This is a genomic window from Arthrobacter sp. U41, assembly GCF_001750145.1.
Taxonomy (GTDB): Bacteria; Actinomycetota; Actinomycetes; order Actinomycetales; family Micrococcaceae; genus Arthrobacter.
On the sequence record NZ_CP015732.1, the window covers coordinates 3,195,544 to 3,306,985 of the forward strand.

General features: G+C 65.9%; 106 protein-coding genes and 4 pseudogenes (2 of these 110 running past the window's edge). 62 read left to right on the forward strand and 48 right to left on the reverse strand.

All coding sequences use genetic code 11. The annotated features are described in order from the left end of the window. Positions 1–57, forward strand: the 3' portion of a protein-coding gene (locus ASPU41_RS14520; protein ID WP_069951510.1) for an acyl-CoA dehydrogenase family protein. It extends 1,080 nt beyond the left edge of the window; the window shows 57 of its 1,137 coding nt (coding positions 1,081–1,137); its start codon lies beyond the left edge, outside the window; it ends in the stop codon at positions 55–57. Between the two features lie 93 nt (positions 58–150). On the opposite strand, the gene ASPU41_RS14525 is transcribed toward ASPU41_RS14520, so the two are convergent. Further along, positions 151–810, reverse strand: coding sequence for a dihydrofolate reductase family protein (locus ASPU41_RS14525; protein WP_069951511.1), 660 nt, complete (start codon positions 808–810; stop codon positions 151–153). Positions 811–979: 169 nt separating this feature from the next. Here ASPU41_RS14525 and ASPU41_RS14530 point away from each other — a divergent pair, with 169 nt between their 5' ends. The 3 genes from ASPU41_RS14530 to ASPU41_RS22140 all read left to right on the forward strand — a co-directional run bounded on the left by ASPU41_RS14530 (position 980) and on the right by ASPU41_RS22140 (position 3,952). Next, positions 980–2,011, forward strand: a complete 1,032-nt coding sequence (locus ASPU41_RS14530) for an NADPH:quinone reductase (RefSeq protein WP_069951512.1) — start codon at positions 980–982, stop codon at positions 2,009–2,011. A 235-nt stretch (positions 2,012–2,246) separates the two neighbouring features. Beyond that, complete coding sequence (locus ASPU41_RS14535) at positions 2,247–3,818, forward strand: sodium-dependent transporter (protein ID WP_069951513.1); 1,572 nt, start codon at positions 2,247–2,249, stop codon at positions 3,816–3,818. Beyond that, positions 3,815–3,952, forward strand: a complete 138-nt coding sequence (locus ASPU41_RS22140) for a methionine/alanine import family NSS transporter small subunit (RefSeq protein ID WP_083266534.1) — start codon at positions 3,815–3,817, stop codon at positions 3,950–3,952. Before ASPU41_RS14535 ends, ASPU41_RS22140 begins: the two co-directional genes overlap by 4 nt. A 93-nt stretch (positions 3,953–4,045) precedes the next feature. Here ASPU41_RS22140 and ASPU41_RS14540 read toward each other — a convergent pair whose 3' ends face one another. Continuing rightward, positions 4,046–4,573 carry a DUF427 domain-containing protein gene (locus ASPU41_RS14540; RefSeq protein ID WP_197515668.1) on the reverse strand — a complete coding sequence of 176 codons (528 nt, stop codon included), beginning with the start codon at positions 4,571–4,573 and terminating at the stop codon, positions 4,046–4,048. A gap of 166 nt (positions 4,574–4,739) precedes the next feature. Here ASPU41_RS14540 and ASPU41_RS14545 point away from each other — a divergent pair, with 166 nt between their 5' ends. Next, a complete protein-coding gene (locus ASPU41_RS14545; protein WP_069951514.1) occupies positions 4,740–5,279 on the forward strand; it encodes a hypothetical protein in 540 nt (179 codons plus the stop codon). 67 nt (positions 5,280–5,346) lie between these two features. Here the strand turns inward: ASPU41_RS14545 and ASPU41_RS14550 are convergent, their stop codons facing one another. Then, on the reverse strand, positions 5,347–6,087 hold the full coding sequence (locus ASPU41_RS14550) for a FadR/GntR family transcriptional regulator (protein WP_069951515.1): 741 nt from the start codon (positions 6,085–6,087) through the stop codon (positions 5,347–5,349). A 127-nt stretch (positions 6,088–6,214) separates the two neighbouring features. Further along, the gene (locus ASPU41_RS14555; protein WP_069951516.1) at positions 6,215–8,017 is read right to left on the reverse strand and encodes an L-lactate permease; all 1,803 of its coding nucleotides are present in this window, start codon (positions 8,015–8,017) and stop codon (positions 6,215–6,217) included. Between the two features lie 190 nt (positions 8,018–8,207). On the opposite strand from ASPU41_RS14555, the gene ASPU41_RS14560 reads away from it, so the two are divergent. The 3 genes from ASPU41_RS14560 to ASPU41_RS14570 are packed head-to-tail and all read left to right on the forward strand — an operon-like array spanning position 8,208 to position 11,193. After that, complete coding sequence (locus tag ASPU41_RS14560) at positions 8,208–9,011, forward strand: (Fe-S)-binding protein (protein WP_069951517.1); 804 nt, start codon at positions 8,208–8,210, stop codon at positions 9,009–9,011. Beyond that, positions 9,008–10,561, forward strand: coding sequence for a LutB/LldF family L-lactate oxidation iron-sulfur protein (locus ASPU41_RS14565; RefSeq protein ID WP_069951518.1), 1,554 nt, complete (start codon positions 9,008–9,010; stop codon positions 10,559–10,561). The genes ASPU41_RS14560 and ASPU41_RS14565 overlap by 4 nt, the downstream gene beginning before the upstream one ends. Then, a complete protein-coding gene (locus tag ASPU41_RS14570) occupies positions 10,558–11,193 on the forward strand; it encodes a LutC/YkgG family protein (protein WP_069951519.1) in 636 nt (211 codons plus the stop codon). Before ASPU41_RS14565 ends, ASPU41_RS14570 begins: the two co-directional genes overlap by 4 nt. 126 nt (positions 11,194–11,319) lie before the next feature. On the opposite strand, the gene ASPU41_RS14575 is transcribed toward ASPU41_RS14570, so the two are convergent. Both ASPU41_RS14575 and ASPU41_RS14580 read right to left on the reverse strand, forming a co-directional pair. After that, positions 11,320–11,748, reverse strand: coding sequence for a GlcG/HbpS family heme-binding protein (locus ASPU41_RS14575; protein WP_069951520.1), 429 nt, complete (start codon positions 11,746–11,748; stop codon positions 11,320–11,322). Next, positions 11,745–13,931 carry a malate synthase G gene (locus tag ASPU41_RS14580; protein ID WP_069952717.1) on the reverse strand — a complete coding sequence of 729 codons (2,187 nt, stop codon included), beginning with the start codon at positions 13,929–13,931 and terminating at the stop codon, positions 11,745–11,747. The genes ASPU41_RS14575 and ASPU41_RS14580 overlap by 4 nt, the downstream gene beginning before the upstream one ends. A 290-nt stretch (positions 13,932–14,221) precedes the next feature. On the opposite strand from ASPU41_RS14580, the gene ASPU41_RS14585 reads away from it, so the two are divergent. Next, positions 14,222–15,601 (forward strand): FAD-binding oxidoreductase, encoded by a 1,380-nt coding sequence (locus ASPU41_RS14585; RefSeq protein WP_331712761.1) that lies wholly within the window; start codon positions 14,222–14,224, stop codon positions 15,599–15,601. Positions 15,602–15,905: 304 nt separating this feature from the next. Further along, the gene (locus ASPU41_RS14590; protein ID WP_069951521.1) at positions 15,906–16,661 is read left to right on the forward strand and encodes an IclR family transcriptional regulator; all 756 of its coding nucleotides are present in this window, start codon (positions 15,906–15,908) and stop codon (positions 16,659–16,661) included. A 27-nt stretch (positions 16,662–16,688) separates the two neighbouring features. Here the strand turns inward: ASPU41_RS14590 and ligD (ASPU41_RS14595) are convergent, their stop codons facing one another. From ligD (ASPU41_RS14595) to ASPU41_RS14605, 3 genes are all read right to left on the reverse strand, one after another. Then, the gene (gene ligD, locus ASPU41_RS14595; RefSeq protein ID WP_069951522.1) at positions 16,689–17,933 is read right to left on the reverse strand and encodes a non-homologous end-joining DNA ligase; all 1,245 of its coding nucleotides are present in this window, start codon (positions 17,931–17,933) and stop codon (positions 16,689–16,691) included. A 121-nt stretch (positions 17,934–18,054) separates the two neighbouring features. Further along, on the reverse strand, positions 18,055–18,477 hold the full coding sequence (arfB, locus tag ASPU41_RS14600; RefSeq protein WP_069951523.1) for an alternative ribosome rescue aminoacyl-tRNA hydrolase ArfB: 423 nt from the start codon (positions 18,475–18,477) through the stop codon (positions 18,055–18,057). 93 nt (positions 18,478–18,570) lie between these two features. After that, positions 18,571–19,737, reverse strand: a complete 1,167-nt coding sequence (locus ASPU41_RS14605; protein ID WP_069951524.1) for a cytochrome P450 — start codon at positions 19,735–19,737, stop codon at positions 18,571–18,573. Positions 19,738–19,858: 121 nt separating this feature from the next. Here ASPU41_RS14605 and ASPU41_RS14610 point away from each other — a divergent pair, with 121 nt between their 5' ends. Together ASPU41_RS14610 and ASPU41_RS14615 are read left to right on the forward strand one after the other, a co-directional pair. Next, the gene (locus tag ASPU41_RS14610; RefSeq protein ID WP_083266535.1) at positions 19,859–20,206 is read left to right on the forward strand and encodes a GNAT family N-acetyltransferase; all 348 of its coding nucleotides are present in this window, start codon (positions 19,859–19,861) and stop codon (positions 20,204–20,206) included. A 58-nt stretch (positions 20,207–20,264) separates the two neighbouring features. Then, entirely contained in the window at positions 20,265–21,203 is a 939-nt protein-coding gene (locus tag ASPU41_RS14615) for a 5'-3' exonuclease (RefSeq protein WP_197515669.1), read from the forward strand. Between the two features lie 70 nt (positions 21,204–21,273). Here ASPU41_RS14615 and ASPU41_RS14620 read toward each other — a convergent pair whose 3' ends face one another. The 6 genes from ASPU41_RS14620 to benA form a co-directional block, all read right to left on the reverse strand. Continuing rightward, a complete protein-coding gene (locus ASPU41_RS14620) occupies positions 21,274–24,117 on the reverse strand; it encodes a helix-turn-helix transcriptional regulator (RefSeq protein WP_083266536.1) in 2,844 nt (947 codons plus the stop codon). 72 nt (positions 24,118–24,189) lie between these two features. Continuing rightward, the gene (locus tag ASPU41_RS14625; RefSeq protein WP_069951526.1) at positions 24,190–25,584 is read right to left on the reverse strand and encodes an MFS transporter; all 1,395 of its coding nucleotides are present in this window, start codon (positions 25,582–25,584) and stop codon (positions 24,190–24,192) included. A 91-nt stretch (positions 25,585–25,675) separates the two neighbouring features. Beyond that, positions 25,676–26,482, reverse strand: coding sequence for a 1,6-dihydroxycyclohexa-2,4-diene-1-carboxylate dehydrogenase (locus ASPU41_RS14630; protein WP_197515670.1), 807 nt, complete (start codon positions 26,480–26,482; stop codon positions 25,676–25,678). Next, positions 26,479–27,534: a benzoate 1,2-dioxygenase electron transfer component BenC gene (benC, locus tag ASPU41_RS14635; protein WP_069951527.1), complete on the reverse strand. Its 1,056-nt coding sequence runs from the start codon at positions 27,532–27,534 to the stop codon at positions 26,479–26,481. The genes ASPU41_RS14630 and benC overlap by 4 nt, the downstream gene beginning before the upstream one ends. Positions 27,535–27,562: 28 nt before the next feature. Further along, entirely contained in the window at positions 27,563–28,108 is a 546-nt protein-coding gene (gene benB, locus ASPU41_RS14640) for a benzoate 1,2-dioxygenase small subunit (protein ID WP_083266537.1), read from the reverse strand. A gap of 28 nt (positions 28,109–28,136) precedes the next feature. Continuing rightward, positions 28,137–29,507: a benzoate 1,2-dioxygenase large subunit gene (gene benA, locus ASPU41_RS14645; protein WP_069951528.1), complete on the reverse strand. Its 1,371-nt coding sequence runs from the start codon at positions 29,505–29,507 to the stop codon at positions 28,137–28,139. A gap of 314 nt (positions 29,508–29,821) precedes the next feature. On the opposite strand from benA, the gene ASPU41_RS14650 reads away from it, so the two are divergent. From ASPU41_RS14650 to ASPU41_RS14695, 10 genes are all read left to right on the forward strand, one after another. Beyond that, positions 29,822–30,736, forward strand: a complete 915-nt coding sequence (locus ASPU41_RS14650; protein ID WP_069951529.1) for a LysR substrate-binding domain-containing protein — start codon at positions 29,822–29,824, stop codon at positions 30,734–30,736. Positions 30,737–30,840: 104 nt separating this feature from the next. After that, entirely contained in the window at positions 30,841–31,704 is an 864-nt protein-coding gene (gene catA, locus ASPU41_RS14655; RefSeq protein WP_197515855.1) for a catechol 1,2-dioxygenase, read from the forward strand. 153 nt (positions 31,705–31,857) lie between these two features. Continuing rightward, positions 31,858–33,039 carry a benzoate/H(+) symporter BenE family transporter gene (locus ASPU41_RS14660; protein WP_231941088.1) on the forward strand — a complete coding sequence of 394 codons (1,182 nt, stop codon included), beginning with the start codon at positions 31,858–31,860 and terminating at the stop codon, positions 33,037–33,039. A 499-nt stretch (positions 33,040–33,538) separates the two neighbouring features. Further along, the gene (locus tag ASPU41_RS14665) at positions 33,539–34,126 is read left to right on the forward strand and encodes a ferritin (protein WP_069951532.1); all 588 of its coding nucleotides are present in this window, start codon (positions 33,539–33,541) and stop codon (positions 34,124–34,126) included. Positions 34,127–34,147: 21 nt separating this feature from the next. Beyond that, entirely contained in the window at positions 34,148–34,585 is a 438-nt protein-coding gene (locus ASPU41_RS14670) for an SRPBCC family protein (RefSeq protein WP_069951533.1), read from the forward strand. Between the two features lie 28 nt (positions 34,586–34,613). Continuing rightward, positions 34,614–34,919 carry a DUF1905 domain-containing protein gene (locus ASPU41_RS14675; RefSeq protein WP_069951534.1) on the forward strand — a complete coding sequence of 102 codons (306 nt, stop codon included), beginning with the start codon at positions 34,614–34,616 and terminating at the stop codon, positions 34,917–34,919. Between the two features lie 106 nt (positions 34,920–35,025). Further along, positions 35,026–36,300, forward strand: coding sequence for an MFS transporter (locus ASPU41_RS14680; RefSeq protein ID WP_197515671.1), 1,275 nt, complete (start codon positions 35,026–35,028; stop codon positions 36,298–36,300). 273 nt (positions 36,301–36,573) lie between these two features. Continuing rightward, positions 36,574–36,954: a VOC family protein gene (locus ASPU41_RS14685; RefSeq protein ID WP_069951536.1), complete on the forward strand. Its 381-nt coding sequence runs from the start codon at positions 36,574–36,576 to the stop codon at positions 36,952–36,954. Between the two features lie 213 nt (positions 36,955–37,167). Then, positions 37,168–37,491 (forward strand): hypothetical protein, encoded by a 324-nt coding sequence (locus ASPU41_RS14690; protein ID WP_069951537.1) that lies wholly within the window; start codon positions 37,168–37,170, stop codon positions 37,489–37,491. Between the two features lie 9 nt (positions 37,492–37,500). Beyond that, a complete protein-coding gene (locus ASPU41_RS14695; protein WP_069951538.1) occupies positions 37,501–38,988 on the forward strand; it encodes a protein adenylyltransferase SelO in 1,488 nt (495 codons plus the stop codon). Between the two features lie 20 nt (positions 38,989–39,008). On the opposite strand, the gene ASPU41_RS14700 is transcribed toward ASPU41_RS14695, so the two are convergent. Beyond that, positions 39,009–39,269 carry a metal-sensitive transcriptional regulator gene (locus tag ASPU41_RS14700; protein ID WP_069951539.1) on the reverse strand — a complete coding sequence of 87 codons (261 nt, stop codon included), beginning with the start codon at positions 39,267–39,269 and terminating at the stop codon, positions 39,009–39,011. Between the two features lie 131 nt (positions 39,270–39,400). Here ASPU41_RS14700 and ASPU41_RS14705 point away from each other — a divergent pair, with 131 nt between their 5' ends. From ASPU41_RS14705 to ASPU41_RS14735, 7 genes are all read left to right on the forward strand, one after another. After that, on the forward strand, positions 39,401–40,048 hold the full coding sequence (locus tag ASPU41_RS14705) for a rhodanese-like domain-containing protein (RefSeq protein ID WP_069951540.1): 648 nt from the start codon (positions 39,401–39,403) through the stop codon (positions 40,046–40,048). Beyond that, complete coding sequence (locus ASPU41_RS14710; protein ID WP_069951541.1) at positions 40,045–40,956, forward strand: sulfite exporter TauE/SafE family protein; 912 nt, start codon at positions 40,045–40,047, stop codon at positions 40,954–40,956. The genes ASPU41_RS14705 and ASPU41_RS14710 overlap by 4 nt, the downstream gene beginning before the upstream one ends. A gap of 28 nt (positions 40,957–40,984) precedes the next feature. Next, on the forward strand, positions 40,985–41,281 hold the full coding sequence (locus ASPU41_RS14715; RefSeq protein ID WP_069951542.1) for a rhodanese-like domain-containing protein: 297 nt from the start codon (positions 40,985–40,987) through the stop codon (positions 41,279–41,281). A 64-nt stretch (positions 41,282–41,345) separates the two neighbouring features. Further along, complete coding sequence (trxA, locus tag ASPU41_RS14720) at positions 41,346–41,708, forward strand: thioredoxin (protein ID WP_069951543.1); 363 nt, start codon at positions 41,346–41,348, stop codon at positions 41,706–41,708. A 20-nt stretch (positions 41,709–41,728) separates the two neighbouring features. Then, positions 41,729–42,109, forward strand: coding sequence for a rhodanese-like domain-containing protein (locus ASPU41_RS14725; RefSeq protein ID WP_069951544.1), 381 nt, complete (start codon positions 41,729–41,731; stop codon positions 42,107–42,109). Between the two features lie 104 nt (positions 42,110–42,213). Then, positions 42,214–43,623, forward strand: coding sequence for an MBL fold metallo-hydrolase (locus ASPU41_RS14730; protein ID WP_069951545.1), 1,410 nt, complete (start codon positions 42,214–42,216; stop codon positions 43,621–43,623). 93 nt (positions 43,624–43,716) lie between these two features. Next, entirely contained in the window at positions 43,717–45,009 is a 1,293-nt protein-coding gene (locus tag ASPU41_RS14735; RefSeq protein WP_069951546.1) for an MFS transporter, read from the forward strand. A 40-nt stretch (positions 45,010–45,049) separates the two neighbouring features. On the opposite strand, the gene ASPU41_RS14740 is transcribed toward ASPU41_RS14735, so the two are convergent. Beyond that, positions 45,050–46,267, reverse strand: a complete 1,218-nt coding sequence (locus tag ASPU41_RS14740; RefSeq protein WP_197515672.1) for an integrase catalytic domain-containing protein — start codon at positions 46,265–46,267, stop codon at positions 45,050–45,052. 244 nt (positions 46,268–46,511) lie between these two features. On the opposite strand from ASPU41_RS14740, the gene ASPU41_RS14745 reads away from it, so the two are divergent. Continuing rightward, positions 46,512–49,223, forward strand: coding sequence for a hypothetical protein (locus ASPU41_RS14745; protein ID WP_069951548.1), 2,712 nt, complete (start codon positions 46,512–46,514; stop codon positions 49,221–49,223). 26 nt (positions 49,224–49,249) lie between these two features. Here ASPU41_RS14745 and ASPU41_RS14750 read toward each other — a convergent pair whose 3' ends face one another. The 3 genes from ASPU41_RS14750 to ASPU41_RS14760 form a co-directional block, all read right to left on the reverse strand. After that, complete coding sequence (locus ASPU41_RS14750; protein ID WP_069951549.1) at positions 49,250–49,492, reverse strand: substrate-binding domain-containing protein; 243 nt, start codon at positions 49,490–49,492, stop codon at positions 49,250–49,252. A 39-nt stretch (positions 49,493–49,531) separates the two neighbouring features. After that, positions 49,532–51,196 carry an alkaline phosphatase D family protein gene (locus ASPU41_RS14755; protein ID WP_069951550.1) on the reverse strand — a complete coding sequence of 555 codons (1,665 nt, stop codon included), beginning with the start codon at positions 51,194–51,196 and terminating at the stop codon, positions 49,532–49,534. Positions 51,197–51,341: 145 nt separating this feature from the next. After that, a complete protein-coding gene (locus ASPU41_RS14760; RefSeq protein ID WP_069951551.1) occupies positions 51,342–52,445 on the reverse strand; it encodes a M20/M25/M40 family metallo-hydrolase in 1,104 nt (367 codons plus the stop codon). A 360-nt stretch (positions 52,446–52,805) separates the two neighbouring features. Here ASPU41_RS14760 and ASPU41_RS14765 point away from each other — a divergent pair, with 360 nt between their 5' ends. The 3 genes from ASPU41_RS14765 (at position 52,806) to ASPU41_RS14775 (ending at position 56,460) form a co-directional block, all read left to right on the forward strand. Continuing rightward, the gene (locus ASPU41_RS14765; RefSeq protein ID WP_069951552.1) at positions 52,806–54,167 is read left to right on the forward strand and encodes a hemolysin family protein; all 1,362 of its coding nucleotides are present in this window, start codon (positions 52,806–52,808) and stop codon (positions 54,165–54,167) included. After that, on the forward strand, positions 54,160–55,200 hold the full coding sequence (locus ASPU41_RS14770; protein ID WP_069951553.1) for a hemolysin family protein: 1,041 nt from the start codon (positions 54,160–54,162) through the stop codon (positions 55,198–55,200). The genes ASPU41_RS14765 and ASPU41_RS14770 overlap by 8 nt, the downstream gene beginning before the upstream one ends. 72 nt (positions 55,201–55,272) lie before the next feature. Further along, positions 55,273–56,460 carry a TerC family protein gene (locus tag ASPU41_RS14775; RefSeq protein WP_069951554.1) on the forward strand — a complete coding sequence of 396 codons (1,188 nt, stop codon included), beginning with the start codon at positions 55,273–55,275 and terminating at the stop codon, positions 56,458–56,460. Positions 56,461–56,733: 273 nt separating this feature from the next. Here ASPU41_RS14775 and ASPU41_RS23890 read toward each other — a convergent pair. The 4 genes and pseudogenes from ASPU41_RS23890 to ASPU41_RS14795 all read right to left on the reverse strand — a co-directional run. Then, positions 56,734–57,087 (reverse strand): annotated as a pseudogene (locus ASPU41_RS23890) (thymidylate kinase); the annotation flags it as partial. A 185-nt stretch (positions 57,088–57,272) separates the two neighbouring features. Next, a complete protein-coding gene (locus ASPU41_RS14785) occupies positions 57,273–57,602 on the reverse strand; it encodes a GYD domain-containing protein (RefSeq protein ID WP_069951556.1) in 330 nt (109 codons plus the stop codon). A 106-nt stretch (positions 57,603–57,708) separates the two neighbouring features. Further along, positions 57,709–58,185, reverse strand: coding sequence for an NUDIX domain-containing protein (locus tag ASPU41_RS14790; RefSeq protein ID WP_069951557.1), 477 nt, complete (start codon positions 58,183–58,185; stop codon positions 57,709–57,711). Then, the gene (locus ASPU41_RS14795; protein WP_069951558.1) at positions 58,185–58,787 is read right to left on the reverse strand and encodes a hypothetical protein; all 603 of its coding nucleotides are present in this window, start codon (positions 58,785–58,787) and stop codon (positions 58,185–58,187) included. The genes ASPU41_RS14790 and ASPU41_RS14795 overlap by 1 nt, the downstream gene beginning before the upstream one ends. Positions 58,788–58,985: 198 nt before the next feature. On the opposite strand from ASPU41_RS14795, the gene ASPU41_RS14800 reads away from it, so the two are divergent. Continuing rightward, entirely contained in the window at positions 58,986–60,194 is a 1,209-nt protein-coding gene (locus tag ASPU41_RS14800) for an alanine racemase (RefSeq protein ID WP_069951559.1), read from the forward strand. Here ASPU41_RS14800 and ASPU41_RS14805 read toward each other — a convergent pair. Continuing rightward, complete coding sequence (locus ASPU41_RS14805; protein WP_231941090.1) at positions 60,168–61,361, reverse strand: AEC family transporter; 1,194 nt, start codon at positions 61,359–61,361, stop codon at positions 60,168–60,170. The two genes, ASPU41_RS14800 and ASPU41_RS14805, sit on opposite strands and share 27 nt — an antisense overlap. A gap of 225 nt (positions 61,362–61,586) precedes the next feature. On the opposite strand from ASPU41_RS14805, the pseudogene ASPU41_RS23485 reads away from it, so the two are divergent. Next, positions 61,587–61,706 (forward strand): annotated as a pseudogene (locus ASPU41_RS23485) (universal stress protein); the annotation flags it as partial. Positions 61,707–62,014: 308 nt separating this feature from the next. On the opposite strand, the gene ASPU41_RS14810 reads toward ASPU41_RS23485, so the two are convergent. Further along, positions 62,015–62,506: a MarR family winged helix-turn-helix transcriptional regulator gene (locus ASPU41_RS14810; protein ID WP_069951560.1), complete on the reverse strand. Its 492-nt coding sequence runs from the start codon at positions 62,504–62,506 to the stop codon at positions 62,015–62,017. Between the two features lie 144 nt (positions 62,507–62,650). On the opposite strand from ASPU41_RS14810, the gene ribA reads away from it, so the two are divergent. Further along, a complete protein-coding gene (ribA, locus tag ASPU41_RS23750) occupies positions 62,651–64,564 on the forward strand; it encodes a GTP cyclohydrolase II RibA (protein ID WP_069951561.1) in 1,914 nt (637 codons plus the stop codon). A gap of 15 nt (positions 64,565–64,579) precedes the next feature. On the opposite strand, the gene ASPU41_RS14820 is transcribed toward ribA, so the two are convergent. Next, positions 64,580–65,275 carry a DsbA family protein gene (locus ASPU41_RS14820; protein ID WP_069951562.1) on the reverse strand — a complete coding sequence of 232 codons (696 nt, stop codon included), beginning with the start codon at positions 65,273–65,275 and terminating at the stop codon, positions 64,580–64,582. 106 nt (positions 65,276–65,381) lie between these two features. Next, positions 65,382–65,720, reverse strand: a complete 339-nt coding sequence (locus ASPU41_RS14825; RefSeq protein ID WP_069951563.1) for a YnfA family protein — start codon at positions 65,718–65,720, stop codon at positions 65,382–65,384. A gap of 222 nt (positions 65,721–65,942) precedes the next feature. Here ASPU41_RS14825 and ASPU41_RS14830 point away from each other — a divergent pair, with 222 nt between their 5' ends. Together ASPU41_RS14830 and ASPU41_RS14835 are read left to right on the forward strand one after the other, a co-directional pair. After that, on the forward strand, positions 65,943–66,245 hold the full coding sequence (locus ASPU41_RS14830) for a DUF4193 domain-containing protein (protein WP_069951564.1): 303 nt from the start codon (positions 65,943–65,945) through the stop codon (positions 66,243–66,245). Between the two features lie 91 nt (positions 66,246–66,336). Continuing rightward, positions 66,337–67,353, forward strand: a complete 1,017-nt coding sequence (locus ASPU41_RS14835; protein WP_069951565.1) for a hypothetical protein — start codon at positions 66,337–66,339, stop codon at positions 67,351–67,353. Between the two features lie 18 nt (positions 67,354–67,371). Here the strand turns inward: ASPU41_RS14835 and ASPU41_RS14840 are convergent, their stop codons facing one another. The 3 genes from ASPU41_RS14840 to ASPU41_RS14850 all read right to left on the reverse strand — a co-directional run bounded on the left by ASPU41_RS14840 (position 67,372) and on the right by ASPU41_RS14850 (position 69,700). Continuing rightward, positions 67,372–67,707, reverse strand: a complete 336-nt coding sequence (locus ASPU41_RS14840) for a YegP family protein (RefSeq protein WP_069951566.1) — start codon at positions 67,705–67,707, stop codon at positions 67,372–67,374. A 204-nt stretch (positions 67,708–67,911) separates the two neighbouring features. Next, entirely contained in the window at positions 67,912–68,901 is a 990-nt protein-coding gene (locus ASPU41_RS14845; RefSeq protein WP_069951567.1) for a dienelactone hydrolase family protein, read from the reverse strand. 79 nt (positions 68,902–68,980) lie between these two features. After that, the gene (locus ASPU41_RS14850; protein ID WP_069951568.1) at positions 68,981–69,700 is read right to left on the reverse strand and encodes a TetR/AcrR family transcriptional regulator; all 720 of its coding nucleotides are present in this window, start codon (positions 69,698–69,700) and stop codon (positions 68,981–68,983) included. A gap of 107 nt (positions 69,701–69,807) precedes the next feature. On the opposite strand from ASPU41_RS14850, the gene ASPU41_RS14855 reads away from it, so the two are divergent. The 5 genes from ASPU41_RS14855 to ASPU41_RS14880 all read left to right on the forward strand — a co-directional run bounded on the left by ASPU41_RS14855 (position 69,808) and on the right by ASPU41_RS14880 (position 75,760). After that, positions 69,808–70,509, forward strand: a complete 702-nt coding sequence (locus tag ASPU41_RS14855) for a DUF2306 domain-containing protein (RefSeq protein ID WP_069951569.1) — start codon at positions 69,808–69,810, stop codon at positions 70,507–70,509. Between the two features lie 127 nt (positions 70,510–70,636). Further along, a complete protein-coding gene (locus ASPU41_RS14860) occupies positions 70,637–71,650 on the forward strand; it encodes an isopenicillin N synthase family dioxygenase (RefSeq protein ID WP_069951570.1) in 1,014 nt (337 codons plus the stop codon). 757 nt (positions 71,651–72,407) lie between these two features. Further along, complete coding sequence (gene hrpB / locus ASPU41_RS14870) at positions 72,408–75,089, forward strand: ATP-dependent helicase HrpB (RefSeq protein WP_069951571.1); 2,682 nt, start codon at positions 72,408–72,410, stop codon at positions 75,087–75,089. A 102-nt stretch (positions 75,090–75,191) separates the two neighbouring features. Continuing rightward, a complete protein-coding gene (locus tag ASPU41_RS14875) occupies positions 75,192–75,464 on the forward strand; it encodes a hypothetical protein (protein ID WP_069951572.1) in 273 nt (90 codons plus the stop codon). Next, positions 75,461–75,760 carry a hypothetical protein gene (locus tag ASPU41_RS14880; protein WP_069951573.1) on the forward strand — a complete coding sequence of 100 codons (300 nt, stop codon included), beginning with the start codon at positions 75,461–75,463 and terminating at the stop codon, positions 75,758–75,760. The genes ASPU41_RS14875 and ASPU41_RS14880 overlap by 4 nt, the downstream gene beginning before the upstream one ends. On the opposite strand, the gene ASPU41_RS14885 is transcribed toward ASPU41_RS14880, so the two are convergent. Further along, positions 75,751–77,073 (reverse strand): nicotinate phosphoribosyltransferase, encoded by a 1,323-nt coding sequence (locus ASPU41_RS14885; RefSeq protein WP_069951574.1) that lies wholly within the window; start codon positions 77,071–77,073, stop codon positions 75,751–75,753. The genes ASPU41_RS14880 and ASPU41_RS14885 overlap by 10 nt on opposite strands. A 44-nt stretch (positions 77,074–77,117) precedes the next feature. Here ASPU41_RS14885 and ligD (ASPU41_RS14890) point away from each other — a divergent pair, with 44 nt between their 5' ends. Then, positions 77,118–78,140, forward strand: a complete 1,023-nt coding sequence (gene ligD, locus ASPU41_RS14890; protein WP_069951575.1) for a non-homologous end-joining DNA ligase — start codon at positions 77,118–77,120, stop codon at positions 78,138–78,140. Positions 78,141–78,166: 26 nt separating this feature from the next. On the opposite strand, the gene ASPU41_RS14895 is transcribed toward ligD (ASPU41_RS14890), so the two are convergent. Next, entirely contained in the window at positions 78,167–79,087 is a 921-nt protein-coding gene (locus ASPU41_RS14895) for an amidohydrolase family protein (protein ID WP_231941091.1), read from the reverse strand. Between the two features lie 71 nt (positions 79,088–79,158). Further along, on the reverse strand, positions 79,159–79,431 hold the full coding sequence (locus ASPU41_RS14900) for a hypothetical protein (RefSeq protein WP_069951576.1): 273 nt from the start codon (positions 79,429–79,431) through the stop codon (positions 79,159–79,161). A 202-nt stretch (positions 79,432–79,633) separates the two neighbouring features. Here ASPU41_RS14900 and ASPU41_RS14905 point away from each other — a divergent pair, with 202 nt between their 5' ends. Together ASPU41_RS14905 and ASPU41_RS14910 are read left to right on the forward strand one after the other, a co-directional pair. Next, entirely contained in the window at positions 79,634–80,350 is a 717-nt protein-coding gene (locus ASPU41_RS14905; protein WP_069951577.1) for a TetR/AcrR family transcriptional regulator C-terminal domain-containing protein, read from the forward strand. 7 nt (positions 80,351–80,357) lie between these two features. Beyond that, the gene (locus ASPU41_RS14910) at positions 80,358–80,588 is read left to right on the forward strand and encodes a zinc-ribbon domain-containing protein (protein WP_069951578.1); all 231 of its coding nucleotides are present in this window, start codon (positions 80,358–80,360) and stop codon (positions 80,586–80,588) included. A 15-nt stretch (positions 80,589–80,603) separates the two neighbouring features. Here ASPU41_RS14910 and ASPU41_RS14915 read toward each other — a convergent pair whose 3' ends face one another. Then, a complete protein-coding gene (locus ASPU41_RS14915; protein ID WP_069951579.1) occupies positions 80,604–81,008 on the reverse strand; it encodes a hypothetical protein in 405 nt (134 codons plus the stop codon). A 148-nt stretch (positions 81,009–81,156) separates the two neighbouring features. On the opposite strand from ASPU41_RS14915, the gene ASPU41_RS14920 reads away from it, so the two are divergent. Beyond that, entirely contained in the window at positions 81,157–82,440 is a 1,284-nt protein-coding gene (locus tag ASPU41_RS14920; protein WP_069952723.1) for a class I SAM-dependent methyltransferase, read from the forward strand. 12 nt (positions 82,441–82,452) lie between these two features. On the opposite strand, the gene ASPU41_RS14925 is transcribed toward ASPU41_RS14920, so the two are convergent. Next, a complete protein-coding gene (locus tag ASPU41_RS14925) occupies positions 82,453–83,124 on the reverse strand; it encodes an alpha/beta hydrolase family protein (RefSeq protein WP_069951580.1) in 672 nt (223 codons plus the stop codon). A 71-nt stretch (positions 83,125–83,195) separates the two neighbouring features. Between ASPU41_RS14925 and ASPU41_RS14930 the strand changes: the two genes are divergently transcribed. From ASPU41_RS14930 to ASPU41_RS24075, 3 genes are all read left to right on the forward strand, one after another. Further along, positions 83,196–84,194, forward strand: a complete 999-nt coding sequence (locus tag ASPU41_RS14930) for a pirin family protein (protein WP_069951581.1) — start codon at positions 83,196–83,198, stop codon at positions 84,192–84,194. 66 nt (positions 84,195–84,260) lie between these two features. Continuing rightward, entirely contained in the window at positions 84,261–84,605 is a 345-nt protein-coding gene (locus ASPU41_RS14935; protein ID WP_069951582.1) for a GNAT family N-acetyltransferase, read from the forward strand. Positions 84,606–84,785: 180 nt separating this feature from the next. Then, on the forward strand, positions 84,786–84,995 hold the full coding sequence (locus tag ASPU41_RS24075) for a glycoside hydrolase family 15 protein (RefSeq protein WP_442856252.1): 210 nt from the start codon (positions 84,786–84,788) through the stop codon (positions 84,993–84,995). A gap of 115 nt (positions 84,996–85,110) precedes the next feature. Here ASPU41_RS24075 and ASPU41_RS14945 read toward each other — a convergent pair whose 3' ends face one another. Further along, complete coding sequence (locus ASPU41_RS14945; protein ID WP_056426952.1) at positions 85,111–85,413, reverse strand: DUF4193 domain-containing protein; 303 nt, start codon at positions 85,411–85,413, stop codon at positions 85,111–85,113. A 232-nt stretch (positions 85,414–85,645) separates the two neighbouring features. Here ASPU41_RS14945 and ASPU41_RS14950 point away from each other — a divergent pair, with 232 nt between their 5' ends. From ASPU41_RS14950 to ASPU41_RS14960, 3 genes are all read left to right on the forward strand, one after another. Continuing rightward, complete coding sequence (locus ASPU41_RS14950; RefSeq protein ID WP_069951584.1) at positions 85,646–85,912, forward strand: hypothetical protein; 267 nt, start codon at positions 85,646–85,648, stop codon at positions 85,910–85,912. A gap of 163 nt (positions 85,913–86,075) precedes the next feature. After that, positions 86,076–87,488, forward strand: coding sequence for an MBL fold metallo-hydrolase (locus tag ASPU41_RS14955; protein ID WP_069951585.1), 1,413 nt, complete (start codon positions 86,076–86,078; stop codon positions 87,486–87,488). A 99-nt stretch (positions 87,489–87,587) separates the two neighbouring features. Then, on the forward strand, positions 87,588–88,181 hold the full coding sequence (locus ASPU41_RS14960) for a rhodanese-like domain-containing protein (RefSeq protein WP_069951586.1): 594 nt from the start codon (positions 87,588–87,590) through the stop codon (positions 88,179–88,181). 65 nt (positions 88,182–88,246) lie between these two features. Here ASPU41_RS14960 and ASPU41_RS14965 read toward each other — a convergent pair whose 3' ends face one another. Continuing rightward, on the reverse strand, positions 88,247–88,750 hold the full coding sequence (locus ASPU41_RS14965) for an HtaA domain-containing protein (RefSeq protein WP_083266538.1): 504 nt from the start codon (positions 88,748–88,750) through the stop codon (positions 88,247–88,249). A gap of 181 nt (positions 88,751–88,931) precedes the next feature. On the opposite strand from ASPU41_RS14965, the gene ASPU41_RS14970 reads away from it, so the two are divergent. Beyond that, positions 88,932–89,912 carry a S1C family serine protease gene (locus ASPU41_RS14970; protein WP_069951587.1) on the forward strand — a complete coding sequence of 327 codons (981 nt, stop codon included), beginning with the start codon at positions 88,932–88,934 and terminating at the stop codon, positions 89,910–89,912. Positions 89,913–90,322: 410 nt separating this feature from the next. Then, positions 90,323–91,126, forward strand: a complete 804-nt coding sequence (locus ASPU41_RS14975) for an AfsR/SARP family transcriptional regulator (RefSeq protein WP_231941092.1) — start codon at positions 90,323–90,325, stop codon at positions 91,124–91,126. Positions 91,127–91,174: 48 nt separating this feature from the next. On the opposite strand, the pseudogene ASPU41_RS22165 reads toward ASPU41_RS14975, so the two are convergent. After that, positions 91,175–92,094, reverse strand: a pseudogene (locus ASPU41_RS22165) (DinB/UmuC family translesion DNA polymerase). Between the two features lie 38 nt (positions 92,095–92,132). On the opposite strand from ASPU41_RS22165, the gene ASPU41_RS14985 reads away from it, so the two are divergent. The 6 genes and pseudogenes from ASPU41_RS14985 to ASPU41_RS15010 all read left to right on the forward strand — a co-directional run bounded on the left by ASPU41_RS14985 (position 92,133) and on the right by ASPU41_RS15010 (position 99,257). Next, a complete protein-coding gene (locus ASPU41_RS14985; protein ID WP_083266539.1) occupies positions 92,133–93,644 on the forward strand; it encodes a tyrosine-type recombinase/integrase in 1,512 nt (503 codons plus the stop codon). Positions 93,645–93,725: 81 nt separating this feature from the next. Then, positions 93,726–94,016 (forward strand): transposase, encoded by a 291-nt coding sequence (locus ASPU41_RS14990; RefSeq protein ID WP_069951590.1) that lies wholly within the window; start codon positions 93,726–93,728, stop codon positions 94,014–94,016. A gap of 20 nt (positions 94,017–94,036) precedes the next feature. Beyond that, positions 94,037–94,906 (forward strand): annotated as a pseudogene (locus tag ASPU41_RS14995) (IS3 family transposase); the annotation flags it as partial. A 279-nt stretch (positions 94,907–95,185) separates the two neighbouring features. Continuing rightward, positions 95,186–96,766, forward strand: coding sequence for a hypothetical protein (locus tag ASPU41_RS15000; RefSeq protein ID WP_157357016.1), 1,581 nt, complete (start codon positions 95,186–95,188; stop codon positions 96,764–96,766). Further along, on the forward strand, positions 96,751–98,862 hold the full coding sequence (locus ASPU41_RS15005; RefSeq protein WP_197515674.1) for a hypothetical protein: 2,112 nt from the start codon (positions 96,751–96,753) through the stop codon (positions 98,860–98,862). The genes ASPU41_RS15000 and ASPU41_RS15005 overlap by 16 nt, the downstream gene beginning before the upstream one ends. After that, entirely contained in the window at positions 98,859–99,257 is a 399-nt protein-coding gene (locus ASPU41_RS15010) for a hypothetical protein (protein ID WP_069951594.1), read from the forward strand. Before ASPU41_RS15005 ends, ASPU41_RS15010 begins: the two co-directional genes overlap by 4 nt. Before the next feature lie 460 nt (positions 99,258–99,717). Here the strand turns inward: ASPU41_RS15010 and ASPU41_RS15020 are convergent, their stop codons facing one another. The 9 genes from ASPU41_RS15020 to ASPU41_RS15060 form a co-directional block, all read right to left on the reverse strand. Beyond that, the gene (locus ASPU41_RS15020) at positions 99,718–100,716 is read right to left on the reverse strand and encodes an aldo/keto reductase family protein (RefSeq protein WP_069952726.1); all 999 of its coding nucleotides are present in this window, start codon (positions 100,714–100,716) and stop codon (positions 99,718–99,720) included. Positions 100,717–100,782: 66 nt separating this feature from the next. After that, the gene (locus ASPU41_RS15025; protein WP_069951596.1) at positions 100,783–102,288 is read right to left on the reverse strand and encodes a glycoside hydrolase family 32 protein; all 1,506 of its coding nucleotides are present in this window, start codon (positions 102,286–102,288) and stop codon (positions 100,783–100,785) included. 100 nt (positions 102,289–102,388) lie between these two features. Continuing rightward, positions 102,389–103,309 (reverse strand): carbohydrate kinase family protein, encoded by a 921-nt coding sequence (locus ASPU41_RS15030; protein WP_069952727.1) that lies wholly within the window; start codon positions 103,307–103,309, stop codon positions 102,389–102,391. Positions 103,310–103,407: 98 nt separating this feature from the next. Continuing rightward, positions 103,408–104,358, reverse strand: a complete 951-nt coding sequence (locus ASPU41_RS15035) for an ABC transporter ATP-binding protein (RefSeq protein WP_083266540.1) — start codon at positions 104,356–104,358, stop codon at positions 103,408–103,410. Beyond that, positions 104,355–105,392: an ABC transporter ATP-binding protein gene (locus ASPU41_RS15040; protein ID WP_083266541.1), complete on the reverse strand. Its 1,038-nt coding sequence runs from the start codon at positions 105,390–105,392 to the stop codon at positions 104,355–104,357. The genes ASPU41_RS15035 and ASPU41_RS15040 overlap by 4 nt, the downstream gene beginning before the upstream one ends. A gap of 3 nt (positions 105,393–105,395) precedes the next feature. Beyond that, positions 105,396–106,334: an ABC transporter permease gene (locus ASPU41_RS15045; protein ID WP_083266542.1), complete on the reverse strand. Its 939-nt coding sequence runs from the start codon at positions 106,332–106,334 to the stop codon at positions 105,396–105,398. Between the two features lie 13 nt (positions 106,335–106,347). After that, on the reverse strand, positions 106,348–107,325 hold the full coding sequence (locus ASPU41_RS15050) for an ABC transporter permease (protein WP_069951597.1): 978 nt from the start codon (positions 107,323–107,325) through the stop codon (positions 106,348–106,350). Positions 107,326–107,464: 139 nt separating this feature from the next. Then, complete coding sequence (locus ASPU41_RS15055; RefSeq protein ID WP_231941093.1) at positions 107,465–108,931, reverse strand: ABC transporter substrate-binding protein; 1,467 nt, start codon at positions 108,929–108,931, stop codon at positions 107,465–107,467. Between the two features lie 261 nt (positions 108,932–109,192). Next, positions 109,193–110,233, reverse strand: coding sequence for a LacI family DNA-binding transcriptional regulator (locus tag ASPU41_RS15060; RefSeq protein ID WP_197515675.1), 1,041 nt, complete (start codon positions 110,231–110,233; stop codon positions 109,193–109,195). Positions 110,234–110,667: 434 nt separating this feature from the next. Here ASPU41_RS15060 and ASPU41_RS15065 point away from each other — a divergent pair, with 434 nt between their 5' ends. Beyond that, positions 110,668–111,442 carry the 5' portion of a LacI family DNA-binding transcriptional regulator gene (locus ASPU41_RS15065; RefSeq protein WP_069951599.1) on the forward strand. The gene runs 245 nt beyond the window's last position, so the window shows 775 of its 1,020 coding nt (coding positions 1–775); it begins with the start codon at positions 110,668–110,670; the stop codon falls past the right edge of the window.

Here is a 111,442-nt window from a genome sequence, read left to right on the forward strand (position 1 = left end):
GAAGGCAGTAACGAGATCATGCGCATGATCGTCGGGCGCATCGTGGCCGGCACCTAGACCGGGAAAACGATGCCAGTCTGCTGCGCCGGGCCGGCCGGCGGACGAGGGACCCTCTTCAGACAGTCCCTAGGCGAACGTTCCGACGTCGGGCTACCGGGGCGTGTGACGGGTGAAGACCAGATGGACAACCCCGGATAGAGAAGGTGTCGCCTCGATGTCGAAGCGTTGTTCGAGTCCTTCGAGTCCATCCCAGAGCCGTTCGCCCCGGCCCAGGACAATCGGGACGAGGACGATGTGCATGTGGTCGATGAGATCAACCTCGAGGAACTGCCGAACCGTGCCGACGCCGCCGCCGATCCGGACGTCGAGGTCGCCAGCCAGGGCCCGCGCCCGCTCGAGCGCGGAGGCGGGGTCGGCGTCCACGAAATGGAAGGTTGTTCCGCCTTCCATCTCCAGGACCGGCCGGGGATGGTGGGTCAGGACGACGACAGGGGTGTGGAAGACGGGGTTATCGCCCCACCATCCTTTCCATTCCTCGTCCTCCCAGGGACCGCGTTGAGGGCCGAACTTGTTGCGCCCCATGATCTCCACACCGATCCCGGGCCCCCACGCGCTGGCGAACGCCTCGTCGACGCCGAAGGATCCCTCCGACTCCCCGTGGAAGCCCATCTCGCGGAAGGTGCGCGTCTCGAAAGCCCACTCCATGAGCCGTGAGCCTGCGTGACCGAACGGAGCGTCGAGTTGCTGGCCCTCGCCGGTGCCGAAGCCGTCGAGGGAGACCGAGAAGTTATGCACGCGGACGAGGGACATGTCATCTCCTGAAGTGCTTGTCGTTCGCCATTACTGTATGGCGACCGCAGCCAACGACTCAAGACCCGGCGATGGATGTGGCGGGTTCTGCGGCCAGGAGGGTCCGTTGCCCGCGTCTGGTCCGGCGCCCGGCGGGAATTTCCGGTCCGGGGCGGTGTTAGGTCTGAGTATGAAAGCAATCGTGTACCGTGCCACCGGCGATCCGTCTGTTCTCGAACTCGTCGACCGCGAGATCCGTGACCCGGGGCGCGGGGAGGTCCGCCTTCGGATCATGGTCTCCGCGGTGAACCCCACCGACTGGAAGTCGCGCCGCGGCGCCAAACCGGGCGAGCCGTTGCCCTTCGCGGAGGTTGTGCCGAACCAAGACGGCGCCGGAGTGGTGGACGCCGTCGGACCCGGCGTCGAGCACCTCCACGTCGGCGACAGAGTCTGGCTGGCCTTAGCCGCCTACCAGCGCGCCGACGGCGGGACAGCGCAGGAGTTCGCCGTCCTGCCGGCCGAGCGGGTCTTTCCGCTGCCGCAGAACGCCGGGTTCGACCTCGGCGCAAGCCTGGGTGTTCCTGCGGTCACCGCCCACCGGGCCCTGACCATCGCCGAGGACGGCCCGCGGCGGCTGCACCCGGGAGCGTTGGACGGCAAGGTAGTTCTCGTCGCTGGAGGCGCCGGTGCTGTGGGTCATGCGGCGATCCAGCTCGCCAAGTGGGCCGGCGCCGTTGTGATCACGACCGTGAGCGGACCGGCGAAGGCTGCGCTGGTCACGGCCGCCGGCGCCGATCACGTCATCAATTACCGGGAAAGCCACGCGGCCGCGGAGATCCGCCGGATCGCTCCCGGGGGCGTCGACCAGATCGTGGAGCTGGCGCCCGCGCAGAACGCGGAACTCGACCTGGCTGTGATCCGCAACCGCGGCTCCGTCGCGGTCTACGCCAACAACGGCGGCGATCAGGTGAGCCTGGACGTGCGCAGGCATTTCAGCCTCAACGTCCGCTACCAGTTCGTGTTGCTCTACACCGTTGGCATGGCCGCGGTGCACGCCGCCGCCGAGGACATTAATGCGGCCATCGCCGACGGCGCCCTTCCGGTGGGAGAAGCGGCGGGTCTGCCGCTGCACCGCTTTGACCTGGCTGACACGGCCGCGGCCCACACGGCGGTGGAAGCGAGCATCGTCGGCAAGGTACTGATCGATGTGTCAGCGGGCTAGCCGATGATGCTTAGGGAGCCTCGCGGATCCCCCGGTAGGACGGAATTCCCTGGGGAAAGGCCGGGCGGAAAAACCGGGTCTTCCATGAAACGGAAGGTAAAAGTAAAGTCGCGGCATAGCCAGTGAATCGGACTTCCACCTTCATCCGAGAGCGAGCCCACATGGACCGGCCAGAAAAGCGCGGTGTCCAGCGCCGCAGCATAAATCTAACAACCGTTGTGTGGGGCGTGACGGGATGAGCAGCCCGTCCTCTTCCCGCGCCGCACCAGTGAAGCGCGAGACATTTTCCACGCGAAGGCTGTTCATCCTTTCGGCCATCGGTTCAGCTGTGGGGCTGGGCAACATCTGGCGCTTTCCGTACATCGCCTATGACAACGGCGGCGGCGCCTTCCTGATCCCGTACCTCGTGGCGCTGCTGACGGCGGGCATCCCCCTGCTGTTCCTGGACTATGCCGTGGGGCACAAATTCCGCGGCTCGGCCCCGCTTGCCTACCGCCGGCTCCACCGGGCGGCCGAGCCGCTGGGGTGGTGGCAGGTGCTGGTCTGTTTCGTCATCGCAGCCTATTATGCGGTGATTGTCGCGTGGTCCCTGATGTACACCATCTTTTCCTTCACCGAGGCGTGGGGGGACAACGCCGAAGGCTACTTCTTCGGGACTTTCCTCAAGGTCTCCGAGGCGCCCGGTGTCGGCTTCAATTACGTGCCGTCCGTTTTCTTCCCGCTGCTGCTGATCTGGACCGCTGTCATCATCATCATGGTGGCCGGAATCCGCAAGGGAATCTCGCGCGCCAACTCGATCCTGCTCCCGTTGCTGATGGTGATGTTCTTGCTGCTCGTGGTCCAATCGCTGTTCCTGCCAGGTGCGGCAGAGGGGCTCAACGCCTTCTTCACCCCCGACTGGGCCGCTTTGGCCGATGCGTCAGTGTGGGCTGCGGCGTATGGACACATCTTCTTTTCGCTTTCGGTGGGGTACGGCATCATGGTCACCTACTCCTCCTACCTGAAGCGCAGGACCGACCTGACCGGTTCAGGCATGGTGGTCGCCTTTTCCAATTCGGGATTCGAGATCCTGGCCGGCATCGGCGTGTTCGCCGCACTGGGGTTCATGGCCCAGGCCGCCGGAGCAGGCGTAAACGATGTTGTTACCCAAGGCATCGGGCTGGCGTTCGTAGCGTTCCCCACCATTGTTTCCCAGGCGCCGTTCGGGGCGTTCATGGGGGTGCTGTTCTTTGGATCCCTGGTTTTCGCGGGGGTTACATCGCTGATTTCGGTCCTGGAGGTCATTGTGGCGGCGGTGCAGGACAAGCTGGCGTGGGGGCGGGTCAAGGCGTCAGTGGTGGTCAGCGGGCTGGTCGCGGCCGTGTCGCTGGCCCTCTTCCCGACGGCAACGGGCCTATACCTCCTGGACACCGCCGATGCTTTCGTCAACAGCTTTGGCATCACGCTCGGGGCGCTGGTGACCGTGGTGGTGCTGGCATGGTTCCTGCGCAAGCTTCCCCTGCTGTCAGCCCACCTCAACCGCACTTCGACAATCAAGATGCACCGGACGTGGATGGTGCTGGTGGCCGGTGTGGTGCCGCTTGCGCTGATCTACATGGTGTCCAACGAATTCATCAGCAAGATCTCCACCACCTATGAGGGCTATCCCGCATGGTTTGTGGGCCTGTTCGGCTGGGGCATGGCCGGCGGCCTCGTGGTCCTGGCGCTGGCACTGACGTTCATCCCCTGGAGCCGCAAATCCAAGGCCCACCATGACCCGGAGTATCAATCCATGGTGGACGAGGAAGAAGAGGAGACAGCACGATGACACCCATCGCAGTCACCATGATGATCATTGCCATCCTCACAGTGTGGGGCGGCCTGGCCCTTGCGTTGCTCAACCTCAAGCGTCACCCCGAGGATGAGGGCGCGCTGCCGGAGGAGCACGCACCGGAGCTTTGACCGGCGGATCAAGTGCTACGGATTAGGCATTGCAGGGAGTTCGACAGGCAGGGTCACCCGTGCCCGAGTCTTGCCGGCGCAAGGGCGATGTGTTCACCATCCGGCCGTGCCCGGGCCACCCTTGAACGGACCCACGATCTGCGGGGTGATCCAACCGCCGTAGAAGTCACCTTCCTGGCAGGCCACCTGCTCGCCGTTGACTTCGCAGGAGTCCATGTGTCCCGGGTAGAGAGCCACCCGGGTGCTGAGCGCCTCGAACCCCCGGGTGGGTTCCGGGTAGGTCCACCCGGCACGGGGAACGACGACTCCGCCGGCAACGACGTCGAAGTAGTGCGCTGCTCCCTTGAACTCGCAGAAGCTGGTGCCCTCGACCGGGACGAGTACACCGGCAGGGAATGAGGCCAATGGCAGGTAGTAGACAGGCGGATGACTCGTCTCCAGGACGCGCACTGCATCGGTGGTGTCGGCAATCACCTGCCCGCCAAGCCGCACGATAACCCGTTCGGATCGCGGCTCGACCCTTGGCGGCCGCGGGTAGTCCCACACCGATTCTTGACCGGCCGAGGGTTTGATGGGCTGGGGACGCCGGAAAAAGCCGGGAAAACCTTGAGCAGGAGTCATGTCACCATGCTGTCATCTTCAGCTGGGATGCCACTGTGAATGTCGGGGAAGCTCGCGGCTGGCACATGCCCGCGGTCCCACCGACCGCGCAGGGGTCACACGTGTCGCACCGGGGACGGAGGTAAACACGGTAGCCTGCCAAGGGAGTCCAGGAAGGGGCGGTGCTGTGGACATTCTGAGCGGCGTAAGCGGCGAGTGGTTGAAGTCCCTGACCTGGCTCTTGGCCATTGCCTCAGGGCTGCTGCTGTGTTTTTGGCGGCCGCGCCGCGTTCACGCGGCTGCGCTCGGCTCCGTGCTGGTGTTTGCGGTGGCGAACATCGCAGCGGGCGTCTACGTCCTGTCCCATCTCGGAGATTCACGCTGGGGCGGAGGCGTGGAGGAACGGCTGGAGGCCCCCTCGCTGGCTGATACCCCTGTTGTTGGACAGTTCCTGGGATCCCTGGAGGCGCTCCTGAACGGAGTAGTGGACGGCATGAATGAATTCACCGATATCCGGGCCTCGCTCCCGGTCGCCGTGGAATTCCTGGCAGCAGCCGGCTGGGCCCTGGTTGTCGCCGTGCCCCTGGGCCTGGTGACGCTCGTGGTGAGCTACCGGGACGCCCAGCGCCGTAAGGCCGACTTTGCGAGATTCAGCCTGCAGGTCGAAGAGCTCAGCGCGGAACTCGATGACATCAAGCGCCACCTCGGGTACCCCCACCGGGGTTAGCGCCCAAAATTGCGCGATTACGGGCTGGCCCTGCCTCCCGGGCGCAGCGAAGCCCCTTGGGATCAGTTCAGTGTGCGGCTTGGCCGACGGTCGCTTCCCGTGCCTTCTGGTGGAACCATTCGATGTGCTCGCGTAGCAGGCGGGCCGCGAGTTCCCCATCGTGTGCCTGTACGGCGTCGAAGATCCCGTGATGCTGGGTCCGAAGCGCTGACAAGACGTCCGGCCAGGCTTCCATGGCGTCCATCGCGCCTTTGATGTAGCCGACGATGGATCCGCTGAGGGATTCCATCATGGTGGTGACCACCGCGTTTCCGGCGAGGGAACTCAGCGCGACGTGGAACCGCGCATCCAGTTCATAGAACGCATCCCGGTCGATCTGCGGATTGTCCATGGCGTGCAGCAGCCGGGATGCCTGCTCCAGTTCCTCCTGCGCGTCGGTGCGGGTTGCTGCCGTTTGGGCGGACCAGGTCTCAAGCAGAATGCGGGTCTGAACGATGTCCTTCACCGGTAATCGGCTGCTGGCGACGTGCAGCCGCAGTGCGGACGACAGGCCCGCGGAGGGATCGGAAATGACAATTGCCCCGGCGGTGGGACCGGATCCGACGGAGCTGCGCAGCACGCCCATTGCGTCCAGAATGCGGATGGCTTCCCGCACTGACGCCCGGGAAATCCCGTAGCTTTCGGCCAGCGTGCGTTCGCCCGGAAGCCGGTCCCCGAGCTTGATCTTGCCCGAGCGAAGGTCCGCTTCTATGTCATGCAGGAGCACGTCGTAGGTGCGACGGCGGGGGGTTGCTTCTGCGGCTGTCACGGCATCCTTCCGGGGGTGCGGGCCTGTGGCAGGCCCGCACCCGTTATTGCGGGAGCGGCTGGACGCCGGGGCAGCATCCACCGGACCACCTTACGCAAAGGTGCAGACAGGTTTCAGTTCCGGCCCGTCAGGACCGGGTTGCCTGGTCTGCGGGCTGGTTCGCTTCGCGATGCGGCTTCTGCTTGAGCATCCACCGGACCAGCAGTGCAAGTCCGGCGATCAGCAGGACCAGCATGATGGTGCCGGCATTGAAGCCCAACCCGTGGATGAAGAGGAACGTCATGATTCCAGCCGCAAGGGAGTAGTACATGGTGACAAGGATGGTCTTGCGCAGCAGATCGCCTTCCCTGCCCAACAGGCCCACGGTGGCGGATGCGGCGACGATGTTGTGGATGGCGATGGGGTTGCCGCCGGCGCCGCCCACAGCCTGTCCCGCCACGACCATCTCCGGGGGGACCCCGATTTGGGCGCCGGTGGAGAACTGGAACTGCGCGAAGGTGAGGTTCGACACCGTGTTGGAGCCGGCCACGAACGCGCCCAGGGCGCCAACCCACGGCGCGATGAGCGGCCAGGATCCGCCGGAAATCGCGGCTGCACCTTCGGCCAGCGTGACGGGCATGCTGGAGAGCCCGGAGGCGTTCAGTTCCGGACCGGACTGGATGAGGACGCGGACCAGGGGAACCGCGAAGAGCAGAGCCACCGCCGTGCCGACAATCTGGCTGCCCGAGACCTTGACCGCCTGGAGCATCTGCTTGCCGTTCATCCGGTGCAGGAAGAACGCGAACACCGAGGCGAGGATGAGTACGAAGCCCGGCAGGTAGAACGGCTGGATGCTGGTGCTGATGCCGGTGCCGAGAATGTCCTTGACCGGGATGGCCAGTCCGGTCAGGAAGCTCTTGAGCCCGGGGATCGCCCGGGTAGCTACGAGCAGCAGGCCCATCAGAACGTAGGGAGCCCAGGCCCGCAGCGGGCTCATGGGCGCAGACATGTCGGCGGCCTTGGCCGGCTCGAGAGTACCCATCCACCGCTTGGGCCAACTGGTTCGCGGTCCGAAGTCAAAGGTTTCCTTGGGCATCAGGAATCCGCGGCTGGACGTGTACATGACGAGCGTCAGGCCGATTAGGCCGCCAAACAGCGACGGGAACTCCGGGCCGAGGAACCGGGCGGTAAGGACGGAGGGAATGGTCATGGCAACGGAGGCGTAGATCGCAAACGGCCACACGGCCAGGCCGTCGCGGAAGCGCTTCTCCTGGCCGAAGAACCCCGTCAGCATGCAGACCATGATCAACGGTATGAGCAGGCCCACGATGGCGTGGATCGACGCGACCTGGAATCCGATGGAGGAAACAAACTCCGGCATCGTCAGGCCCAGAACGCTGATGCGTTCGGCAACGGAAGGGTCACCGCCGAGCCCCTGCCCCACACCGACGAGGATGGGAGTGCCCACGGCGCCGAAGCTCACCGGCGTGCTCTGGATGATCAGGCCGACCATCACGGCGGCCATGGCCGGGAAACCCAAGGCCAACAGCAACGGGGCTACAACGGCCGCGGGAGTGCCGAAGCCGGAGGCGCCTTCGATGAAGCTGCCGAAGAGCCAACCGATAATAATGGCCTGAACGCGGCGGTCCGGGGAGATGTTGCTGAACCCTGCCCGGATCGCGGACATTCCGCCGCTCACGGTGAGGGTGGAGAGCAGCAGCAGCGCGCCGAACACAATGTAGAGCAGGGTGCCGGCGGTGATGAGGCCCTCAATCGAGGCGGCGAGCACCCCGGTGAAATCCATCCGCCACACAAAGAGCGCCACCAGCACCGCAATGACGTAGCCAACGGGCATGGCGTATTTGGCCGGCCAGCGGAAGCCGGCCAGGAGGACGCCGACCACAAGGATCGGCGCTAATGCGAGAAGAGCCAGTACGGCTAAGTTGTCCACGGAGTTCCTCCACGTTGAGGGGACGACAGGGGAGTGCTGGTCCGACCACTATGGTCAGACCGGTGAAGTGTAGCGCGTTTATGGCCAGAGTGTGAGCCCTGCCACTTTTATCCCGCCCTTGAAAGTGGCACGCGCTACGTGGTGAACTATGGTCAGACCTCAGTCTCCTAGCCTCCTCGAAAGGGCTGTCATGAGAATTGCCTTGTTCGCCACATGCATCGTCGATGCGATGTATCCGGCCACAGCGCGGGCCACCGTGAAGATTCTGGAGCGGCTGGGGCACGAGGTCGTGTTCCCGTCCGACCAGGCCTGCTGCGGGCAGATGCATGTCAACAGCGGCTACCTCAAGGAAGCGGTCCCCGTCGTCGCCAACCACGTCGCGGCCTTCGACACGGAGGACTACGACGTCGCCGTCGCGCCCTCCGGCTCCTGCGTCGCCTCCGTCAAGCACCAGCATCCGATGGTGGCCCGCTCCTGCGGGGACAAAACCCTGGAAGCCCGGGCCGCCGCGGTCGGCGCCAAAACCTACGAACTCTCCGAACTGCTCGTTGACGTCCTCGGCGTGACCGACGCCGGGGCGCAGCTCGGCTCCTACTTCCCGCACCGCGTCACCTACCACCCCAGTTGCCACGGCATGCGCCTGCTCAAGCTGGGGGACCGGCAGGCCCGGCTGCTGCGCAGCGTCACGGGGATCGACCTGGCGGACCTGCCGGAGGCGGACCAGTGCTGCGGTTTCGGCGGCACGTTCTCGATGAAAAACGCCGATGTCTCCTCAGCCATGCTCGAGGACAAGACCGCCAACATCACCGCGACCGGTGCCCGGCTGTGCGCCGGCGGCGATGCCTCCTGCCTGATGCACATCGGCGGCGGTCTGTCCCGCCAGGGCAGCGACGTGACCACCCTGCACCTGGCCGAACTACTCGCCAGCACCAAAGAGGCCCCGGTGTCCGTCACCGGCGATGTTCTTCTCTCCACCGGAAAGGCAGCGCGATGAGCACCTTCCTGGGCATGCCCGCCCTCCCGGTCTACGGCACGGGCAACCTGCACGCCTCCGAATCCTTCCCGAAGGCGGCGCACCGCGAGCTCGGCAATGCCCAGCTGCGCGCCAACCTCGGCCACGCCACCCGCACCATCCGCGACAAGCGGCTCAAAATGGTTGCCGAACTGCCCGACTGGGAGCAACTTCGCGACGCGGGGTCCGCCATCAAGGAATCCGTGATGGCGCGCCTGCCCGAACTCCTGGAACAGTTCGAGGAGAACTTCACGGCCCGCGGCGGGGTGATCCACTGGGCCCGTGACGCTGGCGAGGCAAACGCAATCGTCGCCGGACTGATCCGGGATACCGGGGAAACCGAAGTGGTCAAGGTCAAGTCCATGGCGACGCAGGAAATCGGCCTCAACGAATACCTCGAAGAGCAGGGGATCACGGCCTTTGAAACGGATCTCGCCGAACTCATTGTCCAGCTCGACCACGACAAGCCCAGCCACATCCTCGTCCCGGCCATCCACAAGAACCGCACCGAAATCCGCGACATCTTCCTGCGTGAAATGCCCGGCGCCGATCCGCAGCTCACCGACGACCCGGCAGTGCTGGCGATGGCCGCGCGCAGCCACCTGAGGCGCAAGTTCCTCACCGCCAAGGTCGCCGTGTCCGGCGCCAACTTCGCACTCGCCGACTCCGGCACCCTCGCCGTCGTCGAATCCGAGGGAAACGGCCGGATGTGCCTGACACTGCCCGAGACGCTGATCACCGTCATGGGCGTGGAGAAGCTGCTGCCGACCTGGCAGGACCTTGAAGTGTTCATGCAGCTGCTGCCACGGTCCTCCACCGGGGAACGGATGAACCCCTACACCTCGCTCTGGACCGGGGTCACCGAAGGCGACGGACCGCAGAACATGCATCTGGTGCTGCTCGACAACGGCCGCAGCGCTGCCCTGGCAGATGAGATGGGACGCTCCGCCCTGCACTGCATCCGCTGCAGCGCCTGCATGAACGTCTGCCCCGTTTATGAGCGCACCGGCGGCCACGCCTACGGCTCCACCTATCCCGGACCGATCGGCGCGATCCTCTCACCGCTGATGACCGGCATCCAGGCGGAGGAGAACAATTCGCTGCCCTACGCGTCCTCCCTTTGCGGGGCCTGCTACGACGCCTGCCCGGTGAAGATCAACATCCCTGACATCCTGGTGCACCTGCGCAGCGTCGACGTCGACAGCAAGCGGGGGACGAAGAAAATTCCCAGCCAGATGGACGTGGGCATGAAGGCCGCCTCGTGGGCATTCTCTTCCGGGAAACGGCTTGCACTGCTCGAAAAAGGGCTGCCGCTGGGCCGCCTGGCGGCCGGCCCCGATAAAAAAATCACCAAACTGCCCGGTATCGCCGCAGGGTGGACGCAAAGCCGGGACATCCCGGCGCCCCCGTCACAATCGTTCCGCGACTGGTGGGCCAAGGAACACCGGGCACCGGACGCCGGCAGCGCCACGCCGTCACAAGGCGGCGTGTCAGAAAACAGCGTGTCACAAAACAAGGAAGACCAGCCATGAGCGCACGCGAGGAGATCCTCGGCCGGATCCGCACCGCCCTGAAGGATAACCCGGAGGCGCCGCAGATTCCGCGCCAGTACCGGGAAACATCCGGACTGGACGAGGCGGCGCTGATCGGGCTGCTGGCGGACCGCCTGATCGACTACAAAGCGCAGGTCTCCGTGGTGGACGCCGCCGAGGTGCCGGCACGGATCGCAGAGCTCCTCGCCGGCGCCCGCAGCTACGTGGTGCCCGCAGGGATCGACGCCGGCTGGCTCAGCGGACCCGGCCACGAGCCCGGCGGCAGCCGACGCCACCTGGATTCCACCGCCGCGCCGCTGACCGTTGCCGAGCTGGACGGCATCGACGCCGTGGTGACCGGCAGCGCCGTCGCCGTCGCGGAAACCGGGACCATCATCCTGGACGGCAGCGCCAACCAGGGCCGCCGCGCCATCAGCCTCGTCCCGGACCACCACATCTGCGTTGTAAAGGCCGCCGACATCGCCGGCATCCTGCCGGAGGCCCTGCGCCGGATCGACGGCACCCGGCCGCTCACCATGATCAGCGGCCCGAGCGCCACCAGCGACATCGAACTCGAACGCGTCGAGGGAGTCCACGGCCCGCGGAAGCTCGACGTCATCATCGCCCGCTAAGTGCCGGGCGCCGCAGCCCTGCCGTATCCGGGAGCCTTGGAAACAGCTGAGGCCCATGCTCCGTCAGGGCATGGGCCTCAGCTGTCACCTCGATCAGGAACTACCAGGAGCGTCAGTCCAGGAGCGTCAGTCCACCTGAGCCGTCAGGCCGGCGGCCTCGATCGCCGTCGATGCTGCGGTCTCGTCATTGTCGGAGCTGTCGCCGCTGATGCCGACGGCACCCAGGATCGTGCCGTCGTTGTCCCGTACCAGCACGCCACCGGGCACCGGGATGAGCCGGCCACCCAGAGCGGCGGTCGCTGCCGCGATGAAGTAGGCCTGCTGCTCGGCGCGCTCCATGATGGCACGCGAGCCCATCCCGAGAGCCAGCGCCCCGTACGCCTTGCCTTGTGCGATCTCAAAGCGATTATTCGAAGCGCCGTCCTGGCGCACGGCGGCGATGACGTGACCGCCCGCGTCGAGCACGACGACGGTCAGCGGTTTGAAGCCGTGCTGCTGGCCCGCTGCGAGGGCGTCGGCAATGATGGACTGGGCGGATGCCAATTTCAAGCTCATGATGCGTTCCTTGCCAGATCGTCGGTGTTTTTGCGCGCCGCACGGCGCCGGTGCAGGATGGGCTCCGTGTAGCCGGATGGTTGAGCCGCTCCCTCGAGAACGAGCTCGCGCGCTGCGAGGAACGCCTCGGAATCGAACGCCGGGGACAGAGGCCTGTAGTCAGGGTCGGAGGCGTTCTGTTCGTCGACGACTGCGGACATCCGCCGCAGTGACGCTTCCACCTCTTCCGTGGTGATGACGCCGTGCAGCAGCCAGTTGGAGACGTGCTGTGAGCTGATGCGGCAGGTGGCGCGGTCCTCCATCAGTGCCGTGCCGTTAATGTCGGGGACCTTGGAACACCCGACGCCGTCGTTCACCCAGCGAACCACATATCCCAGCGTGCTCTGGATGTTGTTGTCCAGCTCGTTGCGCCGGGCATCGGCGTCCCAGTCGGCGGGGTCACCGACGGGGATGGTGAGCAGTTGCCGCAGGGTCGAGCGGCGCTTCCCGGCGAGTTCGGCCTGCCGGGCGTCAACGTCGACCTGGTGATAGTGGGTGGCGTGCAGGGTCGCGGCGGTCGGCGAGGGGACCCAGGCGCAGTCGGCGCCGGCGAGCGGGTGAGCGCCCTTCTGGGCGAGCATCTCCGCCATGTTGTCCGGAGCCGCCCACATGCCCTTTCCGATCTGGGCCCGACCGCTGAAACCGCACTCCAGTCCGATGTCGACGTTGGCGTCCTCGTAGGCCTTGATCCAGCTGGAGTGACGCATGTCGGCTTTGCGGACCATGGGGCCGGCGAGCATTGAGGTGTGGATCTCGTCGCCGGTGCGGTCCAGGAATCCGGTATTGATGAACGCGACGCGTTCCCGTGCCTCCCAGATGCACGCCTTCAGGTTGGCTGAGGTGCGGCGCTCCTCGTCCATGATTCCGATCTTCAGGGTGAGCGGTTCGAGGTCCAGCACGGACTCGGTGCCGGCAAGCAGCGCACACGCCACGCCGACCTCAGCCGGTCCGTGCATCTTCGGCTTAACGATGTAGACCGACCCGGCCCGCGAGTTGTGACCGGCGTGCGGCCCGCGCAGGTCGTGCACGGAGCCAAGGCCTGTGAACAGGGCGTCGAGGATTTCCTCGGGAACCGGAGCGCCGGCGGCGTCGAGCACGGCGTCGCTGGTCATCAGGTGGCCCACCTGGCGGATCAGCAGCAGCGAGCGGCCGGGCAGGGTCAGCTCCGAGCCGTCGGGTGCAGTGTAGACGCGGTCGGGGTTGAGCCGGCGGGTGGAGGTGCGTCCGCCCTTGGCGACTTCGGCGGTCAGCGTGCCCTGCATCAGCTGCAGCCAGTTGCGGTAGCCCGCGACCTTGTCCTCGGCGTCGACCGCGGCCACGGAGTCCTCGAGGTCCATGATCGTCGTCGTCGCGGACTCCAGCACAATGTCCTTTACACCGGCCGGGTCGCCCGAGCCGATGAGGTGGCCGCGGTCGATCTGGATCTCCACGTGCAGTCCGTGGTGCACCAGGAGCACGGACTCGGGCTCGTCCGGGACTCCCCGGTAGCCGGCGAGCTGTCCCGGTTCGGCCAGCCCTTTCAAACCGTCCGGCGTCTCGGCGACGAGGGCGCCGTCCGCGATCCGGTAGGCGGTGACGTCGGTGTGGCTTCCGCCCGAAAGGGGCGTGTGCTCGTCCAGGAACTGCCGCCCGCGTGCGACAACGGCGGCACCGCGGACCGGGTTGTAACCGCCCGTGCGCTCGCGCCCCTCCGCCTCGTCGATGACGTCGGTGCCGTACAGGGCATCGTAGAGCGAGCCCCAGCGGGCGTTGGCCGCGTTGGCCGCGAATCGTGCATTCAGGAGCGGGACCACCAGCTGGGGACCTGAGACGGTCGCGATCTCGGCGTCAACCCGGTCGGTGGTGATGGCGAAGTCCCCGGGTTCCTCGACCAGGTAGCCGATCGAGCGCAGGAAGGCCTCGTAGTCTTCCGGATCCACTGGAGTAGCACCGTGCGTACGGTGGTACTCGTCGATCTGCTCCTGCATCCGGTCACGGGTGTCCAGCAGGTCCCGCACCCGCGGCGAGAACTCCCCGATGAGCGCGGCGGCACCAGCCCAGAATGCGTCCGCCTCGATTCCCGTTCCGGGCAGCGCTTCGTCCCGGACGAAGGCGTAGAGCTCTTCGGCGACGCTCAGCCCGTTGGTCTTCAAGTGATTCGGCATGCCGGCCATCCTTCTCAAATTCTCGTATTGTGGAAAAAAGATACCAATATCTAAACCTAGCCAGCGCATGGGTTCCCTGTCAACGTTGAATTCCCGGAGGCGCGGCACCGCGCCGCGCCGGAGATCGGCTGTTGACTGTGATTTGAATCGCACATAGTCTCTTATCCACTGCACAAAAGATTATTTTCACAATGTGGAATTTCTCAGGCTGAGTGGAGGCTTGCCGCCGACACGTGTTCGGGGCTTTGCCGGATTGAAGAAACAAAGAATACCGATAGAGAGCAGACCTTGTGAGGACCAACGTTAGCGAGATCAATTCAGAGGCCGGGGCGACGCTCGTCGCCGCGGCCCGGCACGGTTCGACAGCGGAAGCTGACCGCATGAACGTCAATACCGACCGGTCCGGGTACACGCCGGAAACCCTGCCGGACGGTGTCGTGTACGCGACCAGCATCAACGACGTCGTTGAGACGATGGTCCGCGCGACAGCAGGGAAAGTTCCCATCGTCGCCCGCGGCGCCGGCACCGGACTGGCTGCGGGTTCGGCCGCCAAGGCAGGCGAGGTCGTCCTGGACCTATCGGGCATGAACCGTATCCTGCGCCTGGATCCGATGGAACAAATCATCGTTGTCGAGCCCGGCATCCTCAATGCAGAGGTCAACGCCGCCGCCGGCGAGCACGGGCTCTTTTACGCCCCGGATCCCGCCAGCACCGCCATCTGCTCCATCGGCGGAAACATTGCCACGAACGCCGGCGGCATGCGGTGTGCCAAGTACGGCGTCACGCGTGAGTCCGTCCTGGCGCTGAAGGTTGTCCTACCGGACGGGCGGCTGCTCGTGACCGGCCGGGAAACGATCAAGGGCGTCACGGGGTATGACCTCAACGCCCTCATGATTGGATCCGAAGGGACACTCGGGGTCGTCGTTGAAGCGACTTTGCGTCTTCGGCCGCTCCCCGTCGCGACGGCAACCGTCGCAGCATTCTTTCCGGACATCGTTACCGCCGCTCAAGCCGCCTCTGCCATCATTGCTTCACGCATCACGCCCTCTGTGCTGGAGCTCATGGACGGTCCGACCCTGTCAGCCGTCGATGCCGCACTGGGGACCGACTATCGAAGCCGCGGGGGCGCCTTCCTCCTCGCCCAGACTGACGGGTACGGGGCCTTCCTGGAACAGGACGTGCTGATTCAAGCCATCGAACCCCTTGCTTCGTCCTATGAAAAGGCCACAGACCCGGAAAGGACCGCCGAACTGTTGAAGGTGCGTCGGGAGGCCATCCCGTCCCTGGAATTGCTGGGCAACGTCTGCATTGGCGACGTCGGTGTTCCACGCGGACGCCTTGCCGAGATGGTCACCGGAATCGAGGAAATTTCACGCCGCACCGGAGTCCGGATCTTCACCGTTGCCCACGCCGCCGACGGCAACCTGCACCCGATGATCGTTCTTGAGCCAGGCCAGCCCTCCACGGAAGGACCGGCGAAAGCCGCGCTGGGTCAGATGTTTGATTTGGCCCGGAGCCTCGGCGGCACACTCACCGGGGAACATGGAGTTGGAATCCTCAAACGCGACTGGCTGCACGACGAACTGGGCAGCGAGTCCCTCGAGCTGCAGCACGCCATCAAGAACGTATTTGACCCGCTGGGCATCCTCAACCCGGGCAAGGCAATCTAGGGGTTCCGGACCGCACCAAGTCGCGGCTCCGGGCGACCCGTTCACTGGGAAGCAGATCGACGCCACTCGCGTCGATCTGCTTCCCGCCCGGTTTCGCCATCCACACCGTTGCCGTGAGAGGGCGTTGAGCGCCCGGCAACCACAGCGCTCCCGAAGCCTGCGGCAACGGCTCGAGGACGTCCGGTTCTTCTCCAAGCAAGCCTGGTGATTATGCGCTGAGGCTTGTTGTATCTTGGGAATCATAAGCAACTTTTTTCATCATGCGGATAAAAGTTTTCAGCAGCGAGCATCAGGAGACATCAACATGGCTGAAAAGAACCCTGGAGGCGTTCAGTCAGTCGAGCGCGTTTTTGAACTTTTGGAACTGATCACGGATGCCGGCGGCGAGGTGATGCTGAGCGAACTGTCATCCTCCACCGAGCTGCCGCTTCCCACGATCCACCGTCTCCTGCGCACCCTGGTCACTCTGGGCTATGTCCGGCAGTTGCCCAATCGACGGTACTCTCTGGGCCCTCGACTGATCCGGCTGGGCGAAGGCGCCAATAAACAACTCGGGGTTCTGGCCCGGCCTCAACTCAAATCCCTCGTGGACCGTCTGGGGGAGACCTCCAACATGGCTGTCCTTGACGCGGACATGATCATTTACGTGGCTCAGGTACCGTCCCGACATTCCATGCGCATGTTCACCGAAGTGGGGCGGCGTGCCCACACGCATTCCACCGGTGTCGGCAAGGCGATCCTGGCCCAACTGGACGACGAGACAGTCCGGGGGATTATTTCCCGCAGCGGTATGCCCACCCCGACCAGCAAGAGCATCGGGGATATCGATACCCTGTTGAAGGATCTGGCGAAGATCCGGCAGCGGGGCTATTCCGTCGACGAAGAGGAGCAGGAGATCGGCGTCCGGTGTTTTGCCATGGCCGTCGCGAACGCGCCCACACCCATGGCCATTTCCGTTTCCGGTCCGGTATCCCGGGTGGACCAGGCCTTTGCGGACCGGGCAGTTCCCCTGCTTCGTGAGGCCGCCCAGGCAATCTCGGATGAGCTGAGCCTGACTTAGCCCGCCACCTGAAGGCTGACAGCGGTGTCAGGCCCCAGGGCGCCCCGGCCACTCTTTGCCCGCCCAGGGGTCGTAATTAGCGATGAGCTCATCCTGTGGCGGACGGTCATTTTCGGGGACGTGCTGCAGGTTCACCCGCACCCGGTACCAGAGCGAACTCGATCCGCGCATTCCGTCGACGAGTATGTCGGCGGGATGCAGGGCCGGGACGAGGTCCGCATGCCGGGTCTTCCATTCCTCGAGCGCCGCGAGCGCCTCGTGCTTGGTCTTCGTACGAGCCACCTCGATAAGCGGCATCACCGACTGCCGGCGGCCCGAGCCGTCGCCGCCGCGCGGCGGCTTATCGGCGGGGCCAAGCTCGGCAGCCAGGGCGAGGAGCCCGTCGAGTGTCCCGACCGCGCCGTCGATGCCGGCGTGGGCGTCGCCAACCGCTGCGAAGCGCTCCAGCACCGTGGGCACCGTGAATTGCTCCGGCCGGGTGGAGGTAACCTCGTCCCAGGTGAGCGGCGTCGAGACCCGGGCGTCAGGCAGGGGCCGGATCGAGTACGCCGATGCCACGGTGCGGTCCTTCGCGTTCTGGTTGAAGTCGACGAACACACTCTCGCCGCGCTCCTCCTTCCACCACCGGGCGGTGGCGAGGCCCGGAGCTCGGTTCTCCACCTCGCGGGCGAGGGTCTCGGCGGCGAGCCGCACGTCGCGGTACGACCACCGGGGTGCGATGCGCACCAGGATGTGCAGTCCCCGCGATCCGCTGGTCTTCGGCCACCCCACCAGTCCCACGTCCCCGAGTACCTCCCGCGCGACATAGGCGACGTCGATGATCTGCTTCCAGTCGACCCCCGGCATCGGGTCCAGATCGACCCGTAGCTCGTCGGGGTGCTCGAGGTCCTCGGCGCGCACGGGGTGCGGGTTGAGCTCCAGGCAGCCAAGATTCACGACCCACGCCAGGCCCGCAGCATCCCGGATGACGGCCTCTTCGGCTGATGTCCCCGACGCGTAGTGCAGCGTCGTTGTGTCGATGAAGCCGGGGTGGTTTTCCGGCACGCGCTTCTGGAAGAACGGCTCAGCGCCGATCCCCTTCGGGAAGCGCTTGAGCACCATGGGCCGTCCGCCGGCGCCCCGCAGTGCACCCTCCGCGACGGCGAGGTAGTAGCGAACCAGGTCGAGCTTCGTCAGACCGGGCTCAGGGAACACCACCTTGTCCGGACTCGAGATGCGAACCTCGGTGCCGGCAATGTTGAGGATCTCGGCCGGGGTCTTCGACGGGCTCATTCCGCCACGCTAGCAATGATCGGATGTCCCAGCCAGACCCGCTGTGCGGTCCGCGGAATTGACCAGGAAAGTGCCCGGTCCCGGCGCTGACCAGCCGGACATCAACCGGTCCGCTGCGGTGCTACTCGGCGGACGGCCGCTGCCGTTGCCGTTTGGTCGCTGACCGCTGTTGCTTCGTGGCGAGGCGCCGCCGGTCGGAGCCCCTGGTGGGCTTCGTCGGACGGCGGTGAGCCGCAGCGGGAGCAAGTCCCTCGGTGACGAGCTCGGCGAGCCTGGCCAGGGCGATCTCACGATTTCGGAGCTGTGAGCGACGCTCGGAGGCCGTCACGGTGATCACGCCCTTGATGAGGCGACGCCCAAGACGCGTGAGCAGCATCAGCCGTTGGTCATCCGAGAGCACCGCGGAGCCGGCGATGTTCCAGGACAGCTCCGCGCGGCTGTCAGAGGTATTCACGTGCTGGCCGCCCGGCCCGGACGAGCGCGAGAACCTCCAGCGGAGTTCCGACGCAGGAATCGTGAGCGCCGGCGACACCTCCAGATCCATGCCACAAGTCTCGCACGGATGCGCCGAACAGAGGCTGGGGGTTCTGCGGTGCAGCTGGTTCCTGCTGGGTGCGGGGAAGGGGCGCCGCAGAGGTCAGGATGCCTGCCAGCTGGCCGGGAGTGTCTTCAGTCCGTAGACGATGGTGCTTTCCATCCGTTCAAGCCGCGATCCCGCCGCGACTCCCAGGCCGGGCAGCCGGGTGAGAATGGCCTGCAGCGCGATCCGTGCTTCAAGTCTTGCAAGCGGTGCACCGAGGCAGAAGTGAATGCCGTGGCCGAAGGCCAGGTGCCGGTTCTGAGCCCGGTCGATGTCGAACTGGGCCGGGCGCCGGAATTGCCGCTCGTCGCGGTTCGCGGAGCCGATCCACGCCACCAGCGGGGCGCCGGCGGGAATCGGCACGTCGCCCAGGCTGGTGTCAGCAACCGTGACCCGGTACATGGACTGGACGGGCGACCGGAAGCGGAGCACTTCCTCGATGGCCGGGGGAAGCAGTGCCGGCTCGTTCACGATCCGTTCGATGGTGCCGGGCACTTCGGTAAAACAAAGAACCGCGTTGCCGATCAGATTCGTGGTTGTTTCGTTGCCGGCGACGAGCAGCAGGGCGCAGAAGCCCAGCAGTTCGGCCACGCTCAGTTTCTGCCCGTCGATCTCGGCGGAGAGCAGATTGCTGATCAAATCATTGCCGGGCCGGCTCCGGCGCTGTTCGATCAGCTCCAGGAAGTACCCGGTCATCTCCAGGTTCGTGGCATGGTGGTCCTCGTCCGCCGCGCCGGTCCGCGTTTGGCTCACGATGACATCGGACCACTGCTTGAACCGGTCACGGTCACCGGCGGGTATCCCCATGAGTTCGGAGATCACGATGACCGGCAGCGGGTACGCCAACGCCTGGATCAGGTCCGCTGTTCCAAGGGAAGCAACCCCGTCCAGGAGCTCTTCCGTGAGCGCTGAGATGCGGGGAGCCAGCGCGTCCACAGCCCTCGGCGTGAAGGCCTGGGTCACCAGGGAGCGCAATTGCCGGTGGCGCGGGGGATCGGTGGTGATCAGACTGGACGCGAACAGGTGGCCTGTCTCGGAGGGATCGTCGCCGCCCATGCGCGAGGAAAACCTGGCATATTCGGACAGCACCCGCTGCACGTCCTCATACCGGAAAACATGCCAGCTCCCGGATTGCTCGTCGTGAAAGACGGGTGCGTCTTTCCGCATTCGCTCGTAATGCGGGAAAGGATCCAGCGGATGCTCGGTGGCCGGGGCGAAGTCCATGGCTGGCCTCTCTGCTCAGCCCGTCGATCTGTCGGCCTGGCCGAAACGTCGGGGCGTCGGGTAATGGCTCCTGGGAACCTGAGTTTATCCAACGCCCGCCCCGCGCGTCACTAGGCAAGTTGTGCTGCCGTCCCCAGGCTGCGACGGCGTCCGGCTGCGTCCCGCGCCCGGGGGCGGAACCACGAAAGAGGACGACGGCGGGAAAGTTCCCGCCGTCGTCCGCCGGTACCAGGGGCCGGTCGCGATCCTGGACGAGCTTTACGTTCGTCCGGGACTGCGCAGCCGGCGTCTGGGCAGCGCACTGCTCGCCGCCGGCTGCGGGCTGGTACGAGAGCGCGGCGGCGAGCTGCTTGAAATCAACGTCAACAGTGAGGACCTCGAGGCACGCCGGTTCTACGAAGCACGCGGTTTCAGCAACACCGAACCAAACGGCACCGAGCCGATGCTGTATGACAACCATGAGCTTTGAACGTCAGCCCTGGCACGAGCCGGGTTCTCTGGCAGTGTCTTCCGTGTCAGGATCAGTTATGCCACACCGCCTGATGCTGCTCGACACCGCGTCGCTGTACTTCCGCGCCTTCTACGGCGTCCCCGATACGATCCGCCGCCCGGACGGCACGCCGGTGAACGCCGTCCGCGGGCTGCTGGACATGATCGCGCGGCTGACGACCGACTACAACGCGACGCATCTCGTTGCGTGCTGGGACGACGCCTGGCGTCCGCGGTGGCGCGTGGACCTGATCCCGACTTATAAGTCCCACCGGGTCGCGGAGGTCGTTGCGGGCGGCACCGATGTGGAGGTCGTGCCGGACGCGCTCGAGGCGCAGCTTCCGATGATCCGCCGGGTGCTTGGCCTCGCGGGCATCGCCGTCGTGGGGGCTGCCGAACATGAGGCCGACGACGTCGTCGGCAGTTACGCCAGCCACGCCGGGTTTCCCGTCGACGTGGTGACGGGCGACCGCGACCTCTTCCAGGTCGTTGACGACACCCGCCAGGTGCGGGTGGTCTACACCGCGCGCGGCATGAAAAACCTCGAAGTCCTCACCGACGCGGTCGTCGTCGGCAAGTACCGGGTGCTGCCCGGGCAGTATGCCGACTACGCGACCCTCCGGGGTGATGCCTCCGACGGGCTGCCGGGCGTCGCCGGCATCGGTGAGAAAACCGCGGCGTCGCTGCTGGGGGAGTACGGCACGCTCGACGGGCTGCTCGCGGCGGCGGCGGATGCAGGAAGCGGGCTGTCCGCGTCGGTGCGGTCGAAGCTCGACGCGGCCGGGGACTACCTCGAGGTCGCGCCCGCCGTCGTGCGGGTCGTGCGCAACCTGGAGCTGCCATCGCTTGAGGAGGCGGGCGCGCTACTGCGCCCCGTCGCCGGCGATGCCCGTTCCGAACTCGAGCGTCTCGCGACCGAATGGAACCTCGGCGGCTCGGTCAGACGGCTCCTCGAAGCCCTCGACCGGCGTCACTGAGGGGAGGGCCACGCCGTGACGAGACACGCCCCGGACGTCGGTTCTATCCCGGCGTGCGGAAGGGGTTCCGCTATTTCCCCGGCCCGGGGCCCGGGGCCCGCTCCAGATAGGCAGCGGCCAGCTCCGACCGCGAGCTGACGTGGAGCTTCCGGTAGATCCGGGTGAGGTGGTACTGCACGGTCTTGACGGACACGTAGAGTTCGGCTGCGGCGTCCTTATTGGTCAGGCCCGAAGCGACCAGCGAGGCAACTGCTTGTTCCTGTTCCGTCAGGTCGTCGAAAAGAGGTGCGGCCTCGGTCGTCACCGGAGCGGTTGCGGTCAGCCGCCGGTTCTCGTCGGTGCTGACTCCGCTGGCACGCAGTTCCCGCTCACACCGGTCGGTATAGGCCGCGGCACCCAGGACAGAGAACAGATCGCGGGCCTGAATCAGCATCCCGGCAGCTTCCCTGCGTTTTCCGGCACGGCGGAAGGACTGGCCGTACACAAACATCACTCGGGCCCGTGCGTAGGGCATCGGCAGTTTCTCCAGGTGGGCGAGACCGCCAAGGAACGTGCTGCGGGCGGCGTCAAAATCGCCGGCCGCCGCCTGGATTCTGCCCCGAACCGAGGCCAGGCGCGCCATTGTTGACCGGTGCTGGCGTTGCTCTGCCAGCCGCTCGTGAGGGCGCAGGAACGCGTCCGCTTCTGCAATCCGTCCGACCATGACCAAAGCGTTGGCGTAGTGGTCCTGCCACGGCCAGAATCCCGGTTCGTCAATGCCGTTGCTGCGTTCGAGCCTGACGACAGGCAGCAGCGCGCGGAGCACGCCGTCGTAGTCCGCCTTGATTTCCGCCACTTGCGCCTGGGCGAGGCAGTAGGGCAGGAGCATTATCGGGTAGCTGTCGGCGGCGACGGCAGCGCGCTCCAGATGGTGGGCCGCGGCGTCCCGGTTGCCGCGGAGCGCGTGAATTTGCGCGCCGGTCCAGTGCAGGAGCGGGCTGAGAAGCTCTATGCCGGACTCTTCCTGCAGTGCCACGGCGTTTTCTACCGTTCTCAGCGCGCCGTCCCAGGCGCCCAGGGCAACGTCAGCCCTGGCCTGCCAGGCCTGGGCCCAGAGGGTGATGCGGTGGGAACCGCGGGCAAATTCAGTGGGAACAGCGCTGGCGAGTTCGGTCCGGGCCTCATCCACCTCGTCCATGGCAAGGCGCAGCCACCCTCTGCCCATGTGGATACGCTGGTATGGGGCGCTGTCTTCAGGGGGCTGGTCTGCAGCCTCGTAACTCGCCTCCGCTTCGGCGTACCGGCCCATCGCGCCGAGCCCGAGGCCCTCGATGGCTTGTGCCTCGAAAGCTGGCGGGCTGTTCGGTGGCGCCGTAAGCCTGGCCCGGACAGCCCACGTCACGAGGTCCCTGCCGTTGAAGCGGGCCAGTGCGTGCAGCACCTGACGCTGGCAAATCTGCCCGGCCGTTCCGGGATCGGTGGCCGGGTCGACGGAATTCCAGGCCTTGCGGAGCAGGGCGTCGGCCTGCATGGGGCGGCCGCGGAGGACAGCGAGGTACCCGCGCACCGCGTCGCCGCGCGGGCTGGGCGCGATGGTCTCGACGGCCGATACGGCCCGGGGGAGTTGTCCGGCCCCGACCATCGCATCGACGGCCATGATCAGGAGTGATTCGCGTTCCAGACCCTGCGGATTGAGCCGGGCGGCATCCGCGTAGGCGTCGGCGGCGGCACCCCAGGCACCTGATGCGGCGTGGGCCGTCGCCGCTGCTTCGAGTTCGCGGGCAAGCGAAGCGTCGGGCAGGAGTGCAGAGGCAGCCCGGTGCCTCAGCTTCTCGGCCCCGATACCCGGCAGGCGTGCGGCTGCGGCATGCAACGTCGACTGCCGGCCGGGTCCGAGGTTTTGATAGACGGCTGACCGCACTGCCGGGAGCGGAAACTCGAGGAGGGTCTCCGTCCCGACAGGTGAAAGTGTCAGCAGACCCAGAGCTGCAGCCGCATCCACGGCGGCTGCAGCGTCCGAAACACCGGACAGTTCCGCGGCAAGCGCCAGCGGGGATCGCGCGCCCAGCACTGCTGCCGCCTCGGTGAGCGCGGCCGCGGCTGGCGGCAGCTGCGCCAGCCTGGCCTGGACAAATGCCCGAAGCTCCGTGGGCACTGGAAGAACCCTCTGACCGGTGGACCAGACGGTGGCCGGATACTGCTCCAGCAGCGGCTGGACCAGCCCGGGGCGGCCGCCCGTGTGCTCCACCAGGATCCTTGCGGCGGACAGCGGAAGTTCCGAGCCCGCGGATCCGGGCACGTGTCGTGCCATCAACTGCACGTCCCCTGGCGTGAGCGGGCCGAGCCTTATGGTCCGGGCGGCGGGAAAACTGAGAAGTCCTGCGGCACCTTCATCCAGTTCACTGACGGTCAAATCCGTAGCCAACAGGGTCAGGAGTGACTGTTGCCCCACGCGGCGCAACGCGTAAAGCAGGGCCTGAAGCGAGGGCAGGTCGGCCCATTGGAGGTCGTCGATCCAGAGAACCAGCACTGCACTATCCCCGGCGGTGCAGCGGTCAATCGTGGAAAGCAGCATCTTCCCGTAGACCGACGGAGCTGCGGTGACGGCAGGGTATTCCGCGGGCGCCGGTTCAGCTGGAGGTTCGGCCCCGCCGGGAGCGGCACCCCGGGGCGCTCCGGACAGCAACTGCTGGATTACCCCGAAGTCGGTGCGTCGTTCCCAGACGGCACCGGCCGCCCTGAGAATCGACGGCCGGATCCCGGCGGTTGTTTCACGGCGCAGGAAGGATTCCACCAGGGCGGTTTTGCCCATCCCCTGGCTGGCGCGTACGACGCCTACGGCGGGCGTCCCCGAGCGGGCGGTCCGGAGCAGGTCCGCCAGCGCTCGGGTCGCCGCAGTGCGCCCGGCCAAGTGTCCGGCTTCGTTGTCAAACATTGTGTCCAACCTTACGGGGGAGAGTGCCGGCGGTGTGAAGTGCGTCCCAGTACCCGCCGGCCCCGCTGGTGATCACCCCGCCTGGGACGCTGGTGCGAGCACTTCTCCGCTCAGCGGCTGGACAGGTTCGGCCGCGATGCGGTGCCTGCGGACGAAGAAGGTGACGAGTCCACCGGCCAGCGCGACGGCGGCGAAGACCACGAACGCGACGTTGCTCGGTGCCCTGGCGCTGATCAGGAACCCGCCGACGAGCGGCCCGAGGATGCCGCCCAGGCGGCCGAACCCTGCGCACCATGCGACGCCGGCCGCCCGTGCCGGCGTCGGATAGTAGTTGGAAACGAACCCGTAGACCAGAACCTGGGTACCCAGACTGCCCACCCCGGCAAAAGCAACGGCGATCAGCAGCGCGGGGAGCGGAAAGCCGAGCGTCAGCAGGATGAGGGAAACCGCTGCGATCACGAACGTTGTTGCAACGACCGCGCGGGGACCAACCCTGTCCGCCGACCGTGAGGCGACGAGCCCGCCGACCACGGCTCCGGCGTTGAGCGCAAGGAGGAACGTCAGGGAGTAGGTCTTGCCGTAGCCGTGCTGGCCCATGATTTCCGGAAGCCAGGTGTTCAGCCCGTAGGTCAGCAGCAGGCCGCAGAAACTCATGAGCCCGAGCAGAATGGTTGGTGTCCGGTAGTTGCCGGTGGTCAGGGCGGCGAAGCCGGCCAGCGGCCGGCCGGCCTTGTTGACCGCCGCCGGGGGGACCGTTGATATCCCGGAAGCTGTGCTGCCGGCGTGCCCGTCTTCGAGCGGAATACCCGTCTTCAGCGACAGCGCGGTGGCCTCGTCCGTGCGCCCTCGGGCGAGGAGCCACTTCGGTGACTCCGGCAGTTTGAAGTACGCCAGCGGGAACAGGATGACCAGGGGCAGGGCGCCGATCATGAACAGGCCGCGCCAGTCCGTCACCCCGCCCAGCACGATGGCCAGCAGCGAGGCGAGCAGGCCTCCGGCGGGCACACCCGAATACACCAGCGCATTGTAGAAATTGCGCTTGCCGGCGGGGGCGAATTCGGCGACAACGGCTCCGGCCGTTGCGACGAGGGCTCCGACGCCGATCCCGGTCAGGAACCGGAGGAACCCAAAGGCCGGGATGCTGGTGGCCATGGCGGTGAATGCCATGCCCAGCGAAAACCAGACGATGTTGATGAGCATCAGCTTCCGCCGGCCCAGGAAATCCCCGACGGCGCCGGCGGTGAGGGCGCCCACCATCACGCCCAGCAGGGCGTAGCTTCCCAGGACGCCGGCCTGGGCAGCATCGAGTGCCCCAATCTGGCTGGGGTCGCGCAGCAGCGACGAAACGACAGTTCCGTAGACCACCAGGTCATAACCGTCAAAGATCAGGGCTGCGGCGGCAACAGCCATCACCCAGCGGACGGTCTTCTTGCGTGTGGCATCCGTGGATGCGGCAAGTGCATTCATTTATTGGCTCCAAGGGCCTGGGCCGCGTCATTGCGGCAGGTTGAGGTCAATCGGGATTGGAAATCGAAGCCGGCACGGCCGGGGCGAAAACTCACCCCAGATCGCCACCGGCAACAGCGAGGACGCTGCCCGTGATGTAGGAGGCCTCGTCCGAGGCAAGGAATGCGATGGGACCGGCCTGCTCGTCGAGGGTCCCGTACCGCTTCATCAGCGACGACTCGATGGTCTGGTCAACAATCTGCTGGTACCAGGCCAATTCGTTCGTCCCCTCGGGCTGCGGACCCCGAACGACACGGCGGGGCGGAGCTTCCGTTCCTCCCGGGGCCGTGGCCACCACGCGGATGCCGTGCGGAGCGGCCTCGAGGGCCAGGGCCGCCGTTATGGCTTTCACGCCGCCCTTGGCTGCGGCGTAGGGAACGCGGTTGACCCCGCGCGTGGCGACGGAGGCGACATTGACGATGACGCCGCCCTGCTGGCTGATCATGTGGGGGAGAACCGCGCGGCAGGTCCACAGCGTCGGAAACAGCGAACGCTGTATTTCCTTGCTGATCTCCTCGGGCTCGTAATGCTCGAAGGGCTTCGCCCAGATGGTGCCTCCCACGTTATTGATGAGGACGTCGATCCGGCCGTGGCGGGACCAGGCCTCCTCGATGGCGGCACTGGCGCCGGCGTAGTGTTCCAGGTCTGCCGTGATGGCGAACGCGGACGCGCCGCCGGCCGCGAGCTCCCCGGCAGCCTCATGGACGAGCTCGGCCCGGTCCACCAGGATGATGTCGGCGCCTTCTGCCGCGACGCGCGAAGCAACCGCGTGACCGATTCCCTGCGCCGCTCCGGTCACCACCACGACCTTGCCGGCGAACCGGCCCGGGCTGATCGCCCGGGCACCGTTCGGGCTCAAACGACGGCCCCGGCGAGAGCCGTCGCTGCGGCTGCAGTACTGCCGACGGCGAAGCGCTCGTAGTAGAAGTTTGTGGGGGTGATGCCCCGGGTGTCCCAGTACTTGCGGACGGCGTCCACCATGGCGGGCGGTCCGCACAGGTAAACGTCCACGTCGCCGTCGTTCAGCTGGGCGGCCGTGATGTATTGGGTGACGTACCCCTTATTCTCCGCAGCGCTCTCCGGGTCCGCCACGCACGTGGTGAAGCTGAAGTTCTCGATGGCGTCGGCGTACCGCTCCAGCTTGTCCAGCTCCACCAGGTCCTTGTCGAACGTGACGCCGTAGACCAGGTGAACGGGATGGGCGGGCGCCTCTTCAAGGCTGGTGGCGATTTTTTCGAGCATTGAAAGCAGCGGCGCGATTCCGGTGCCGCCCGCCAGCATCAGTGCCGGACGTTTGATGTCCCGAAGAAAGAAGCTGCCCATGGGTCCGGTCAGCGGGATGATGTCGCCGACGGCGGCACGTTCCTTCAGGTAAGTGGTCATGGCCCCGTCAGGCGCCGTGCGGATGAGGAAGCGCAGCTCCTGTGCGGTGGGGCCGCTGCTGAAGGAATAGGAGCGTGTGGCGTCGGTGCCGGGGACCGCGAAATTCAGGTACTGGCCCGGGAGGAACTTCAGGTCCGCGCGGTTTGCCACGGCAAGGGTGAGGGCGGCGGTGTTGTCAGCGAACCAGGTCAGTTCGCTGACGCTGCCCTCGAACGTCGTGGCGCCGGCCTTGGCCATTTCCGAGGTACCGGCGATCTGCAGGACCAGGTCTGTTTCCGGAACCATCTGGCAGGGGAGGCAGAAGCCCTTCTCGGTTTCATCCTCGGTGAGGGCCTCATCGATGTAGTCGCCGCCGTCGTACTTTCCCGACTCGCAGAACGCCTTGCAGGTGCCGCAGGCACCGTCGCGGCAGTCGAAGGGGATATTGATGCGGGATTTGTAAGCGGCGTCGGCGACGGTTTCGTTGGGGTTCGCAGTGACGAAGCGGGTGACGCCGTCCTCAAAGCTGAGGGCAATCTGATAGGTCATGGGGGCTCGACTCCAGTTTTTTCGGAAGCTAGATGTGGTAGATATCCACGATGTGGTGGATGTAGTCGTTTTTGAGGACGACCTTTTTCTTGGTGATGACGGGCTGTGTGCCGGCGTAATCGATGGTGTAGAACGACGTTCCGAAGTAGGGGTCGATGTTCTGGTAGCGGTAGTACAGCGTGAACCAGTTGAAGCGGACATCAACCTCGCTGCTGCGGGACTCAACGATTTCCACGTTCGTGATGTTGTGGCCCGTTCGCGGTTCCGGCAGGCTTGTCGCGCTGGAGCGGTCGGTCTTGATGCGGAAGACGCGGTCCTCCAGGCCTCCCCGGTTGGCGTAGTAGATCAGCGAAATTTCGCGCTGGGGATCGCTGGTGAGCTGATCGTCGTCGGCCCACGCCGGCATCCAGAACTCGGCTTCGGGGTGATAGCAGTCCAGCCAGCGGTCAAAGTCGCGGTCGTCCAGGAAACGCGCCTCGCGGTAGAGGAAAGCGCGGATTTCTTCCAGGGTTGCCGGGCCCGCCGGCGCGAAGACCGTTGCGTCCTGGGGGGCGGATTCAATGGTTTGTGTCATGGGGATTCTCCTCTGGCTCCTTGCGGACCTAGTTCTGGGCGGCGGCTTCGGCTGCTTCTTCGGCGGCTGCGGCCTTGCGCATCGTCTCCACCCAGTAGCCGTGCTGAATGGGATAGAGACCCTCGTCTTCGGTCTTGGCGCCGCTGGAAATGGGCTTGAGGCCGATCTTGTCGGCGTTGGCATCAGGGCCGGCGATCTGGTGCATGACCCCGCGGCTGAGGTCGTTCCACTGAGCGGCGGTGGCCAGATAGGTCTTCTGGCAGGAGCGGAACTCTTCCAGGTCATCGGGGGTGGCCATGCCGGAGGCATTGAAGAAGTCCTCGTACTGGCGGATCCGGTTGGCGCGGTTCTCCTCGCTCTCACCCTTGGGCGCGATGCAGTAGATCGTCACCTCGGTCTTGTCGACGGAGACGGGACGGAAGTGCCGGATCTGCGAACCGAACTGGTCCATCAAATAGACGTTCGGGTACAGGCACAGGTTGCGCGAGATGTTGATCATCCAGTCGGCCTTCTCCACGCCATACTTCTCGACAAGTTCGTCCCTGCGGTCGAACAGCGGACGATTGGACGGGTCCAGCCATTCCGTCCAGAGCAGCAGGTGGCCGTGGTCGAAGGAGTAGTAGCCGCCCTTCTGCTTGGCCCAGCCGCCAGCGTCCATGTTCTTGGTTTCGTTGGCCGACTCCCCGGTGGTCCGGCGGGCCGTAGTGGCTGCGTAGTTCCAGTGTGTCGCGGAGACATGGTAACCGTCGGCGCCGTTCTCGGCCTGCAGCTTCCAGTTGCCGTCGTAGGTGTAGGTGGACGCGCCGCGCAGGACTTCCAGGCCGTCCGGGGACTGGTCGACGATCATGTCGATGATCTTCGTGGACTCGCCCAGGTGCTCTTCCAGGGGCAGCACGTCCGGGTTGATGCTGCCGAAAAGGAAGCCCCGGTAGCTCTCGAACCTGGCCACTTTTGTCAGGTCATGGGAGCCCTCTTTGTTGAACTGCTCCGGATAGCCGGCGTCACGGGGATCCTTGACCTTGAGTAGCTTGCCGGTGTTGTTGAAGGTCCAGCCGTGGAACGGGCAGGTGAACGTCGTGCGGTTGTCCGTCTTGCGGCGGCAGAGCATCGCGCCGCGGTGGCTGCAGGCATTGATCAGGGCGTTGAGTCCGCCCTGCTTGTCGCGGGAGATGATGATCGGCTGACGGCCGATGTAGGTGGTGAAGTAGTCGCCCACGTTCGGGATCTGGCTGTCATGCGCCAGATACACCCAGTTGCCTTCGAAGATGTGCTTCATCTCGAGTTCGAAAAGGTCTGCGTCGGTGAAGATGCTGCGCTTGGCGCGGAAGACGCCGTTTTCGTGATCCTCCACGAGGGCCTCGTCGAGGTGGGCTCGGATGCCCGCCAGGGTCTCTGTCATGTTGGCTCCTATCGATACCGGGCCGCGTTGCCCGTGGTGCCGGGCTGCGGTGCCCGGGCGGACCGCCGAACGATCGGCCGGTCAATGGTGAATGCTTCAACCCTGCCAGCGCGTGGCGCGCATCACACTAGGTATTTGCCTAGCGTCGCCTAGGCATCCATTGATACTTCGAAAGTCTGAAAGGCGCGGGATTGTATATTTGTTTAATACCAAATTCGGCCCTACGATGTTGAACCAACAACCAACCACGACGGAGCCGGGGCCTGCGACCGGCCGCGGCAGTGCGGAAACGACCACGAAGGAGTCGGTGCGGCATGGAACTGCGTCATCTGCGCTACTTCGTGGCGGTTGCCGAGACCTGCCACTTCGGCCAAGCGGCAGAACGCCTGCAAATGGCCCAGCCCCCGCTCTCGCAGCAGATACGGCGGCTCGAAGCCGAACTCGCGGTCGAACTGCTTGCCCGGACCACACGCAGCGTCAAGCTGACACCCGCGGGCGAAGTGTTTCTCGAGGACGCACGGCGGATCCTGCGGAGCGTGGACGACGCGGCCCGCAGGGCACGCAGCTTCGCCGAAGGAAAAGCCGGCACCCTCCGCATCGGGCTGACCGGGACGGCGTCCTACACCCAGGTCCCGCGCCTGGCCCGGCTCGTCAAGGATCAGCTACCCGGCGTTGTGCTGGATATCAGCACCGAAATGCTCACACCGGCCATCGAACAGGCGCTGACCGCAGGCGAGCTGGACATCGGCGTCCTGCGCCCGCCCGTGCGTGATGCGTCTCTGGCCCTGCGTCGCATTGCCCGTGAGCATTTTGTCGTAGCGCTCCCGGCCGGTCACCGGCTTGCCGCAGGCGATTCCGTGAGCATGGGCGAGCTGCGGGCCGAGGATTTCGTCATGTACCCGGCAGCGTCACGTTCAGTGGTCAACGACGCGGTGATCCGCTCGTGCAGGGCCGCTGACTTCCACCCCCATGTTGCCCACGAATCGGCAAAAACTTCCACCCAGTTGTCGCTCGTGGCGGCAGGCCTCGGCGTGGCAGTTTTACCCGAGTCCGCGCGGGGGATCGCCCTGGACGGGGTCAACTACCGGACGCTGCTCGGAGCGGATGTGGTGGACCTCGCGCTGTCGTGGCGCCACCACGACAGCTCGGCCCTGGTTGGCGCGTTCCTCACCATGCTCGATGACAACAGAGTCTTTATCGACCCGGCCCAGCCCGGAGGGCTCCGGTGAGAATCTTCGCCGTTGAGGCGATCACGCCCGCCGTCCCGTAGAGCAACAATCCCAACCGGGTGCCCGCACCGCAGCAGGCACCTGACCAAGAAAGTGAGTCAATGATGACAACCCAGCTGAACGAATTTGATGCCAAGGCCGCTGAGTCCGGCAACGCCGCCACGGAACGGTTCCGTGAGAGCGGCAAAACCGAGGCGCTCAGCGTTCCGAAGGAACGCGTGTCCCTGCTGGCCAACGAAGTGCTGGGCGCGGTCTATGAGACCGTCCGCAAGCACAAGGTCAGCTATGACGAGTTCAATGCCCTGAAGTCCTGGCTGATCAGGGTGGGCGAGGACGGCGAATGGCCGCTGTTCCTGGATGTGTGGGTGGAGCACGTCATCGAAGAGGTCTCCACGGAGGACCGCGAGGGCAACAAGGGCACGATCGAGGGCCCTTACTACGTACCGGGTTCGCCCCAGTTCGAATCGCCGGCCACGCTGCCGATGCGGGATGACGAAGGCGGCACGCCCCTGCTGTTCCAGGGCCAGGTCCGCGGTGTCGACGGCAGGCCGCTGCCCGGCGCGCACGTGGAAATCTGGCATGCTGACGACAACGGCTTCTACTCGCAGTTCGCGCCCGGCCTGCCCGAGTGGAACCTTCGCGGCACCGTCGTCGCAGACGCCCAGGGCAACTTCGCGCTGAACACCGTCCAGCCGGCCCCGTACCAGATCCCGACCGACGGCGCCTGCGGCAAGCTGATTGGGGCGGCAGGATGGCACGCCTGGCGCCCCGCGCACCTGCACCTGAAGGTCTCCGCGCCCGGCTGCCAGCTGCTCACGGCACAGCTCTACTTCGAAGGTGACCAGCACCTCTCGGACGACATCGCCTCGGCCGTCAAGCCCGAGCTGGTCCTGGCCCCGACGGCCCGGGCAGCTTCTCCCGGCGTCGAAGTTACCTACGATTTTGTCCTGGACGCCGTCCGCCCCTGAGCCGGAGGCTGTCAAAGAGGGCTCAAGAAGATATCCAGAGAAGGAAGTACACATGCACTGTGCAGTCCGACCGGATGTCAGCGCCCTGTTCGGCCGCGGCCCATGGCTTTGACATCAAGGACCCCGCAAGCGCGTTCGCGCCAGGCGGGGCCCTTGAGTCTTCGCTCCGCGATGTCCCTGTCCGCAGTCATGGCCGGGCTGGTCGCCGTTGTGGTCTCATACTCAGGACCGCTGGTGGTGGTCCTGCAATCAGCCAAGAATGCGGGACTCAGCCCCGAGCAGACGACCTCCTGGGTCTGGGCAATTTCCATCGCCAGCGGCGTGGTGTGCTCGGTGCTCAGCCTGGTCACCAGGCAGCCTGTGATGGTTGCCTGGTCAGTGCCGGGAGCTGCGCTGCTCCTGACCGCGCTGGGGAACTATTCCTATTCGGACGCCATTGGCGCCTACCTGGTCGCGGGCATCCTCGGCACCGTGCTGGGCGTTACCGGTCTGTTCGGCCGGCTGTTGGCGGTTGTGCCCAAGCCGATACTCGCCGGTGTGCTGGCCGGCGTGCTGCTGCCCTTCGTCCTCAACGCAGCCGGCGCAGTCGTATCCTCGCCGCTTGTGGCGGGCGGACTGGTGCTGGCGTATTTCGCCGGGAAGCGGTTTGTTCCCCGCTACGCAGTGATTGTGGCCCTCTTCTCCGGGGCGCTGTTGGGAATCTTCACGGGGGGTATTTCCGCCCCGCAATTGTCCCTGGCGCTGGCCGGCCCCTTATGGACAACACCAACCTTCAGCGTTCCGGCGGTGATGGGGATAGCCGTGCCGCTGCTCATAGTCACGACGGCGGGCCAGAACGGGCCGGGGCTGGCGATGATGCACAGCAGCGGGTACCTGCCTAATGACAGGCTGCTCCTGGGCGGAGCCGGCGTCGCGTCCGTGATCTTTGCACCCTTCGGGAGCCACGCCATCAACCTTGCCGCCATCACGGCGGGCATCTGCGCCGGGCCGGAAGCCCACGAGGATTCCCGGCGGCGGTTCATCGCGGGTATCGCCTGTGGGGTCTTCTATCTGGTCTTCGGAACCTTCAGCACGGCTGTCGTTGCCCTGTTCGCGGTCATCCCCGCACCGATGCTGACCGCGTTGGCGGGGGTGGCGCTGCTCGGCGCGCTCCAGGGAGCCGTAAGGGACGTGGTCCTGGGGGCTGAGGGGCGCCCGGCAGAGCTGGAAGCCGCCCTGATCACGCTGGCAGTGACCGCGTCCGGCATTGCCCCGTGGGGAATCGTGTCCCCGTTTTGGGGATGCCTGGCCGGGATCGGTATTTATTTGCTGGCGCGACGCAGGAACACCGTCTGAGCACAGTGGGACCGGGACCGCGGTGCTGGCTACGACCATGACGCAGCGGCCAGGAGCGCGAAGAGCGGTTCGAAGTTGTACTTGCTGGTGCTTGTCCGCCTGGTCGATGGTTCGCATGCGGCGGGCGGACTGGGAGGACCGGATCCGGTTTCCGTCGATCTCACCGTCGCGGAGGTGCATCCGGAGCAGGGCCTCGGGGTCCGGGGGATCCGCGTCGGCCGCATGGACCCAGCGAATCGGCATCAGGTTGGCGAAGCCGGCGGTGTGGTTGAGCAATTGGCCCACGCCCGGCGTCGTTGTCCCGGGTGACCGCAGGTAGTTGATGTACTCCCCGAGCTGGGCATCCAGATCGAGGTTGCCGGGGTTCCGGCAGCGCCGTGGGCCTTGACGGGGAGATCCGAGCCGAGGACCCTCGTTACAGGCCCTCCGGCAGCCCCGGTTCAGCAGATTCTCGGCGCCCCAGGTCCACACCCCTGAACCCCGACTTGAGGAGAGAACGATGAGCCCCCAATTCAACGAGCTGCTGACCCGCCAGGTCGGCAATGAGTTCGCAGCCTCCCAGCAGTACATCGCCATTGCGGCCTGGTTCGACGGGCAGGACCTTCCCCAGCTTGCCAAGCACTTTTACCGCCAGTCGCTGGAGGAGCGGAACCACGCCATGATGATGGTCCGGTACATCCTTGACCGAGGCATCAGGGTCACCATCCCCGGGATCGAACCGGTGCGGAACGACTTCAGCTCGGCGGAGGAGCCCCTGGTCCTTGCCCTGGCCCAGGAGGTGGAGGTCACGGACCGCATCAAGGAGCTGTTCGCCGCGGCCCGGGCGGAAAACGACCCCCTGGGTGAACAGTTCATGCTCTGGTTCCTGAAGGAACAGGTTGAAGAGGTGGCATCGATGTCCACGCTCCTCAACGTCGCCCGGCGGGCGGACAACCTCTTCGACGTTGAAACCTTCCTCGCCCGGGAACGTGTGGGCGACGCCGGCCAGCACGGCGGAGGCCACGGCGGACACCGCGGTTACGGAGTCGGCCACGGCGGACCCACCGATGACTCTGGCACGCCGGAAGTAGCCGGCGGTTCACTCTAGCGGGGCAGGAAGAAACAGTTCATGGTCGATGTAACGACTGAGATTGTCATCCACCGGCCGCGCGAAGTCGTGGCCGGCTATGCCGCCGACCCGGACCATGCCCCCGAGTGGTACACGAACATCAAGACAGTCAGCTGGGAATCGAGACCACCCCTGGCTGTCGGCTCCCGGCTGGCCTTCCGGGCCCGTTTCCTGGGCCGGGATCTGGACTACGTGTACGAATTCACCGAGCTGGAACCGGGCACGAAGCTGGTCATGCGGACGGCCCAGGGCCCGTTCCCGATGCAGACGACGTACACCTGGGCGGACGCGGACGGATCGTCCACCCGCATGGCTCTGCGCAACACCGGCGACCCGACAGGATTCTCCAAAGTGTTGAGCCCCGTCATGGCCCCGATGATGCGCCGGGCCATGCGGAAGGACCTCGCCAGGCTGAAACAACTGCTGGAATCGGACTGACCGCTTGGAGCCGCGCGACAATCAAACAATGGTGCTGAGGTATACCTTCACGGCCAGGCTGTGGCTCTATCCGGGAGAAGCCGGGTGGCACTTCCTCACGGTCCCGGACGAGGTTTCAGCGGAGATCAGGGAGGACACCGTCACCTTCCGCCGGGGCTTCGGCTCCGTCAAAGTCACTGCCGGCATTGCCGGACACCGCTGGTCCACGTCACTTTTTCCGGACAGCAAGAGCGGTTCCTATCTGCTTCCGGTCAAGAAGGCCATCAGAACCTCGGCGGGTATTGGGGCAGGGGATCAAATCACGGTTCAACTGGAGGTGCCCGGGTCCGGCTGAGCCGTCACTCGCGGGCCTGTCTCCGGCGTAGGCTCTGGTGCCTGCCCTTGAAGGCGACGAGAATGGGCTCGTGGACCCCCCTCGCCGTGGCGGGGACGGCGATGCGATGAACGCCGCCGCCCGAAAGATCCAGCGTATCTATCTCACGCTGACGCTGGGCAATACCCTTGCGGCCTCGTTCATCTGGGGAATCAACACCATCTTCCTGCTGGATGCCGGACTCAGCAACCTGGAGGCCTTTGCCGCGAACGCCTTTTTCACGGCCGGGATGGTGCTGTTCGAGGTGCCCACCGGAGTGATTGCCGACGGTTGGGGGCGCCGCGTTTCCTTCCTCCTCGGCACCGCGACACTGGCCGTATCGACCTACCTCTATTACCTGCTGTGGCAGCTTTCCGCTCCATTCTGGTTGTGGGCGGCCGTGTCCGTTTTACTCGGGCTGGGCTTCACTTTCTTCTCGGGAGCAGTCGAGGCCTGGCTCGTGGACGCGTTGCGCTTCTCGGGCTATGAAGGCGGCCTGGAAACGGTCCTCGGCCGGGGACAAATGGTCTCGGGCACAGGCATGCTGGTGGGCTCGGTAGCCGGCGGGGTGATAGCGCAGGCCACCAATCTCGGGGTGCCGTTTCTGCTGCGCGTGGGCGTGCTGCTGGCGATGTTCGTCGTGGCCTTTTTGCTCATGCGCGATGTCGGTTTCACCCCTGAACGTTCGACCCATCCACTGCAGGCGACCCGCGCCGTGCTCTCCGCCTCGATCGAGAACGGCCTGAAAAATCCCCCCGTACGCTACGTGATGCTGGCAGCGCCGTTCACTGCCGGCGTCGGGTTCTACGTGTTCTACGCCCTCCAGCCGTACCTTCTGGAGCTCTTCGGCGACCCGCGCGCGTACTCCGTCGCAGGCCTTGCGGCTGCCCTCGTAGCGGGAGCAGAGGTGCTCGGCGGCTGGATTGCCCCCCGGATCCGGCGTTTTGTCCGCAGACGCACGACGGTGTTGATTCTGAGCAGTGCCGTGAGCGCCGCGATTCTGGTCGTGCTCGGGTTCACCCGGGTGTTCTGGCTGGCTCTGGTGCTGCTGGGGCTTTGGGCTCTGGTCGCCTCGGCGGGCACTCCGGTGCGGCAGGCCTACCTGAACGACATGATCGCCTCGAAGCAGCGGGCAACGGTGCTGAGCTTCGACTCACTCATGGGGTCGAGCGGCGGCGTGGTGGTGCAGCCGCTGCTTGGCCGGGCAGCCGATGTTTCCGGCTACGCCGTCTCGCTGGCGATCGGCGGCGTTATCGAATTGATCGCGGTGCCGTTCCTGCTGGCGAGCCGCCGGCAGCGCCACCGGTCCGATCAGGCCAACGCCGCACCCGGTGCTGCGGATGCGGATTCCCGGCCGTCCTAGACGGGCATTTCGAGCGTCCCGCAGCGGATTCCCGGCGGTATTGACTCTCGGGACCCCGGGCCTACGATAGTGCGCATCAGCACCTTTCGAGGAGGAGAGATGCGCTGTCCGCCGCTGGTGCTGGGTAGGTTGATGACCCGGGAATTGGGGACGGGGTTCACATGACGTGGCCGGTTTCGCCGAGTTGCCGGCGGACGTCTTTTGCAGTGTGGATGGCAGCTGGGGTGGCTTCCAGGAATCTGATCAACGCAGAGCAAGAGGGAGAAAGTAGTCATGCTGAAGGATCTTGAAATCATCGCAGTGCTGCCCGCGAAGGACATCGCCCGGGCGGGCAGTTTCTACCGCGACATGCTGGGACTCGAGCCCGCGGAGAGTCTGGACGAGGAGAATCTGATGTACCGCTGCGGCAAGGGAACGGCTTTCCTGCTGTACAAGACGGACAATGCAGGCACCGCGAAAAATACCCAGATGGGCTGGGCAACAGGTGACATCGAGGCCGAGATGAAGGATCTGCGCGGCCGCGGCGTCGTGTTCGAGGAGTACGACTTTCCGGGCCTGAAGACGGAAAACGGGATAGCGCAGACCCCGGTTGGCAAGGCCGCCTGGTTCACGGACAGCGAAGGCAACATCCTCAACCTATTTCAGCACCAGTAGCCCTGGCTCGTGAAAAAAACGCCGCCCCTGCATCATTGGGGGACTCTGCAGGGACGGCGCACTATCCACGCTACCGCGGGGCGGCGGCATGGGACCCGACCGAGGGAAGTTTTTAACAAATGAACATCCCGGCAACTTCCCGCCGGCCGTCTTACGTCGAGCGGCCTTTCAGGCCTACAGTTGGGCTTCAAGAACCGTCGACAGGAGTGCCCCATGATTACCCTGCAGATCGAACACCAGGTCCGGGACTTCGGCATGTGGAGGAGTGCTTTCGACAGCGACCCACTGGGCCGCGCAGCGTCGGGGGTGCGGTCGTACCGGATCTCGCGTCCGCTCGACCAGGAGGACTACGTGATGCTGGAGATGGATTTCGATACGCAGGAGGCTGCCGTGGACTTCCTCGGCCGGCTGCAGAACGATACGTGGAAAACCGGGGTGACGGCGCCGGCGCTGGTCGGCGAGCCCTCGACCAGGATCATTGAGACGGTCGCCGTCGAGACGGTCGCCGCCAACCGCGGCGCTGACGCCGCAGGATAGCCTTGGTGTATGACTGCCGCAGCCCGACCCACCGTCACCTTCGACGGCACCCTTGAAGGCCGCCTTGACGGCCGCTTTGCCAGTGAGCTGGGGGAGCTGGCCATCCCCTGGCAGGCGGAAGAGGCTCCGGACCCGCGTCTTGTTGTGCTCAACGAACCGCTGGCCGCCGAACTGGGCCTGGACCCCGGCTACCTGCGGGGTCCTGACGGGACACGCCTGCTGATCGGCAACCTGGTCCCCGGCGGTGCCACGCCCGTGGCGCAGGCCTACGCCGGCCACCAGTTCGGCGGGTTCGCCCCCCGCCTCGGCGACGGACGGGCGCTGCTGCTCGGCGAGATCACCGACGCGGCCGGCCGCCTTCGCGATGTCCACCTCAAGGGCTCCGGGCGCACCCCGTTCGCCCGCGGCGGCGACGGCCAGGCGGTTGTGGGCCCGATGCTGCGGGAGTACATCGTCAGTGAAGCGATGCACGCCATGGGGATTCCTACCACACGGTCCCTTGCCGTGACGGTGACAGGCCGCCGGGTGCTTCGCGACTCCCTGCTGCCGGGTGCAGTCCTGACCCGCGTCGCCAGCAGCCACCTGCGCGTGGGCAGCTTCCAGTACGCCCGGGCCACGGGCGACATCAACCTCCTGCGCCGCCTCGCCGATCATGCGATCACCCGCCACCACCCCGACGCCGCTGAGGCCGGGCACCCCTATCTCGCGCTGTTTCAGGCGGTGGTAGCGGCACAGGCGTCGCTGGTATCCCGGTGGATGCTGGTGGGTTTCGTGCACGGGGTCATGAACACCGACAACATGACGATCTCCGGGGAGACCATCGACTACGGACCCTGTGCCTTCCTGGACACTTTCGACCCGGGCACCGTCTACAGCTCCATCGACGAGGCCGGACGCTACTCGTACCGCAACCAGCCGGTCATGGCGGAGTGGAACCTCACGAGGCTTGCGGAGTCCCTGCTGCCGCTCCTTCACGAGGATGAGGAACAGGCGGTCGCGATCGCGCAGGAGTCCCTCGCCGGGTTCCGCCGGCAGTACAGCGCCGCCTGGTCCGCCGGCATGCGGGCCAAGCTCGGTCTGCAGGAGAAGCTCGACGACGAGGTGACCTCGCCTCTGGTGGACGAACTGCTCAGCATTCTCCAAGCGGGGCAGGCTGACCACACCTCATTCTTCCGCAGCCTCGGCGCGGCCGCCCGCGGCCACACGGAATCCGCCAGGAGCCTGCTCCAGGACCCGGCTGCATTCGATGCGTGGGCCGGCCGCTGGAGCGCCCTGGCTCCCGACGCGGACGCGATGGACCGGGTTAATCCCGTCTATATCCCGCGCAACCATCTGGTGGAGGAGGCCCTCGCCTCCGCCACGGAAGGCGATCTGGATCCGCTCACCCGTCTCCTGGACGCGGTGGGCAGCCCGTACGCCGAGCGCCCCGGTCTGGAGCGGTACGCTTCGGCCGCGCCGGAAGACTTCGGCGCCTACCGGACGTTCTGCGGAACCTGAGTCCCCGCCGCGTCCGAGCCTCAGGCGAGGGAAAGGAAGAGCTTTTCCAGATCCTTCGTACTCATCCCGGCTGAGTCTTTCCGGAGAGCGCACTGCTCCAGCCCGCTGGCAATGATGGCGAATCCTGCCCGGTCCAGCGCCTTCGAGACGGCGGCCAGCTGCGTGACGGTGTCCTTGCAGTCGCGTCCCTCCTCGAGCATCCGGATCACGGCCCCCAGCTGCCCCTGAGCGCGCTTGAGCCGGTTGATGGCGGGGGCTAGTTCTGCTGAATCAAGGTCCATGGGAGTCTCCAAAGCTAGGGGTGGCTATGCTCAAGAATATACCCCCTTGGGTATTTTTGACTACCCCTAGGGGTATCTGCAATACTCGGTGGGGTATAGAGCTTTTGTTTGTCTGTCTCGAAAGGACACCCATGACGCCCCCTTCCACTTCCTCCGCCCCGGCGGCTCCCGCCGCACCGGCAGTCACCGCACTGGCCCCGGAAACGCTGCGCAGCTGGTTCCAGGAACACCAGGACCTGATCGTGATTGACGTTCGCTCGGCCGCCGAGTTTGAAAACATGCACATCCGGGGCTCCTACAACGTGCCGCTTCCGCTGCTTTCCGAGCACACTGACGAACTGGCCGCCCGCCTGGGCAGCCGCGTCGTACTCGTCTGCCAGTCGGGAGCACGGGCCGAGCAGGCACGGCAGCGCCTGGGCGGCGCGGGTATCGGCAGCGCCTATGTCCTGACCGGCGGGGCCCCCGGCTTCGCTGAGGCCGGCGGCGACGTGATCCGCGGCAAGGCCCGCTGGGACCTCGAGCGCCAGGTCCGGCTCGCCGCCGGCTCCCTCGTGGTTCTGGGCCTCGCCGGAGGCAAGTTCGTCTCACCCAAAATCCGGCTCCTCGCCGGCGCCATCGGCGCGGGCCTGACCTTCTCGGCCGCCACCAACACCTGCGCCATGGGCCAGGCAATCTCCGCCATGCCCTGGAACAAGGCCGCCCACGAGCCGACCCGCGAGTCCGCCATCCTGCAGTTCCCCGTCTCCGAATCCCTGAACCCGGAGGCTAAGGCCTCATGACCACGGCACTGATCCTCGTTCTCGCCCTGTCCGTGCTCATCGGGCTGTCGCTCGGTGTGCTCGGCGGCGGCGGATCCATCCTGACCGTGCCGATTCTGGTCTACGTGGCCGGATTCGAAGCCAAGGAAGCCATTGCCGCTTCCCTGTTCGTGGTCGGCGTCACCTCGGCGGTCAGTGTCTTCAGCCACGCCCGCGCCGGCCGCGTCATGTGGCGCACCGGACTGTTGTTCGGGGCCGCCGGCATGGTCGGCGCCTTCGTGGGCGGCCTGCTGGGCGGGCACATCCCCGGGCAGATCCTCCTCATCGCGTTTGCCCTGATGATGGTCGCCACCTCCATCGCCATGATCCGCGGACGCAAGAAGAAGGCCGACGCGGGCACCGGAACCCCCAAGCACACCGAACTGCCGCTGTTCCGCGTTCTGCTCGACGGCCTCGTCGTCGGTCTGGTGACCGGCCTGGTCGGCGCCGGCGGCGGATTCCTTGTGGTCCCGGCACTGGCGCTGCTCGGCGGCCTGCCGATGGCAATCGCCGTCGGAACCTCCCTCGTGGTGATCGCGATGAAGTCCTTCGCCGGCCTGGCCGGATACCTCACCACCGTGGAGCTGGACTGGGGGATCACGCTGTCCGTGACCGCGGCCGCCATCGTGGGAACCCTGATCGGTTCCAGGCTCGCCGGCCGCATTCCTGAAGCGGCACTGCGCAAGGGCTTCGGCTGGTTTGTGCTGGTCATGGGCGCCTTCGTCCTCATCCAGCAGGCCCCGGTGGATCTGCGCGGACCGATCGCCCTGGGCGTCGCCGGAGCCGCGCTCGTCGCGGCCGCAGTCTGCTGGTTCTTCGTCAGCGCCTGCCCGCTCCGCAAGTCCAACCGCACCACCCTCGAACGAGACACCCAGACCACGCCGGTCTGACACACTCCCTGAACCGAAAGGCATCATCATGGCAGAAATCACCATCACCGAAGCAGACCAGCGCCGGAACCAGGCGCAGGTCCTGGACGTCCGCGAGGACTTCGAGGTTGCCGAAGGCATGATCCCCGGTGCGATCCACATCCCGATGGGCGAGCTGCAGGCCCGCCTGTCCGAGCTCGACCCCAAGGTCCCCGTCATCGCCATCTGCCGCAGCGGCAACCGCAGCGCCCGGGTCGCGGATGCCCTCAACGCCGCCGGCTTCACCGCCGACACCATGGACGGCGGCATGATCGCCTGGACCCGCGCGGGCCTTCCGACCACCTGATCCGCCCCTGACCAGCAGTTCCCCCTACCACCCCACGACCGACCCGGAGGAAGAGAAGATAGTTATGGCAACCATCGACATCACCGAAAAGACCCTCGCCGAAACGCTGGAGACCAACGACATCGTCTTCGTCGACTTCTGGGCGGGCTGGTGCGGACCCTGCCGCATGTTCGCCCCCACCTATGAAGCGGCCTCAACGAAGCACCAGGACGTCGTCTTCGCCAAGGTGGACACCGAGGCCGAACAGGCCCTGGCGGCGGCCGCGGGAATCACGTCGATCCCCACGCTGATGGCATTCCGCGACAAGACCCTGGTCTTCTCGCAGCCCGGCGCGCTCAACGCCGCCGGCCTGGAGCAGGTCATCGAGAGTGTCCAGAACCTGGACATGGCAAGCCTGCGGGCCCAGGCAGCACAGCGGCAGGGCTGAGCGGAAGCGAGGCCGGGTTGATGCGAACCATCAGTGCCGATGACCTTGCCGCACGCTGGCCCGGCGCCACGCTCGTCGATGTCCGGGGCAGGGAGGAATATGCCACCGCCCACATCCCGGGCAGCATCAATATTCCGCTGGACGAGCTCCCGACCCGGCTGAAGGACGTGCCGAACACCACGGTCCACGTCCTCTGCGGGTCGGGAAAGCGCAGCGCCCAGGCGGCCGTATTGCTGTCCGCGCGGGGCTACGACGTCGTGAACGTCGCCGGCGGCATCACCGAGTGGTACCGCAACGGACACCCGGTGACTTATGCCCCCGCTCCGGCGGACACCCCCGGACCCGGCCGTTGGCGTTCGCTCGCGGACAGGCTCCGGGGACGCCGCCCAGGAACCCACTAGAGGCCGGAACGACCGGCACCAAGCACCTTGCAATATACCCCCTGGGGTATTATTGTTGTTAGTAGTCGACGGGGGAGACCCCGCACCCTTACGAAGGAGAGCACATGCTTCTGGAACGCATTTATGATGAGGATCTTGCCCAGGCCAGCTACTTGATTGGCTGCCAGGCCAAGGGTGAGGCGGTTGTTGTGGACGGGCGCCGTGATATTGCGGTGTACCAGGCGTTGGCGGCGAAGAACGGCATGAAGATCGTTGCCGTCACCGAGACGCACATCCACGCCGACTACCTCTCCGGCACCCGCGAGCTCGCCGCGGCCACCGGTGCGAAGATTTACGTTTCCGGCGAAGGCGGACCGGACTGGCAGTACGGGTTCGAGGGGGAGCGGCTGTTCGACGGCGACACCATCACCCTGGGCAACATCAGCATCCAGGCCCTGCACACCCCCGGCCACACCCCGGAGCACCTGTCGTTCCTGGTGACCGACGGCGCGTTCAGCGACCATGCCGGCTACCTGCTTTCCGGTGACTTTGTGTTCTCCGGCGACCTGGGCCGGCCTGATCTGCTGGATGAGGCTGCCGGCGGCGTTGACACCCGCTTCGTGGGGGCCAAGCAGCTGTTCGCGAGCCTGCGGGATAAGTTCCTCACCCTGCCGGATTATGTCCAGGTCCACCCGGCCCACGGTGCCGGCAGCGCCTGCGGCAAGGCCCTGGGTGCCATCCCGTCCTCCACGGTCGGTTATGAGCGGCTCTACGCCTGGTGGGGTCCCTACCTGGCGGCCAATGATGAGCAGGGCTTCGTTGATGAACTCCTTGACGGCCAGCCGGATGCGCACGCCTACTTCGGGCGGATGAAGCGGGAAAACCGCGAGGGTCCGGCCGTGATGGGCGAACGCGCCCCGCTGCAGGAACTGGACCTCGCCTCCGTTGCCAAGGACCTGGCAGAGGACACGGTGACATTCATTGACACCCGGTCCAATGAGGAGGTCCACCAGGGCACCGTGACCGGTTCCCTGAACGTCCCGGCCGGCAAATCCGTGGCGAGCTTCGGGGCCTGGGTTGTGAACCCGGAAACCGACAAGAACCCCCTGGTGCTGCTGGCTCCGGACCAGGACGCCGCGCAGGACATGTGGGACCACCTGGTCCGCGTCGGGATCGATAAGGTCGCCGGGTACGTCACCGGCTTCGAGGGCCTGCCTGTGAGCACCCCGAAGCTCATCCAGCCCGAAGAGCTCGGGGGCTTCGACGCCGCCATGATCTTGGATGTGCGGAACCGCACCGAGCACACCGCCGGGAACATCCCCGGTTCGCACCAGCTCAGCGGCGGCCGGGTGATGTGGAACCTTGACCAGCTCCCGGCAGAGGGCACGATCGTGAGCTACTGCCAGAGCGGGGTCCGGAACTCCGTCGCGGCCAGCGCGCTGCGCCGCGCCGGCTACGACGTCGTCGAACTCGACGGCAGCTACGCCGCCTGGGCCGCGCAGCAGCACACCCAGGAATCCGTCCCCGCCAGCTAGTCCGCGCCAGCGGCAATGCCTGACTGACACAATTGGCGGCGGTCCTGGAAACAGGGCCGCCGCCAACCTTTGTCCCCAACCAAGTGGAGCAAAATGACTTCCGGCAACACCAGCCCCGTGCAGGGACGGCCCCGCCGCACCGGCCTCACGCTTGGCCTGCGGCAGAACCTGGCCCAGTTCATGCTCCTCGTCGCCGTCAACGCCCTGGTCGGCGGCACCCTGGGCCAGGAACGCACCGTCCTCCCGCTGCTGGCCGGACAGGTCTTCCACCTCGACCTCTACACGTCCGCGCTGACCTACATCCTGGCTTTCGGTCTCGCCAAGGCCGCCACCAACTACTTCGCCGGCACCCTCTCGGACCGCCACGGCCGCAAACCTGTGCTGATCGCCGGCTGGATCATCGCCCTGCCCGTCCCGCTGATGCTGATTTTCGGGCCGGACTGGGGCTGGATTGTCGCCGCCAACGTCGTCCTGGGCATCAGCCAGGGCCTCACCTGGTCCACCACCGTCATGATGAAAATGGACCTCGTCGGCCCGGAGCGCCGCGGCTTCGCCATGGGCCTGAACGAAGCGGCCGGTTACCTCGGTGTGGCCGGCACCGCCCTGGCCACCGGCTACATCGCCGCCACCTACGGGCTGCGGCCCGGACCGTTCCTGCTCGGCGCCGCCTACATCGCGCTGGGCCTTGGGCTGTCGGTTTTCGCCGTGAAGGAAACCCGGGGCCACGCGAAGCTTGAATCCGCCAACCACACGTCCGCCCATGCCGGCGCCCACGGTGAACTGAGCAACCGGGAAATCTTCACCCTCACCAGCTTCCGGGACAAGTCCCTGTCCTCGGTCAGCCAGGCCGGCATGGTGAACAATCTCAACGACGGCCTCGCCTGGGGACTGTTCCCCGTCCTGTTCGCCGCCGCCGGACTGACGATCGAAAAGATCGGCATCCTGGCCGCCGTCTACCCCGCGGTCTGGGGCGCAGCTCAGCTCGTCACCGGAGCAATGTCGGACAAATACGGCCGGAAATGGCTGATCGTCGGCGGCATGCTTCTCCAGGCCGCCGCCCTGGCGATGATCGCCGTGGGCCAGGATTTCGGGATCTGGCTGACCGCCGCCGTCCTCCTGGGTCTCGGTACGGCCATGGTCTACCCCACCCTGCTCGCGGCCATCGGCGACGTCGCGCACCCGGAGTGGCGTGCCCGCTCGGTTGGCATCTACCGCCTGTGGCGCGACGGCGGCTTCGCTGTCGGCGCGCTGCTTTCCGGGGTCATCGCCGACGCATACGGCATTCCGGCCGCCGTCGGAGTCGTCGCCGGACTGACGGCCCTGTCGGGGCTGCTCGTGGCCATCCGCATGCGCGGCACCGACCACCACAGCCCCCGGCCGGTCTAGCCAGGACGCCCCTGCGGAGCAGGCCACCCGGGGAATCATGTCAAGATGCCCGCCTGGGTTGATTCGTGGAATCATTTGGTTTTGCCCGGATAGCCGGCTGGGGTTTCGGGCTTTGTTTTGCGACGGTGAGGGTCAGCAGTTCGGCGCAGAGGGCTTGGATCTGCCGTTGGATCGCGGCCGGATTCAAGAGTTTGTTCTCCCGTCTTAGCCGGGTCTTCACTTCCCGGGCGACGGTGCCGGTGTCGGCCAGGACGCGCTGGAACGGGGTGGCGGGCGTGTCATATTTCTTGCTGATCTTCGCGCCGGTGCGCACCTTCGCGACCAGCTTCTGCTGCGGCCCGAAGTGGTTGGTCAGTAGCCGCTGAAGCGCCCAGATCCGGTTCAGCAGCTCCAGTTCCCCGGCGGTGTCATAGCGGTGGTAGCCGACTGTCTGGCGGACGATATGCCAGTTCTTCTGCTCCACATGGGCGCCGTCGTTTTTGTTCCCGGAGCGGGACCTGGTGAACGTCAGTTTCTCCTGCTCGCACCACCAGATGAGCTCCCAGTTGATGAACTCCGAGCCATTGTCCGAATCGATGCCGAGGACCGGAAACGGGAACGCAGCGGTGGCATCCTTGATAGCGGCGAACACCCATTTCTGGGCCTTGTTTTTCACTGACCGGGTTTCCGTCCAGCCAGTCGCGATGTCAGTGATATCAAGGGTGAAACAGAATTCTCCCCTGCTGTTCCCGCCCTCGTGGCCGACGAGATCGATCTCGACGAACCCGGGCACCGCGTCGTCCCACTCGGCCCAGGTCCGCATCGGAATGGAGTCCTTCAGCAGTGTGCCGGGCTTGGTATGGGACCGGCCACGCGGATCCAGTTTCGCCCGGTCAGCCTTGAGCCTGCGGTCAACCGTTGCCGGTGCGATGCGCAGGAGCAGCGCGGCGGTTCCGGCGTCGATCTGAAGCTCCTTGAACCGGCGAAGGCGCGGCACCAGGTCCGGCAGGGCCGCCGCGAGCAGCCGCCCGCACGGGGTCCCCTGAACCGCCCAGCAGAACCGCAGAGCCTCGATCACCGGCTCTCCATACAGCGGCGGCCGGGCCACCCTGGGCCGGGCCACCTTCAACACCAGCGCCCTCCGCAGCGCCTTGCGGGCATGGTCCCGGTGCCAGCCCGTCGTCGCGCACAGCTCATCCAGAACCTGCTTCTTCGCAGCCCGGTCCGACCGCGCGTAGCGGGTTGCGATGGTCTTCGTGACAGCCCTGCGTTCACTCATCGAAAGCTCCATAGCCCACAATGCCGAAGCGGCGGACACCGGCCCGGCAGACACACCGCTACGCGGGCATTCTCAAATGATTCTTCGAATACAGCTACGCGGGCATCTTTGATGAGTCAACGCGGGCCATTGCAATCTGCAGTGGCAAGGTCCAATATCGAGTTCAGCCCCGCGCCGTCCCCCTGAGGCAGGAGATCGTGATGTCGGATTTTGCGAGCCAGGCAATGGTCTTCGCGGGGGCGTGATGAACGAGATCAGGAACTCGGCCGGACTCGTTCCCGACGCGGTGGACCTCGACGGTCTGACGGAGATACGGGTGCACGGCGTGGGCGGCACGCCGCCGGAGGCTCTCCTCGGCGATATGAAGCCGACGAGGGTCGCGGGGGACCGCATCGCAGGGTTCTACCGGACGACGGATGCCCGCGGCCGGCACCGTGAGGCGTACTCATGGGGAGGCCTGACCTCCCACTCGCCGCTTCGGGTGCTGTGGACGCCGCTGCTGCCGTCGATGCTTGCCAATATGGCCGGCTGGATGGCCCGGCGCGGTGTGAAGTCCGAAGCTGAGGAGGCGACGGCGGAGCCAACGACGCAGAGGTTCCGGTGGTTTGCGCGGCTCGCTGCCCTCGCGCTGACATTGAGCACCGCCACCATGGTCACGATGCCGAGCCTGGATACGTTCGCCTACCAATGCCTTGGCCAGCTTCAGTGCCGCAGCCAGTTATGGGGCATGCCGTTGCTGGATTTTCTGGCGCCGTACGACCGACCGGGATTCCGGCTGGCGGCGGGCACCATCGCGCCCGTTGCTGTCGCGGTGCTCTTTTACGTCCTGGCTTCCCGGTCGCGGACCAGCTATGAAGGCGTTGAACCACCGACCCTGGGAGCGACCGTGCCCGTGCCCACAGGTCGCTGTGCCGCGGCGCAGGCGGGCGGCTTGCGCAGCGCCGATTTCTGGTCCGGGCGCCGCTGGCACCAGCACCTGTCGGACCTGCACCTGGCGGCCGGTCTCGCGGTGGCAGCGGGAACCCTGGGCTGGTGCGTCTCCCGGCTCGGAGGTGTCATGGACCTCACGGATGCAGGGGCCCAGGTCAGTACCCGGACTGCCAGCGCCGTCTCCGTTACTGTCTCCCTTGCTGTCCTCGGGTCGGTCATTGTGATGCTCGCGTCGGACGAGGCACTCGAGTTCCTCGCCCGCGGAACGCTGTACGCCGCAATCGCCGCCCTGTCCGCCGCGGTCTTCGGGGCCCTGGCGCTGCCCCTCGGACTCGGCGATGCCGGCGTCGGGCCAGCGACAGCGGCCCAACCCGCCGGCGTCTTGCCGGGCATCGATCTCTCGGTCGCCGCGGCCTGGACGCTCACCCTCGCGCTGCTGATCCCGCTGATGGTCCTGCAGGCGGGAGCGTGGGGCATCCGGTGGCGGCACGCGCTGAAGGTCGTGCCGCGCGGGCCGGAGCGCATAAAGCGCCTGAAGGTGACGGCGCGCGGATCTGCCAAGGTCTTCCCGTGGGCGGCGCCCGTGGTGCTTAATGTTGTTGCCCTCATCCTGGCCAACGCGGTGCTGTTGTCACTGATGATGCTGGTCGCCGAGGGGCTCGGCACGGTCGGGTACGGGCTCGGGCCGGAAGGCAGCACGGGCGCAGCGGATAGCGGTGGAGGGCCGGCCGGCTATGCGGGGCCGGTGCTGTGGGTGCCCAAGGCGGTGGCGTCCATCGCGTCCCTTCTTGCCCTGGGCCTCATCGGCGTGCTGGTGCTTTTCGCAGTGGTCGCCGGGGTGCTGCTGTCCATCAAGTCGAGGCAGCGGGCCGTGACCCTCGTGGGCGAACTCGAGCGCGATTACGCCGCAGCGGACGCGTTGCAGGCCCGTTCCCCCGGGCAGGCGCCCGCGGAAGCCAACGGGATCTCCAGGGAATTCAGGGACGCCTGGACGGTATCGGCCTTTGCTCCGGCACCGTTTAGTCGGGACCGGTCCGCCGCCTCAAAGGCAGCCTGCAGGATGTGTCCCAGTCCATGGGTCCGCAACGTGGCGAGGATGCTTCTGATCGGCGAGTACGCCCCGGTTATGGCGGCGTACTTGATGGTTGCAGTGGCCGGCGCGGCGCTGCTCGGGGCCGCGCTCTTCGTGACCCGGGTCGTGGTGTTCGGCCAGGATCCTCCCTTCCTGAACATCGGACTGACCACCTGGATCAGTGCGTCCCTGCCCATTGTTTACGGGGTGGTGCTCAGGCTCGCTTTCCGGCAGGAAAAATGGCGGAAGGTCCTGCTGTCACCGTTCGACGTCGGGACGTTCTTTCCGCGGTCGTTCCACCCGTTCGCCCCGCCGTCGTACACCGAGCGGGCGGTGCCTGAGCTGACTCGTCGGATCTGGCGGCTGCATGACAACCAGGGCAGGGTGGTGCTCACCGCGCACTCGCAGGGCAGCGTGGTGGCAGCGGCCGTGCTGGCGCGCCGGTCGGCACGCACCGAGGAAAAACGCGTCGGCCTTGTGACCCTCGGCTCTCCCTTGGCGAAGCTGTACCGGTGGGCCTTTCCCGCCCTGGTCAGCGACGCACTCCTGCAGGGTTTCGCCGGCGGCAATGGAGGTCTCGGGGATGTCCGCTGGCGCAATGTCTACTACGAGACTGATTACATCGGTGGTCCGGTCGCCACGGCTGACTGGCCTGCATCCGGCACCACGGACGTTCGCCTTGTCGACCCGCCAACGCACAAATACGTGTTCGCCCAGCCGCTGCCGCATGTCCTGAGCCATACGGGTTACTGGGTCGACGTCCGGTTCTGGCAGGAGGTCGACAGCATCTGCGACGCAATCGCGGCGGACACCTTGCCGTTGGAACGGCCGAAACCGTCCGCCGCCGACGGGTCTGCACCCGGCAGCGTCCCGGATGCCGCCCAAAAGACTGCGGTGGACACCATCGCTCCGGACCCCGCGGCTCCGGTCCAGTACCGGTCGGCCTCCACCTAGCCGTGAAAAGCTAAGAGCGCATCAATTCACGCCAGCCCGGCGCCGTCAGCCCCAGCCCTGCGTGGACGCCCGGACCACGAGTTCTGGAGGAAAGACGACCTGGCGTGGTAAAAACCCTTTCTCCGGCTTGCCTCGCGGAGCAGCAGCTCCAGGGCCGTTGAACCAATCAGGGCGCTGGGTTGCCGGATGGACGACGGCGGGACCACGGCCGCCGCAGCGCACTCAGTATCGTCGTAGCCAGTCAGCGCAATCTCCTGCGGCACCCGCACACCGCCATCTGCCTCACCGGAAGCGCAGGCCCGGCTGGGTTAGGCCTCCCGCCGCGGAGCCACCGTGACGGAGGCGACAGTTTCCAGCCGCGGATGCAGATGGTCGCCGCCATCCACCACACCGGTCTGCCACCACAGGTTCAGCCCCTCGGGCGAGACCTCCAGGCAGGCCAGATTGTTGTCGAACCATGGCCCCTTGACGCCGGACCAGCGGAACGGCGGGTCCGGTACCTTGGCCGAGCGTGCCACCAGGGCGCCTATCGGCGTGGCGAGACCGTAGGACATAACGGCGGCGAAGGACCTCATCAGCCGGGGCAGCGGGTTGCGGATGGGGGAGCAGACGGCCTGTACGATCCGGCTTCCCGTGGCACGCTCCACCTCCGAAACGTAGGAGTAGTGGACGTCCCCGGAGAGAAAAGTGATTGTGTCCGGCGCCTGGCCCCGTTTGCCGTCAGCGACCTCGGTCACCATTGCCGCCACCTTCCGGAAGCTGTCCTGGAAGGCGCCCCAGTGTTCAAGGTCCACCGCCTGGCGCAGCTTCTCGCCGGCCCGGGCGGCAAGCTTCCCCCACGCGCCCTGGGAAATGGCCTCGTTCCAGGATTCGACGTAGTGCAGGCCCATTGGCAGCAGGAAAGGCAGCGACGTTGCCACGAGCAGGTGCCGGAAACCGCCGCGCATCCGTCCGTCGAGCCAGGCCATCTCCGCCTTGTCAACCAGGGCGCGGTCGTCCGGCGTCAGGTCCCGGGCAGCGCGGGAGTCCACCACAATCAGCCGGGTGTCGCCGAAATCCCGGCAATAGCTCCACCGGTACGATCCCGGGTCCTGATCGGCCCGGTCCGCGAAACTGTCCAGCGCCGCGCTCACGTCGATCTCGTCCTCGCCCACGTGCCGGGCGATCTGCTGCCAGATGGCATCCTCCGCCCGCTCCTTGGGTGACAGGTTCCCCAGATGCTGGTACACCCAGTACGAGGCCAGCCCCGCGACAATGCGCCCATGCCACCAGGACGTGGCCTCCATTTCCTTCTTCCAGCTAAGCGAGGTGTTCCAGTCGTCGCGGATGTCGTGGTCATCAAAGATCATGGCGCTGGGCAGGGTGGACAGCAGCCACCGGTTCGCGGGGTCCGACCAGGCCAGAAAGTAGAGGTGGGCGTATTCCTCGAAGTCTTTGAGCTCCTCGCCCGGCGCTTCATCAATGTTCCGCCGGTTGCGGATGAACTCCTGCATCTGCTCGCTGGTCAGGTCGGCGTACACCTGGTCCCCGAGGAAGGCGACCAGATCCGGCCACGGCAGGTCCCCGCCGGAGGCCATGCCCAGGGCGTAGGCGCGCAGTGAGTCGACGCCGTGGGTCCGGTTGCCGGACTCATCATGGGGGACACTGGTCCGGCAGGAGCCATAGGCCATCCGTAGCGGCTTGCCGGGCTTGAGCGTCGCAACCATCGACGGCGGGAATCCGGTCGCCGGATCGGGCCAGACGTGGGTTCCGTTGACCTCCAGGGCGTAGGACGTGACGGTGCCGGGGTCAAGTCCGTCCAACTCCACCAGCGCATAGTGGTGACCGTGAACCGCGAAGGTACCGGCTGTCCAGTCCCGGCCGCCAGCGCGAATGGAGACCCGGGCCGCAACCCGGGTCTCCACCCAGACACTCGCCGAGGTCTCATCCACGTACCGGATCATGGGGCCGAGCACCAAGGGAGACGTCGTCATGACTCAGTTGTACCTGCTCGGCCCCGGTGCGGGCCATGCCCTGGCGGGAATGATCCGGCGGGAATGATCCGGCGGGACGGGATATCTTTGGTCGTCGGGCAGGGCGACAGCGGCCCCCGTGAGGGCCGCAGCACCCGCCGGCAGGTCACCCCCGCGGGGCCAGCGCGTACGTGGCGGTGGCGTAGGCCAGCGCGGCGGACATTTCCTTGAGCAGGTCCGGGTTGGTGTTCTTGATGGTGTCGCAGGCCTCGTGGTAGCAGGAATCGAGGTCCTTGCCGGCCGTGCCGCCGTAGGACTGCACCTGGGCCCTGGTCTTGGTTTCCACGTCGCCGCTGAACAGCCCGCCGCCGGGGATGCCGGCCTGCAGGAACGGCTCGTAATCGGACCCGCCGTCAAACGGCGTGGTTTCGGCCGGCAGCGAGTTCTCCTCGAAGAAACGGAAAAACACGTCTTCGATCTGCTTCGAACCCGCCGGGCCGGCCTGCTCGAAATCGGACCCGTCGCCGTCGTGGATGGACCGCACCCCGTTCGGGGAGGCCAGCATGTCCACGTTCAGGTTCGCCGCGGTCCGGGCCTTCTCGGCCCGGCTCAACTCATCGACATAGTGCTGGGATCCGTACAGGCCGTCCTCTTCAGCGCCCCAGAACGCAAACCGCACCCGGTTCGCCGGGGTGATCCCGCTCTCCTTCATCCAGCGGGCAATCTCAATCATGGCCGCGACCCCGCTGGCGTTGTCATTGATCCCCGGCCCCTCGCGCACCGAATCCAGGTGCCCGCCCACCACCACGGTGTTCTCGGCACTGCCCGAGGTATCGGCGAGGATGTTGAAGCTCTCCACCTGCTTCCGGTTCTTGCCCTCCCCCCGGAAGGAAAAGGCCTGCCGGACCGGGTTGTACCCGGCCGCGCGCAACTGCTCCTCAACGTACCGGGCGGATTCCTCATAACCGGAGGTCCCCGACGCCCGGTTCCCACCATTGTCATCAGCGACGCGCTGCAGCGCCTCCAGGTGATCCACCATGCCCCGGCCCTTGAACTCCGCCAGGACCGCCCGCGCGTCCACCCCGCCCACCGGCTCCAGCCGCGGAGCCGCAACAGCGGGGCCGGTGGACCTACTGCCGGGGCCGCTGGTCACGCCGTCGGACGGAAAGCCTATCGGGGATCCGGCTGCGGACTCGGACGTGCAGGCCGTTGCCGAGAGCAGCATGACGGCCAGGACTGAAGGAAGTACGTGCTTGCGCAGAGTCAACATGCTCGGAAACCCGTCAGTAGTCGGTTTCAGCTTGAAAGGTCAAGACGCTCGTCGCTGACGTTCGGTAAGCCACGGCCATCATTGAATCCGCGGATACGTCTATCAGTTCCGACCATTCTTGTGGATCCGGCTGTATCTTCAATAGCGCTTGCCTGTGAAAGTGCTGTGCGAATCGTGGCCGCCCTCGAAGAACGGCCGAATCATGGCTTCGCCGGAATTCGCTGGCAGCGGATGGCGCCGCGTGGTTACGGGCAGGGCGGATAGACTGGCAGGCACTATGGATGACCCTCCTTCACATATGCCCTTGCCCTTCGACTTCCTTGACCGGATTCCCGGCCAACGCAGGAGAGGGGCGCCCGAATGTATGAATGGATCATGATCGGCGTCGGCCTCGTCCTGACGGTTGGTACGGGAATGTTCGTTGCCTCCGAATTTGCCCTGGTCAACCTGGACCGCAACGACCTTGAAGCCCGCCAGGCGCGGGGTGAGAAGCGGCTGGCGCCCACGATCAAGGCCCTCAAGATCACGTCGACGCACCTCTCCGGCGCGCAACTCGGCATCACCTTGACCACGCTGCTCACCGGGTACACGTTTGAGCCCGCCATCAGCAAACTGCTCAGCGGCCCGTTGACGAGCGCCGGACTCCCCGAATCGGTCGTTCCCGGGGTAGGGGCCGTCGTGGGTATCTTCCTGGCCACGATTTTCTCCATGGTGATTGGTGAACTCGTGCCCAAGAATTTCGCCCTGGCGCTCCCGCTGGCCACGGCAAAAGTGGTGGTCCCGTTCCAGACGCTGTTCACCACGGTCTTCAAGCCCGTGATTCTGCTGTTCAACAACACGGCCAATTCGATTATCAGGTCGTTCGGCATTGAACCCAAGGAAGAACTGTCGGGCGCACGCAGTGCCGAGGAACTAAGCTTCCTGGTCCGCCGCTCCGCGCTGGAAGGCGTCCTCGACCAGGACCACGCGGCCCTGCTGCACCGGACCCTGCGGTTCTCCGACCACAGCGCCGCCGATGTGATGACCCCCCGCGTGCGGATGGCGACAATCGGATCCGACGACACGGCCGAGCAGATCGTCAGCCTGGCGACCGCCACCGGATATTCGCGCTTCCCGGTGATCGGCCGGGACCGGGACGACGTTATCGGTGTGCTGCACGTCAAACAGGCCTTCGCGGTGGGCCTCGACAACCGATCGGCAGTGTCGGCCTCCGGGCTCATGATCGAACCGCTGCGGGTGCCGGAGTCCATGGGGGTCGACACCCTTCTGGGTCTGCTGCGCCGGCAGGGCCTGCAGGTGGCGATCGTCTCGGACGAGCATGGCGGCACAGCCGGCATCGTCACGCTCGAGGACCTGGTGGAGGAAATCGTCGGGGAGCTGGAAGACGAGCACGACCGTGCCCGCACCGGCGTCGTGCGGACGGGCCGTTCGCTGACATTTGATGCATCCCTGCGCCCGGACGAACTCCTGGACCGGACCGGCATCACCGTCCCGGACGGCGAGGAGTACGACACCATGGCCGGCTTTGTCACGGACCGGCTGGACCGGATCCCTGAACTCGGCGACGAAGTGGCCATCGACGGCGGGCGTCTGAGGGTGGAACGTGTGGTGGGCACCCACGTCGAGCGGCTCCGGTTCACCCCGGATGAATCCACCGAACCCCCGCAGAGCGCTCATGACCGGATCATCGACAATCTCACGCAGGAGCTGACCCATGAGTGAATATCTGCCAGGCATCATCTGGCTCGTCGTCCTGCTGGCAGTCAATGCTTTCTTTGTCGGTGCTGAATTCGCCGTGATCTCCGCCCGGCGTTCGCAGATCGAGCCGAAGGCCGAGGCCGGAAGCAAGGCCGCCAAGACCACCCTCTGGGCGATGGAGCACGCCACCCTGATGCTGGCCACCAGCCAGCTTGGCATCACGGTATGCTCCCTGGTTATCCTGAACGTCTCCGAACCCGCCATTCACCACCTGCTGGAGATCCCCCTTGGCCTGACCTCACTGTCGGCCGAGACAATCGGCATCATCGCCTTCGTCGTCGCCCTGTTGCTGGTGACGTTCCTCCACGTGGTGTTTGGCGAAATGGTGCCGAAGAACATCTCCTTCTCCGTGCCAACCCGGGCGGCGCTGCTCCTGGCCCCTCCGCTGGTACTGGTGGCCCGTGTCTTCAAGCCGGTCATCTGGACCCTGAACGGCATTGCCAACTCGATTCTGCGGCTCTTCAAAGTTGAGCCCAAGGACGAGGCGACCAGTGCCTATACGCTGGACGAGGTCGCGAACATTGTGGAACAGTCCACCCGGGACGGGGTGCTGTCGGACACCAGCGGGACCCTGACGGCGGCCTTCGAGTTCACGGCCAAGACCGTCGCCGATGTGGAAGTTCCGATCCAGTCGATGGTCCTGCTGCCCTCATCCGCCACCCCGGCTGATATCCAGCGGGCCGTCGCTCAGCATGGCTATTCGCGTTACATCCTCACGGACGACGACGGCGCCCCCACCGGCTACCTGCACCTCAAGGACGTCATGGACCTCACGACGCCGGCCGCGTTCAGCGAGGCGGTACCGGCCAAACGGATCCGGAAGCTGGCGTCGGCGTTCAGCGGCAGTGAACTCGAAGACGCCCTGGCCGTCATGCGCCGCACCGGAGCCCACGTTGCCCGGGTATTTGATGCCCACGGCACGACAACGGGTGTGCTGTTCCTCGAGGACATCATTGAGGAACTCGTCGGCGAGGTGCAGGATGCCACCAGCGCTTAGATTCCCCAGACCACCTGAATTACCGGACAGCAGCGGCCGCAGAGGCCGGATCCTTCACGGAAGTTGAGCACCATGACCGTTTCTCCCCTAATCTGGGCAATCACCATTGCCGTCATTCTGGCCTTGCTGGCCTTCGACTACTTCTTCCACATCCGCAAGGCCCATGTGCCCACGCTCAAGGAGGCGGCCGCGTGGTCGGGCCTCTACGTGGGCCTGGCTGTCATCTTCGGTGTCCTGGTGTGGATATTCGGCGGCACCGCGATGGGGTCGGAATACTTTGCCGGCTACATCACCGAGAAGGCCCTCTCCGTCGACAACCTCTTTGTCTTCCTGATCATCATCGCCAGTTTCCGGGTGCCCCGCGAAGACCAGCAGAAGGTGCTGCTCTTCGGCATCGTCTTCTCGCTGATCGCCCGCACCGGCTTCATCTTCCTCGGGGCAGCACTGATCAATTCCTTCGCGTGGGTGTTCTACATCTTCGGGTTGATTTTGCTGATCACCGCTGGCAACCTGCTCCGCCCGGACTCCCACGGCGACGAGCAGGTGGATAACTTCGTCATCCGCATTGCCAGAAAACTCTTCCACACCACCGAACACTATGACGGGGACAAGCTCTTCACCATCCACGAGGGCAAGAAAGCGCTCACTCCGATGCTGCTGGTCATGGTGGCGATCGGCGGAACCGATATCCTCTTTGCCCTTGACTCGATCCCTGCCATCTTCGGGCTGACCCAGAACGTGTACATCGTCTTCACGGCCACGGCGTTTTCGCTGATGGGACTGCGCCAGCTCTACTTCCTGATCGACGGCCTCCTGGACCGCCTCATCTACCTCGCCTACGGTCTGGCCGCCGTTCTGGCCTTCATCGGGGTAAAGCTGGTGCTCCACGCCCTGCACGAGAACAACCTGCCGTTCATCAACGACGGCCAGGCGGTTCCGGTCATCGAGATCAGCACCGGCCTGTCCCTGAGTGTCATCATCGGGGTGCTGACCGTTACCGTCGTCGCCTCGCTGCTGAGCAAGGCCGGCAAAGCCCAGACCTCCATCAACAACGCGCGGCGTCACGCCGTCAGTTACCTCGACCTTGAGTACACGGCGGACGCTTCCGAACGCGAGCGGATTTACCGGATGCTGACCGAGGAAGAGTCCCAGATCCTGGCCATGGACCTGAAGTACCGCAACAAGGCCAAGGACATCGACAAGATCCGGGCGCTCGTCGCGGAGGCGCACCGGCAGCACGAGGAGTACCTCGCCCGCTAGTTCCCCCCGCGGTTTAGCTATCCGACGCCGACGCTCGGCCGGCGGGGGAAAACTCCACTGCCGGCCGTCCGCCGGCTTCCGCGATGGCGGCCTGCACCCGGGAGAGCACCTCGGACGGAGTTCCGTCGGCAGCGATGTTGATGAAGCGTGGGAATTCGGGGAGGGACTTGTAGGCCTCGCGCAGGGACTCCAGGTCCTCGAGGCGCTCTGAGTCAGTCCCCGCGCGAGTATCCGCGCGTGGGCCTCGCTGGGGTCGACGTCCAGATGGATGATGAGGTCCGGCTGGGGGAGCGTTCGGAGGAGGAAGGGAAGGAATCGTCCCCGGGGACCTCCGAGCACGGAGCGAAGCGCGAGCTGGCAATGAAGGTGCCGGTCCATGACCACCAGGCCGAGGAATCGTGCGGCGCGCCGGTGTGAGTTCAGGACGTTGAACGTGCGGACCGCCGTTTCAATGACATCCGCCAGCCGCGGGGGCAGGTGAACACCGAGCTTGGCACCGAGCAAGGACATCGTTCGGCGGCCGGCATAGTTTCGCAGGAACAGGGCGCTTGTCCCTACCTGGCGGGCGGCGTCAACGGTGGCCTGGGCCGCCGTCGTCTTCCCTGAGCCGTCAATTCCGGTGAGCACGATCAGCAAGCGGTCTCCTTCTGGGGATGGGTGTCAGGCCGCTACCTACCCAACGATTGGGGGTGTCGGTTGATCCCTGGCGGAGCCGGCGTGGCCGCTGTCGGAGACTGTGGGCCAGCAGCTTGAGCCCGAACAGAAGGCTCAACACTACCCGGCGAACATGATGATGGCCTGTGTAACAGGGATCAGCGGGTGCCGGGAGCCCGGTACTTGACTTCCCCGGCCATCCGCAGGGCCTCCATCGTTTCCTCGACGGTCAACAGCACGGTCGTTTCCAACGAACTCAGGGCACCGCCGCCGGTGATTGCCAGCGACACCGCAGCCATGGATACGTTGTCCGGGGCCTCCCAGAGGTTGTAGCCGTCGTGGGTGCCGAATGCGTACCAGAAGCCGTGGAGCTTTCCTCCGACCGATTCGATGTACGCCTGGGCAGCTTTTCGGCGGTCTTCCGGGTTGCTGATCATCCTGGCCCAGGTCTCGGGGGTGTAGCTGAACTTCGACAGATAGAGCGGCATGGTCTGTCCCTTCCATTCGCTGCGGGGAGTGCGGATTCCCCTAGAATGGCAGTCTCCTGCCCGGCCAGCAATGGCCTGGCGAGAGCAATGAGACAGCGTCGCCCCGTCACGGGGCGACGCTCCCCAGCTTCTGGAGGAGCGCGTCGAGGATCGGCAGTTGGCCGCCGACCAGCTTGCGGCGGGCTTCAGGCTCCCGCGTCCACCCGGCGTCGTCCACCTCAGGGTAGTTGCGGATTATGCCGGATCCCTTCGGCCATTCCAGCGAAAAGGTGTTGCTCACAATGCGTTCGGGCGCAAAGTCCGACTCGGCGGCGAAGACCGTGATGACCTTTCCCGAGGGCTGCCGGAAGTCGCCCAGCGGGATGTAATCGGCGGACGGCGCCGTGGTCCCCATTTCTTCGGCGAACTCGCGGTGCGCGGCCGCCAGCGGGTCCTCGCCCGGGAGGTACTCGCCTTTGGGGATCGACCAGGCCCGGGCATCCTTATGCGCCCAGAACGGTCCGCCCATGTGGGCCAGCCAGACCTCCACTTCCGATCCGGCGCCCCGGCGGTACAGCAGGATGCCTGCGCTCCGAACGCTCATCAGCCCTCCGCGTGTCCGGGTGTCCCGAAGTCAGGCAGGAACTGGCGGTTCCTGATCCGTGATTCGCCGAATTCGACTGCCAACGGCCTAATCTCCCAGGGTCCGCGGTCCTTCGTCCAGGGGCGGCCAACGGCAATGTGGGGAGTCCACCGGGGATATCTGAAGCCGAGGGCACGGGAACTGAGGATGAAGTCATCGACATTGTCCACCAGCAGCTCATCCAACAGCTCATGCAGCCCCCTCACGAGGCAGACCTGATAGTCCCGCACCTGGACAGGCACCTCCACTTCCAGGCCGCTCACGCGGCCGCCGCCGAGCAGGACCAGCCTCTCGGCCCTGGCGGAGAAGCCTGCCAGGACGGGCAGCCCCTCCAGCCAGGCAACCGTCGCGCGTGCCGCCGCCTCGGCAGCGGTTATCCCCTTCGTCCAGTCCGCGATGTCCTGGGCGAAGTCCGCCAGGATGCCGATGTGCAGCAGGGTCAGGTGCAGGCCCTGCTGCCGGCGGAGCGCGTCGACATAGCTGCCCAGTTCCGCGTAGTCCGAGGGGCCGGAGCCAACGTTGAGTACCGGCACCTCCACCGTGATGCGCGGGGACGGATGCATTCGGACCCCCTCCCGTCCGTGCTGACTGTGGCTCTCGGTGTCATTATCCCCCGCGTGGGCCGTGGCGGGGCGCCCGGGCGGAGTGCCCTGCAGCCCGGACCCGGTTGACGACATGACACAATCAACGCATCTCCCACTCCCGGAGCCCCTGAAGCGCCCGGACGGTGGTGATCAGTCCACTGACGACGAAGGAGCCCCGTGAGCAGCCCGATCCAGCGCCCGAGCGGACTCGACGAAGATTTGGCGGCAAAGGTGGCCACCGCCCCGGCGTATCCCCAGCTGCGGCTCAATATCGATGCCCTCGAAAACAACATCCGGGTGATGGCAGCCTGGTGCCGGGAACGGGGAGTGGATCTTGCACCCCACGTCAAGACAACAATGTCCGCACCGATCATCGCGCGCCAGGTGGCAGCCGGCGCCGTCGGCGTCACCGTCGCCACCGTGGACCAGGCCGCCTCGGCACTCAACTGGGGTCATCAGCACGTTCTCGTCGCCAACGAGGTCGTCGACCAGTACGGTCTCATCCGCCTCCGTGCATGGATGGAGGAAGAGCCCGGCAGGGAAATCCGTTGTTTCGCGGATTCGGCTGCCGGCGTCGAGGCGGCGGCCCGGGTCTTCGCCGGAGCGCCCGTCGCCCTTGAACTGCTGATCGACGTCGGCACCCCTGGCGGGCGCACGGGAACCCGGAGCGTCCACGATGCCCTGCGCCTTGCTGAGCTGATCCACGGCACGCCCGGCCTGCGGCTCGCCGGTGTTGCCGGTTACGAGGGCGTCGTCCCCAACACCAGGGCGGAGCCAACGGTCGAGGCAGTCGACCGGCACTGCAGCCTGGTGCGGGAGGTCTACCTCGCCGCCGCAAAGTATTTCGAGACCGCCGCCCCCATTTACTCCATGGGAGGATCCGCGTTCCCGGACCGCGTCGTGGAGCACCTTCCCGATGACAGCCAGGTGCCCGGAACCCGAAGGATCCTCCGGTCAGGCTGCTACGTCACCCACGATCACGGCACCTACGCCGGGGTCAATCCGGTTCCGGGCCTGGTTCCGGCGCTTTCGGTCCGGGCCGTCGTCCTGTCCGCCCCCGAGGAGGGATTCGCCGTCGTCGGTGCCGGTAAGCGGGACCTTCCCTACGACGCCGGCCTCCCGGTCTTCCTGTCGGCCCACACGGCGGACGGCGCCCCAAAGAGGAACGAGGCCGCCGTCGTGCGCAACCTTTTCGACCACCACACGGTCCTCACCGGCGTGAGCGGACTGGACGTCACGGATGTGGCCGACTTTGGCATATCCCACCCCTGCTCCGCCTTTGACCGCTGGCCTGAATACATCATCACCGACGGCAACGGACAGGGCGCCGGGGTGTGGCGCACGGACTTCCACCGCTCGTCACTGGTCACGGCCCGGCTGCCGTGAGCCGCGGCCGCTGCTCACAACCTTCGGCAGCGGCACCGGCCGAGTGCCCGGGGAGAAGCCGGATGGGGCGGGCCAACGACTCCAGCCGGCAGTGCCCGATCCAGATGATGGGTGCGGGGCGAATCCTGGAAGGCGGGAAAATCCTGCACGTAGAGCCAGCCAGGATAAACCGTGTCTCCGGCGACCAGCGTGCCGATCGCCACGGCGCCTTGCGATCAACGTGTAGATCACGTACTTCCGTGGCATTTTGCCGAGCAGCCACGCGACGGCCACGAGCGCGCCGGCGCTCAGGACGGTGGTGCAAAGGATGACGTCGCGGGCCACTGTCACACCGCGGCCGTACGGCGAAGCGAAGAGGAACACGTTTTGGGCGGTGGGCAGTGCCGCCATGATGACGCTGGCGAGCAGGTGCTGGCCCTCCAGACCGAAGACGAAGCGGCCCAGCGCCCACACGATGAGCGGCATCACAGCGATTTTCAGGGCCGTGGCGACCAGTGTCTCGGTGCGGCCGTCACCTTTTTGCAGCGGGGCCTTGCCGGCCAGGGAGAGTCCGAAGGCGATCAGGACCATGGGAACGGCACCGCCGGCGAGCATGTCGATGGGTCTCTGCAGGAGCTCGGGAGCGTGCCACCCGGTCAGGGCGACGGCGGCGCCCAGCCCGGAGGCGATGATCATCGGATTCGCGAAGGGCTGGAGCAGCAGCTTCTGCCAGGAGATTCTGGCGCCTCCGGCCAGTCCCAGGACCGTGAGGTGGAACGGGGCCATGACCAGTATCTGGACCAACAGCACCGGAGCAACATGCTGCGCTGTTCCCACGGCGTAGAGGGAGACCGGGATGCCGATGTTATTGGCGTTGGCATAGCTGCTGGCCATGGCGCCGACGGCGGTTTCGGCAACAGGCCGCCGGAAGAACAGGAAGCTCAGCAGGCAATAGAGAAGACCCACCGCCGCCGCGGAAGGCAGCGCCAGCGGGGCATCCGTGCCGAGTGCGGCGCGGATGTCGCTGCCCGCCACCACCGTGAACAGCAACGCGGGGTTGGTCACGTAGAAGGCCGTGCGGGTGAGGGCGCCCTGGACCTCCGGTCCCAGGATCCGCAGCCGGGCGGCGAAATAGCCGACGGCGATGACGGCGGCGACAATCAGGATTCCGGAGACAGCGCCGCCCAAGATTTAGCCCTTCGAAAGACAACTGCCGGCCGTGGAACGGCTGCGGATGGGATTCCGCCCGGCTGCCTCCGGCGGTGCGGGGGCAGAACCGGCCGCGCGGAATGCGGGAAGTCCCGGGTGACCGCAGCTTACCTGACGCCGTTCAGCGGACGAGGCAGGGCCGCGTGGAGTCAAAGGTCCAGCCATCGATGTAATACCGCATGCCGGTGCTGTCGTCGCGGGCGTCAGCACGACCTGGCGGATGAATTTCTCGACCTCGCGAGGGAAGTCAAGGCGTCGTTGATTGTCATCGGCCTGCGCCACCGCTCGGAGGTGGGCACATTCGTCAGGGGCAGCCATGCCTAACGCATCCTGATCCAGGCAGACCGCCCGGTCCTGGCCGTCAAGGCCGACGGTGCCGGGCGCTAGAGACCGCCGCCCAGCCGGAAGGGCCAAAGGGGCCGACGACGGCTGGGGGGAGAGAGGCCCCGGTCTCAGAGGGCTCTCAAGCGTCGCCGACCCCGTCTCACACCGGAACCCCGCGGCTCCGGTAAGTAAATGCAGCCAGTCAGATAGTTGCAGCGCCCTGCCGGCGCTGCCATTACTACCATTCAACACCCTGCGGGCCGTTAGCGGGAGGGCCCGGGACCGTATCCGGCGGGGAGTTCGGCAGGCTAATCCGCGCCGGGAAGGGACCGGCCGTCGGGATCGACCGAACGCAGGATGCGTTGGCCAATACCGCCCAGCTGGCGTGACTGGGCCCTGGTGAGGGGATCGAAGACGAGGGTGCGGACGGCCGCGACATGACCCGGGGCCGTTTGCACGACCTTCTCCCACCCGTCCTCGGTGAGGGTGGCGAGCGTGATGCGGCCGTCGGTGGGGTCGGGGGAGCGGCGCACCCAGCCGCGCTTCTCGAGGCGGCTGACGACCTGGGACAGCCGGGGGAGGCCTGATTCGGTGAACCCGGCCAGCTCGCTCATCCGGCGTGTGCGGCCGGAGGCCTCGGAGAGGCGGGCCAGCACCATGTACTCAAAGTGGCTGAGTCCGGCGTCGCGCTGCAGCTGCGCGTCGAGGGCTGAGGGCAGCCGGATCATCACACCCACGAGTGTCAACCATGCCTGGCGCTCCTCAGCGCTGAGCCATTGGGGTTCCACCGAAGGTTCCATGGTGCCAGCGTAACACTTTCAAGCGTGAACTCATTCCGGCGACATGTTACTTGCATCGTGAACTAACCGCGGATAGCGTTAACTTCAATCTTCAAGTAAGTTTCCGATTGGACCCCACATGACCGTTTCCCGTTTGGACCCCAGATGACCGTCTTGTCCGACTCGGCAGCGACGCTGGCGGCCGCCGCGCCGGCGACAGTGCGCAGCCAGGTCACCATTCCGCTGCGCTTTCCGGACGGCTTCGCCGCCACGGCCGAGATGCTGACGTTCCGGGGGCTGGCCGACGGCAAGGAACACCTGCTGCTCGCACTGGGCGAGTGGGAGCAGGCGCTGCTGCATCAGGATCCGGCGGGCCCGGCGCCCCTGGTCCGGCTGCACAGCGAATGCCTGACCGGGGATGTGTTCGGCAGCCTGCGCTGTGACTGCGGACCGCAGCTGCGGGAGTCAGTCGAGCAGATCGCAGACGCCGGCGGCTTCCTGCTCTACCTCCGGCAGGAGGGCCGCGGCATCGGGCTCTACTCCAAACTCGACGCCTATGCGCTGCAGGACGCCGGCCTGGACACCTACGAGGCGAACCTGGCCCTCGGTCACGGCGAGGACGAACGGGAATACACCGCCGCCGCGCAGATGCTCGGCGCCCTCGGCGCCACCACCGTCCGCCTGCTCAGCAACAACCCGGACAAGGCCGCCCAGCTGACCGCCCTCGGCATTGACGTCACCGAACAGCTCCCCACCGGCGTGCACCTCTCCGCGGCCAACCACCGCTACCTGACAGCGAAACGCGACCACACCGGCCACACCCTCGACCTGCCGGCCGCCGTCGGACCCCGGCCCGACGCCCGCGCCGGGGAGCTCCGCGGCAGGGCCGCAGGCGCCATGGACGCCGGGACGAACCCCAATCTGCCCACTCACGACGAGATGCTGAGCCGGCTTGACGGGCTCATTCCCCGGCTGAGGGAGCGGGCCGAGGAAACGGAGCGGATTCGCCGCCTCCCGGAGTCCACGATGGCGGAACTGGAGGAAGCCGGAGTCTTCCGGCTGCTTTCTCCAAAGGCTGTCGGCGGCTTTGGCCTGGGCGTCGAGACCTACGCCCAGGCCGTCCGCCGGCTTGGCCGGGGCTGCGCCTCCACGGCCTGGACGGTCGGTCATCTGATCGAGCACGTCTGGATGTTGGCCCGGTGGCCGCAGGACATCCAGGATGAAGTCTTCGCGAACGGTCCCGCCCCGTTGGCGGCCGCCACCGGGGCACCGGTGGGGGTGGCCGAGAAAGTCCCGGGCGGCTTCGCTATTTCGGGCCGGTGGAGCTTCGCCTCGGGCGTGATGCATTCCGGCTGGGTCCTGCTGGCAGCGCAGCACGACGACATCCGCCTGCAGTGCCTCGTGCCGATATCCGACGTCGAGTTGCTGGATGTGTGGCACACGGCAGGACTGCGGGGTACGGGCAGCAATGACATCCGGGCAGAGCGGCTGTTCGTTCCAGAGCGCCGGACACTGGACTGGGCGCTCCTGGCAGCGGCGGACAATCCGGGAAGCCGGATCCATCAGGATCCGATCATCCACGCCCCCATGGCCACGCTGCTGAACCTGGTGGCGCCGGCGGCCACCCTGGGTGCCGCCGAGCAAGCCGTCGAATTGTTCGGCGGGCGGATGCTGGTGCGCAAGGTCAAGAACACCCAGGAGAACCGCCAGGCGGATTCGCCGCTCGCACAGGCCCGCTTTGCGCAGGCTTACGGGCTTGTGGTCACTGCACGGCTGCACTGGGAGGAAGCGCTCAGGGTTGTTTCCGCCGCCTATGAACGCCAGCCGGCAAGGCTGACGGACGAGGAACGCGCCCGTCACCGGCTCTCGCTCGCGCTCTCCGGGGAGGCGTCCGCTGAAGCCGTCCGGCTCATCATGGCGGGATCAGGCGGAAGTGCCCACCGGCTGCCCCATCCGCTGCAGCGGATCCAACGCGACGTCAACGTGCTGATCAACCACCCCACCCTGACGATGGATCCGATCCTCGAGCAGTCCGGCCGCGGCCTGCTGGGCCTCGGGTTCACGGTTCCCGCGTTCTGACCATGCCTATTTGGCCTACTTGGCGGCGTCAGTGACCAACTGCCGGAACTCCGCCTCCGTGTCGAGAACCAGTTTCTTGCCATTGAGGAAGAATGTGGGTGTCCCGGTGACCCCCAGGGCCGCGCCGTCCGCGGCATCCTTCCGGATGCGTTCCCTGGTCTTCTCGTCAGCCACTGCCGCGTCGTACCTGGCCAGGTCCAGTCCCAGCTCCTGCGCATAGCCCCGGAACACGGGTGCCTGGGATTCCTGCTGTCCGCCCCACTGAGTCTGGGTTTCGAACAGCCTCGCTGCCATCTGCTCGTACTTGCCCTGTTGCGCAGAAGCTTCCACAGCCAGGGCAGCGGTCCCCGAGTTCCGGTGTCCCGGGAGCGGGAAGTAGCGGTTCACAAAGGTGATCCGGTCTCCATACCCCTGCTTCAGTTCCTCGACGAGTGGATGGGCGGCGCGGCAGGACTCGCATTCGAAGTCCAGGAACTCCACCAGTTGCGCCTTCTCGACGGCCGGAGACGTGAGCCGGTGGCTGTCCTCGCGGACCAGCTGCGCGCTGGCTGCAGGCTGCGGAGCTGCCGGGGCGGGCTTGTTTGCGGTGGACACCGCGAACCAGACGAGGCCGGCCGCGACGGCGGCCCCGATCAGTACCCACAGGACCAGGCGGACCTTCTTCGCCGGGTCACCGGGGGCAGGGAACGGTTTGGTGGTGGTCTGTGGCATCAGTGCGTGCTGCTTTCTGGAAGGGCCTGGCGGCGGGGTTGTTTGGAGAGGGCGGGAGGTCGAGAGGTGGTCATAGGGCTGTCCGCGCCGGGACCTAAGAGGCTTCCTAACCGGCGCCCCGCGGCGCAAACATGATCACGCACACGCCGAACAGGCAGATCACCGAGCCCGCGATGTCCCAGCGGTCAGGCCGGAATCCGTCGAAGATCATGCCCCAGGCAAGCGACCCGGCGACGAAGACGCCGCCATAGGCAGCGAGGATCCGCCCGAAGTGCGCATCCGGCTGGAGGGTCGCCACGAAACCGTAGGCCCCCAGCGCGAGGACGCCCGCTCCGGCCCACCACCAGTCCTTGCCTTCGCGGACCGACTGCCAGACCAGCCAGGCGCCGCCGATCTCGGCTGCGGCTGCGAGTGCGAACAGCAGGACCGACTTTGCGATATTCACGGACTCATCATGGCAGGGCGGCAGCGAGCCGCGCGATTCGCGCCGGTTCCGGGCGTCGTGGAAGCCACGTCGCTGGCGGCTGCATTTCGGCGCGGGGCTGTCCGGCCGGGGGCCGTGGCCAGGGCCTCGCCCGAAGATTCTCTGGCGGGCGGGAATACCGGAGCGGTTCTGTATGTTGAACACCTATCCGAGCAGAAATACGAAGAAGAGAGATTCACTCCAGTGGCAACCGATTACGATGAAGTACGTTCCGACGTCAAGGAATCGCAGGACAGGTCCCTGGAGGCGTTGCAATCTGCCAATGCTCCGGACGCCCGCAGTGTGGTCAGTGAGCTGGATGAGGCGGATTCGCTGGACGGTTCCATTACCCCCGGCGGGGAATTCGTCGCAGAGGAGCTGGTTGTCCAGGTCATCCCGCAGGCGGAGGACGAATTCACCTGCTACTCCTGTTTCCTGGTCCGGCACCGGTCCCAGATCGCGCGTGAAAAGAACGGCCACGCCTACTGCATTGAGTGCGAGGGCTAAGGCGCTTCTGCGGCGCGGGCGGGCAAATCCGCCGCCGCGGCTACGGCACGAAATCAGGTGACGGAAACGCCGAGGGCATTACAATCGGCGCATGACCGTGCTCGAGTGGCTGCTGGATTCCGACCCGTCCATTCGCTGGCAGGCGTTGCGTGACCTGGCCGGCGCCCCGGCCGACGTCGTAGCTGCTGAACGCGCACGGGTGGCCACCGAGGGATGGGGCGCCCGGTTGCTGGGCCTGCGCGGGGAGGATGGCCAATGGGCCGGGGGAGCGTATTTCCCGGCGCACAGCGGGGATCCCGACGTCGGAAGCCCCGAAGCAGCTGCCGCTACGGACCGCCGGGACGACGCCGTCGGGCACGACGTGCCCGACGACGGGAGCCAGCCCTGGACCGCCACCACCTACAGCCTCCTGCTGCTGCGTGACTTTGGCGTCGACCCGGAAAGTGCCCGGATGCGCCAGACCGTGGCGCTGGTGCGGGACAACTGCCATTGGGAAGAGGGCGGGCAGCCCTATTTCACCGGCGAAGTGGAGCCATGCATCAACGGCATGACCGTCGCGCTCGGAGCCTATTTCGATCAGGACGTCGACGGCGTGGTCGCCCGGCTCGTCAGTGGCCAGCTCGAGGACGGCGGATGGAACTGCTGGGCGGAGTACGGGGCGGTTGTCTCGTCACTCGCCACAACGATCAACGTCCTGGAGGGACTCCTGGCGCACGAGCGTGACACCGGCGGTTCGGCGGAATCCGTCGGGGCCCGGCGGCGCGGCGAGGAGTATCTCCTCGAGCGCAAGCTGTTCCGACGCAAAAGCAACGGCGAAGTCATTGACCCGGCCTGGCTGGACTTCACCTTTCCCACCCGCTGGCACTACGACGTCCTCCGTGCCCTGGAGTACTTCCGGTCCGCCGGTGATCCGCCCGACCCGCGGGTGGCCGAGGCGGTGGAGCTGCTCCGGTCCAAGGGCCAGCCCGACGGCACCTGGCTGCTGGAGAACACCCACCCCGGGCAGATCCACTTTGAACTCGAGGATGGCGACGGCCAGCCCAGCCGATGGAACACCCTGCGGGCGCTGCGGGTCCTTCAGTGGTATGAGTACGCAGCGCGTCCCTAGCCGGGCCTGCGCCTTTTCCTACGCCGCGCCCGTCCACCGGGGCGCCATTGCGGCCCGGCGGATCGTCTTCGCGCGGGTATGGAAGCCGTCGGCGCGTTTATGCCAGTCGTGACGGGCCTGCAGGGCATCGCCGGACGGTGCTGATGCCGCAACCTTGTCCCGGGCGCTCGTCTCGGAGCAGAGGTCGGTGATCAGCCCCATGCCGGCGCACTCGCGCACGGCGGCGATGCCGGCGACGGCGGCGGACTTGTCGCGGAACGCGGCCGATACGGCCATCACTGTCCCGTCCGGTGCCTTGAGCCGGAACCGGAAATTCGACTCCGCATCAACAAAAACTTCAAACTTGCCGGCCATAATAATCCTCCCGGTCTACGGAGCCTGCCCGCGGCGGCAATACCGCGGATCAGGCCGGAACGCATCAATGCGTTCGTGTCCCGCTGCTCTGGTCGAACGATCACGAAGGATCAGTTCTTTTGGTGATATTAAGTCTGTTGCAGGCTCCTGGGGCCCACAAGGCGCGGCAGGTAAACCCTGGGTAAAAGCTGTGCAACACCGGGCTCAGACGTGCCGGGAAAACCAGGCCAGCGTGTCGTTCCAGGCGGCGGTGGCTTGGGCCTCGACGTAACGCTGCCCGGTGTCGTTGTGGAAGGCGTGGTCGACGCCGGGATAGACGGTGAGCTGGTGGCGGACGTCCGTGGCGGCCAGCGCTTCCCGCAACGCCGGCAAGGCTCCAGTGATCCGCTGATCGAGTTCGGCATACACGCCGAAGACGGCCGGCTTGATCGTCGGAACCTTGTCCAGATCGGGGGACGGCCCGTAGAACGCCGCGGTGGCCTTCAGCCCCGGAAGCTCCGTCGCAGCCTGCCAGGTGATGCCCCCGCCGAAGCAGTACCCGGTCATGGCGGTCCGCCCCTCCTCGACGAAGTCCTGCGACTGCAGGTAATCGAAAGCGGCGGCGAAATCGGAGACATGGCGCGGGATGCCGGCCGCCGTCAGCGCCCCGGGGACGGCATCGCGGTCCATCGCCGCCGTGCCCCCTTCCCTGCTGAGCAGGTCCAGTGCCAAGGCCGCGTAGCCGGACTTAGCGAAGCGGCGCGCCACGTCCTCGATGTGCGGGGTCAACCCGCGGTTCTCGTGGCAGATCAGTACGGCTGGTCCGGGAGCACCCGACTCCGGCCGGGCAAGGTAGCCGCTGATATCTGTTCCGTTCGCCGGGAACCGCACCATCCCCGTCACCAGACCCGGCGCGCCCTCTGGAACAGAGAGCGGGCTCTTGGCCCCCGGGACCGGGCCGGGGGAGGCGGTGCCGGTCGCCGTGCCCGTCGCCGTGCCGGTCAAGGAGGGGCTGGGGGTCGGCATCGGGTCCGTGCTGCGCGGTACTTCTTCCGGTGTGCAGCCCACCAGCAGCATCGCGGCTGACGCGGCGGCCATACTGCCGGTGATGAACGCCACCCGGCGCGTGAACGTGCGCTGGCTCAGGGCGCCGGCACGGTAATCATCGAAGAATTCCTCAATCAGGTACTTCTCAAACTTGCCAAGCTTGGTCATGAAGGCCTCCTGGAGTGTGCGGACATCCTCCTCCGAAGTCCATGATCAGGCAAGGGTTTCCCTCACCTAAGGACCGCCCTCAGCGGCGTTCCAGCCGGGCCTGCCCCGATGACCAGCCTTGATCGTGCAGGCGCTCAAATCCGTCGAGGAGCAGGTCGAGGGCGAATTCAAACTCGAACTGGTCGTCGCAGCCGTGCCCGATGACAGAGCCTTCGTCGTGGATCTTCGAGGTGGCGATCGCGACGATGTTCGGATACCGCGCGGCCAGCTGCTCGAACATGGCGGCCTGGGCCTGCGGCGACTGCTCTGCCGGCGGAGCCTCCGGGTCGTCGAACAGTTCCTGGGTGAAGCCCCACATGCGGCCCCCGATGGCATGCATTACGTGATGCGTGAGATCCGCGGTGAAGCCGCCGGCCAGGAACATGCCGGTGAACGAGTCCATGTACCCGAGGACCGCGGGTGTCTTATTGGTGCGGGACTCAACCGCCCGGCGGGCCCACGGGTGCCGTTGCAGCGCCCGCCGCGCAGAGAGCACCCGCAACCGGACGGCGTTCTTCCAGTCCGCCCCGGGCACCGGGGGATCGATCTCGCCGATGAGAATCGCGACCATCCCGTCGAGAAGCTCCTCTTTGTTCGCGACGTGTTTGTACAGCGCCATCGGCACGACGCCCAGTTCCTCGGCGAGCCTGCGCATGCTGAGCGACTCGAAGCCCCCGGCGTCAGCGAGTGCGACGGCTGCCTGCAGCACCCGGTCCCGGTTCAGGGGCGTACGGCGTGGGGCCTGCAGCTGCTGAGTCATCCGGACCACCTTTCCCTAGCAGCCTCCCCTTGACAAGTGTACTGCGTACACCTAGCGTTTGTGCCATGAAGTGTACAACGTACACTCCCGGATTTGAGGACCAGGCCATGACAACAGAACCCGCCAGCCCCGCCCGGCGCCCCGGACCCCAGTGGCCCGTGCCTGCCGCCCTAATCCTCCTCAGCCTGATCCCGGTCATCGCCGGTGCGGCGCGGCTGACCGAGCTAACCGGGGGCGCCGCCATCACGCCGCAGAACGCACGGTTCTTTGCCTCGCCGGCGCCGGTGGTAATCCACATTGTCAGCGTCACCATCTACAGCCTGCTCGGTGCATTCCAATTTGTTCCAGCGCTGCGCGGCAGGCGAGCCTGGCACCGCACCGCCGGAAGTGTCCTCATTCCGGCCGGCCTGTTCGCCGCGCTCTCCGGCCTGTGGATGTCCGCCTTCTATCCGCTCCCGGATGGCGACACCGATGTTCCGATTCGGCTGTTCTTCGGCTCGGCGATGCTGGTCAGCATCATCCTGGGGCTCCTCGCGATCCGGCGCCGGGATTTTGTCCGGCACGGCGCGTGGATGACGCGCGGCTATGCAATCGGTGTCGCCGCGGGAACCCAGGCCCTGGTGATTCTTCCCTGGATGCTGCTGGTGGGAACGCCTGACGAGCTGACCAGGGCCCTGCTCATGGCTGCGGCCTGGGTGATCAACCTGGCGGTGGCCGAGTACGTCATCTACCGGCGCGCCCGGCTCTCCGCCCGCACGTCCCGCCCTGCCGTTCGGCCTGTCCGGACTGCGGCCGGGGTGCCACGTTGACGGCCGCCGTGCGGGCAGCCCGAACGTCTTAATTCGACATGAGAATGCCCCGCGGCGGCGCCCGGTCCGTAACATTGAGGGAAGTACGGTTCCCAGCTTGCCAAGTTCACTGAAAAGGACTATTTAGGTGCCACTCGACTCATTGCCCGTCCTGGACTTCTCCCGTTTGAGCGCGGGGCCCGCGGAGGCCTCGCGGTTTCGTGACGATCTGCGCAACGCCATGCACGAGGTCGGTTTCCTCTACCTGGCCGGGCACGGGATCCCGCAGCAGTTGACGGATGCGATGCTCGATGTCTCCCGGCGCTTCTTCGAGCTGCCCGACGAGCAGAAGCTCGCCGTCGAAAACGTCCACAGCCCGCAGTTCCGTGGATACACCCGGGTCGGCGGGGAGCTCACGGACGGAGCGGTCGACTGGCGCGAGCAGATCGATATCGGCGTTGAGCGCGCTGCCGTGGAGCCGGGGCCCGGCGTCGCTGACTACTGGCGTCTTGAGGGGCCCAACTTGTGGCCGGACGCCCTCCCCGAAATGCGCGACATTGTCCTCGAATGGAACGAGCGGCTCAGCGCAATCTCGCTGAGCCTGCTGCGGGCCCTGGCGGTGTCCCTCGGGGCGCCCGAAGACACCTTCGACGCGGCATTTGCGGAACGGGCATTTCCCCTGCTCAAGGTTGTGCGGTATCCGGGGGAGTCCGACCCGGAGCCCAAGCAGGGCGTGGGCTCCCACCGGGACGGCGGGGTCCTGACGCTGCTGCTCGTGGAGCCGGGAAAGGGTGGACTCCAGGTCGAGTACCAGGGGCAATGGATCGACGCCCCCCAGGTGCCGGGAACTTTTGTGGTCAATATCGGCGAGATGCTTGAACTGGCCACGAACGGCTACCTCAAGGCGACCCTCCACCGCGTGATTTCACCTCTGCGCGGCACTGACCGTGTATCCCTGCCGTTCTTCTACAATCCGGCGCTGGACGCAACGATGCCCCAACTCGCGGTGAGCCCGGAATTTCAGGCCAAAGCCCGCGGCCTGTCGGTTGATCCGACGAACAGCCCCATTCTTGAAACCTACGGCGACAATGCCCTGCGCTACCGGCTGCGGGCGCACCCGAACGTCGTGGCTGAGCACCACTCCGACCTGCAGAACGGCTGAGCCGGCGTCTCACGTACCGCTGCCCGAACAGTCCTATGACGCGGAAACGCCCCGGCGCTGCGCGCATCCGGGTAGCGGTGTGCAACCTGCACGTCGACGGCCCCGAAGCTCACCGTCCGGATCGAGGCTGGGCTCGATTCCAGCCGGTGGCTATCCTGATGAATATGGACGTGCTCACGGCACCCGATGCAGGCCTTTGCTGATGGGGACCTTGGACTCGGTCCAGCCGCCCTCTGCCGGCAATACGTGGCCGGACGGCCCGGTGGTTCTGGGCGTGGCATGGGAACCGTCGAAGCATCTGATCCTGACGGGAGCTGGCCTGGCAGCCCGGCTGGGCGCGCACCTGATCTGCGCTTACGTGGATCCGGCGAGTTACCTTACGGAGTGGGAACCTGACCGTTCCAGGGCTGGCGCATCGTTGGATCCGGCCTTCAACACCGAGACCGATTTCCCCTCGGACGACGTTCGGGACCTTCTCCGGACGTTCCTGGGGCCTCCGGGCGGGGAATGGTCATTCAGGGTGCTGAACGGGGCCGTTGCCCCGGCCCTCGGCCGGCTTGCGGAGAACTCGGCCGCCGCGCTGCTAATCGTGGGAGGACAACGCCCGGGCGGCTCGCGGCCATGGAGCGGATGCTGGAAGGATCGGTCAGTGCGGGTTTGACCAGCCTCCAGTCCAGGCCCGTCCTGGTCGTTCCCCATCGGGGGTCCTGACGGTCCTGGGTGCAGGCAGGGGCGCCCGGGTAGGCACAATGGAGGTGTGACTTCTCCAGCCGTTCCGCTGACCCCTGCTCCCGCGCCCTTCGACCTGGGGGTCATCGGGTCCGGTCTGGCGTTTGCGCAGTCGCTCGACGAGCTGGCCGAAGCCCTGCGGGCCGGAGGCCAATCCGCAACCGCCGTGGTGCAGGCGCCGCCAGGGACGGGCAAAACAACCCTGGTTCCGCCGCTGCTGGCCAACCTCGGGCTGGCCAGCCGTGCTGTGGCCGGCGACCGGCAGCAGCGGGAGCCCCTGCAGCGCATCATTGTCACCCAGCCGCGCCGGGTCGCCGCGCGCTCGGCCGCCCGCCGCCTCGCCGCGCTGGACGGCAGCCGGCTGGGGGACCGCGTCGGATACACGGTCCGAGGCGAACGCCAGACCGGCCCGGGGACCCTGATCGAATTTGTCACCCCGGGCATCCTGCTGAACCGCCTGCTCGCAGATCCGGGACTGGAAACCGCCGGCGCCGTCGTCCTTGACGAAGTGCACGAACGCGGCATCGAAACCGACCTGTTGCTTGGCATGCTCACCGAGGTCCGCCAGCTGCGCGGCGACCTCACCCTTGTTGCCATGTCCGCCACCCTTGACGCACCGCGCTTCGCCGCCCTCATCGGAGCGGGTGCCGACGCGGGGGACCCCGACGGCGGCGGGCCGGCGCCAGTCGTCGACTGTCCGTCCGCGCTGTACCCCCTCAAGGTGGACTGGGTCCCTGCCGCGGCGCCCCGGCTTGATGAACGGGGGGTGGCGCGCGCCTTCCTGGACCATGTGGCGGCCACCGCCGCCTCGGCGCACGCCGAGGCGGCGGCATCAGGCCGGGACGTTGACGCCCTGGTGTTCGTGCCGGGGGCCCGGGAAGTGTCCTATGTCGCAGGCCGGCTCCGCGCTCAGACCCGTGCCGAGGTCCTGGAGCTGCACGGTCAGATCGGGCCGGCTGAGCAGGACCGCGCCGTCTCCGGGCGGGAACCCGGCGGCAGCCCGCGGATCATCGTATCGACATCCCTCGCCGAATCCTCCCTGACCGTCCCCGGCGTCCGGCTGGTCATCGACTCGGGCCTGTTCCGTGAACCCCGGCGGGACGCGAGCCGCGGAATGTCCGGGCTCGTGAACGTGTCCTGCTCCCGCGCTTCCGCCGAGCAGCGCGCCGGGCGTGCGGCCCGCCAGGGGCCCGGACGGGTGGTCCGCTGCTACGACCAGAAAACTTTCGGCGCCGCACCTGCCCACCAGACACCGGAGATCGCCGTCGCGGACCTTACAGGGGCTGCGCTGGTTCTCGCCTGCTGGGGATCACCCGGCGGCCGGGGACTGGCCCTGCCGGACGCCCCGCCGCAGGCCGCGATGGACGAGGCAGTTGAGGTGCTGCGGGAACTCGGTGCGGTGGCTCCGGACGGCCTCGCCACCGATCTCGGCAAGTTGCTTGCCAGGGTTCCCGCCGATCCCCGGCTGGCCCGGGCACTGTTGGACGGGGCCGCAACCGTGGGCAGCCGCACCGCCGCGGAAGCCGTCGCCCTGGTCTCCGGGGACCAGCGCGCCCCCGGAGCCGACCTCCCGCGCCTCCTGGCCGCCCTTCGCGCGGGCAGCGATCCGGGGTCCCGGCGCTGGAAGGAGGACGTCCGCCGGATGGAGACGATCGCCCGCCAGGAGAGTCCCGGCGTCGACTCCCCTCCCTTGGCGGCGGCGGTGACCGCCGCGGACGCGGTCGGCTTCGTCGTCGCACTGGCCTTCCCTGACCGTGTCGCGCGCCGGGTTCCCGGCGAGGGGCCGGAGCGCTACCTGCTCAGCTCCGGGACCCGGGCCGGCCTTCCCGCCGGCAGCTCCCTGTCCAGGCACGAATGGCTCGCCGTTGCCGAGGTCTCCCGGGCCCAGGGGCGCGACGCGGCCGGCACCGGCGCCGTCATCCGTTCCGCTGCCCCGCTGACGGGGGACACGGCTGAGGCGGCCGCCCGGCACCTCCTGTCCGACACCGTGGAGGCCCGGTTCGGCCAGGGCCGGGTTACCGCCCGGAAGGAGCGCCGGCTGGGTGCGATCGTGCTGTCCTCCACACCCGTCCGTCCGTCCGCCGGGGAGGGCCGGGCAGCCGTGGCACGGGCCCTGGCGAAGGAAGGGCTGGGAACCATCGGATGGTCGACGGCGGCGGATGCCTTGCGCCGCCGTCTGGCCCTGCTGCGCCGCCAGCTCGGGGATCCCTGGCCGGACGTGTCAGATCAGGCGCTGCTGGCCCGGCTCGACCAGTGGCTGGCTCCGGAACTTGAGGCGCTGGCCGGCGGTGCCGCCACGAGCGGGATCGACCTGGCGGATCCGCTCCGGCGCCTGCTGCCATGGCCCGACGCCTCCCGGCTCGCTGAGCTGGTGCCGGAGCGGATTGAGGTGCCGAGCGGTTCCTGGGTGAAGATCGACTACCCCGACGTGGAGGACGACGGCGGCCGCCCGGTGGTGGCCGTCAAACTGCAGGAGTGCTTTGGCTGGGACCGGACGCCGCGCCTCGTCGGCGGCCGGGTGCCGGTTCTGTTCCATTTGCTCTCGCCCGCCAGGCGGCCCCTGGCCGTGACGGACGACCTCGCCTCGTTCTGGTCCGGGCCCTACGCGCAGGTCCGTTCCGAGATGCGGGGCCGGTACCCCCGGCACCCCTGGCCGGAGGATCCGTGGACGGCGCCGGCGACCGCCCGAACCAAGAACAGGAGCAGATAGACGGGCTGCTGTTACGTCATTGTGACGCGGCTCACGGGTGGTTGGATATCCTAGAGGTGGTCATGCAGTCGGCCGCTCATGCTTTACAGGGGATCTTTTACTATGACTAGCAAACTCGGCATCACCGTCGCTGTCGACCTCAGTTCGGAATCCGCACTGGTAGAACCGGTGGGCCAGCTCACCGTTCGGAACGTTCCAAGCCTTATCGCTGTTGCCCGCCGGGCAGGCTCTTTTGGGTACGGCCTCGACATTGTTGTGGACCTGCGGAAGCTGACTGCCGCCGACCCTGAAGCCGTGGCGATGATCCGCGATTCGGGATGGCAGGGGCGCCATCTCATCGGAGCCGGCAAAGCCGGCCGGAAGCGTGCAGCATGAGGCCGGAACTGGCCGGCGGGTACGGTTCCATCGCCCATGCCCACGGCGCGGGACTGATGTTCGATTCCTTCCGCCGCTGGCCCCTGGTGCCCTCGGCGCAGTTGGTGCGGCTCCGGTCGGCGCTGCTGCAGTGCGTCGAGTTGGCTTCCCCGGGCAACGGCAGGGATCTTTCGGAGTCTGCCGGAAAACTGCTGCGGCTCGTCACCGGTGAGCTGGAGCGCCGTAACGGCGCCGCCGGCGGACCTGCAGTTCCGCCGGAAGGATTTCGGCGCGCCCGGCGGCGGCCTCACGCATAGATGGTCGGAATGGCGGGTTCGCCGCGCTGGAGCCGGTTCACGACGTCGGGCAGTTCGGCCATGGTGTCGGTGTGCCGGCGCCGGGCCCGCGCCACGGCCTCCGGCCCGGTCCAGCCCGGCAGGAGCTCCCCGTCGCGGATGAATTGCTGCAGCAGCGGCCGGCCGTGAGGTTCGTCCGCGGGAAGATGGCCCACCCCCAGGACTTCGTGGGTGGCTGTGCCTGACGCGTCCAGCCGGCGCAGCGCATGCTTCCGTCCCCCGACGTTGATCTTGTTCTTGGAGCTCTTGGCGACCGCGGTGAACTCCCCGGCGTCGTTGGTGCGGCTGACCAGTTTGTAGACCATGCCGGCGGTGGGGGCGCCGGAACCCGTGACCAGCGCCGTACCGATGCCATATGAGTCAGCCGGCGCCGCACGGAGGGCAGCAACGGAGTATTCGTCCAGATCCGACGTGACGACGATTTTCGTATGGGTGTTGCCCAGACTGTCCAGCAGTTCACGCACCCACTTCGCTTGCGCCACCAGGTCACCGGAATCGAGCCGCACGGCCCCCAGCTTGTCCCCGGCGAGCTCGACGGCGGTCCGGACGGCCGCTTCGACGTCGTAGGTGTCCACCAGCAGGGTGGTCCCGGGTCCGAGCGCATCCAGCTGCGCCCGAAACGCGTCCCGTTCGGTGTCGTGCAGGAGGGTGAAGGAATGCGCCGCTGTGCCGACGGTCCGGAGGCCGAAGCGCCGGCCGGCCTCCAGGTTCGACGTCGCCACGAAGCCGGCGATGACGGCGGCGCGGGCAGCCGCGGCGGCGGCTTCCTCGTGCGCCCGGCGGGATCCCATCTCAAGGCAGGGCCTTCCTCCTGCAGCGCTGACCATCCGGGACGCTGCCGAGGCAATGGCGCTGTCATGGTTGAGCACGGACAGCACGAACGTCTCCAGGATGCAGGCCTCGGCGAAAGTGGATTCCACGATCAGGACGGGGGAGTAGGGGAAATAGGCCTCCCCCTCGGGATAGCCCCAGATATCGCCGGAAAACCGGAACTCCGCGAGACGCGCCAGGGTATCCGCGTTGACGACGCCGGTTCGGCCCAGGAACTCCAGCTCCGAGGGACCGAACCGGAACCCGGCAAGGCCCTCCAGCAGCCGTCCGGTTCCGGCGACAATCCCGTATCGGCGGCCCTCGGGCAGTCCGCGGGCGAACGCCTCGAAGACCGTTTTCCGCTCAGCAGCTCCGGAGTGAAGGGCCGCCTGCAGCATGGTCAGTTCATAGTTGGCGGTATACAGAGACGTCATGCGGCCGTCCCACGCCGGCGAGGTGTCCATGATTCACCCTAGTCCCCGCCCCTGGCCGGGGGTACGTTGTCCCCATGGCCAGGGAAGAAGTCACCGTTACTGTCAGCAGCCCCACGGGGAACCGGGAGCTGAGAATTTCAAGCCCCAGCCGGGTCCTGTGGCCGGAGCTCGGGCTGACCAAACTGGACCTCGCCCGCTACATGATCGAGGTCGGAGATCCTTTCCTGACGGCCAACGGCGACCGTCCCCTCACCCTTCAGCGGTTCCCTGCCACCGTCGGGGGCGAGCACTTCTTCTCCAAGAATCCGCCCAGGGGCGCCCCGGACTTTGTCCGCTCGGTGATGGTGGTCTATCCCAGCGGACGCTCACATCCCCAGCTCGTGATCGACGAGATTGCCGCCGCAGTCTGGGCGGTCCAGATGAACACGGTGGTGTTCCACCCCTGGCCCTCGCGCGCCGGCAACCCGGACAACCCCGACCAGCTCCGGATCGACCTCGACCCGCAGCCGGGCACGGGATTCGAGGACGCCGTACCCGCTGCGCTGGAACTCCGTTCCGTTCTGTCCGAGGCCGGGCTGGACTCGTTCATCAAGACCTCCGGCAACCGGGGCCTGCATGTGTTCGCCCCGATCGAACCAAGCCATGAGTTCCTCGAAGTACGGCACGCCGTCATCGCCGCCGCCCGCGAACTCGAGCGGCGGATGCCGCAGGCGGTCACCACCGCGTGGTGGAAAGAGGAACGCGGTACCCGGGTCTTCGTCGACTTCAACCAGGCCAACCGCGACCGCACCATTGCCGGGGCCTACAGCCCGCGCGCCCTGCCCGGCGCGACAGTTTCCTGCCCGATCCGCTGGGACGAGCTGGAGCACATCGACACGAAGGACTTCACCATCACCACGGTGCCGCAACGGCTCAAGGCCACGGGAGACCCCTGGGCGGACATGCATGCCAAGCCCGGCACGATCGACGTTCTGCTTGGGTGGTGGGAGCGCGACCTTGCGGCCGGGCTGGGCGAGTTGCCGTTCCCGCCGGACTACCCGAAGATGCCGGGCGAGCCAATGCGGGTGCAGCCCAGCCGGGCCCGGAACAAGGACTAGGACTGGGACCAGCACTAGGGCCGGGGTCAGACTCCCAGCAGGCGCTGGCCGTTAAACCAGCAGACCGCGCGCAACCAGTCGTCGTCGAGGCGGGGCTCCTTGTCGCGGAGGCGTTCCAGTGACTCCAGCTGATGGGCGTAGGCATACGGGATGTTCGGGAAGTCGCTGCCGAGCACAATCCTTTCCGGCATCACGGCCAGCCGTGGCAGCAACTCGGGCGGAAAGGGTGCGGCCGCCTCGAAGAATTCCGTGAAGACCATGGTCGTGTCCAGGTGGACGCGGGGATACCTCTCCGCCAGATCCAGGAACTCGCCATACTCGGGTGCCCCCAGATGGGCGACGACGGCGGTCAGCTGGGGATGACGGCGCAGCACTCCCTCAAGCTTGTCCGGGCCGGTGAAGCCGGGCCGCGGGACCGGGCCGCTTCCGACGTGCACCACGACCGGAACCCCGGACTCGGCCAGGAGGCCCCAGACCGGGTCGAGCACCGGCTCGCGCAGATCAAATCCACCCACCTGCGCGTGGATCTTGAAGACCCGTGCACCGCGTTCCAATGCCGACACCACCTGGTCCAGGACACCGTCCTCGGGGAAGAATGTGGCGCTCGGGACACAGTCCGGCTCTGCTGCAGCCAGCGCAAGGGCGAAGTCGGTGAGGTCCGCCGCCATGCCCGGGCGGTGTGCGTACGTCAGCGCGGTGAAATGCAGCAGGCCCAGCTGGCGCAGCCGGGCCAGCCTGCTTGCCTCATCCGTGCGGTAGGTGATGGGCCAGGGCCGGCCAATCAGGGGGCCGGCCTCGTCGAAGTGCGCCCACACGCGGCGCAGCATCCGGTCCGGGAGGAAATGCGTATGGATGTCGATCAGGCCCGGAAGTCCGAGCCCCGCCCACCACCGGGGGACGTCCGCGTCCCGCATCGTTTCCACCGGCTCTTCCGTTACGTTGTTCACGCCCACAGTGTGTCACGCCGGACAGCCGCCCCCGGCAGACGCGCCGCCGGGGGAGCGGGGCCCCGGCGTACTTAATTCAGGACAGGATACGTCGCCAGGATGTAGTCGGTGGCTGCCGGGCCCGCCATGCGGAGCCCGGTGCGGCCGGGGCTGATGCGGTGGGACTTCAAGGCCGCCCAAAAGCCTGAGACCGGGCGCGGTGCAGCGTCGTGCAGCAGGCACCAGCTGATGTAAAGACCGTAGAGCTGGTCCTTCCCCAGCGAGGTGGCGTCGTCCATTCCTTCGATGGTGGCTTCGGCGAGGAAGCGGTCGATGTGGGCAGGGGCAGTCGGTGAAGCGGCCATGGTCGGCTCTTTTCCGTGCTGTGCGGTGAATGCTGCCGTGCGGCTACAGCAGCGTGTATTTCGGCGCCGTGCACAAGGCGCCGAAGCGTTCCCTAGCAGAGAATGTCTACGTTGTAGATATTAGGCGTAGACTACGAGCATGGCAAGTGGCGCCGCGGTCGCGGCGCCCCGGCCCAAGGCTTGAGGAAAGTGGCAAGTAACCATGACAACCCCGCAGCAAACCGCCGGCGATGCAGCCGGCAGTGGCACCCGGAAGAACAGGCTCAGCCGCGAGGTCGTGTTGGATGCCGCCCTGAAGCTTGTCGACGACGAGGGGCTGGAGGCGTTGACCATGCGCCGGCTGGGGCAGGCCCTGCATCGGGACCCGATGGGGCTGTACCGTTACGCAGCCAACCGTGCCGCGCTGCTTGACGGTGTCACCGAGCTGGTCCTGAATGAACTGGCGATTTTCGGCGACGACCCGGACTGGCAGGCCCAGCTGCGGCGCATCGCCCACGACCTCCGGCTGCTCGCGCTGCGGCATCCCAATGTGGTTCCGCTGCTGGTGACCCGGCCGCTCTCAACCCCGCTGGGTCTCCGTCCGCTGGGCACCCTCCGGCCGCTGGAGCAAATTCTCGGTCTGCTGATCGACGCCGGGTTTACCGCCGCCGATGCCCTGCACGTCTACCGGGCCTACTACGGATTCTTATATGGCCACATCCTCAACGAACTGCAGGAGTTTGTCGTGGACCCCGATGAGAATGAGGCCCTGCTGCGTCTTGGCCTTCACCGTCTTCCGCCCAAGGAGTTCCCGCGGCTGCGCGCCCTGGCTCCCGCCCTCGCCGACTATGACGGGGCCAAGGAGCTGGACGAGGGAATAACCATCCTTTTGTCCGGGCTCTCGGCCCACCTGTCCGCGCCGCTGGTCAGGCAGGACTAAGGCAACGATGTTCATTCTCTTCGGATTCAAGACCGTGCAGCGTCCCCTGCCCGGGCGACCCGCCACTTGCCAGCGTTGCGGCCAGTTCGTTCACCACGTGCTGGAGGAACGTGCCATCAGGTTCACGATCTTCTTTATCCCGGTATTCACCACCGCACGGTCCTACCTCATCACGTGCTCGAACTGCGGAACGGTAAACACCCTGACCCGGCGGCAGAAGAACTCCCTCTCCGTCTAGCGTCGACCTTTTCGTCTAGCGCCGCCGCACGGTGCGGAGCACGCCGCGCACGGAGATTCCCACGGCACACACAAGTGGAACCAGCCCGGCAAGGACGGCCAGGCTGTTGGGCCGGAACGCCACCTTTCCGTGACGTCCCCTGCAGTACACGCCCAGCGGGAGCACAACGCCGCCTCCGCCTCCACCGGCCGCACTCTCCTGGCCGCTGTCCAAGGCGGAGCTTCCGGCGTCTGCGTTCCCGCCAGCCTTGTTCCCGCCGGCATTGTTCCCGTCCCCGGGGGTTTGACCGCCACCGAAGCCGAAGGACACCAGAGCCACCGGGACCAGTTCTTCACCGCCCACTCTCACGGCCGGACCATAGGCCATGGACACACCCACGTTTTTAAACGTCTCCGCGAGAGACGACAGAGCATCAGTCATGGCAGCGACATTAAGCGTGCGGCACGGGGGGGCGCCAGAGGCGTTGGCCCCGGGCCGCTGAGACGGAAGGGCCATCCGGCCCCTGTGCGGCGCCTGAGCATCGATTTAGATTGGAACGGAATAGTGCTCCGGAGGAAAGGCCATGATCATGACGAAAAAGACTGGGGTGGCACCACGGCTCGCTGAGGTGCTAGCCATCGTTCTTGGCACGGAGGAGATCCCGCTGCGGCTGAAGGCCTGGGACGGTTCGGAGGCCGGTCCGGCCGGCGCTCCGGTCCTCGAGTTCCGCTCCCGGCGGGCCCTGCGCCGCATGCTGTGGTCTCCCGGGCAGCTCGGCCTTAGCCGCGCCTACGTTGCCGGGGACATTGATGCCCCTGGCGACGTCTTCGCCAGCTTTGCCGCCCTGAGTTCCGCCGGCAAGTTCGCCGAGCCTGGACCGTTCCAGCCACCCACTGTCCGCGAAGTCGCGACCATCCTCAAGAACGCCGCCCTGTTGGGCGCCCTGGGTCCGAACCCGGCACCACCGCCGGAGGAAGCAAGAATCGTCCGCTCCGGCGGGCGACACACGCGGAAGCGTGACGCGGCGGCCATCTCCCACCACTACGACGTCGGCAACGACTTTTACGCCCTCGTCCTCGGCCCCTCCATGGTGTACTCCTGCGCGGTTTGGCAGGATGAAGGCACCGCACTGGAATCCGCGCAGGACGCCAAGATCGACCTGGTCTGCCGGAAGCTGGGACTGCAACCCGGCATGAGGGTGCTCGACGTCGGATGCGGCTGGGGGAGTTTCGCCCTGCACGCGGCCCAGAACTACGGAGTCGACGTCGTGGGCGTGACACTTTCGGGCGAACAGGCGGCCCTGGCGGGGAAGCGGGTGGCGGACGCCGGCCTCACGGACCGGGTGTCAATCCGCGTCGAGGACTACCGCGACGTCGTCGACGGGCCGTTTGACGCCATCAGTTCCATCGGGATGTCCGAGCACGTGGGACGCGAGCAGATGCCCGGGTACGTCGCGAAGCTGCACGGGCTGCTCCGGCCCGGCGGGCGGCTGCTCAACCACGCCATTTCCTGGAACGCCGGACCCACCGCGCCGGATCCGGACTCCTTCATCCCGCGCTACGTGTTTCCGGACGGTGAGATGCTCGGTCTGGCGGAGATGGTGGCAGCGCTAGAGTCCGGCGGACTGGAGGTGCTCGACGTGGAGGCCCTGCGGCGGCACTATGCGCTGACCCTGCGGGCATGGGTGCGGAACCTCGAGGAACACTGGGGCGAGGCCGTGCAACTGGCCGGCGAAGGGCGTGCCCGTGTCTGGCGGCTCTACATGGCCGCCAGTGCCCTGGGCTTCGAGTCCGGTCTGACCGGCGTCAACCAGATCCTGGTGCAGCGGCCCGGCGGCACCGAACCGCCGCTTCGCCGGAGCGGCTGGGTCTGAGGCGCCGAGCGTTCAGCCGGGGATGTGTGAGGCGATGAAGGCCGCAGCCGGCGACGCCAGTGACGCCCCGACCTCCTCCGCGCCGAGCTTGGTGCCCCTGACCTCGAAGGTGTGGCCGCCGCCCTCGCGCCACTCGAGCCTGGCTGCCGGGCCGACACGTGCCACCACGGCCTCCAGCAGTTCCGGTGTGGCAAACGGGTCGCGCGTGCCCTGCAGAAAGAGCATCGGCAGCTTCAACCCATAGAGGTGCTCATCACGGATCTTCTCCGGCTTGCCGGGGGGATGGAGCGGGTAGCCAAGGTAGATGAGTCCGGCCGCGGGCATCCCCTCGGCAACAGCCATCGAGGCCATACGTCCGCCGAAGGATTTGCCGCCGGCCCAGAGCGGCTCACCGGCGGACCGGTCGGCGGCCGCAGCCATCGCCGCTCGCCAGGCCGTAATGGCTGCCGGAGGCCTGTCGGGGAACTTCCGTCCGGCCTCCCGGTAGGGGAAGTTGAAGCGGAGCGTGGCGATCCCCAATTCGTTCAGGGCGCGGGTAAATCCGGCCAGGAAGGGGTGGTCCATGCCGGCCCCGGCACCGTGGGCGACCACCAGCGTGGCAGCGGGTGTTGCCGGTCGGGCGTAGACGCCGGAAACGGCGGATTCGCCCACAGCGATGGTGACGGGCAACTCGGGGATGGTCATTACTCCATCATGACGCCTGCAGAAGCCTTGGGGGACTGCGGTAACCGCGGTTGGATCGCTAGGCTGTCGTCATGAGCAATACCGAGGTGGCCCCCCAGGAGATCCTTTGCGAAACAGACGCCAGCTGCGTGGGAGTGGAAATTCTCGTGCCACGGCAGGTCCCGCTGGGCGGGCCGCGGGCCATGGACGTGAGACGGACCCTCCCGCAGCGCCAGCGGAGCCTTATCGGCGCCTGGTGCTTCCTGGACCACTACGGCCCGGACCGGGTTGGTGAATCCGGAGGCATGCACGTTCCCCGCCACCCGCACACGGGTCTGCAGACAGTCAGCTGGCTCTTCACCGGCGAGGTAGAGCACCGAGACTCGGCAGGCTTCCACGCCGTAGTGCGGCCCGGCGAGGTCAACCTGATGACCGCCGGACGAGGCATCAGCCACTCGGAATTTTCCACTCCCGGGACCGATGTCCTGCACGGCGCGCAGCTCTGGGTGGCGCTGCCGGACAGCGCGCGCCAGATGGAACCCACGTTTGAGCACTACCAACCCGAACCGCTGGCCGGACCCGGCTGGACCATGCGGGTCTTTCTGGGATCAATCGCCGGTGCCACCTCGCCGGTCACCACCCACACGCCGCTGCTCGGCGCAGAGATCCTGCTGGAAGCGGGCGGCACGCTGAGCCTGGACACCGACGCGTCCTTCGAACATGGCCTGCTGGTGGATACCGGTGACCTCACCCTGGAGGGTCACCCGGTCGCCAGGGACCACCTCGCCTACCTGCCGGTTGGGCGCACCTCCCTTACCCTGGAGGCCGGCGCCGGACCGCTGCGCGTGCTGCTGATCGGCGGTGAACCCCTGGGTGAGCAGATCGTGATGTGGTGGAATTTCGTGGGACGGAGCCACGAAGAAATCGTCACGTACCGGGCGCAATGGCAGTCGGAAATCGGCGTCGAAACCGTGCCCGTTGATGCCGGACCGGAAACCGCCGGTCGGCGGTTCGGGACGTTCCCTGCGGGGGAACCCCCGCCGCTGCCGGCGCCGGCGCTGCCCAATGCCCGGCTCCGCCCCCGTGACTGAGGCCGGTCGCTGCGGCCGTTTACGCAGCCCGTCCATGTCGCACGCCCTACGAGAAGCGAGCAGCCGTTGGCCCCCATCAGCATCCGCAACAACCCCGACCGGCTGCGCTACGAGGTGCTCGACGGCGATCTGGCCATCGGGCAGGCGGCCTACGTGGACGATGGGGAGGGCCGCCGGATTTTCTACCACACGGTTATCGATGAGGACTACGGCGGCCAGGGCCTCGCCGGCCGGCTCGCGGCCCAGGCGCTCGACGAAACGGTCGCCGCCGGCTTGATGATTGTTCCGGTGTGCCCCTACATCAAGAACTACCTCGGGAAGCACACCCAGTACGCGGACAACATCCAAAAACCCACTCCGGCGCTCCTGACAGTCCTCAACAACGCGTTGGCCCGGCGCACGCGGCGCTGAGCCGGGCCCGGCTGCCGGGCCGGGACCGCAGCGGCCCCGGGCCGCCGTCGAACCGCTGGTTTCCGGGGCTGGACAGGTGGAGAACGCGTCGTTCTCGAATTATGTGTTCCGGCACGACGCCAGGAGGGGCCCGGAGCCGAGGGAGACTTCCTGCTGTGCAGCTTCTGGCTCGTCGACAACCTGGCCGGTCAGGGCAGGATCGATGAGGCCTATGCGCTGCACGAGGCCCTCTGCGACCGCGCGAACCCGCTCGGGTTGCTGCCGGAACAAATCCATCCCGATACCGGCGAGTTCCTGGGCAACTTTCCGCAGGCGTTCAGCCACGTCGGTGTCCTCGCCAGCGGCTTGCGCTTGCTGAAAGCGAGCCGGCGGGCCGCCTCAGAAGGGTGAAGCCCGGGTCCGCCCGATGGCTGGAGCCCGGGCTTCCATCCGAGGAGGGCCGCGGTCAGCGGGTCCGGGCCGGCAATGTGCCGGCACGCGCCGCCGAAAGATGAAGCGTGCGCTTCTAGCTCATGCAGTCAGCGCAGTACGAATGGCCGGCCTTCTCGCGGGCGAGCTGCGAGCGGTGCCGGACCAGGAAGCATGAGTAGCAGGTGAACTCGTCTTCCTTCTGCGGAATGACGGTGACCGTCAGTTCCTCGCCGGACAGGTCGGCGCCCGGCAGTTCGACGCCCTCGGAGGTGTCAGCCTCGTCGAGCTCTCGGGTTACGCTGCGGGCGTCCGGCGCGTTCGCGGAGCGGAGGGCCTCCAGCGAGGCGTTGCGTGATTCCGCAACGTCGGATCGGACTTCGTCATAGTCGGTTGCCACCTGGTTAATTCTCGATTCCGTTGTTCTGGGTTTCCCGGGATTGAACGGTACAGCATCCAGCCGTTAATTGGCTGGGTGTATAGGGATTGTCTGCAGTGACACTCACAACACCGGCGCGTGGGTGCCTCCGGCCTCCGCATCTGTTCGATGATCGTCGTCCGGATTTCACCTGCCGTTCACGACGCGACCCTAGGCTGGTTGTTCAGGCACCGTCCGCCAGAAGGGATCCGTCATGGCCGATATCGCTGCAGTACTCGGAAGGCTCACGCCGGAGGAATTTGACGGCCTCCGGGCGATCGGCCCGGCAGGGCATCTGCCCAGACAGCTCACCGATGCCCTCGACCGCGCGGCCGGGGGTCCGGGCGCGGGCCGCGGCTACTACGTTCCCACCGGCAGTGTCAGCGCCACGGGTGGACCCCACTTCGTGTTGCGCAGTGACGTCTCCGGCTGGCTTTTCGGTTCCGTCTCCCAGGTGCCCCAGGCGCACGAGGACGCGTAGGAATCCGCCGGCTGCCTGGGCCGGAACGACAGAAACCCCCTCCGATGAGGGGGTTTCTGTCGTTTAAGCGGCAACTCCCCTGGAACTTGCAATATACCCCCTGGGGTATTATTGTTGTTAGTAGTCGATGGGGGAGGCCCCGCACCCTTACGAAGGAGAGCACATGCTTCTGGAACGCATTTATGATGAGGATCTTGCCCAGGCCAGCTACTTGATTGGCTGCCAGGCCAAGGGTGAGGCGGTTGTTGTGGACGGGCGCCGTGATATTGCGGTGTACCAGGCGTTGGCGGCGAAGAACGGCATGAAGATCGTTGCCGTCACCGAGACGCACATCCACGCCGACTACCTCTCCGGCACCCGCGAGCTCGCCGCGGCCACCGGTGCGAAGATTTACGTTTCCGGCGAAGGCGGACCGGACTGGCAGTACGGGTTCGAGGGGGAGCGGCTGTTCGACGGCGACACCATCACCCTGGGCAACATCAGCATCCAGGCCCTGCACACCCCCGGCCACACCCCGGAGCACCTGTCGTTCCTGGTGACCGACGGCGCGTTCAGCGACCATGCCGGCTACCTGCTTTCCGGTGACTTTGTGTTCTCCGGCGACCTGGGCCGGCCTGATCTGCTGGATGAGGCTGCCGGCGGCGTTGACACCCGCTTCGTGGGGGCCAAGCAGCTGTTCGCGAGCCTGCGGGATAAGTTCCTCACCCTGCCGGATTATGTCCAGGTCCACCCGGCCCACGGTGCCGGCAGCGCCTGCGGCAAGGCCCTGGGTGCCATCCCGTCCTCCACGGTCGGTTATGAGCGGCTCTACGCCTGGTGGGGTCCCTACCTGGCGGCCAATGATGAGCAGGGCTTCGTTGATGAACTCCTTGACGGCCAGCCGGATGCGCACGCCTACTTCGGGCGGATGAAGCGGGAAAACCGCGAGGGTCCGGCCGTGATGGGCGAACGCGCCCCGCTGCAGGAACTGGACCTCGCCTCCGTTGCCAAGGACCTGGCAGAGGACACGGTGACATTCATTGACACCCGGTCCAATGAGGAGGTCCACCAGGGCACCGTGACCGGTTCCCTGAACGTCCCGGCCGGCAAGTCCGTGGCGAGCTTCGGGGCCTGGGTTGTGAACCCGGAAACCGACAAGAACCCCCTGGTGCTGCTGGCTCCGGACCAGGACGCCGCGCAGGACATGTGGGACCACCTGGTCCGCGTCGGGATCGATAAGGTCGCCGGGTACGTCACCGGCTTCGAGGGCCTGCCTGTGAGCACCCCGAAGCTCATCCAGCCCGAAGAGCTCGGGGGCTTCGACGCCGCCATGATCTTGGATGTGCGGAACCGCACCGAGCACACCGCCGGGAACATCCCCGGTTCGCACCAGCTCAGCGGCGGCCGGGTGATGTGGAACCTTGACCAGCTCCCGGCAGAGGGCACGATCGTGAGCTACTGCCAGAGCGGGGTCCGGAACTCCGTCGCGGCCAGCGCGCTGCGCCGCGCCGGCTACGACGTCGTCGAACTCGACGGCAGCTACGCCGCCTGGGCCGCGCAGCAGCACACCCAGGAATCCGTCCCCGCCACGCTCTGACCGGGACCGGGTCCCCGGCGCTCCAAAGCAGGACGGCGGCCCTGCCCGGTTACGGGCGGGGCCGCCCGCTAAGTCATAACCACCAGATCGAAAGAAGACATGACCAACACTGTTGAATCCACTCCCCGCACCATCGACGCCGCCACCCTGAAGACGTGGCAGGACCGCCATGACGAACTCATGGTGATCGACGTCCGGAGCGGCGCCGAGTTCGACTCCCTCCACATCAAGGGCTCCTACCATGTGCCGCTGGGGCTGCTCAGCGAGCATGCCGTGGAATTCGCCGAAAAGCTGGGTACCCGTGTGGTCCTGGTGTGCCAGTCCGGCAACCGGGCCGAGCAGGCCCGCAAGCACCTTGACGCCGTCGGACTCGCCGGCGCAAGCGTCCTCGCAGGCGGCGTCCCGGCTTATGCGTCCGCGGGCGGCACCGTCGTGCGGGGGAAGAACACCTGGGCGCTGGAGCGCCAGGTTCGCATGACCGCAGGCTCGATCGTTCTCGCCGGAGTCCTGGGCAGCAAGTTCATCTCGCCCAAGCTGGGACTCGTCGCCGGGGGGATCGGAGCAGGCCTCACCTTCTCCGCCGCGACCAACAGCTGCGCCATGGGCAAGATGCTTTCGGTGATGCCGTGGAACCGCTCCGCGAACGAACCCACTGCGCACCAGGCCCTGCAGAGCCTGAACGCCCAGGCCTGATCCCTACCGATGTCCTGACGCCCCAGACGAAGGGCGTCAGGACATCGGCGTTTGCAGACTACGGCCTAGCCGGTGACCCGGATAAAAAGCTGATCCATCGGCTGCCCGGCCGCATACTGGCCGTCGAAGAGCTCGGATCCTTCCGGGGAAATGACGACGTCGACATGTTCCCAGACCAGCGACCCGCCGGCTTCAACCGGTGTCGAGGGGCTGAGGAAGCCGACGGTGGTGCGGTCCTGGCCGCCGCCGACGCCCGTGCTGATGGACAGGATGCCGCCGCCGCTTGTGAAGGTGACCCAGGGGTCCAGGAGCCGGACCAGCAGCATGCCGTGGTGGCCGGCGAGCCGGACGTCCCCGCGGAAGCGCAGCACACCGGTGCCGCGCGCGACGTCGTAGTCGGAAGATTCGGGGCTGAAGCAAAACAGGGACGTTTCAGCGACGGTCGCGCCGTCCGTCGCTGAAACGGACCCGTCGGGCAAGCCGGTGATGTAGTCGATGAAACTGCGCTTGATGCCCCAGCTCAGGCCCGGCGGAGGCAGCGGATCGGGTGAAGCGGACGCTGGGTTCACGTAGGTTCTCCTGTGGCTGAAAGGCTGGTCCCTCTGAGCCTAGCGGCGGTTTGCCTGACGGTTGAACTGCCGCCCGGGTGGCTTGACATCCGGCGTAGTTCCCTGAGGGCGTAGGTAGCGCAGGACTACCGCTGCGGGGCCGGTGGTTGACTTAGATAAGTACCAGACCAGGAGGTGCGCTGTGGCCACTGCGACCAGCCGGGTCCCCGATCCCGAGGCGTACGAGGACCCCCTTGATTCCTATTCCGCAACGGTGATTCGCGTCGCGGCTGCCGTTACTCCCCATGTGGCGGCTCTGGAAGTGACCGGCACCGGCCGGAGCGGCCGGTTCCGCATGGGCGCCGGCTCTGCCGTCCTGTTCACCTCGGACGGGTACCTCCTCACCAACGCCCATGTGGTGGGCGCAGCCAAGGGCGGCAGTGCGGTGTACGCCGACGGGACCCGCACTGCCGTCGAAGTTGTCGGTTCCGACCCCCTTTCGGATCTGGCAGTCGTGCACGGCAAAGCCCCGACGGCGATGCCGGCTGAACTTGGGGATGCGGAGTCGCTCAAAGTCGGGCAGTTGGTCATTGCGGTAGGGAACCCCCTGGGACTGGCGGGCTCCGTGACCGCCGGCGTGGTCAGCGGCCTGGGCCGTTCCATTCCGGTCTGGTCCGGACGCAATCGGCGCATCATCGAGGACGTTATCCAGACTGACGCGGCGCTGAACCCGGGAAGTTCCGGCGGGGCTCTCGCGGACGCGCGGGGAAGGATCGTCGGCATCAATACGGCGGTTGCCGGGGCAGGGCTGGGCCTGGCCGTTCCGGTCAACGCCACATCGCGCCGGATCATTGCCGCGCTGCTCAAGGACGGACGCGTCCGGCGGGCCTATCTGGGGCTCGTCAACACCCCCATCCAGCTGCAGCCAAGCTACGTGGTCCGGACCGGACACCGCGAGGGGCTCCTGGTGGTTGAGGTCCTGGCCGACTCACCCGCGGCCCGGGCAGGACTTCGGGCCGGCGATGTGCTCCTCAGCGTGGGCGAAAAGGCCGTGTCCAATGCCGAGAGTCTGCAAAAGCTGCTGTTTGCCGAGGCAATTGGGGTGCCGTTGGAGTTAGCGGTGCTGCGCGAAGGAAAGGAAATTCGGGTACAGACCATTCCCGAGGAGATGACCGATAACTGACGGCTTTGTGCCGCGTCGAAACTTGCGGCAGGGGATACTTGCCTGCACGGTCGGAGTACTCAGAGTTTTTCCGGAGTGTACTTGGGTGCGCTCCCGGGTGTACTCGACTTTCCGCACGGTAAAGGAACGGGTAGCTTCATTGCTTGTTGCCCACTCTTTTGCGTGTCACGGTTTCCCTAGAAAGTCGGATGGAAGTGAGTCTCAGCACATTCCTATAATTCTTTCCGGCTCTCCGAAAAGCGGTTAAATATTAGGTGGGGAAATCGGAGATGAACGTGGATAAGGTGGGCGGTTCCACGCCGGCAATTTCGGTCAGGCTATTCGGAACATTCGAGATCAGACGAAATGGTGCAGTGCTAACTGCTGCGGACATGGGCGGCTGCAAGCCCCGGCACATTCTGGAAATTCTCTTGCTGAATCTGGGGACCCCGGTGTCCAAGACGCGCCTCGTGGAGATTCTCTGGGGACCCCATGCCAGCGACGGCGCCGTCGCCACGCTGGAGAGCTACGTCAGCGGCATTCGTAAAGCGATCCAGCCCGGAAACACAAAGCTGGGTCCGCTTCGCACCGCGAACAGCGGCTACGTCCTGGACCCGCATCTGGTGGAACTGGACCTGTCGGTGTTCCACCAACTGGTCCGTGCGGCCCGGCAGGCCCCGCCGGCCGAGGCCCACATGCTCTCCATGCAGGCCCTGGAACTTGCGGCCGAGCCGCTGCTGGGCTTTGAACTCGCGGCGGACTGGGCAGAGGAGGCGCGGACGCGGCATGCTGCGGACAAGGTCTCCGCCCAGGTTCTTGCCGCCGAGACCGCGGCCTTTCTCGACAAACCCGGACTGACCATTTCGCTGGCACAGTCCGCCATCCAGTCCGAGCCGTTGAACGAACGTGCGTGGACCATCCTGGTCGCGGGATACGAGCAGGCCAGCCTTCCGGTGGAGGGGCTGTCCGCGTATGAGCGCTGCCGCCGCTTGTTCGACCGCGACCTGGGCTGCGCCCCGGGGCCTGCCCTGCAGGCCGCCCACCTCAGGCTGCTGCGGCAGCGCGCCGAGGGAAACACCGAACTCTCGGAAGTCCTGGCGGCGCTGCTCTACCTGGGCGAACGGCTGCACGGCCCCAAGCCCACCCAGCTTGCCGCGGAGGAATCCCGGCGCCTGCAGGAGAACGCCGGCCGGGTCCTGGACTCTTTCCTGCAGCAGGCGCTGGCCGCCGTCTGACACCGGCGAAGGCGGCGACCGCTAAAGGCAGCGGCTGCCGCAGGGCAGTCACGCGGCCTTGACGAGGGGGAGCTCTGCCCAATGCGTCGTGTACCGGGGGACAACACGTCGCGTTTCATGCTCCAGTCCGGCCCGCCCCGGATACCAGCGTGGCCCAAGCCGATCGAACCCTTGACGCCGCCGTCGATGCGGGGGAGCAGAGCATGTGCCGCCCGCGCCAGGAGGACAGGGTCGGCGGTGGGCATCGGCAACGGAACGCACACCGGGGGATAAGAGCTGGCCTGCGGGTTGTAATACGACGTGGCGGCGAACGCCGTCAGGACCTTGGCCTGCAGCCCGTGCCGCGCGAGGCGTGCGCTGGCCTGCTGGGCGTAGACGCCGAGCATCTGACGAATACCGGCGCCGGTGGTTATCGGGGAGGCGAAGGAACGGCTGGAGATCAGCTGGTCCCGGCCGATTCGTTCCTCTTCGAGGGGGATGCAGGGTGTCCCCTGGAGTTCCAGGACAGTCCGCATCAGCACCACTGAGAAGCGGTCCCTGATCCTGACCGGGTCCGCCCGGGGGAGGTCCAGGATGGAGTGGATGCCCAGCCCGTTCAGCCGTTTGGTCAACCGCGTCGCTACACCCCAGAGCTCGATCACGGACTGGCCCGCCATGAGCCTCTCCCGCTGGCCGGCGGGGACGGTATCCCAGTGGCAGACGCCGTCGAACGCCGGACTGTGCTTCGCCCACTTGTTGGCCAGTTTCGCTAGGGTCTCCGCGATGCCAACGCAGACGGGGGGCGCCGACGTTCCGGCGGACCGCCGTTTTCATGCTGTGGCCCAGCCGCAGCAGCTCCTCCGGGGTGCGAGCTTGAACCAGGGCTCGCCCAGGGCAATCCCGAGTGCCTTCGCCTCGGGGGAGCGGGTGACCGCGCAGCCGTCGATGTTGGAGAGGACCTTGCAGGCAGGGTTTGTGCGCGTGTCCAGTGATCAGTTCTCTAGTCGTTTCTCATACGGTGATAGGTATGAACGGTGAGGGCGATGATCTCCTTGAGACTGAGGTTTGGCGGCTGTGTCGGGTTCGCGAGGCTCTTCCCACCCTTGAACTACCGCCTATCGTCACCTCGGTGGCTCAAACCGGGTGGCCAGAGTGGCGGACCAAGTTCGGGATTCCGATCGGTACGCCGTATCTGATTTCGCCGGCCTTCGAGTACGACATTGAGCTCAATGAGTTCTTTTATTCGACCGAGATGCTCGTCTTTCGGATGTCGACCAGGGTGGGCTATGCCCGTGACATCAAGGGCTTTCTAACGTTTCTGCACCGGAACCGGGGCGGGATCGGGTGGCGCGATGCGTCCGAGGAGGATCACCGCGCCTATCTGATTTGGCGGCGCGAAGATCCTGCGGGCCCACGCGTCGGGGGCTCAACATGGGATCGCGAAGTCAGCGGCGTGAACAGGTTCTTCCGCTGGCAGGGCTCCCAAAAGCGTCTGAACATGAACCCGATCCCTCAGAGGCCCCGACGAGCCGCCCCGGGCTTCGGGAGGCATGGCCAGGAGGGCGAAACGGCTGCGACCTACTCTCATGACGCCCGTCGTGAACGGATCCGTTGGTTTCCAGCAAAGTCCTACCGGCAATGGCGGGACGTTGGGGTGCGTGGCTATGGGCCGAACGGCTTGCCCGATGCGGGGTTCAGGGGACGTTGGGCAGCACGGAATTCCGTGTTCGTGGATCTGATGGTACGCACGGGCTTGAGGCTGACCGAGCAGGCTTCGCTGACGCCCTTCGAATTGCCTCAGGTGAGCGGCCGGGGTGGATACCAGCGGTTCTGGTTGCCGGCATCGGTGGCCAAAGCCGGGTCGGCTCGCTGGATATACGTGCCCAGCTCGGTGCTGAGGGATCTGGCCGCCTATGCCGAAGTCGATCGGCGCGAGATGATCGACAACGCCCGGGCCAAGCGGCGGTACCGGCGGATGAGCGGCCAGCTCCTGATCGTCGAGCATGGCCAGAATGTCGCGTTTGTGCCCGGCGCGACAGAGAAGATCAAGGTGTCAGAACTCACGCCGGAAGAGCGCAGGCGGTTGTTCGTGGACGGTCCTGACGGACTGGAACCGGCGGCGTTCTGGCTGAACGAGTACGGTATGCCGATGTCGGTATCGACTTGGAAGGATCTGTTCCGACAGGCGAACGCGCGCTGCGCGAAGCACGGACTAGTTCTACACGGGCACGCTCACCTGTTACGCCACACATTCTCCGTACTCACCTTGGAGCAGCTGCAGCGCGGGCATATCGCCGCCCTCGCTCAGCTCAACTCTGCCCAGCGCGGCCACTACACACGGATCTTCGGCGATCCGCTGGACTGGGTCCGTCGCCGTCTGGGACACAAGAGCGTCACGACCACGCAGATCTATCTGCATGCGCTGGAAGAGCTGGAAATGGAAACACGGATGGCATTGATCTCCGACGACTTGTGGGAGGACCCGCGCGATCCCCGGCCGCTAGTGGATGCTGAGGCCGGAACGGCAGCGCACGGGTGAGCAGCCGGGGCCGCACGAGGGCGGGCAAGCCAGCGTGAGGTGTATTACTGATGTGAGACAGTCTTTGAAAGGATTGTTCCCATGTCTTCCCGTCCCACGTTTTCTGATGAGTTCAAGGCTGATGCTGTAGATCTCGTGATTACTTCCGGCCGTCCGATCGCGACTGTTGCCTCCGAACTTGGGGTCTCCGTGACCGCGTTGCGCCGGTGGGTCCGCTACCACCGAGAAGGTCACCCCGATACCGCGATGAAAACTGACGAACCCATTGATCCCGCGAAATTCTGGGCCATGGAGGCCAGAATGCGGGAACTTGAACGGGAGAACGATTTCCTAAAAAAAGTTTCAGCGTTCTTCGCCAAAGAACAACGGTAGAAGATTCCTACCGGCTTGTTCAGGCGAAGAGCGCAGAGTTTCCAGTCGCGTGGATGTGCGCGGAGCTGGATGTTCCGAGGGCCTCGTACTACCGCTGGCTGAACGCCGAAGAAACCCCGACGGCTGCCCGGCACGCTGAGCTGACCGGGCAGGTGAAGTCGATGTTTGATTCGTCCGAGGGGATCTTCGGTCACCGCATGGTCCACGACAAACTCACCGCCGAAGGCGTCCAAGTATCGTTGGGGACCGTCGCTGCGATCATGGCAGAGAACGGCTGGCAAGCGCGGCGGATGCGTGCCTTCAAACGCACCACGATCCCCTCGGATCCGGATAAATGTTTCGAGGATCTGATCGGGCGTGACTTCACGTCCGCCACACCAGGCACCCGCCTCGTTGGGGACATCACGTACCTGCGCACGGATGAGGGCTGGCTGTATCTGGCCACCGTCATTGACCTGTGTACCCGCATGATCGTGGGCTGGGCGATGGCCGATCACATGCGTGCATCACTGGTTACGGGCGCCTTGACTATGGCCAGGGACCGCGGACATCTGGAGCCGAACACCATCTTCCACAGCGACAGAGGGACGCAATATACATCCCGTGAAATGGGCAAATGGTGCGCCGGGAACAATGTCCGGCAATCCATGGGAGCCACTGGGGTTTGTTGGGATAATGCCGTGGCCGAATCGGCGTTCTCGTCCCTGAAGAACGAGTTCTACCATCACCACAGCTTCGCAACCCGCCAGGACGCCAGACGGGCCACCATGCGCTATATCGAGGTGTTTTACAACCGCTGGCGGCCGCACAGCAATAACGCCGGGTTGCCGCCGGCCACCGCGATGGCCAATTTCAAAACAAAAAACCAGCCACAAACCGTGGCCGCTTAACCGACCAGAAACTACCCGGCTGTCTCACATCCTTGACACACCTCAGCGCAGCTTCCCGTGGGGGCATACGAGCCCCGGCCGGCCGTAGTGCGTGCGGTCACCGGCTTGGTGGTCGACTTCATGGGAGAGGACGGCCGGACCCGGAGTTTCGACGTGGGAGCGCTGCCACTGCCCCAATGGCACGAGAGCCTCGCGGCGAGCTGGGCCTCCCGAACCGGTCCTGCTGGCGGGCTGAGGACGGGCGCGTCGGCGATGCACGGGTGGGGGGCCCTCACGCGGATGATCCGCTACCTTGCGCAGGTTCCGCGGACGCCCCTTCAGCCGTGCGACCTGCGGACCGAGCACATAGATGCCTACCGCAGACACCGCGAGTCGACCATCGGCGCGGACGCCGCAGGGCTCGAGCTACGTACGGTGGCGATGACGTTTGAAACCAAGCCGTTCTCCGATCTGGTCCCGGCCGAAGTCCGTGATCGGATGCGGCCGCGGCTTCGGGTCCGGCCGAGGCCGCGGTCAGGTTACTCCGATGCAGAGCTGGCCCGGATCGTCTCAGCCGCCCGCTCCGATGTGGCCGCCCTGCGCCAGCGGCTGGGCGGGCACGGGCTGGGCGAGGACGCCGCCGAGTCACGTCTGCTGGCCGAGACGCGGAAGTCCGGCCGCGTGATACGGCCCGGAACCGGTGCTCCGGGTCTCGCTGTGGCTCGACGGCAAGTCGCCGAGAAGATCTTCGTAACTCGACAAGACCTCATCCCGATGCTCGTGCTGCTCGTTGCGACAACCGGATGGAACATCGAGGTGGCCAAGGAACTGCCCAGCGAACACCGGGTCATCGAAGGACTGGCGGTCGAACTCGAGCTGACCAAGCGCCGCCGGGGCGCTGGCGGCTGGCACCGCACCGTCACCTGGGAAATCGGTCCGCCCGGCAGGGAGCTGTTCACCCCGGGAGGCGTCTACCTCTTGCTGCACCAGCTGATGGCGCCCGCTCGCGAGCTCCTCCAGGAGCCCTCGTTCTGGGCTGTCTGGCACAACCGAGGTGGGCGTGAAGACGGCTGCCGCAACCCATTCGGCCCCGCTCTCGATGCCAGCCTCAAACCACAGAAATGGGTCCGGTCACACGACCTGCGCGCCGACGAGCCCACAAGAGGGCCCGAAGAGGATCACGACCCCGAACATCGAGCGGAAGCGCCGCCCCTCCGTCTGGACTTCAACCGGCTCAAGACCAGCATCGATGTCCGCCGAACCCACCAGATGGGAGGGCACCTTCCTTCCGCGGCCCGGACCAACACGGCGCCCGTGCTCTTCAGGAACTATCTGTCCGGGGACCGCACGACCATCGAATGGGCGCAGGAACTTGTCGCCGACACACTCGTCGAGGTCGAGCAGGCCGCTTGGGCGGCGCACCGCCGGGCTCTGGCCGGGACGGGACGCACGGCTCTGCGCGTCGTCCCCGCATCAGTGCGAGTAACGTCCTCAACGCCAGCATCAGGCCTGGAGGCTGAGTCCGCGGAACGCGTGGCCGTCGGGGGACTTGACACTGCGTGGGCTGCGTGCGAGGACCACGAGCATCACCCGCTGACCGGAAGGCGATGCGCCGCCTCCTTCCTCGATTGCTTCCACTGCGGAAACTGCGTGGTGACTGATGCTCACCTGCCCCGACTGCTGAGCCTCCTCGACGCTCTCGAGACGCGCCGCCGACACATGGCAGATGACGCATGGTGGGGACGCTACGGCCCCACATGGGCCGCGATCCGCTATGAGGTACTGCCAAGATTCAGCGAAGCCGAAGTCGATCAAGCCCAGACAGATAAACCAAGCGACAGCATGCTCGACCTTGTCGAGCCGGCATGGGAGAGACCATGAGCGAAATCCCCGATTCACTACCCGACCTCGACGACCTCGACGGCGCCTTTGTCTTCCATGGGCGCCGTCTCCGCGACGGGGTTGGGCTCGGCGAGACCGCACGCTTCCACGACGACCTCTGGCCGCTGGCGCCGGCCGCATTGCAAGGGCAGGAACGAGGCCTGACCCTCCGTTTCGACACTGTGCCTCCGCGCTACCGGGTGGCAGCAAAACGGGTGTGCTACACCGCCCTGTCAGGGGCCCTGCCTCCCGACGAGATCAGGCCCAGCATCGTCTCGATTGCGACCTATTTCTACAGCATTCGCTTCTTCTTCCGATGGCTCGAGGACGACCAGGGCGGATGCGATCTCGGAGAAGTCACCGCCGAGGTCCTCGAGCAGTATCAGCGTTTCCTACTTGAACGATTCCGTTCGCGGAACCGACGGCACCACCTCCGCGCCACTGTAGTGCTGCTCTGGCGTTACCGTCACGGCTTGGGACCTGGCGGCCTCCGCCTCGACCCCCGCAGCGTCGACGCGTGGAGCGAACCATACCGGGATGCCCCGAGAGAGAACTCCACGGCTCGCATTCCCGAAGAAGTTCACAGCCGGCTGCTTGTGTGGGCTCAGCGGTTCGTCGACGAGTTCAGCGAGGACATCCTCTCCTCGGTCAAACGGTGGGACCCTCTCCGGCGCTGCCATCGCAGTTCAGAGGGAGCGAGACCGCGGAACGCCCGCGGGCAAGCTCAAGCGCGAATCCGCGACTATCTCGAGGAGGCCCTTCGCCTTGGGCGGCCCTTGCCCGGCGTGGCCGGCCAACCGAGCATGTTCGCTCTCGCCCGGACCATTGGTTGTGACCGCCGGGCGCTGGACGCCCACCGCGCGGCGATCAGATCCGCTGCCCAGACCTTGGGCGTCTCCGAGTACGCCTACCTCAACCTCACCATCGACGGACGAATCGACGGCCTTCCGTGGCTAGAAGGCGTCTGCCTCGATCCGAGCCGCGACGATTCCATTACGGTGCTCACCCAGATGCTCCAGGCGGCGTGCTACATCGTCATCGCATTCCTGTCGGGGATGCGGGACAGCGAAGTGAAGCATCTCCGGCGCGGCTGCAGCTCCGTCGAGCGCGACGGCAATGGCGATACTTACCGGTGGAACGTCTCCAGCCTCGCTTTCAAGGGAGAAAGAGAGGATGCGGGGGTACCCGCCACGTGGGTGGTCGGGGAATCCGCGGCACGGGCAATCGACATGCTTGAACGAATTCACCGCGACCGCGCCCACGACCACACAGACTGGTTGTTCGCCCCGATCAAGGCCGCCCCCGGCGCAGGCTCCGCTGGACCCGGCGGAAACGCGGCGATGACCCTTGCAGGGACCAACCGTCAGTTGAACCGTTTCGTCACGTGGGTCAATGACTATTGCGCCGCAAGAGGCCGTGACGACGGCATCCCCGATGTCGACGGGCGCCCGTGGCGGGTGACCACCCGCCAGTTCCGAAGGACTCTCGCCTGGTACATCGCGCGGCGGCCTGGCGGAGCGATCGCCGGCGCCATCGCCTACCGGCATCACAGCGTGCAGATGTTCGAAGGCTACGCAGGAACCAGCGAGTCAGGCTTCCGCGCCGAAGTCGAAGCCGAGGAGGCCCTCGCCAGAGGCGAGCACCTCTTGGCGATGATCGACCGACACGAGCACAACGACCTTGTCGGCCCGGCCGCTGACGAGGCGGAACGTCGGCTACGCGAACTGGGAGAACAGGTGATGTTCGCCGGGACAGTTACCACCGACCGCCGCCGGCTGCTGCGCCTTATGACCCGCCAGGACCCGGCAGTCTATCCGGGCCACTACGCTACGTGCGTCTACAACCACAGCAAGGCGCTGTGCCGCACCCGCACCGGTGCACCAGCGGACGCCCCCGACCTGACCACCTGCAAACCACTGGCCTGCCGCAACGTCGCGCTGAGCGCGGACAACCACTCGGCCTGGCGGACCGAACTAACCGCCATCGACGCTGAACTGTCCTCGCGGCCGCTGCTGCCGCCGCTGATGGTGGCCCGCCTCGAGCAGCGGCGCGACCAGATCAGAGATTTCCTGAACCGGCTCGAGGAGTCGCGATGAGCCGACGCGTCGTTCTTCCCAGCGAATCCGAGATCCGTGAGGCCCTCGCCCAGCTAAATGCGGGAGATCCCGCCAAGCCACCGACGGTTCTTGCCCTGGCCCTAAGTTTGGGCCTGACGAACGCGACTTCCTGGCGACACTTCCCCCAGATTGCGCAGGAGGTCGCCGACGGACGGCGCAACGCGCTCCGCTCTGCTCGCCCCGCTGACACACCGGCTACCGCGGGTACGGACGCGAAGTGCGCCATTGCACAGCTGCGCAACGACAAAGCCCGTCTCCTCGGCCAGCTCGAAGTCGCCATCGCTCACCTCCAGCGCCTCACTCTCGAGAACCGGGCGCTGCGCGAGGAGCTAGAACGAGCCGTGAAAGTCGTGAGGATCTCGCCAAAACGCTAGCCAGAGACAAGTCCTACAGCTGGTGTCGGCTCCGACAAACCGAATCGGCCCGGGGAGCAGGCGCGTTGGAAGCTCCCATTGCTGGTCAAGCTGTATGGAGCCATTCTCGATAGGTTTGGCTGAGGGCGTTGTTCGAGTTCCGCGTTCGATGGCTGCGGTGGAGCGCTGATGCCTGCGCGCCACGCGACTATGGTGAGCCTGATGATCATCTTCCTCCCCGGCGAGTTTCTCGGCCCACCGTTCGTGTGCGGATTGCCGGCTGATGCCGACGGCGCGGCCGATGTCCGTCCAGGATGCCCGGCGGCCTTGGCGGCTGCGACGGTTTTGTCCAGTCTGTGGCCGGCCTGGTTGTATGCGCGCGCTGCCGCCTCCATACCGACGATGGCTCCCGATGGGGCGATGTGCACTTTCCACTCGTCATAGATGGCGTCCTCGACTTCGCCGGAAGCGTTGGCGAATTTCACGGGCGGATTTTGAAGGACTCCACTTTGGTGGGGTCCCGTTCAATGACCGGGTCCAGAATGTTTTCGATTCTGGTCACCAGGGCCGGGTCAAGTTTCACTCCGGATGCGGTCGCGGTGTCTATGAGCTGGTCAGGGCGTGAAGCGCCGACGATGGCTGCGGAGATGTTGGGGTTTTGCAGCACCCAGGCTACGGCGAGTGCGGGCATTGACAGGCCGGCGTCTGCGGCGAGCGGTTTGAGCTGCTGGACACGGGTGAGGATGTCTTCGGTCAGGTAGCGGTTGTCCGATTTGAGATCGCCGTCCTCTCCTGTGAAGCGGGATGCTGCCGGGGCAGCCTGGCCGGGGATGTATTTTCCGGTCAGCACGCCTTGGGCCATGGGTGACCAGCAGATCTGTCCCAAGCCCAGCTCCTGGCAGGTGGGAACGACTTCCTTTTCGATGACCCGCCAGAGAAGGGAGTACTGGGGCTGGTTGGAGATGAGGTGGATACCCAGGTCCCTGGCGAGTACAGCGCCCGCGCGGATTTCATCTACGGTCCATTCGGAGACTCCGATGTAGTGGGCCTTTCCGGCCCGTACGATGTCGGCGAGGGCCTGCATCGTCTCTTCCAGTGGGGTGTCGTAGTCGTAGCGGTGTGCCTGGTAAAGGTCTACGTAGTCGGTCTGCAGCCGCTTCAGGGATCCGTTAATGGATTCCATGATGTGCTTGCGGGACAGCCCGCGGTCATTCCGGCCCTCGCCGGTGGGGAAGTAGACCTTGGTGAAGATCTCGACGCTTTCGCGCCGCACACCGGCTAACGCTTCACCGAGCGTCTGCTCCGCGCGGGTGCCGGCGTAGGCGTCGGCGGTGTCGAAGGTGGTGATGCCCAGATCCAGGGCCTGCCGGACGCAGTCCGTGGCGGCGTCCTGGTTGATCTGCTCACCGTGGGTGACCCAGTTCCCGTAGGCGAGTTCGCTGATGTACATGCCGGATGATCCAAGTTTGCGGTATTCCATGTTCGTGGTCTTGTCCATATCTGGTTGTGTATTCGGGTTTGTGGCGCCATCTGTGGCACGCGGGGCCTATATCAAGGGCGTGATCGTCAGGCTCTCGAATGTTGCCGAGCCGCCGTGGGCGTAGATGGAGACTCCGGTGCTTGTTTTGTCCGGGAAGATCAGGTCGGTGAGCACGAGCTCGCCGTGTTGGGCGAAGACCTCAACGGAGCAGTGGTCGACGTAGATCTTCAGCCTGTATCGGCCGTCCCGGGCGGTGATGGGGGCGGTGTCGACGGAAGGGAATCCATCATGGAAGCCAGTGTCACCCGAGGCGGTTCGATCGAGGATGAGGCGGCCTTGGGCGGGGTTGATGCCGATTCGGGTTCCTTCCGTGCCGCTCCCACGAACGATGAGGCCGAATTCTTCGCCCGTGCCTGCCGTGAACTCGGCTTCGATGAGCTGAACCGTGCCGGTGGCGGCAGGGATGGGGCGTGTTTCCCCGGCCAAATGGATGGGGCCGTCCTGAACTGCCGGTGACTCATCGCGGCATATGGCTTCCTCGACGACGTTCTGGATTAGTCTGGTGCGGCCGCCAATGGTGGCCAGGGAGAGTTCCCGGGGCAGAGACATGGGGCTCCGCCAGGGTGAAGTCGGGATCTGATTGGCATAGTCCCAGTTGTTCATCCAGCCGATCATGATCCGTCTGCCGTCGGGGGCGTCGCTGAAGGAGACGGCGGCGTAGTAATCCCGTCCCCAGTCCAGCCAGTTGTACTCCTGAAGGCGGTCGGGGTCCTGGTCCCCGCTGGTGATGGTGGAGTCGGAGGTGAATTTGACGCCGTCGAAGTCTCCAGTGAAGTACTGCCCGGCTGAACCGCCGTTCGGGCCGCCGGGGTTCAGATTCACCGTCAGAACCCATTTCAGCTCCGGTGGATTGCCGTCCACCGGCAGGGCAAACAGGTCCGGACATTCCCAGATGCCTCCGGTGGCGTTGGCGGGGCCGAAATCGCTCAGGTGTTCCCAGGTTTTCAGGTCCTCGGACTTGTAGAGGACTACTTTGTAGTCTTCGGCTTCGACGGCCGCCATCACCCAGTAGGAGCCGGCCCCGCCGTTGTAGCGGAAAACTTTCGGATCACGGAAGTTGGCCGAGTTGCGGCTGAGCACGGGATTGCCAGCGTGTTTTTTCCAAGTGAAGCCGCCGTCCAGACTGTAGGCCAGTGACTGCGCCTGGACGCCGTGCAACGGCGAGGCGTCCTTGTAGGCGCTGGTGTAGACGGCTACCAGCGGGGGCGCCGTTTCGGTGCCGAGCCCGCTGCTGTTTTGGCTGTCGAATACGATGCTGCCGGAGAAGATATCCTCCTGCTCGTCGCAGGCAATCGCGACAGGCTGTTCAGTCCAGTCAGCGAGGTTCTCCGACGTGGCGTGGCCCCAGGACATGTTCCCCCAGGTATTTCCGAAGGGATTGTTTTGATAGTAGAGGTGGTAGAGGCCTTGGTGGTGGATCAGCCCGTTGGGATCGTTGAGCCAGGTGTTTCGGGCCGTGTAGTGCAGGGCGGGCCGGAATGCTTCCGGGTGTGTGGTGGTCACGGCCGTCATGGGAGGTGTACTCGTTTCAGGTTCGGGATGGGGCAAGGAAGGGCCTGGGTCTTGCGGTGATCGTCAGGTTGGCCGCGGTGTTGGAGCCGGAAAGTGGTGGTCAGCTGACCAGGCGTGCCCGCATTTCCACCGATGAGGGTAGGTCCGCTCCTGGGCGGCCCACGGTGATGGCGGCTGCCATGGATGCCATGCGGGCGATCTGTTCGAGAATGGGCGGAGCCAGGCCCTCGCCTCCTCGGGTCAGAAGCCCCAGGATGAGGGCCGCCATGTAGGCATCCCCTGCACCGATGGTGTCCGCGACAACGGATTCCACGGAGGGGACGCTTATTTCCGTGTCTGCGGTGAGCAGGAAGGATCCTTCTGATCCGCGGGTGACTACGACCAGATCCGTGCCGAGTCCGCGTATGTGGCGGGCAGCCTCCTCCGGCGACCTGCGCGGATACAACCATGCGGCGTCCTCGTCGCTGAGTTTCACGACGTCCGTGAGGGGAACGAGATCTTCGAAGATGGTTCTGGCTTCGTGATGGCTGCCGAGCAGTTCGGGCCGGATGTTGGGATCATAGGTGACAGTGCTGAGGTCTGCGCAGTGCTGCAGGAGGGACTTCACGCCTGCGGCTCCCGGGGCGAGGAAGCTGGCGATCGACCCGGCGTGCAGGAGCTTGGGAAGGTACGTCGGGGCAACCGGGGCCAGTTGCCAGACGAGGTCAAAGGAATAGGTTGCGGACCCGTCGTCGGCCAGTGTTGCGGTGGCGGTCGATGTAGCGGCGGCGGACTGGGAGCCTGGGAGTATATGGACACCTGCGCCGGTGAGGTGGCTGCTGATGGCAAGACCCCGGTCATCCGTGCCGATGGAGGTCAGGAACCCTGTCGACACATCCAGACGGGCGAGTCCGTAGGCCACATTGGCAGGTGAGCCCCCGGGGTGCTCAGTGACGCCGTCCCCTGTGTGGACCACGTCGATGAGTGCTTCGCCGACAACGATCACCTCGGGTATGCCGGAGAGCGCGGCAGCGGGTTTCATCATGGGATTCTTTCCTGGTCTTTCGGTAGCCTGCAGCGAAGCTGTTTGGGTCTGACGCCGCGGAGAAGGCGGCCTGTCGGGTGGCGGGCTGGGGGCCGTCAGGCGGCAGATTCCGGCACTTTCAGCGCCCAATGGGATTCGCTGAGGGTGACACGTTCGCCGGTGCCCCGGCTGGCGTTCCGCTCCGTGGCATCCCTCTTCGGCGGGCGGACGGTCTGGGTCCTGCGGGCGTCAGGTACGGCGGAGAGCAGCAACTGTGTGTACGGGTGATGGGGGGCGGTCATCAGCTCGATGCTCTCACCGCCCTCGACCAGGTCCCCGGCGCACATCACCATGGTTGTGTCCGCGATGTAGCGTGCGGATGCGAGGTCGTGGGTGATATAGAGCATGGACACCCCCCGTTCATCGCGGAGTTTGCGCATCAGATTGAGAATTCCGATGCGGACCGAGACGTCGAGCATTGACGTGGGTTCGTCGGCCAGTATAATTTCCGGTTCCACTGCCAGGGCTCTGGCGATGGCGACGCGCTGCCGTTGTCCGCCGGAGAGCTGGTGGGGGTATCGGTCCAGCATCTGCTCGCCCAGGCCGACTGTTGCCATTAGTTCACGCAGTTTGAGTTTGAGGGCCTTGGGGCTGTCGTTTTCTCCGTGAAGCTGTAGGGGACGCGTCAGGAAGTGCTCGATGCGGTGTGCCGGGTTGAGGGATCCGAAGGGGTCCTGGAAGACCATTTGGACCTTGCTTCGGTATTTCATTGACGCCCGACGCCGTTCGGTGGAAAAGATGTCTTGTCCGTCAATGATGAGTTGTCCGCCTGTGGGCTGCTCAAGGCGGGCGAGGATGCGGGCGATGGTGCTTTTTCCGCTGCCGGATTCCCCGACAAGTGCCACAATCTCGCCGTGGTTGATGTCAAAGGAGACGTCGTTTACCGCGCGTACGGTCGAACGGAAGGGAAAGCTTCCCAGATGATAGTCCTTGCTCAGGTTGCGTACCTGGACCAGGGGCTCGGTCCCCGTTTCGGGGCGGGATGAGGTGCTGTGTTCGGGGCTCATCGGCGTGACCTTTCGCGGGGGACAACATATTCGGGTACGAGCAGGCACGCTGCGTCGTGGTTTTCGGCTTTTGGAAGGAGCGGTGGCTCGACGGTGGTGCACGCGTCGATGGCGAGCGGGCACCGGGGGTGGAAGCGGCAGCCGGTGGGAGGGTGGGCTATATTCGGTGGGGCGTCCGGGATGCCTGTCAACTCCACTCTCGGGCCGGTCAGCGGAGGGAACGCTCCCATGAGGGCGTTGGTGTAGGGGTGAAGCGGTTTGTCCAGCATGTCCTTGGAGGGAGCGACCTCGACCAGCTTTCCCGCATACATCACGGCCATGCGGTGGGAGAGCTCGACCATGAGTGAGATGTCGTGGGTGATGAACAGAATGGAAAACCCCAGCCGATGCTGAAGTTCTTTAATCTGGTGCATGATTTCCTGCTGAACGACCACGTCCAGGGCCGTGGTGGGTTCGTCCATGATGAGAAGGGAGGGTTTGAGCGCCAGCGCGATCGCGATCACGGCCCGCTGGCGCATTCCGCCGGAGAGCTGGTGCGGGTAGGACTTGAGGCGGTCGGGGCTGATGTCGACAAGTTTCAGCAGCTCCGCGGCACGTTTGCGGGCCGCTTTCTTGGGCATCCGTTCATGTGTGGTGAAGACATCGACGATCTGATCTCCGATGGTCATGACGGGGTTCAGGGAGTTCATCGCGCTTTGGAAGACCATGGCCACGTCGCGCCAGCGGGTGCGTCGCAGTTCTTCTTCACCCAGATGAAGGAGATTCGTTCCGTTGAGCTCGATGGAGCCGGCCGTGATTTTTGCCGGGGTCTGCAGGAGCCGCATGACCGCGTTTGCGATGGTGGACTTGCCGCAGCCTGATTCACCGGCGAGGCCGAACACTTCTCCGGCGCCTATGTCGAAGCTGACTCCATCCACGGCGGTAACGTTTCCGCTTTCGGCCGTGTATTGGACCTGCAGGTTTTTCACGCTCAGCACGGGAGCGGCGGCGGTACTGCCGATGTTTCCCCGGTCCTGTTCAGTCAGGGTTTGCATCTGTCAGCCTTTCTTTTCCACGCGCAGGCGGGGGTTGGTGATTTCATCGACGGCGTAGTTGATCAGGGCCAGGGCGAATGCGACGACGGCGATGGCGACGCCTGAGGGCAGGAGCACCCACCAGTCGCCGGTCATGAGGGCGCCGTCGTTGTTTGCCCAATAGAGGTTGGTTCCCCAGCTGACGGACCCGGTATCGCCGAGCCCCAGGAACTCCAGGCCTGCCTGGGCGCCGATGCCGTAAATGACGCAGCCGAGCAGGGTGCTCATGACGATGGATGCCATGTTGGGCAGGATTTCCCGGAACATGATGCGCCAGGCTTTCTCACCGGTCACCACGGCGGCGGCGACGAAGTCCTTGCTGCGCAGGGACAGTGCCTGGGAGCGGAGCACACGGGCGCTGCCTGCCCAGCCGGTGATGACCAGGACGACGACGACGGTGGCGGGGCCCGGCGGCAGGAATGCGGCGAGAACCACCAGGAGTGGAAGTCCGGGGATGAGCAGGAAAATGTTGGTCAGCAGCGAGAGTAGTTCGTCGATGGCTTTGCCGAAGTACGCGGAGGCGATGCCGACGAGACAGCCGATGAAGGTCGCCGCTATGCCTACGATGAATCCGACCGTCAGTGAGCTTCGCGATCCCCACAGGGTGAGGGCGAGCACGTCCTGGCCTTTGGAGGTAGTTCCGAGCAGGTGGTTCGCGGATGGCGCCAAGGATGCTTCGGGGCCGAAGTCGGAGGGGTTTCCCGGTGCCAGGAGGGGTGCCAGCAGTGCCAGGAGGGCAAATACGACCAGGACGGCCAGTCCGAAGAGGGCCTTTTTGTTCGTGAGGATGCCGTGGACGAACCCTCCGTGGACCAGGCGTCCGGGGACCGGAGGTTCCGGTACTTGAACGGTGGGGTTACCGGCCGTGGTGCTCGCGGTAGGTGTTGAGTCTGTGAGTGACATGGGGGACCTGTTTCTAGCTGACCCGGACCCGGGGGTCCAGCCGTACGTAAATGATGTCGACCAGGAAGTTAGCTGCCAGCACGGCGGCGGTGATGGTCAGGAAGATGCCTTGGGTCAGCGGGTAGTCCAGTGCCTGGACGGAGGTCAGGAGCTGGTAGCCGATGCCCGGGTACGCGAACACGGTTTCGGTGAGGAGAGCGCCGCCGACGACGAAGCCAAGGGACATGCCGAACGACGTGACGGAGGGCAGCATGGCGTTGCGTGCCGCGTACTGGAACATGATCCGTGCCGGACGGAGTCCCTTGGCCCGGGCCATCGTGATGTAGTCCTCAGCGGTGGTGGCGATCATGGTGTTGCGCATCCCCAGCATCCAGCCGCCGATGGAGACCAGGACGATGGTCAGGGCCGGGAGGATGAGGTGAACGGCTACGTCGCCGATGTATTCGAGTGAGAACGCGGGGCTGAGCCCTGTGGAGAAGGCATGGCTCAGAGGCAGCCAGCCCAGAGTTATCCCGAACAGATAGAGAGCGGCCATGGCCAGCCAAAAGTAGGGAAATGATCCGACGAAAATCAGCAGCGGAGGAAAGACGGAATCCAGGAACTTTCCGCGCCGCCACGCTGCCAGAATGCCGAGGAAATTGCCCAGAATGACGGCAATAACCAGGGAGGTGCCGCCGAGCAGGAGGGTCCATCCGATCTGTGCTCCAATCACCTCCGAAACGGGGGCGGGGAACCGGGACAGCGAGATGCCCATGTCCCCACGGAAAATGTTGCCGATGTAGGCGATGTACTGCTCCCATAGGGGCCGGTCGTCCAGGCCGAAGAGCCGCCGGAGCGCATCCACCTGGTCCGGGCGCATCTGAGACTGGACTTGGGAGAACATTCTGCTGACAGGGTCCCCGGGCATCAGCCTCGGGAGGAAGAAATTCAAGGTGATACAGGCCCAGAAGGCGATGATGTAGAACCCCAGGCGGCGGAGGAGGAATACCATGATTCCGCTTCTTTCTTGATGATTGTTGCGCCGCCCGGGGATCGGTCCGGGTCCGGCAGGTGGTAACGGTGCGGGTGCCGTGTGTCCAGCGGCTTTGGTGGCTGTTAGGGGCAGGTTGCCCCGAACAGCCACCTGATGCCTACTTGGCCGGCTTGAGCGAGGTCAGAACCAGGACAGTGGTGGCGGATCGGGCCGAGAGCGTTGCATACGGGTTATCCTTGCTGGGCCAGCCCGTGAATCGCTGGTCGGTGTAGGCGCCCCACTCCGGGCTGGAAAACAGCGGGATCACCGGGGCTACGTCATTGAAGCGTGCCTGCAGTGTGTCTACGACGGTCTTCTGCGCTGCCGGGTCCGCCGTCGCCGCGAGCTTGTCGAGCGTTGCGGTCGCTTCCGGGTCACCGAATCGGTGGTAGTTTTCGTTGGCCTTTTCGCCGACCGGCACAACAACCTTCTGTGACATTACGCCGCGGTAGAACTCGTAGGGCGTCGCGCCGCTGTTGCTCCAGACGATGCCGCTGTCGAAGGATCCGTCCGTGTAGCCGGAGACGACCTGGGACCAGTCAGGGGAGTTGACCTCGAGCTTCACGCCGAGTTTTTCCATGTTCTTGGAGATGATCTGGCCGACGGAGAGCCAGTCCGAGGAAGCCGAGCCGACTGAGAACTTGAACTGGAACGGCTTGCCGTCCTTGAGGGTGCGGATACCGTCGGTTCCCTTTTTGTAGCCGGCGTCATCGAGCATCTGGTTGGCTTTGTCCACGTTCAGCTTCGTCCAGTCGCACTTGTCAACGATGCTCTGGTCGCGCCAGCTGTTATAGGCGTCGCTGAGGCCGGTGCAGTCGGCCGGATGGGTGTAGCCTGACATGCCCAGGCTGGTCACCTGATCGCGGTCCACGGCCATGCTGAGTGCTTTGCGTACGATTGGATCGTTAAAGGGTGCCTTGGTGGTGTTCAGCTGCCAGTTGATCGTGCCTCCGGTGGTGGGGTACCAGAAGTGCCGGTGCGCCGGATCCTTGTCGATAAAGGTTTTCTGGACGTTGGGGATGAACTGGTCGCTCCAGTCCACGTCACCGTTCTGCAGGGCGAGGTTGGCTCCGGAGTTGCCAGCGAATGCGAGCATCCTGATGCCGGTGAGCTGCTGTTTTTCCGGCTGCCAGTAGTTAGGGTTCTTCTCCACTTCGAATGACTGTGCCTGGAAATTGGAGACCTGTGTGTAGGGGCCGGTGCCTACCGGGTTGTCGTTGGTGGCCTTTGCCGGGTCCGCGATCTGGGACCAGACATGCTTGGGGGCGATGACCTGCTGGCCGACTTCGTAAAGTCCGGGGGCGTAGGGCTTGTTGAAATCGAAGCGGACTGTGTGTGCGTCGACGGCGGAGACGTTGGCCAGGTAGTCGAATCCGCCTTGGATCTCTTTTTGGAGTTCAAAGCTGTACACAACGTCGTCGGCTGTCAGAGGCTGTCCGTCTGACCATTTAACCCCGTCGCGGAGCGTGAATGTCACGCCCATGCCGTCTTCGTCTGCTTTCCAGGAAGTCCCGAGCCAAGGTACGGGTTCCCCCTTGACAGCGTTGACGATCAGCAGGGGCTCGAAGACCGACTGCTTAGTCATCGGAAGCGCTTTCGGGGAGAACGGGTTGAAGTTGCTGGTGAACGTCGCGGTGTCCTCCCGGGGAATTGTCAGGAGGCCGTTGGAGGAGCCCCCACCGTTTGCTGTGCCTCCGGATGTGTCTCCGGCGCTGCAGCCGGTTAGAGCCAGCGCGCCGATCGCCAGTGTGGCTGCAACAACCGTCAGTGACCTTATGGGATGGATTTTGGGCATGAGGGAACTCGTTTCGTCAGTGGAATGGAGAGAGTTAGCGGGTGGTGGACGTCAGGACGCCGGGACGGGCAGGCGCACGGATGCGCGCTCCACCAGAGGGCATTCGACAATGTGTTGGAGCGGGGCAAGATCGCGGTTCGCAGCCAGTTTGGCCAGCAGCCCGACCCCCGTAGCGCCCATTTGCCGGAACGGCAGCGCAACGGTCGTCAGGCTGGGCCGCAGATAGGTGGCGATAACTTCCTGGTTGTCGAAGCCAACCACGGAAATATCGTCCCCAATACGAAGTCCACGTTCTTTGATGGCGTCGTAAGCGCCCATGGCCATACGGTCGGTGGCGCAGAAGATCGCAGTCGGGGGCCTGGTGCCATCAAGGAGGGAGGACGCCGCGCGGTAACCCTGGTCGGCCTCACCGTCCTCGTTGATGATCAACTTCTCATCCAGCCCTATACCTGACTGTTCGAGGGCGCGGATGTAGCCGGCCCGGCGGCCGATAGCAGCTGGTATGACGGGATCAAGGTTGATGAGCCCTATCCGGTCGTGTCCGGCCCCGATGAGCCTCATGGTGGCAGCGTAGCCGCCCTGAGCCTCGTCAGGAATGACGGAATGGAGGTTGGCTGCCTCGTCAAAGCAGTGAACGAGGACAGTGGGCACTTCGTCTGCGACAGCAGGCAACCGCACACCCCTATGCCAGCTCGTTGCGTAGATCAGACCCTCGACACGGTGCTCGAGCATCGTATCGATTGCCTTCCGGTCGGCGTCACTGCTGCCGTCGGTGCTGGCGATCAGAAGTGTTTTGCCCTCCCGCGCGGCCTGTTCCTGCGCGCCTCGGACAATATCGGCAGCATAAGGCGCGATAACGATTTCGGTGATAAGCCCGTAGAGCTTGGTTTGCTTGGCTGCCAACGCTCGTGCTCCCGCATTCGGGCGGTAGCCCAATTCGGTCACGGCACGGTGGACGCGGTCACGGGTTTCTTGTGGAATTCCGTTTCCCGTTCCGCCACTCAGGACAAACGAAACAGTCGTCCGCGAGACCCCAACATGGTTCGCGACATCCTGCATCGTCACTTTGGCCTGCCGTGAGTTCGTCATCATTGACCGTCCGATGTCTAGTAGTAGGCCTGAACCTGGATGAACATCCAGTTTGCTACTGAAGCGCGTTACTAACGCGCGTTACCGGATGTGATATAGAACATAGCCCGCATCGGATGGGGGTGTCAAGGAGCGTGCGACCAACCATCGTAATTTGGGCAGCTGCCGGGGCGCTGCACGCCGCCAGACCAGCCTCACCTCGGCCAGTGCACTCAACGACATGGAACCGAACCGCGACGATCAGTGCCTGGGGGGTCCGAAAACAGGCTGTTGGAGGATTGCTAGCTATCGATACCCACTGTCACGCGGTATCCATGCTCCTGCATGCCCATCATCGCCAGGCTGCACTTCTTTGACAGATTTTTCCTTGACAGATGCAAAACGTTTTAGGTAGTGTGATGGACACAACATACAAAACGTTTTGTAAAGGACTGTCGATGGCGACGAAGGTAGGAATCCGCGAAGTGGCGAAGGCTGCCGGCGTTTCAATAACTACGGTTTCCCATTCACTCAACGACGCCACCAGCGATCGCGTGAACCGCAAGACGCAAGAACACGTACGGGCGGTGGCCAAGGATCTTGGCTACGCCCCCAATCGCTTGGCGAGCGGACTGCGGAACCAGCGTTCGCAGATCATCGGCCTCGTCAGTGATCAAATCACCACCACGCCCTTTGCCGGGGCCATGATCCGCGGCGCCCAGGAGACGGCCTATCAGCGGGGCTACCTGCTGATGGTGCTCAATTCGGGGCTTGACAACGATCTTGAGAAACATGAAATCCAAACCCTGCAGCAACACCAGGTGGACGGGATCATTTACGCCCGGATGTACCACCAGGGCGTCACGGTTCCCGAGGAACTTTACGGAGTCCCCACCGTCCTGCTGGACGCGGCCTCCGCTGACACTTCGATCTCCTCGGTGGTCCCGGATGAAATCGCCGCCGCAGAAACTGCGGTGGAAATCCTGGTTGCTGCCGGGCATACGAGGATCGGGATGATTAACAATATTGACGACATCCCGGCCACGCACGGACGGCTGGAGGGCTACCGAAACGCCCTTATTCGCAACGGTCTGCCGGAGGATCCCCGGCTCGTCGCCGCCGCGGTCTCAGACACTGTCGGCGGCAGGCAGGCAACGGCACAACTGCTGTCTTTACCTGATCGGCCCACTGCCATGTTCTGCTTCAACGACCGCATGGCCATGGGCGCCTACC

Excerpts from the sequence above, each read along its gene's own strand:
- ASPU41_RS14525 (WP_069951511.1), bottom strand. The coding sequence starts at position 810 with ATGTCCCTCGTCCGCGTGCATAACTTCTCGGTCTCCCTCGACGGCTTC.
- ASPU41_RS14530 (WP_069951512.1), top strand. The coding sequence starts at position 980 with ATGAAAGCAATCGTGTACCGTGCCACCGGCGATCCGTCTGTTCTCGAA.
- ASPU41_RS14535 (WP_069951513.1), top strand. The coding sequence starts at position 2,247 with ATGAGCAGCCCGTCCTCTTCCCGCGCCGCACCAGTGAAGCGCGAGACA.
- ASPU41_RS22140 (WP_083266534.1), top strand. The coding sequence starts at position 3,815 with ATGACACCCATCGCAGTCACCATGATGATCATTGCCATCCTCACAGTG.
- ASPU41_RS14540 (WP_197515668.1), bottom strand. The coding sequence starts at position 4,573 with ATGACTCCTGCTCAAGGTTTTCCCGGCTTTTTCCGGCGTCCCCAGCCC.
- ASPU41_RS14560 (WP_069951517.1), top strand. The coding sequence starts at position 8,208 with ATGAGAATTGCCTTGTTCGCCACATGCATCGTCGATGCGATGTATCCG.
- ASPU41_RS14565 (WP_069951518.1), top strand. The coding sequence starts at position 9,008 with ATGAGCACCTTCCTGGGCATGCCCGCCCTCCCGGTCTACGGCACGGGC.
- ASPU41_RS14570 (WP_069951519.1), top strand. The coding sequence starts at position 10,558 with ATGAGCGCACGCGAGGAGATCCTCGGCCGGATCCGCACCGCCCTGAAG.
- ASPU41_RS14575 (WP_069951520.1), bottom strand. The coding sequence starts at position 11,748 with ATGAGCTTGAAATTGGCATCCGCCCAGTCCATCATTGCCGACGCCCTC.
- ASPU41_RS14580 (WP_069952717.1), bottom strand. The coding sequence starts at position 13,931 with ATGCCGAATCACTTGAAGACCAACGGGCTGAGCGTCGCCGAAGAGCTC.
- ASPU41_RS14590 (WP_069951521.1), top strand. The coding sequence starts at position 15,906 with ATGGCTGAAAAGAACCCTGGAGGCGTTCAGTCAGTCGAGCGCGTTTTT.
- ligD (WP_069951522.1), bottom strand. The coding sequence starts at position 17,933 with ATGAGCCCGTCGAAGACCCCGGCCGAGATCCTCAACATTGCCGGCACC.
- arfB (WP_069951523.1), bottom strand. The coding sequence starts at position 18,477 with ATGGATCTGGAGGTGTCGCCGGCGCTCACGATTCCTGCGTCGGAACTC.
- ASPU41_RS14605 (WP_069951524.1), bottom strand. The coding sequence starts at position 19,737 with ATGGACTTCGCCCCGGCCACCGAGCATCCGCTGGATCCTTTCCCGCAT.
- ASPU41_RS14615 (WP_197515669.1), top strand. The coding sequence starts at position 20,265 with ATGCCACACCGCCTGATGCTGCTCGACACCGCGTCGCTGTACTTCCGC.
- ASPU41_RS14620 (WP_083266536.1), bottom strand. The coding sequence starts at position 24,117 with ATGTTTGACAACGAAGCCGGACACTTGGCCGGGCGCACTGCGGCGACC.
- ASPU41_RS14625 (WP_069951526.1), bottom strand. The coding sequence starts at position 25,584 with ATGAATGCACTTGCCGCATCCACGGATGCCACACGCAAGAAGACCGTC.
- benC (WP_069951527.1), bottom strand. The coding sequence starts at position 27,534 with ATGACCTATCAGATTGCCCTCAGCTTTGAGGACGGCGTCACCCGCTTC.
- benB (WP_083266537.1), bottom strand. The coding sequence starts at position 28,108 with ATGACACAAACCATTGAATCCGCCCCCCAGGACGCAACGGTCTTCGCG.
- benA (WP_069951528.1), bottom strand. The coding sequence starts at position 29,507 with ATGACAGAGACCCTGGCGGGCATCCGAGCCCACCTCGACGAGGCCCTC.
- ASPU41_RS14650 (WP_069951529.1), top strand. The coding sequence starts at position 29,822 with ATGGAACTGCGTCATCTGCGCTACTTCGTGGCGGTTGCCGAGACCTGC.
- catA (WP_197515855.1), top strand. The coding sequence starts at position 30,841 with ATGACAACCCAGCTGAACGAATTTGATGCCAAGGCCGCTGAGTCCGGC.
- ASPU41_RS14665 (WP_069951532.1), top strand. The coding sequence starts at position 33,539 with ATGAGCCCCCAATTCAACGAGCTGCTGACCCGCCAGGTCGGCAATGAG.
- ASPU41_RS14670 (WP_069951533.1), top strand. The coding sequence starts at position 34,148 with ATGGTCGATGTAACGACTGAGATTGTCATCCACCGGCCGCGCGAAGTC.
- ASPU41_RS14675 (WP_069951534.1), top strand. The coding sequence starts at position 34,614 with ATGGTGCTGAGGTATACCTTCACGGCCAGGCTGTGGCTCTATCCGGGA.
- ASPU41_RS14680 (WP_197515671.1), top strand. The coding sequence starts at position 35,026 with ATGAACGCCGCCGCCCGAAAGATCCAGCGTATCTATCTCACGCTGACG.
- ASPU41_RS14685 (WP_069951536.1), top strand. The coding sequence starts at position 36,574 with ATGCTGAAGGATCTTGAAATCATCGCAGTGCTGCCCGCGAAGGACATC.
- ASPU41_RS14690 (WP_069951537.1), top strand. The coding sequence starts at position 37,168 with ATGATTACCCTGCAGATCGAACACCAGGTCCGGGACTTCGGCATGTGG.
- ASPU41_RS14695 (WP_069951538.1), top strand. The coding sequence starts at position 37,501 with ATGACTGCCGCAGCCCGACCCACCGTCACCTTCGACGGCACCCTTGAA.
- ASPU41_RS14700 (WP_069951539.1), bottom strand. The coding sequence starts at position 39,269 with ATGGACCTTGATTCAGCAGAACTAGCCCCCGCCATCAACCGGCTCAAG.
- ASPU41_RS14705 (WP_069951540.1), top strand. The coding sequence starts at position 39,401 with ATGACGCCCCCTTCCACTTCCTCCGCCCCGGCGGCTCCCGCCGCACCG.
- ASPU41_RS14710 (WP_069951541.1), top strand. The coding sequence starts at position 40,045 with ATGACCACGGCACTGATCCTCGTTCTCGCCCTGTCCGTGCTCATCGGG.
- ASPU41_RS14715 (WP_069951542.1), top strand. The coding sequence starts at position 40,985 with ATGGCAGAAATCACCATCACCGAAGCAGACCAGCGCCGGAACCAGGCG.
- trxA (WP_069951543.1), top strand. The coding sequence starts at position 41,346 with ATGGCAACCATCGACATCACCGAAAAGACCCTCGCCGAAACGCTGGAG.
- ASPU41_RS14725 (WP_069951544.1), top strand. The coding sequence starts at position 41,729 with ATGCGAACCATCAGTGCCGATGACCTTGCCGCACGCTGGCCCGGCGCC.
- ASPU41_RS14730 (WP_069951545.1), top strand. The coding sequence starts at position 42,214 with ATGCTTCTGGAACGCATTTATGATGAGGATCTTGCCCAGGCCAGCTAC.
- ASPU41_RS14735 (WP_069951546.1), top strand. The coding sequence starts at position 43,717 with ATGACTTCCGGCAACACCAGCCCCGTGCAGGGACGGCCCCGCCGCACC.
- ASPU41_RS14740 (WP_197515672.1), bottom strand. The coding sequence starts at position 46,267 with ATGAGTGAACGCAGGGCTGTCACGAAGACCATCGCAACCCGCTACGCG.
- ASPU41_RS14745 (WP_069951548.1), top strand. The coding sequence starts at position 46,512 with ATGAACGAGATCAGGAACTCGGCCGGACTCGTTCCCGACGCGGTGGAC.
- ASPU41_RS14755 (WP_069951550.1), bottom strand. The coding sequence starts at position 51,196 with ATGACGACGTCTCCCTTGGTGCTCGGCCCCATGATCCGGTACGTGGAT.
- ASPU41_RS14760 (WP_069951551.1), bottom strand. The coding sequence starts at position 52,445 with ATGTTGACTCTGCGCAAGCACGTACTTCCTTCAGTCCTGGCCGTCATG.
- ASPU41_RS14765 (WP_069951552.1), top strand. The coding sequence starts at position 52,806 with ATGTATGAATGGATCATGATCGGCGTCGGCCTCGTCCTGACGGTTGGT.
- ASPU41_RS14770 (WP_069951553.1), top strand. The coding sequence starts at position 54,160 with ATGAGTGAATATCTGCCAGGCATCATCTGGCTCGTCGTCCTGCTGGCA.
- ASPU41_RS14775 (WP_069951554.1), top strand. The coding sequence starts at position 55,273 with ATGACCGTTTCTCCCCTAATCTGGGCAATCACCATTGCCGTCATTCTG.
- ASPU41_RS14785 (WP_069951556.1), bottom strand. The coding sequence starts at position 57,602 with ATGCCGCTCTATCTGTCGAAGTTCAGCTACACCCCCGAGACCTGGGCC.
- ASPU41_RS14790 (WP_069951557.1), bottom strand. The coding sequence starts at position 58,185 with ATGAGCGTTCGGAGCGCAGGCATCCTGCTGTACCGCCGGGGCGCCGGA.
- ASPU41_RS14795 (WP_069951558.1), bottom strand. The coding sequence starts at position 58,787 with ATGCATCCGTCCCCGCGCATCACGGTGGAGGTGCCGGTACTCAACGTT.
- ASPU41_RS14810 (WP_069951560.1), bottom strand. The coding sequence starts at position 62,506 with ATGGAACCTTCGGTGGAACCCCAATGGCTCAGCGCTGAGGAGCGCCAG.
- ribA (WP_069951561.1), top strand. The coding sequence starts at position 62,651 with ATGACCGTCTTGTCCGACTCGGCAGCGACGCTGGCGGCCGCCGCGCCG.
- ASPU41_RS14820 (WP_069951562.1), bottom strand. The coding sequence starts at position 65,275 with ATGCCACAGACCACCACCAAACCGTTCCCTGCCCCCGGTGACCCGGCG.
- ASPU41_RS14835 (WP_069951565.1), top strand. The coding sequence starts at position 66,337 with ATGACCGTGCTCGAGTGGCTGCTGGATTCCGACCCGTCCATTCGCTGG.
- ASPU41_RS14840 (WP_069951566.1), bottom strand. The coding sequence starts at position 67,707 with ATGGCCGGCAAGTTTGAAGTTTTTGTTGATGCGGAGTCGAATTTCCGG.
- ASPU41_RS14845 (WP_069951567.1), bottom strand. The coding sequence starts at position 68,901 with ATGACCAAGCTTGGCAAGTTTGAGAAGTACCTGATTGAGGAATTCTTC.
- ASPU41_RS14850 (WP_069951568.1), bottom strand. The coding sequence starts at position 69,700 with ATGACTCAGCAGCTGCAGGCCCCACGCCGTACGCCCCTGAACCGGGAC.
- ASPU41_RS14855 (WP_069951569.1), top strand. The coding sequence starts at position 69,808 with ATGACAACAGAACCCGCCAGCCCCGCCCGGCGCCCCGGACCCCAGTGG.
- ASPU41_RS14875 (WP_069951572.1), top strand. The coding sequence starts at position 75,192 with ATGACTAGCAAACTCGGCATCACCGTCGCTGTCGACCTCAGTTCGGAA.
- ASPU41_RS14880 (WP_069951573.1), top strand. The coding sequence starts at position 75,461 with ATGAGGCCGGAACTGGCCGGCGGGTACGGTTCCATCGCCCATGCCCAC.
- ASPU41_RS14885 (WP_069951574.1), bottom strand. The coding sequence starts at position 77,073 with ATGGACACCTCGCCGGCGTGGGACGGCCGCATGACGTCTCTGTATACC.
- ligD (WP_069951575.1), top strand. The coding sequence starts at position 77,118 with ATGGCCAGGGAAGAAGTCACCGTTACTGTCAGCAGCCCCACGGGGAAC.
- ASPU41_RS14900 (WP_069951576.1), bottom strand. The coding sequence starts at position 79,431 with ATGGCCGCTTCACCGACTGCCCCTGCCCACATCGACCGCTTCCTCGCC.
- ASPU41_RS14905 (WP_069951577.1), top strand. The coding sequence starts at position 79,634 with ATGACAACCCCGCAGCAAACCGCCGGCGATGCAGCCGGCAGTGGCACC.
- ASPU41_RS14910 (WP_069951578.1), top strand. The coding sequence starts at position 80,358 with ATGTTCATTCTCTTCGGATTCAAGACCGTGCAGCGTCCCCTGCCCGGG.
- ASPU41_RS14915 (WP_069951579.1), bottom strand. The coding sequence starts at position 81,008 with ATGACTGATGCTCTGTCGTCTCTCGCGGAGACGTTTAAAAACGTGGGT.
- ASPU41_RS14920 (WP_069952723.1), top strand. The coding sequence starts at position 81,157 with ATGACGAAAAAGACTGGGGTGGCACCACGGCTCGCTGAGGTGCTAGCC.
- ASPU41_RS14925 (WP_069951580.1), bottom strand. The coding sequence starts at position 83,124 with ATGACCATCCCCGAGTTGCCCGTCACCATCGCTGTGGGCGAATCCGCC.
- ASPU41_RS14930 (WP_069951581.1), top strand. The coding sequence starts at position 83,196 with ATGAGCAATACCGAGGTGGCCCCCCAGGAGATCCTTTGCGAAACAGAC.
- ASPU41_RS14950 (WP_069951584.1), top strand. The coding sequence starts at position 85,646 with ATGGCCGATATCGCTGCAGTACTCGGAAGGCTCACGCCGGAGGAATTT.
- ASPU41_RS14955 (WP_069951585.1), top strand. The coding sequence starts at position 86,076 with ATGCTTCTGGAACGCATTTATGATGAGGATCTTGCCCAGGCCAGCTAC.
- ASPU41_RS14960 (WP_069951586.1), top strand. The coding sequence starts at position 87,588 with ATGACCAACACTGTTGAATCCACTCCCCGCACCATCGACGCCGCCACC.
- ASPU41_RS14985 (WP_083266539.1), top strand. The coding sequence starts at position 92,133 with ATGAACGGTGAGGGCGATGATCTCCTTGAGACTGAGGTTTGGCGGCTG.
- ASPU41_RS14990 (WP_069951590.1), top strand. The coding sequence starts at position 93,726 with ATGTCTTCCCGTCCCACGTTTTCTGATGAGTTCAAGGCTGATGCTGTA.
- ASPU41_RS15000 (WP_157357016.1), top strand. The coding sequence starts at position 95,186 with ATGATCCGCTACCTTGCGCAGGTTCCGCGGACGCCCCTTCAGCCGTGC.
- ASPU41_RS15005 (WP_197515674.1), top strand. The coding sequence starts at position 96,751 with ATGGGAGAGACCATGAGCGAAATCCCCGATTCACTACCCGACCTCGAC.
- ASPU41_RS15010 (WP_069951594.1), top strand. The coding sequence starts at position 98,859 with ATGAGCCGACGCGTCGTTCTTCCCAGCGAATCCGAGATCCGTGAGGCC.
- ASPU41_RS15020 (WP_069952726.1), bottom strand. The coding sequence starts at position 100,716 with ATGGAATACCGCAAACTTGGATCATCCGGCATGTACATCAGCGAACTC.
- ASPU41_RS15025 (WP_069951596.1), bottom strand. The coding sequence starts at position 102,288 with ATGACGGCCGTGACCACCACACACCCGGAAGCATTCCGGCCCGCCCTG.
- ASPU41_RS15030 (WP_069952727.1), bottom strand. The coding sequence starts at position 103,309 with ATGAAACCCGCTGCCGCGCTCTCCGGCATACCCGAGGTGATCGTTGTC.
- ASPU41_RS15035 (WP_083266540.1), bottom strand. The coding sequence starts at position 104,358 with ATGAGCCCCGAACACAGCACCTCATCCCGCCCCGAAACGGGGACCGAG.
- ASPU41_RS15040 (WP_083266541.1), bottom strand. The coding sequence starts at position 105,392 with ATGCAAACCCTGACTGAACAGGACCGGGGAAACATCGGCAGTACCGCC.
- ASPU41_RS15045 (WP_083266542.1), bottom strand. The coding sequence starts at position 106,334 with ATGTCACTCACAGACTCAACACCTACCGCGAGCACCACGGCCGGTAAC.
- ASPU41_RS15050 (WP_069951597.1), bottom strand. The coding sequence starts at position 107,325 with ATGGTATTCCTCCTCCGCCGCCTGGGGTTCTACATCATCGCCTTCTGG.
- ASPU41_RS15055 (WP_231941093.1), bottom strand. The coding sequence starts at position 108,931 with ATGACTAAGCAGTCGGTCTTCGAGCCCCTGCTGATCGTCAACGCTGTC.
- ASPU41_RS15060 (WP_197515675.1), bottom strand. The coding sequence starts at position 110,233 with ATGATGACGAACTCACGGCAGGCCAAAGTGACGATGCAGGATGTCGCG.